The organism is Streptomyces sp. NPDC101490 (assembly GCF_044767145.1).
GTDB lineage: Bacteria > Actinomycetota > Actinomycetes > Streptomycetales > Streptomycetaceae > Streptomyces.
This window is the reverse complement of the sequence record NZ_JBIWNI010000016.1, coordinates 1-112725: the sequence shown is the minus strand read 5'-3', so window position 1 is coordinate 112725 and position 112725 is coordinate 1. Positions and strand designations below refer to the sequence as shown.

The window sequence follows — 112725 nt, the reverse complement described above, 5'->3', positions numbered from 1 at the left end:
CTGCTGCTTGGTGCCGAAGTACTTGATGACCGACGACTTGTCGCACTCGGCGGCCGCCGCGATGCCCCGGATCGTGGCGCGCTCATAGCCCTGCAGGGCGAACTCGTGGCGGGCCGCCTCCAGGATGCGCCTGCGGGTCCGCTCGCCCTTGCGCGCCTTCTCCTCCATGGCGGTGCTCCTCGTTCCTCAACTGGCCTGGAGGGTGATCGTACGCGGACGGCCGGGCCGGGGATTCCTCCCGGCCCGGCCGTCTTCGCACGTCAGCCCATGTGCACCGGGGTCGGCCGGTCGGCCGCCCCGGGCGTCGGACGCTTGGCGTTGACCGCGAGTCCGACCACGACGATGCCCGCGACCATCAGGGCCGCCGAACCCACGAGGGCCGCGGTGTAGCCGTCGGTCAGCGCGCTCGCGGCGCGTTCGAGCAGACCGGTGTCCTTCGTCGCCAGCGCCTGGTAGTAGGCGCCGTCCGCGTGGGGCAGCTTCTCGTCGGCCGTGGTCGTCGAGACCGTCGCCAGGACGGCCAGGCCGATCGCTCCGCCGATCTGCTGGGCGGTGTTGAGCAGTGCCGAGGCGATGCCCGCGTCCTTGTGGTCGACACCGGAGACGGCGCCGAGGGTGACGGGCAGGAAGGCCGTACCGAGGCCGACGGCGGTGAGGAACATGGCGGGCATGATGTGGGTCCAGTAGGAGGACTCCGGGGTCATCGTGCCGAACCACAGCATCCCCGCGGCGGCCAGCGCCAGACCCGGGATCGTCAGGGCGCGCGGGGCGAACCGCGCCACCAGCTTCGAACCGGCACCCGTCGCCATGCCCATGCCGAGGCTGAACGGGATGTAGGCCAGTCCGGTCTCCAGCGCGTTGAAGCCGAGCACCTGCTGCATGTAGAGCGACAGGAAGTAGAACATCGCGAACATGCCGGCGCCGATGAACAGCATCGTCACGTACGAGCCCGCGCGGTTCCGGTCGGCCAGCAGGCGCAGCGGCATCATCGGCGCCGCGACCTTGGTCTGGAGGAACACGAAGACGGCCAGGAGGACGGCGGCCGCGCCGAAGAACGCCAGCGTTCCGCCGTTGGTCCAGCCGTGCTCACCGCCCCGGGTGATGGCGTAGACCAGGGAAACGAGACCGGCGGTGCCGGTCACCGCGCCGGGCAGGTCGAGGCGTCCGCGCACCCGGTCGCCCTCGGCGAGCACCTTGGTGCCGAAGAGCACCGCAAGACCGATCGGGACGTTCACGAAGAACACCCAGCGCCAGTCGAGGTACTCGGTCAGCACGCCGCCGAGCAGCAGGCCGACGGTCGCGCCGATGCCGGACATACCGGCGTACACGCCCATCGCCTTGTTCCTCGGGGCGCCCTCCGGGAACGTCGTGGCGATCAGTGACAGTGCGGTCGGTGCCGCCACCGCGGCGCCCACGCCCTGCAGCACGCGCGCGCCGATCAGCAGTTCCGGGCTGGTCGCGAAGCCCCCGAGCAGCGACGCCAGGGTGAACAGCGCGATGCCGACCCGGAACATCCTGCGGCGCCCGAACAGGTCGCCGACACGACCGCCGAGCAGCAGGAGGCCGCCGAAGGCCAGGACGTAGGAGTTGACGACCCAGGCGAGCCCGGAGGCCGAGATGGCCAGGTCCTCCTTGAGGCTCGGCAGCGCGATGTTGGTGATCGTGCCGTCGAGGACGACCATCAGCTGCGCCGAGGCGATGACGATGAGGGCCAGCCCCAGATGACGGCCGGTTCCCGGGGGTGCTGCGGTGGGTGACGACATGACTACCAATCCAGAAAAGTGTACAAGCGTTGCTTTTTTCGGTTCGCACAACCTAACACCTCCGGAATTCATTCCCCCCGGGGGTATGTGACTCAGGCCACACCACTCCGAAGCGGAAATCCCTGGGAGGTCGGAATACCCCTGGGGGGTATATTGCTGGGGTGGATGCGGGACGTACGGAGCCGACGCGGGACACCGCGTACACCCGGCACCGCACAGCACGGCGGACTCGCACACCGGCACGGCGGACATCGCGCGCCGGGCACGGCACAGAAGGCACCACCCAGCACCGGTCCGGCAGCACGCTTCACTCAGCGGGAGACACGATGAAGAGCACGTACGGCCAGGACACGGCGACCGGCCACGGCGGTCGCGGCGGCGCGGCACACCGGGGAGCGGCACCGGGGCACCCGCCCTGCGGGCCCGCCCCCTGCCGGTGGAAGACCCCGGCACACGACGTCGTCCCAGCGCCCCTCCGTGGGGCACGGCCACCGCCCCGGGGCCGCGCCCCACCGCATGGACACGGAAGGAACCCGCCATGCGCCTCTTCGCCCTCCGCGACTACCGCCACCTGTTCGCCGCCCAGGTCATCGCCCTGTTCGGCACCGGTCTGACCACGGTGGCCCTCGGGCTGCTCGCCTACGACCTCGCCGGACCCCGGGCGGGTCTGGTCCTCGGCACCGCCCTCACCATCAAGATGGTCATGTACGTGGTCATCGCCCCGCTGGCGGCCGCGTACGTCGACCGCCTCCCCCGCAGAACCTTCCTGGTCCTCCTCGACGTGGTGCGCGGCGCGGTGGTCCTGGCGCTGCCGCTGATCACCGAGGTCTGGCACGTCTACGTCCTCATCGGCCTGATGCAGGCCGCCTCGGCCGCGTTCACCCCGACGTTCCAGGCCGTGATCCCGGACATCGTCACCGACAGGTCCGCCTACACGCGGGCACTGTCCGCCTCCCAGGTCGCCTCCACCATGGAGAGCCTCCTCAGCCCCGTACTGGCGGCCGTGGCCCTGGCGTTCATGAGCTTCGACCTGCTGTTCCTCGGCACCTCCGCCGGATTCCTCCTGTCCGCGGCGCTGGTCCTGTCGGCGCGCGTCCCCCAGGCCCGTCCCAGCGCCGAGACCCGGGCGTGGGACAGGGCGACGGCGGGGATCAGGACCTTCCTGAGGACACCCCGGCTGCGGGGTGTGATGGCGCTCAACCTCGTGGTCGCGGCGGCGGGTTCGATCGTCGTCGTCAACACCGTCACCCACGTCCGCACCGGGCTCGGCGGCTCGCAGTCGGACGTCGCCTGGATGCTCGCCGCCTCCGGCGGCGGAACGCTCCTCGCCGCCCTCGCGCTGCCCCGCGTCCTCGGACGCGTCTCCGCCCGTACGGTCATGATGACCGGCGCGGCGGTCCTGGTCGGCGGCACGGCCGCCGCGCTGACGCTCCTGACGGCCGGACTGCTCACCTGGGCCGCGACGGCGGTCGTCTGGAGCGCGATCGGTGTCGGCATGGCGCTGGTCATCACACCGACCGGCGGGGTGCTGCGCGGCTCCGTCGGACCGGAGGCGGTCCCGGGGGCCTTCGCGGCCCAGTTCTCCCTCTCGCACCTGGCCTGGCTGATCACCTACCCGGTCGCGGGATGGCTCGGCACGGAAGCGGGCTTCGCTCCCGCCTGGTCCGTCCTCGCGTTCCTCGCCGGGGCGGGGGCCGTCGCCGCCCTCCTCCTGTGGCCGCGCCACGAGGGACGAGGGGCCGTGACCGTACCCGCGAACCCGGCCCTGACGGCTCCCCGGGCGGACAGGTCGACCCTCACCGAGGCCGCCTAGGAAGACACCACCGACAGCCGTCCGAGAAGCAAGCACCCCGGCGCACCACCCCCGCAGCTCGGTGGGTGGTGCGCCGGAGCGGGTGGGGCTACGCCACCGATCCGATCCGTCCGGTGGGTTCGCGGGGGATGTCGTGGTGGATCGGGGTGTGGGCGCCCGTCAGGGAGACGCCCGTGCCGCCGCGCCGGTTGGCGACGATCTCCGCGCCGATCGACAGGGCCGTCTCCTCGGGCGTACGGGCGCCGAGGTCGAGGCCGATCGGGGAGCGCAGCCGGGCGAGTTCGAGTTCGGTGACGCCGACTCCGCGCAGCCGCTCGTTGCGGTCCTCGTGGGTGCGGCGGGAGCCCATCGCGCCGATGTAGGCGACGGGGAGCCGCAGGGCCGCCTTGAGCAGCGGTACGTCGAACTTGGCGTCGTGGGTCAGCACGCACAGCACGGTGCGGCCGTCGACCTCCGTCGACTCCAGATAGCGGTGGGGCCAGGCGACGACAATCTCGTCGGCCTCGGGGAAGCGCGCCGCCGTCGCGAAGACGGGCCGCGCGTCGCAGACGGTGACGTGGTAGCCGAGGAGCTTGCCGACCCGCACCAGGGCGGAGGCGAAGTCGATGGCACCGAAGACGATCATGCGGGGGGCGGGGACGGAGGACTCGACCAGGAGGGTCAGCGGCTGTCCGCAGCGGCTGCCGTCCGCCCCGATCTCCACGGTGCCGGTGCGGCCCGCGTCGAGCATCGCGCGGGCCTCGCCGGCCGCCGTGCGGTCCAGCTCGGGGTGGCCGCCGAGCCCGCCCTCGTATCCGCCGTCGGGGCGGACCAGGAGGGCGCGGCCCAGCAGGTCGTCGGGGCCGGAGACGATCCGGGCCAGGGCCGCCGCCGCTCCGTCGGCGGCGGCGCCGAGCGCGGCGGGGAAGACCCCGCCGCGCACCGGTGTGACGAGGATGTCGATGATTCCGCCGCAGGTCAGGCCGACCGCGAAGGCGTCCTCGTCGCTGTAGCCGAAGCGCTCGACGACGGTCCTGCCGTCGTCGAGGGCCTGGACGCACAGGTCGTACACCGCCCCCTCCACACATCCTCCGGAGACCGAGCCGATCGCCGTGCCCTCGCTGTCGACGGCGAGGGCGGCGCCGGGCTGCCGGGGCGCGCTGCCGCCGACGGCCACCACGGTGGCGACGGCGAAGGCGCGTCCCTGCTCGACCCACCGGTGCAGCTCCTCGGCGATGTCCAGCATCTCGGTTCTCCTCTGGGAAGGGGCGGGAAGGGGCGGGGGGCGTCAGCCGACGCCGAGCCAGCTCTCGACGGGGTGGATGGCGAAGTACACGACGAAGATCGCGGTGAGGCCCCACATGAAGGCGCCGACCTCGCGCGCCTTGCCCTGCGCCGTCTTGATCACGACGTAGGAGATCACACCAGCGGCGACGCCCGTGGTGATCGTGTACGTGAAGGGCATGAGGACCACGGTGAGGAACACCGGGATGGCGACGGAACGGTCGCTCCAGTCCACGTGCTTGGCGTTCTGCATCATCATCGAGCCGATGACGACCAGGGCGGCGGCGGCCACCTCCTGCGGCACGATCGTGGTGAGCGGCGTGAAGAAGAGGCAGAGGGCGAAGAATCCGCCGGTGACCACGGAGGCCAGACCCGTGCGGGCACCCTCGCCGACGCCGGTCGCGGACTCGACGAAGACCGTCTGCCCGGAGGCTCCGCCCACACCTCCGACGATACCGCCGGCGCCGTCGATGAAGAGCGCCTTGGAGAGACCGGGCATCCGGCCCTTGTCGTCGGCGAGCTTCGCCTCGGTGCCGACACCGAGGATGGTCGCCATGGCGTCGAAGAACCCGGCGAGCACCAGGGTGAAGACGATCATGCTGATGGTGATGTAGCCGACATCTCCCCAGCCGCTGAAGGACACGTGGCCCATCAGGGAGAAGTCCGGTGCGGTGACCGCGCTGCCGTGGAGCTCCGGCGGGCCGGAGAACCAGGCCTTGACCGGGATGTCCGCGACCGCGTTCAGGACGACGGCGACGAGGGTGCCCGCGACGATGCCGATCAGGATGGCGCCGGGGATGTTGCGGGCCTGGAGCGCGAAGATCAGCAGCAGGGTGACGGCGAAGATCAGTACCGGCCAGCCCTGGAGTTCACCGGCCGGGCCGAGGGTCACGGGACCGCCGCCCGGGGCGGGGTTCTCGTGCACGAATCCGGCCTTCACGAAGCCGATGATCGCGATGAAGAGGCCGATGCCGATGGTGATGGCGTGCTTCAGCGCGAGCGGTATCGCGTTCATGATCATCTCGCGGAGGCCGGTGACGACCAGGAGACAGATCACGGCGCCGTACGCCACGGACATGCCCATGGCCTGCGGCCAGGTCATGACCGGCGCGACCTGCGAGGCCATGACGCCGGAGACGCTCAGACCGGCGGCGAGGGCGAGGGGCACCTTGCCCCAGAAGCCCATGAGCAGGGTCGTCGCCGCCGCGGCCAGGGCGGTGGCGGTGATCAGGGCGGGCTGGCTCAGCAGATCGCCGTTGACGTCCTTGCCGCTGAGGATCAGCGGGTTGAGCAGGAGGATGTACGCCATCGCCATGAAGGTGGTGACGCCGCCTCGGATCTCCGTCGCGACGGAGGAACCTCTCTCCGAGATGTGGAAGTACCGGTCGAGCCAGGATCTGCCGGCGGGGTTGCGCGAGCCGGAGCCCGCGTCCTCTGCGCTGGTCCTGGGCTCCACGGACTGGGTCATGGGGCCTACTCCCAAGGTTCAAAGGGGCACCCGCACGGGACCGGAGAGGGACTCCGGCCCTTCGAAGTCGCGGGATTTGGGATGGTGCGTGGCTGCACGACACGGGGGACGGCCCGGGACGAACGCTTGGATCGGTACTGATGGATCTGTACTGGTGGATCGGTACTGGTGGATCGGTACTGGTGGATCGGTACTGGTGGATCGGTACTACGGGACGGTGCGGTCACCGCGGATCACGCGGTGCGGTGCTGTCGGTTCTGTTGGTGCTGTTGGTGCGGTGCTGCGGCGGTACTGCCCTGGGGGCAGGCTCCGGGCGGTGCGGGCGGCGGACGCGTGAGGTTCCGGTTCCGGGGAAGGCACGGACCGCCCGGAGGGTCCTACAGCGTGCCGGTGAGCGCCTCGGGGCGGACCGGCGTCTTGTTGAGCTCCAGACCCGTCGCGTTCCGGATCGCCGCGAGGACGGCCGGGGTGGACGACAGGGTCGGGGCCTCGCCGATGCCCCGCAGGCCGTACGGCGCGTTGGGGTCGGCCAGTTGGAGCACGTCGACCGGGATGGTCGGCGTGTCGAGGATCGTCGGGATCAGGTAGTCCGTGAAGGACGGGTTGCGCACCTTCGCGGTCTTCGGGTCGACGATGATCTCCTCCATCACCGCGACGCCCAGGCCCTGGGTGGTGCCACCCTGGATCTGGCCGACGACGGAGAGCATGTTGAGCGCCTTGCCGACGTCCTGGGCGGTGGCCAGCTCGACGACCTTCACCAGGCCCAGCTCGGTGTCCACCTCCACCACCGCGCGGTGCGCGGCGAAGGTGTACTGGACGTGGCCGAAGCCCTGTCCGGTGACCAGGTCGAACGCCTGGGTCGGGCGGTGCCGGAACTCCAGCTCGACGTCGATCGGCTCCTCGCCGTCCAGGACCTCGGCGAGGGTCGCGAGGACCTCGCCGCCGTCGGTGACGACCTTGCCGTCCTCCAGGAGGAGTTCGGCGGTGGCCCAGGCGGGGTGGTAGGAGCCGTTCTTGCGGCGGCCGATCTCCAGGACCTTCTCGCGGACGGCCTCACAGGTGTTCTTCACCGCGCCGCCGGTCATGTACGTCTGCCGGGAGGCGGACGTCGAACCGGCGGAGCCGACCTGGGTGTCGGCCGGGTGGATCGTCACCTGGGTGACGCCGAGCTCGGTGCGGGCGATCTGGGCGTGCACGGTGACACCGCCCTGGCCGACCTCCGCCATGGCGGTGTGGACCATGGCGACGGGCTCGCCGTTGATGAGCTGGAGGACCACGCGGGCGGTCGAGTAGTCGTCGAAGCCCTCGGAGAAGCCGACGTTCTTGATGCCGACGGCGTAGCCGACGCCCCGCACGACACCTTCGCCGTGGGTGGTGTTGGAGAGGCCGCCGGGCAGCGCGCGGACGTCCGCGCCCTCGCCCGCCGTCTCCCACTGGCGCTCCGGCGGCATGGGGCGGGCCTTGACCCGGCGGAGCAGTTCGGCGACCGGGGCCGGGGAGTCCACGACCTGCCCGGTGGGCATGACCGTGCCCTGCTCCATGGCGTTGAGCTGGCGGAACTCGACGGGATCCATGTCCAGCTTCGCCGCGAGCCTGTCCATCTGGGCCTCGTAGGCGAAGCACGCCTGGACCGCGCCGAAGCCGCGCATCGCGCCGCAGGGCGGGTTGTTGGTGTAGAGCGCGATGGCCTCGATGTCGACGTCGTCGATCACGTACGGGCCGACGGAGAGCGAGGAGGCGTTGCCGACGACGGCCGGGGAGGCCGAGGCGTAGGCGCCGCCGTCGAGCACGATCCGGCACTTCATGTGGGTGAGCTTGCCGTCCTTGGTGGCGCCGTGCTCGTACCAGAGCTTCGCCGGGTGGCGGTGCACATGGCCGAAGAAGGACTCGAAGCGGTTGTAGACGATCTTGACGGGCTTGCCGGTGCGCAGGGCGAGCAGGCAGGCGTGGATCTGCATCGAGATGTCCTCGCGGCCGCCGAAGGCGCCGCCGACGCCGGAGAGCGTCATGCGGACCTTGTCCTCGGGGAGGCCGAGGACGGGGGCGATCTGCTTGAGGTCGGAGTGCAGCCACTGGGTGGCGACGTAGAGGTCGACGCCGCCGTCCTCGGCGGGTACGGCGAGGCCGGACTCGGGGCCGAGGAAGGCCTGGTCCTGCATCCCGAAGACGTACTCACCGGAGACGATGACGTCGGCGCGCTTGGCGGCCTCGTCCGCGTCGCCGCGGACGATCGGCTGTCGGTGCACGATGTTGGGGTGCGGGACGTGGCCGATGTGGTGGTCGTCGCGGCCCTCGTGGATGAGGGGCGCGCCGGGGGCGAGGGCGGACGCCTCGTCGGTGACGACGGGCAGTTCCCGGTAGTCGATCCGGATCTTGGCGGCGGCGCGGCGGGCGGTCTCGGGGTGGTCGGCGGCGACCAGTGCGACGGGTTCGCCGTGGTGCCGGACCCGGCCGTGGGCGAGGACGGGGGTGTCCTGGATCTCCAGGCCGTAGTTCTTCATCTCGGCGGGCAGGTCGTCGTACGTGAGCACGGCGTACACGCCGGACATGGCGAGGGCCTCGGAGACGTCGATGGAGACGATCTCGGCGTGCGCGACGGTCGAGCGGAGCGTCTGGCCCCAGAGCATGTCCTCGTGCCACATGTCCGAGGAGTAGGCGAACTCGCCGGTGACCTTGAGGGTGCCGTCCGGGCGGAGGGTGGACTCGCCGATGCCGCCCCTGGTGTGGTTCTGGGTGACGTTGGTCGGCGTACCGGCCGGTGCGGTGCGGGTGTGCTGTGCCATGGTCAGACCGCCTCTCCCTGCCGGGCGGCCGCCAGGCGGACCGCGTCGAGGATCTTCTCGTAGCCCGTGCAGCGGCAGAGGTTGCCGGAGAGGGCCTCCCGGATGTCCTGGTCGGACGGGTCGGCCTGCCGCTCCAGGAGTTCGTCGGCGGCGATCAGCAGACCCGGGGTGCAGAAGCCGCACTGGACGGCGCCCGCGTCGATGAACGCCTGCTGGATCGGGGAGAGTTCGACGCCCTCGCCGGTCTGCGAGTCCTGACCGGGCCTGGCCTGCCACCTCTTGGCGGCGTCGAGGGAGGTGCCGCAGGAGCCGGTGGCGCAACCGCCGTTCTCCTTGCGCTCCTTGGCGTACTCGGCGAGGCCTTCGACGGTGACGACCTCGCGGCCCTCGACCTGTCCGGCGGCGACCAGGCAGGAGCACACCGGCACCCCGTCGAGGCGGACCGTGCAGGAGCCGCATTCGCCCTGCTCGCAGGCGTTCTTGGAGCCGGGCAGGCCCAGCCGCTCCCGCAGGACGTAGAGGAGGGACTCGCCCTCCCAGACGTCGTCGGCCTCCTGCGGGCGTCCGTTGACCGTGAAATTGACGCGCATGGTTATGCAGCTCCCTCAAGCGTGCGACCGCTGCCGCGGTACTGCTCCCAGGTCCAGCCGAGCTGTCGGCGGGCCATGATGCCGACGGCGTGGCGGCGGTACTTGGCGGTGCCCCGGACATCGTCGATCGGGTTGGCGGCACCCGAGCAGAGGTCGGCGAACTGCTTCGCCACCGACGGGGTGATGATCTTGCCGTTGTCCCAGAACCCGCCTTCCTCCAGAGCCGCGTTGAGGAACTCCTCGGCCTCCTTGGCGCGGATCGGGGTGGGCGCGGCGGAACCGATGCCGGTCCGCACGGTCCGGGTCTCCGGGTGCAGGGCCAGGCCGAACGCGCAGACCGCGATGACCATCGCGTTGCGGGTGCCGACCTTTGAATACTGCTGGGGACCGTCGGCCTTCTTGATGTGGACGGTCTTGATGAGTTCGTCGGCCTGGAGCGCGTTGCGCTTCACGCCGGTGTAGAACGCGTCGATCGGGATGAGGCGGCTGCCGCGCACCGATTCGACCTCGACCTCGGCGCCCGCGGCGAGCAGCGCCGGATGGGCGTCACCGGCGGGCGAGGCGGTGCCGAGGTTGCCCCCGACGCCGCCGCGGTTGCGGATCTGCGGGGAGGCCACCGTGTGCGAGGCGAGCGCGAGGCCCGGCAGCTCGGCACGGAGGTTCTCCATGATCTGGGTGTACGGCACGGAAGCGCCGAGGCGGACGTTCTCCTCGCCGACCTCCCAGTCGCGCAGCAGCTCGATGCGGTTCAGGTCCAGGAGGTACTCGGGCCGCCGGTGGTCGAAGTTGATCTCGACCATCACGTCCGTGCCTCCGGAGAGGGGCACGGCCGTGGGGTGCTCTGCCTTGGCGGCGAGCGCCTCCTCCCAGGTGGCGGGACGAAGGAAGTCCATGGTGGCTCTCTTCCAGTGATTCTGGTGATCAGGGGTCTCACGCGGGGTTCCGGGGAGACGGCCGGCCCTCGACGTCGTCACGTTCATGTGCTGTTCACGCGGTGTGTGGCCCAGTACACAAGCCACGATGGCCCGGGTGCAGTCACTGAAAACATGAAGGAGTTGGCTGGGTCCCGTCGTCGTCTTGTAGATTCGAACGAAAGACGGGGAACCGAAACCTCTCTGTTTCCCCCTGGAAACGGTGGCCCCACGCCACCGTCGACAACGCGACACCTTCACCACCACTGACAAGGAACGGCGGCGACACGATGCGGCTGCGCGCACTGCTGGAGAACGACGCGCTCGGGCTGCGCCTGCTCGGCGGCGAGGACGAGCTGGACCGCAGTGTCCGCGGCGTGATGACGACGGACCTCAAGGACCCCAGCCGGTACCTTTCCGGCGGCGAGCTGGTCCTCACCGGGCTCGCCTGGCTGCGGGAGCCGTCCGACGCGGAGCCCTTCGCCCGCATCCTGGCCTCGGCCGGGGTCGCGGCGCTGGCGGCGGGCGAGGCCGAGCTCGGCGACATCCCTGAGGATCTCGTACGGGCGTGTTCGCGCCATCGGCTGCCGCTGTTCGCGGTCAACGAGTCCGTTGCTTTCGCGACCATCACCGAGCACGTTGTTCGACAGGTCTCCGGCGAGCGGGCCGGGGACCTGGCCGCCGTCGTCGACCGGCACCGCAGGCTGATGACCTCGGGCCCGGCGGGCGGCGGCCCGGAGGTCGTCCTCGACCTGCTCGGCTCCGACCTGGACCTCCGGGCCTGGGTCCTCTCCCCCACCGGCCGCCAGATCGCGGGCGCGGGCGAGCCCCTGCCGGCCGGTCTGGCCGCCTCCCTGGCCGGGGAGCACCTGGCCGCCACCCGGACCGGCCGGCGCGGTCCGCACCGGCTGACCACCGGCGGAACGACCTACTCCCTCTTCCCGATCCGCAACACCGGCCGGGGCGCCGTCCCCGCCTCCCGGGACGTGCGCGAGACCGTCCTGTCGGACTGGCTGCTCGCCGTCGAGGCGGACGCCGGGGACTGGCCCGCCGCCCGGCTCGACCTGCTCCAGGGCGTGACCCAGCTGATCGCCGTCGAACGGGACCGGCGCGACGCGGCCCGTACGGTCCGCAGGCGGCTCGCCCAGGAGGTCCTGGAGCTGGTGCAGACGGGCGCGGCGCCCGCCGAGATCGCCGCCCGGCTGCGGGTCGCCGCCCCGGTGCTGCTGCCCGGCCTCGGCACGGCCCCGCACTGGCAGGTGGTCGTGGCCCGGGTCGAATGGGAGCAGGAGGCCGGTCACGGCCCCGCCGTGGAGGCGGGCCCGGTGGCGCAGGCGCTCCTGGAGGAGATCCTGGTGGATCCGGCGACCGTGGGCGCCGAGTCCACCGACCGGATCGCCGTCGCGCACAGCGGCGACGAGGCCATCGCGCTGGTCCCGCTCGCGGCGGGACCGCTGCCGGACAGCGAGGACGAGGGCACGGCGTCCGCGCTCGGCCTGCACGCCGACGCCCTCCTGGCGGCCGTACGGGCTCCGCTGTCGGCCGGGCTCGCCGACGACGGGCGGCTCACCCTCGGCGTCAGCGCCGCCGTGCATTCGGCGGAGGGACTGCGCGGGGCCCTGGAGGAGGCCCGGCACGCCCGCCGGGTCGCCGCCGCCCGGCCCGGCCGGGTGTGCGCCGCCGGGCACCACGAGCTGGCCTCGCACGTGCTGCTGCTGCCGTTCGTGCCGGACGACGTCCGGCGGGCCTTCACGGCCCGGCTGCTCGACCCGCTGCGCGACTACGACCGGCGGCACCGGGCGGAGCTGATCCCCACCCTGGAGGCGTTCCTGGACTGCGACGGCTCCTGGACGCGCTGCGCGACCCGGCTGCACCTGCACGTGAACACGCTCCGCTACCGGGTCGGCCGGATCGAGCAGCTCACCGGCCGCGATCTCTCCCGGCTGGAGGACAAGCTCGACTTCTTCCTCGCCCTGCGCATGAGCTGAGGAGCGGGGGCCCGCGGGGCCCGCCCGGCGGGGTGCGTGACCGAAGACTGCCGCGGTACGGGGAGCCCCGGGCCGGGGAGCCGCGTCGGGCGTACGGGCCTGGCCGGGGCCCGGCGTGCTCGGGCCGAACCGGAGAACCGGGCCCGTCGCGCGGGCTGCGGGACCGAGCCCGACGGACGGGACGAAGACCCCCCGCGACTCCCGTCCGAAGTACGGGACGGGCCGGGGAACGACGTCCGGCGGACGGACCGGGCCGAGGGCGGGGACCGGACGGCTGCGGGGCTCCGCCCGAAGGACCAGATGAGCGGGGGAGCCGGACCCGGCGGAGGGCCAGCCAGGGTGGTCGGGATACGGGCTCCCGCCCGGCGGATCAGCCGACCGAGCCCCGCCGGGGATCGTGCCCGGCGGACGGGCCGGGCCCCGGAGCCAGGGCTCGGCAGCCGGAGTGCGGGGGCGCGCCCAGTGGGCGGGATACGGGCTGCCGCCCGGCGGGTGGGACCCGGACCCGGCTGGGGAATCCCGCCCGGGGGCCGGACAGGCCCGGGGGCCGGACAGGCCCGGGGGCCGGACAGGCCCGGGGGCCGGACAGGCCCGGGGGCCGGGCTGCGGGGCCCACTCGTCGGATGCTCCGACCAGGCGGGCCGGGGCCGGGCCGAGGTGCGTGCCGGGTCGGGTCCCGTCCGGCGGACGTGCCCGGCGGCCGTGCGCGCCGGTGGCGCCGTCCTGCGGACGGGTCGGGAACATCCGCACGATCTTCACCCGTTCGGGCGAGTTCTGACGGGTGACGGCCGGGCTCGCGAGGACGCTCGGGGCCGGACCGCCGAGAGGCCCCACCGGGGCCTGATCTCGGGCCCCGAGGCGGTCCGACGTGCCCCCGCGCACCCCCGTGGGGGCGGCTCCCCAGCGCACCGGACTCTTGTGAATTCTTTCACCTGACCCCTTGGCCAGGTGCTCCCCTTCGTGCTGAGATGCGGGTCTACTCAACAGCTCAATGGCGTGCTCGGGGAGGGCAATGTGGCGGACACCGCCATGTCTGGTTCCGAATCAAGGGGTGGCGAAGAAGATCCGTCCCTCGCCTACGGCAAGGAGACTCCCGTGGAGACCGCCATATGGCGTCTCCGTTCCCGGGGCTGCTGGACGGACGCGGCGGCACTGCTCGCGCCGCACGCGACGGAACCGGCCGCCGCACTCGAACGGGCCGCGCTGCTGATCGAGCGCTGCCTCTACACCGAGAAGGGCTGGGCCGACGCCGAGGAGGCGCTGAGGGCGGCCGAGGCGGTGGCCCGCACCGACGAGGAACGCGGCGCCGCCGCCTGCGAACGCGGCTACCTCGCCTACGCGTCCACGCTCCTCGGGGTCCGTGACCGGGCCGACGAGGCCCGGATGGCGCTCGGCAGGGCCGCCGCCCTGATCGCCCCCTCCGGCGAGGGCCGTCCCCTGCTGGACCTGCGGCGCGGGCTCATCGCGCAGAACCTCGGCGACTCCCCGCAGGCGGCCCGTGCCGCGTACCGCAGGGCGCACGCCGGGGCCACCGCGCAGGGCGACTCGCTGCTGCTCTCCTCCACCTGGCGGCATCTCGCCGGACTCGCGCTGCGGGAAGGGGAGTTGGCGGAGGCCCGGCACGGCTTCGCGGAGTCGCTCCGCATCCGGGAGGAACTGGGCTTCCTGGTGGGCACGGCCCCGGCGCTCACCGCGCTCGCCGACACCGAGACAGAACCGGAGGCGGGCCGCCTCCGCGCCGAGGCCCGGCGCCTCTTCCGCCTCCTGGGCGGGGTGCCGACCTGGCTCGCCGGTCAGCTGACCCCTCGCCCGGCGACCTGAACCACCCTTTCCTGAGGGACCGTTGACACTCCCTCAGGAAGCGGTCCGGTTCCTCGGAGTCAGGCACACCAGGCTCTCGTCGGTGCCGACGAGCAGGGAACCCCCGCCGGTGACGGCGACCGCGCGGACCGGCGGACCCGGACGGAAGGCGAGCGCGGGACCGCCCTCGGGACGGTGCAGTTCGACCACGCCGTCGGCCCAGGCGGCGGCGACCACCGGACCGTACGGGGTCTCCGCCGCATGGAGCGAGACCACCGGCGAGGACCGCTCCGCGAGGGGCTCGGGCAGCGGATCACGGCCCGGGGTCCAGAGCCGTACCGTCCCGTCCGCTCCGCCCGAACAGACGAACGGGGTCGCGGAGTCCACCGCCGACACCGCCGTCACCCGCCCGCTGTGCGAGGCCGCCTGATGCAGCCCCCGCAGCCCGAAGGCGTGCACGGAGCCGAGCCTGTCCCCCACCACCACCGAGCCCGCGATGGCCGCGAGGGCCGTCCCCGGGTGACGGGCCAGGGTCGCCGAAACAGCCTCCGTGAGCCGCTCCAGATAGGGGGCGCGCTGCGCCGCCCCCCGTACCGTGTGCAGCCTCCCCCGGTCGTCGAGGAGCAGCACGGTGCCGTCCGGCGCGGGCGCGAGCGCCGTGATCCGGCCCGGCACGGTGTGCGCGAGCCGCCCGGCGGGGCTCGCGTCGGCCTCGTGCAGCAGCCGTACGACTCCGGTGCGGTCGCCGACGAGCAGCGTTCCCTCCAGCGGGCCGCCCGCCGCGCCGAGCACGGCGACCGGGCCCGGCCAGGGCGGGGTGAGGTCACCCCGGTGGCGCGCCCAGCGCAGCCGCCAGGGCGCCCCCGCCGCCAACTCCGCGAGCGCGGGCCGCAGTCGGGGGTCCGCGCCGTCGCCCAGGGCGGACAGCAGCACCAACGCCCGCTCGGACGGGGTCTGTTCACGGCAGAGCGACTGACCGGCCCGCATCCAGGCCACCCGCAGACCGCCGTGGTCCTCGGCCGCGTCCTCGCCCGGTCGCGCGGACGGTTCGGGACCGTCGAGCGTGCCCGGCAGACCGGCGGCCGCGGACCCGGTGACGTACGCCGTGGTGACGAGCAGCGGGTCGGCCAGGCACACGGCCACCGGGTCGGCGAGGTCGGGCACCGGCCCGCCGGGAGACCCGGTCCCGGTCCGCTCCGGGCCGGACTCCTCGGTCCGCTCCGGGCCGGACTCCTCGGTCCGCTCCGGGCCGGGCCCTCCCGGACGGTCGTCGGCATCGGCATCGTCGAGTGCCACGACGGCGACCCGGTGTCCGGCGCCCAGGACGGCGGCGGCCGTGGTCCCGTCGCGCGCCTCGACCACCAGCCGGACCCGTCCCACCCCCGCGAGGTCGGCGATCAGCCGGGTGATCGCCTCCGGCTCGGCGGCGGCGTGCAGATCGGTCAGGAGGAGGACGGTCCGGCGCGCCTCGCCGGTCGCCAGGGCGTGCACGAGGTCGCCGGGCGACCTGGCGACCACGCCGAGCCGGTCCGCGATCGTCCAGGTCGCCCCGAGCGCGCTCTGCCCCGCGAGCGGGACGAGGGCACGGACCGTGCGGCGGCGCGGCCGTCCGGCGCGCGGACCGTACCGGGCCAGCCAGTCGAGCAGGGCCGTCTTCCCGGTGCCGGGGGCCCCGGTGACGAGGCAGAGCCGGGGCGACTCGGGGTCGGTGAGCCAGCCGAGCAGGGCCGTGGCCTCGGCCCCCGTACCTATGACGGAGCGGCGTCCGTCCCATGCCGGGGACGGGGTCGCGGACGGCATGGGGCAACCTCACGGGTGACGCGGCGGCGGGCGGCTGACGTTCTCGACCTTAGTCGCCCGGCGCGCTCAGCACTCCGATCCGGTGAAGTGCTCCCGGACCAGGGCCCGCACGACGGTCAGGTCCTGGGCGATCAGCGCGTCGAGGAGGGCCGTGTGCTCGGCGGCGTCCGCGACGAGCATCCCGTGCCGGAGGGCGGGGGCGCTGATCAGGGGCCACTGGGAGCGTCGGTGGAGGTCGTCGGCGACGGCGAGCAGCTGCTGGTTCCCCGCGAGGGAGAGGACGGCCCGGTGGAAGGCCCGGTCGGCCTCGGCGTAATGGGCGCGGTCGCCCCGGGCGGCGGCCGTCGAGGTGGCCTCGGCCAGCGGTCGCAGCTCGGCCCAGCGGGCGGCGGGGACCGTGCGGGCCAGCCGCAGCATGACGGGGACCTCGATGAGGGCCCGGATCTCGGCCAGTTCGGCGAGTTCGCGGGGGGTGCGCTCGGTGACCCGGAAGCCGCGGTTCGGCACCACCTCGACGGCGCCCTCGACGGCGAGGCGCTGCATCGCCTCCCGGACGGGGGTGGCGGAGACGCCGAAGCGCTCACCGAGGGCGGGAGCGGAGTACACCTCGCCGGGCACGAGTTCGCCGTCGACGAGCGCGGTCCGCAGCGCGTCGAGGATCTGCACCCGGACGGAGTGCCGCACGACCCGCACGGGGCCGGGGGGCGGGTCCTGGACGGTGTCCTCGTCCGGGAACACGTCCCTTTTCACGTTCACGCGCGCGCGTGAAGAGGGTCCGGGAACGGTCGAGGGCCCGCAGCGGGTGTGCTCCCCCCGCGCGGCCTCGGTGGAAGCGGGGGCCGGGGGCGGTGCGGGAGCGGGCCCGGGGACGGCCGAGCCGGAGCCCGGAGGCGTGGTGCCGCCGGGCGCGGCCCCGGAAAGGGGCCGGGAGGGGGAAGGAGCACCGGGGACGGGAACGCGCGCGCCCGGAACGGCGGAGGCGGAGCCCGGAGCCGTCGTGCCACCGGGCGCGGGGCCGGGATCGGGGCCAGGATCGGTGGATGCGACGTCCCACGCCCTGGGGCCGGTGGTGCCGGTGGTGCCGGTCGCGGGGCCCGGGGCGGCCGGGTCGGCGGCGCTCGGCGCGGGGACGGCGGGCGCCGCCCCGAACTCGGGAACAGGGACTGCGGGAAGCGAGTCGGGAACCGTGGCGGCGGCGGGAGCGGGACCGGGAACAGACCCGGGCGCCGGGGCCGTCGGGCCGGGGCCGCCGGACGGCGTGCGGTGTCGCGTCTCCTCGCGGGCCCGTTCCGCCGTCCGCCCGGGGGCGGGTCCGGCCGCCTGCCGGCCGGCCGCGCCCCGGGCCTGCTCCGGTACGCGCGCGGGGTCGCCGAAGGGCGGAGTCGGTCGTTCCGTCGCCCGCTCGCGCGCTGCGCCCTGCTCCACCCGGGTCCTCCTGCGGCCTCGTGCCGGTCCCGGCTCGCGTCGCCCGGGTCCTCTGTGCACCATAGGCGAACGGACCCCCGTCAAGGGTGCGCGGGCTGCGCCGCTGGTGGGAGAGGTCAGGCGGTAGTGAGACGCGACCCCGGATCGGGTAAGGTAAGGCTTACCTGTCAACGCTCGCGATTCGGTGGTCCGCCCATGACCGTCCCCGCCCTGTTGCCCGCCCTCCCGGTCTCGCCCGTCGCGGCCGCCTACGCCCGGCTCGCCGAGGTCTTCCCCGGCCTGCGGACGACGGAAACCGCCCCCGGTGAACGGCTGCCGCGCGGAGCGGGCTGGGTCGGCGCGGACGAACTCGCGTCCGGCGGCCCCGCCCTCGACGCCTTCCTCGCCTGGGACGACGCACAGGTGCTGCGCGACTACGGCACCCGCGCCCGCCCCGACGTCGTGGCGAGCTTCGGACTGCACCGGTACGCCTGGCCCGCCTGCCTGCTCGTGACGGTGCCCTGGTTCCTGGACCGCAGGGTCCCCCGGCTGCCCGCCCGCAACGTGTCCTTCCAGCGCACCCTCGGCCATCTGGCGGTACGGGTCGAGGAGTTCGCCTGCCTGCCGGGCGACCCCGCGGCGGCGCTGCCCGGCGCGCGGGTCGTCGCCGACGAGGACGCGCTGCGGGCCGAGGTCCGCGCCTCCCTGGCCGAGCACTTCGAAGCCGTCCTCGACGGTTTCGGCCCCCGGCTGCGGCGGGGCCGCCGGGCCCAGTGGGGCATGGCGACGGACGAGATCGTCGAAGGCCTCTGGTACATCGGCGCCCTCCTCGGGGAGGAGCGGCGGGCGATGGCCGAGCTGGACCTGCTGATGCCGGGCACCACGAAGCCGCACAAGCCGTACGCGGGCGCGGCGGGCTTCCGCGAACTGCCCGGCTCCGAGGGGCCCGACGGGCTGCCGCGCGCCACCCGCTCCCGGGCCGCCTGCTGCTTCTTCTACACCCTGCGTCCCGAGGACACCTGTCTCACCTGCCCGCGCACCTGTGACGCCGAGCGGGTCCGCCGCCTGGCCGCGACCGGCTGAGCCTCCCGGGCTCTTACGCCACCCGGGAGGGTGACGTAAATCGAACTCAACTCGCTTCCCTTGAGCGGGTGTTCGACCAGATCACACCTATTCGTATGCCCTGGGGCCCCGATGGCGTGCTCTTGCCCGGAAAACACCTGAGCGCCGCACGGGGTCGGCCAGTATGGGCCGCCAAGACGCCCCACTGCGATGCAAGGGACACCGCATGAGACTGACCGACATATCGCTGGACTGGCTGCTTCCGGGCGGCGTGATGGTGGCCGGGGTCCTGACGGCGGTGGCGGTCCTCGCGCGCGGGAAGCGCGCCGGTGACCAAAGCTCGGCCGACGACTCCTGGGAACGCAACGAGGAGCGCCGCAGACGCAAGGAAGCGGTGTACGGCACCGCCGCCTACGTCCTCCTCTTCTGCTGCGCCGCAGTCGCCGCGGCACTCTCCTTCCACGGACTCGTCGGTTTCGGCCGGCAGAACCTCAACCTCTCCGGGGGCTGGGAGTACCTCGTCCCGTTCGGCCTCGACGGCGCGGCCATGTTCTGCTCGGTGCTCGCGGTCCGCGAGGCCAGTCACGGCGACGCGGCCCTCGGTTCGCGGCTGCTCGTCTGGCTCTTCGCGGGCGCGGCGGCCTGGTTCAACTGGGTGCACGCACCGCGCGGTCTGGGTCACGACGGGGCACCGCAGTTCTTCGCGGGCATGTCCCTGTCGGCGGCGGTCCTCTTCGACCGGGCCCTGAAGCAGACCCGCAGGGCGGCGCTGCGCGAGCAGGGCCTGGTGCCCCGCCCGCTGCCGCAGATCCGGATCGTGCGGTGGCTGCGGGCGCCGAGGGAGACCTTCGCGGCCTGGTCGCTCATGCTCCTCGAAGGGGTGCGGACCCTGGACGAGGCCGTGGACGAGGTGCGCGAGGACCGTCGGGAGAAGGAGCAGAACCGGCTCCGGCGGCGCGACCAGGTCAAGCTCGACCGGGCACGGCTCAAGGCGATCAACCGCCAGCACCGTGCCTTCGGGCTCGGCAGGGGCGGCGGCCGTCAGGTCGAGGTGGCGGCGCTGACCGCCCCGGCGGGGGCCCCCGGCCCCGGCTCGGGCGGCGGCAGCGGTACGGGTTCCGGCTCCGGTTCCGCGACGGCCGTCCAGGCCGCCGTCGCGGAACCGGCCATAGCGGACGGACAGCTGCCCCTTCGCCCCCGGCCCTCCCTCCAAGCCGTCGGGGGCAGTGACTCCCGGACGGTGGACCTCACGGCGGAGGACGACACACAGGCGCTGCCCCGTCTCGATTCCCTGGAGCGCAAGCTCAAGGATCTGGAGCAGCAGTTCGGCTGAGCGCCGGACCGTCCGCGCCGGACCGGCGGGGCCGCCCCTTCAGGCGGCCCCGCCGTTCAGTTCGAACCACACCACCTTCCCCACCGGCCGTTCCTCGACTCCCCAGGAGTCGGCCAGGGCGTCCACGAGGACCAGCCCCCTGCCGTGCGTACCGTCGTCGGCGGGCGGTGCGAGCGGTGGGGCGAGTCCGGGGACGAAGTCGCGCACCTCGACCCTGAGCTGTTCGGGGACGACCGTCGCGGTCACGACGGCACCCCGCCCGGTGTGGATCAGGGCGTTGGTCACCAGTTCGCTGGTCAGCAGTTCCGCGACGTCGGAGGCGCCCGGACCACCCCATCTCCGCAGCAGTTCACGCAGGGCATGCCGTACCTCCGGTACCGCGGTGAGATCCGTTCCTCCCACCTTTCTGAGCAGTTGAGTCGGCTGTCGTGCCTCCCCGGCCATAACTCCCACCCACAGATCGTGTCGAACAGGTTCAGGGGGATGAATGCCCCGGCAAACCGTCCGCATTCCCTCAGGGCCGGGGCACGTTGCGCAGGTTGGACCGGGCCATCTGGAGCATCCGGCCCACTCCCCCGTCCAGGACGATCTTGCTGGCGGAGAGGGCGAATCCCGTCACCATGTCCGCGCTGATCTTGGGCGGGATGGAGAGCGCGTTGGGATCGGTGACGACGTCGACCAGGGCCGGACCCTTGTGCCGGAAGGCGTCCTTGAGGGCTCCGGCCAGCTGTTTCGGCTTCTCGACGCGGACGCCGTGGGCCCCGGCGGCCCGTGCGACGGCGGCGAAGTCCGGATTCCTGTTGGTCGTCCCGTACGAGGGGAGTCCGGCCACCAGCATCTCCAGCTCCACCATGCCGAGCGAGGAGTTGTTGAACACGATCACCTTCACCGGCAGGTCGTACTGCACGAGGGTGAGGAAGTCGCCCATCAGCATGGAGAACCCGCCGTCACCGGAGAGCGACACGACCTGCCGGTTCCGGTCGGTGAACTGCGCGCCGATGGCCTGCGGCATCGCGTTGGCCATCGAGCCGTGGCTGAACGAACCGATGATCCTGCGGCGCCCGTTGGGGCTGAGGTAGCGGGCCGCCCAGACGTTGCACATCCCGGTGTCCACGGTGAACACGGCGTCTTCGTCGGCGAGTTCGTCGATCACCGAGGCCACGTACTCGGGGTGGATCGGGACGTGCTTCTCGACCTTGCGGGTGTACGCCCTGACGACCCCTTCGAGCGCGTCGGCGTGCTTCTTGAGCATCTTGTCGAGGAAACGCCGGTCGTTCTTGGCCCGGACGCGGGGGGTCGTACAGCGGAGGGTCTCGCGGACGTCCCCCCAGACGGCGAGGTCGAGCCGGGAGCGGCGGCCGAGGCGCTCGGGCCGCACGTCCACCTGCACGATCTTCACGTCGTCGGGCAGGAAGGCGTTGTACGGGAAGTCGGTGCCGAGCAGGATCAGCAGATCGCACTCATGGGTGGCCTCGTAGGCGGCGCCGTACCCGAGGAGACCGCTCATCCCCACGTCGTACGGATTGTCGTACTGGATCCATTCCTTGCCGCGCAGGGCGTGGCCGACCGGGGACTTGATCCGTTCGGCGAACCGCATGACCTCGGCGTGCGCCCCGGCCGTGCCGCTGCCGCAGAAGAGCGTCACCCGTTCGGCCTCGTCGATCATCCGGACCAGGGCGTCGATCTCGGCGTCCCCGGGGCGCACGGTGGGCCGGGAGGTGACGAGCGCGGTCCCCTGCGTCCGTTCCGGGGCGGGCCGGGAGGCGATGTCGCCGGGGAGCGACACCACGCTGACGCCGCCCTGCCCGACGGCGTGCTGGATCGCGGTGTGCAGCAGCCGGGGCATCTGTTCGGGGTTGGAGATGAGTTCGCTGTAGTGGCTGCACTCGCGGAACAGCTGGTCGGGGTGGGTCTCCTGGAAGTATCCGAGGCCGATCTCGCTGGACGGGATCTGCGAGGCGAGGGCAAGGACCGGGGCCATGGAGCGGTGGGCGTCGTACAGCCCGTTGATGAGGTGCAGGTTCCCGGGGCCGCAGGAGCCCGCGCAGGCGGCGAGGCCGCCGGTGATCTGGGCCTCGGCGCCCGCGGCGAAGGCGGCGACCTCCTCGTGGCGCACCTGGATCCAGTCGATGTCCCGGGTCCGGCGGATCGCGTCGACGACCGGGTTGAGGCTGTCACCGACCACGCCGTACAGGCGGCGCACGCCCGCGCGCACGAGGATGTCGACGAACTGTTCCGCCACGTTCTGTCTGGCCATGACTCCATCAACACACGGCCCGGCCCGTCACGCCTCCCAGACGCCCACCCCCGTACGGTCGTCGGCGTAACCGGTCACCCTCAGCTGGGTGTCGGCGAGGAAGGCGGCCAGTCCCGGCGGCTCGGGGGCGGCCCAGCGGTCCGCGAGCTCCCTGGCCAGGGCGGGTTCGCCCCGGATCGGCTCGGCGAGGCCGGACGAGGCCAGGAGCAGGGTGTCACCGGGCCGGGCGACGGAGGCGCGGAAGCGGAACGGCTCGGCGGGCGGCGGTACGGGTTCCTCGACGAGCGGCCCGGGGGCGGTGGTGATGCCGAGGTCCATGGTGAACCGGTCGCCCTCCTCGCCGGTCTCGGGGACGGCCCCCGTGGGGGTCTCCGCGGGGGATTCCGGACGGGTCTCCGCGGGACGCGGCGGGGGCGAGCCGAAGCCGACTACGGGGGCGCCGGTGACGGCCGCCGGGTCCGGCAGGAGCGGTTCGATGTCCTGCCAGACGCCGTCCCTGAGCCGGAACAGACCGCCGCCGCCGATGCCGAAGAAGATCCGGGTGCGGCAGGTGGGGTCGGCGGGGACGAGCAGACAGCGGAGGGTCGCGGTGTACTCGTCGGGGGCGAGCCCGCGCTCGGCCGCCCGGCTCCTGAGCCTGCCGTAGGTCCGGTCGGTGAGCCGGTGCAGTCCCGACTTGAGGTCACCGCGGCGGCCCGACCTGATGTCCTCGGAGAGCCGGGCGTGGCTGCGGCAGACGGCTTCGGCGATCCACCGGCAGGCGTCCGCCGCCGCGAGGTGGGCGTCCTCGGCGGCGCGGGAACCGGCGGCGACCGCGACGAGCACGAGGGCGGTCTCGTCGTGGCCGAAACGGGCGGTGAGCAGGGCGTCGCGGCGGGGTTCGCCCCGGTAGCGCGCGGAGTCCCCGCGCACGGAGGCCGCCCGCAGGGTGCTGGTGCCGTAGCGGGCGCCGTCGAGGACGGTGTCGGCGACGAGTTCGCCCAGTTCCCCGGGGCGCGCGACGGGCAGCGCGGTCGGCTCGGCCTCGTAGGTGGGAGGTCTGCCGCCGACGAATCCGGTACGGGGCCGGGGCACCGCCACCTGGACGGTGAGGTCGGGGTCGGCGCCGGGCAGTTCTTCGTCGGGGGCCGGGAGGTGGATCTGGACGGTGGGCGCCTCGACGGGCGGGGGCGGCGGAGGCCCGGGGAACGTCCTGGGCCCGCTCCCGGGCGCCTCCCAGGGCGCGGGCGCGACGGGGAGCGGCGGAGGCGGCGGCGGGGCGGGTGGCGCGGGCACCTCACGGAGGGACGGTGGCGCGGGGGGCTCGGCGCGCGGGTCCCTCCGTGCGGGGGGCGCGACGGCTTCCGGCGGCGTGCGGTGCGGTACGGCGCCGGGTGCCGCCCCGGGGTCCGGGGCCGTACCCCGGACGGCCGCCGGGCCGGAAGCTGGGCCATGGGCCGTGACCGGGGTCGTGCTCGGGGTCGTACTCGGCGTCGTGCCTGGGGCGGGGGCCGTCTCCCGGACGGTGTCCGCGACTGTGTTCCGGTCCGGACCCGTGCTCCGGCCGGAGGCCGGATTCCGAGCCGTCTCCGGGGCCGTGCTCCGGTCGGGAGCCGTGCTCCGGTCCGGGGCCTGGCCCGGAACCGCCATGGGTGGGGCCGCCGGGGCCGGTGGGGTGGTCGGGGCGGCGCGGGGTGCCGTGGCGAAGTGGTCGTCGAGCGTGTCACCCGGGACCGTCGGGGCCGTGACCGGCGCCGACTCGTCGTAGAGCGCGTCCCACCAACTGTCCCCCTGCTGAGTCATGCCCTTATTGTCCACCGCTCGCGGCGCCCGGGAACGGGACACCGGAAAAACCGTTGCCGCGAATGGGTGATCCGCCGGGCGACCCCACCCCCCACGGGAAGGACGCCCGGCGGACCGGCGTGATCAGCGCACGTCGTAGGCGCGGACCACGGTCTGGGTGACGGAGTTGCCGTGGGCGTCCGTCAGTTCGGTCCTCAGGGTGACCGGCTTTCCGGACGCGCCCGCGTGGTTCACGGTCGCGGTCCAGTGCCCGCCCTGCCGGGAGACCCGCGCTTCGGTCCAGGTCCCGCCTCCGTCGTAGGAGTACGCGAGCGTGGCCGAGGTGAGCGCCGCGGGGGTGTAGCCCGCGTGACCCGTCACGGTGAGGCCGATGTGCTGGCCGTCGGTCGCGGCGAGGGTCTTGAGACCGTCCTCCGGAAGGTCGTACCGGGGGAAGAGAATCGGTATGCCCTGAGAGTAGACGCTCTCGTCAAGCTTGGAGGTGAATTTCCACGCCGAGTTGACGGATGTGGAGCGGTTCCACACCTTGCTGCCGAGCTTCATGCTGTTCAGTTCGAGCGTGTACGTGCCCGCTTCGGCGGGGACTTCGAAGGCGCCGGAGGGCCAGCCGGTCCCGCCGATGACCTTCCCGTCGCGGCTGAGCCGCAGGTTGCCGATGTCGCCGAAGGAGCCGGGTTCGGCGTGGTGGGTGCCGTCGCCCCAGAGGGCGGCGGAGAAGCCGATCAGATTGCCCTGCCGTTCGGCGACGAGGAGTTCCTCGCCCTTGGTGTCGCGCGGGGCGGTCGGGGCGAGGACGCCGTCGTACCAGCGTTCGGTGCGCCGTTCGCCGGGCCGGTAGACGTGCCGGGTGCCGCTCATCAGCTCGCCGAAGGGGAAGCTGCTGCCGATCATCTCGGACCAGGCGGTGTCGCCGGTCGAGTAGTAGTCGGTACGGGTGCCGGGGGCGGCGACCGTTTCCAGGGAGCCGAAGGAGACGGTGGTGCCGTCGGGCCGGTGGGCGGCGGGGAAGTACATGAAGTCGGCGGCGGTCCCGGCGGAGCCGTAGCGGGAGTCCGTACGGCCGAGGCGGTCGTCCCTGACCCGGTAGGTCTTCTCGGAGCGGACGGCGCCGTCCTCGGGGAAGGCCAGGTTGTACGCGTACGGGCTCTTCGCGGTGGCCTGCCAGGTGAGGGTGACCGGGCCGGCCGCGAGCCCGCGCAGGAGTGCGGTCGCCTCGCCGGACGGGACGGAGAGGACGGGCAGGCCGAGGGTGGTGAACGAGCCGCCCGGGTACCAGCGTTCGGGTGTGGCGCGGTGGACGAGGACGGCGACGGCACCGGCTTCCCGGGCCGCGCGGGCGACGGCGGCGGCGTCGGTGGAGCCGTCGGGCAGCCGGACGAGGGCGACGCGGCCCCTGACCCCGGCGGCGGCCAGCTCCCCGGGGGTGCCGGTTCCGGCGCCGACGAGCCGGGCGGAGCCGGTGCCGTCGAGGTTGTCGGAGCCGGTGGACCCGGTGAGCGGGTGGAGGGTCAGGCCGTCGGCGGTGCGCAGCGAGGTGACCTGTGGGGCGGCGGTGCGCCAGTAGCTGCCGAACTCGAAGTCGCCGTCGGTGGCGGCCCCTTCGACGGAGGCGTAGTAGGAGCGGACTGTTCGGGGGCCCGCCGCGGTTCCGGCGTGCAGCCAGGCGCCGTCCCAGGACCGGGCGAACGCGAGGGTGGCGCCCCGGAGTTCGGAGGGCCGGTCGGTGCGCACGGACAGTTTGTGGGCCTTGCGGGCGTCGAGGACGACCGTGGTGTCCTTCTTCAGTTCCAGCTGCGGGCGGCCGAGGTAGCTGATCGAGTCGGTGAGCGTGGCGGTGCCGCCCGGGTCGGCGGTGGTGACGAAGGAGGAGAGGAAGTAGGCGCCGGGGCGCAGGCGGTACACCTGGTCGGTGGCGCCTTCGTTGAAGCGGCGCTCGCCGCTCGCGGTGTCGGTGCCGATGACGTCGAGCGAGGAGGCCCCGGTGGCGGGCTCGCCCCGCCGGTCGATCAGCTTGACGCGGAGGGTGACGGTCTCCGGCTCGACGTGGAGCGAGAAGGGGGTGGAGACGTGGACGCCCCGGGGTCCGGTGGCCAGGACACGGCCGGTGACGTCGCCGTACTGGGCGCGGTCGAGGCGGGCGGTCGGGTCGATCTCCAGGGGGACCCGGACGGTGGCTCCGGCGGGGACGGTGACGGTCCGCTTGCCGAGCCGGGCGACCGAACTACGCACGCGAGAGCTGTCGTTGCCGGTGACGGCGGCGACGGCCAGGTTCAGGGTGACCGGGGTGCCCGAGGTGTTGGTGTAGGGGACGGCGACGGTGGTGCGGTCGCTGCGGTCCTGCGGCCAGGCGAAGGTGCCGGCCTGGACGGCGGGGGCGCCGAGCACGGTCTGGCCGATCGCCGCCCTGACGTCGAGGCGGCCGCCGCCGACCTCGCGGACGTCGCCGGGGACGGAGCTGTCGGCGGAGGCGACGAGCGCGGCCTTGATCTGCTGAGCGGTCCAGTCGGGGTGGCGCTGCTTGACGATCGCGGCGGCGCCCGCGACGTGCGGGGTGGCCATCGACGTACCGGACATGGACCGGTAGGCGTACACGCCCCGGCCGCCCGCGGCGGCGGCGGAGATGCCGACGCCGGGGGCCGCGATCTCGGGCTTGAGGGTGTGGTTCACGATCGTCGGGCCACGGCTGGAGAAGTACGCGGTGGAGTCGTCGCGGTCGGTGGCGCCGACGGTGAGCACGCCGGGGGCGCAGCCGGGCGAGGAGACCGTGGTGAGGGCGGGGCCCGAGTTGCCCGCCGCGACGACGAACAACGTGCCTTCGGTACGGGCGAGTTCTTCGGCAGCGAGGCTCATCGGGTCGGTGCAGTCGGTGGGTTCGGGGCTGCCGAGGCTCATCGAGACGACGTCGGCGCCCTGGACGACGGCCCATTCCATGCCCGCGATGATCCAGGAGGCGGCGCCGGATCCGGAGTCGTTGAGGACCTTGCCGTTGAGGAGGGCGGCGCCGGGCGCGACGCCCTTCTTCCGGCCCTCGCTCGCGGCGCCGGAGCCGCCGACGGTGGAGAGGGTGTGGGTGCCGTGGCCCTGCTGGTCGCCGGTGGTGTCCGAGTCGGTGAAGTTCTCGGAGGCGGTGACGCGGCCCTTGAGGTCGGGGTGTTCGGTGTCGGCGCCGGTGTCGAGGACGGCGACCTTGGTGCCGGTGCCGTCGTAGCCCGCGGCCCAGGCCTCGGGGGCGTGGACCTGCCGGGTGGAGCGCTCCAGGGTGGCCTGGACCTTGCGGTCGAGCCAGAGCTTCGTGATCCCGGCGGCGGTGCGGGCCCGGGGGGCCTCGACCTCGGCCCAGAAGGTGGCGGCCCGTTTCTTCTCCGCCTTCATCGCGACGGCGTCGACGGTCCTGAGGACCTGGCCGCGCCGGGCGCCGGGCGGGGCGGCGGGGACGGAGCGGCCGAGGCCGGAGCCGTAGACCGCGATCAGGGGCAGGGTGGCGGTGGCGGCGTCGTCGTAACCCTGGCGGACGAGTCCGGTGACGTTGAAGAGTTCCTCGTCGACGCGTCCGGCGGCGAGCGCGGCGGTGGCGGTCTCGGGGTAGACGTACAGGTCCTCGCCGGAGCGGCGGGTCTGGACGAGGGGGACGGTGCCGTCCTCGCGGGGCAGGGCCGTGGCGGCCGGGGCGCCGTCGGTGCCGTGGGTGACCAGGAAGCGGTCGCCGGTGACCAGGGTCACCGTGGCGGCGCGGTCCCCCGCGCGGGCCGCGGCCTCGCCGCCGGTCAGTGGTCGCTTCTCCGCCGTGCCGTCCCCAGGCTCGTTCGCCATGGACGGCGCGACCGCGGTGACGGCCAGGGCCGCGGCGGTCGCCGCCCCCAGGACCGTACGCGAGATCGGACGCATCGCTCTCCCCCATCTGATTCCGGAGAAAAGGCGCAAGTCGCCCAGCTCCGGAGGCTGTTGGTGCTGCGGTGGCGCCACATTGGCAGAGGTGAGGGCGGTACAGGGATGATGGACGAGGCGGGAATACGCCGTGGCCGTTTCCCGCCAGGTCACCAACGGAACGAATGCCTCCGGTGAATGTCCCGGGAAGATCCGGGGCTCCGCCGGGGGGTACGGCGAGGGACGGGGCATCCATGCTGGGAGCGATAGGACTCGACGAGCGCCAGGAGTCCGCCTACCGGGCCCTGGTGGCGCTGGGCGCGGCCGAGGTGACCGATCTCGCGCACCGGCTCGCCCTGCCCGAGCCGGACACCGAGCGGGCCCTGCGCCGTCTGGAGGCCCAGGGGCTCGCCGCCCAGTCGTCGGCCCGCACCGGGCGGTGGGTGGCGGCGCCGCCCGGGGTCGCGCTCGGCGCGCTGCTGACCCAGCAGCGGCACGAGCTGGAGCGGGCCGAACTGGCGGCGAAGCTGCTCGCCGAGGAGTACCGGGCGGAGGCTGCGGAGGCCGCCGTGCACGACCTGGTGGAGGTGGTGACCGGCGCGAGCGCCGTCACCCACCGTTTCCTCCAGCTCCAGCTGGGCGCGCAGGAGGAGGTCTGCGCCCTGGTGACGGGCAAGCCGATCGCCGTCACCGGACTGGAGAACGACGCCGAGGAACAGGCGGCAGGTCGCGGGGTGCGCTACCGGGTGGTCATCGAACGCGAGGTGCTGGCCCTGCCCTCGGGTCTCCTCGAACTGTCGGCGGCGCTCGGCCGGGAGGAGCGGATCCGGGTCACCGACCGGGTCCCGACGAAACTGGTGGTCGCGGACGCGAGCCTGGCGATGGTGCCGCTGACCGGGCGCGGCGCGGAACCCGCCGCGATCGTCGTGCACGCCAGCGGACTCCTGGAGTCCCTGCGGGGACTGTTCGAGTCGGTGTGGCGGGACGCGCTGCCGCTGCGGCTCGGGGCGGGCGCGCAGATCACCGAGGAGGAGGCCCCCGGTCCGGATGTCGTGGACCTGGAGATCCTGTCGCTGCTGCTCGCCGGGATGACGGACGCGAGCGTGGCCAAACAGCTGGACCTCGGACTGCGGACCGTACAGCGGCGGGTCAAGGGCCTGATGGAACTGACCGGGGTGACGACCCGGCTCCAGCTGGGCTGGCACGCGTACGAGAAGGGCTGGGTGGCCCGGCACTGACCCGGGTGGGTGGGACCGGTGGTCGACCGGGGTGGGGCCCGGGTTGACCGAGGGTGGGGCCGGGCGTGCGGACGGGTACTGGCCGTGGAGGTAGCAGGGAGGTAGTCGGGAGGTTGCCGGGTGCTGACCCGGGGTGCGGCCCGGCGCTGCCCCGGGGTGTACCCGGCACTGACCGGAGAGGCGCGGGCCCGCGCCACGCGCCGACCGGTCCCGTACCCCGACCGACGGCCTTGACCTGCGGGAACACCGGGCCTCCTGCACCCTGGACACATGGGTGTGGCGCAGTTCCTGCTGATCGCGACGGTGATGCTGCTCGGACTGTTCGGGGTGCTGGTCCCCGGCGTGCCGGGGACGTGGCTCGTCTGGGCCGCGATGCTGTGGTGGTCCCTGCACGAGCGGACCGACCTCGCCTGGATCCTGCTGGCGTCCACGACGGGCCTGCTGCTCCTCACCCAGGTGGTCGTATGGCAGCTGCCGCCGCGCCGCTTCAGAGGTACCGGCATCACACGCCGGACGGCGGTGTACGCCGGAGCGGGCGCGGTCCTGGGCTTCGTGCTGGTCCCGGTGGTCGGGGCGGTGCCCGGCTTCGTCGGCGGGATCTACCTCTCGGAACGGCTCCGGCTCGGCGGGCACGGCCAGGCGCGGGCCTCGACCCGCGCGGTGATGCGGGCGGCGGGCACGAGCGTGCTGGTGGAACTGTTCGCGTGCCTGCTGATCGTGGGCGCGTGGGTGGGGGCGGTGGTGGCGGAGTGACGGGGGCTTCGGGCGTGAGGGCGCTGAGGAGGCTCCTCCGGGGGTGAGGGGCGGGCCTCGGCGGCCGGGTCGGCGCGGAGTTCCGGGGCGCGGCTCCGTCGCCGGGTCGCCGGGTCGCCGGGTCGCCGGGTCGCCGGGTCGCCGGGTCGCCGGGTCGCCGGGTCATGACTGAGGAGCGGCCACCGGGGTCACCGTGCCGTTCGCCCCGCAGCGGACGACCCAGGGGGTCCGGGAAGGGGTCAGGTTCTCGTGGATGCGGATGTCCACCTGAGGGGGCGGGGCCTCGCCGGGGACATGGGCGTGGGCGGCGGTGCAGGCGAGCTGGGAGACGGCCGTGACGTCGAGTTCGCCGCTGCTGACCGCGCCGGGCACGTAGATGTCGACGGCGTCCCGCGCGGCGGTGGCGGTGAGCCGTCCGGCCATCGGGGGCACCTGGGTGATCAGACCGCGTTCCCGTTCGGCGGGGGTGGGTCCTTCGAGGAGGAGGTCGAGGGCCTGCTGCGGGGTGAGCGGACGGTCGGTGGGGCGGGCCACCGCGCGCAGCCCGTAGGGGCCGGCGAAGTAGATCTGCGCGGTACGGGCCTCGGTGCCGGGCCGCTGGACACCGGAGGCGGGTGATCCGGCGGGGACCGGCCCGGTGGACGCGATGCCGCAGCCGGTGGCGGCCAGCAGGACCAGCACGGCGGCGAGGGCGGGACGGACGGAGCGGACGGAGCGGCGGGCGGTCATCGGGATTCCGGCGGGGTGGGTGCGGCCGAGGGGAGGACCAGGGTGAAGACGGCTCCCCCTCGGGGGGTGTTGGCGGCGGTCAGGGTGCCGCCGTGCAGGAGCGCGTTCTCCAGGGCGAGGGCGAGGCCGAGACCGCTCCCCTCGGAGCGGGTGCGGGCCGTGTCCGCCTTGTAGAAGCGGTCGAAGACGTGGGGCAGGGCGTGGCCGGGGATGCCGGGGCCCTGATCGGTCACGGTGAGGACGGCGGACCCGTCCTCCGTGCGGGCGCGGACGGTCACGGGCGGACTCCCGTGGTGGAGGGCGTTGCCGATGAGGTTGGCGAGGACGACGTCGACGCGGCGGGGGTCGGCGTGCACGGGAACGGGCCCGGCCAGATCGACGGTGACCCGGTCGTCGGTGTCCCAGCCCCGCAGGTGGAGGGTCTTCGTGACGAGGGTCCGCAGGTCGATGTCCTCGGCGCGCAGCGGGGCGGTCCTGGCGTCGAAGCGGGACACCTCCATCAGGTCCTCGACCATCCGGGCGAGGGTGCGGGTCCCGTCGCTGACCAGGCGGGCGGCGTCGGCGGTCTCGGGCGGCAGGATCCCGGAGGCCGCGTCCTCGTCGAGGACCTCGGTGACGGCGGTCATCGCCGCGAGCGGGGTGCGGAGTTCATGGGCGACGTCGGCGGCGAAGCGGCGGGCGCCCGCCTCCATCCGCCGCAGCTCGGCGTCGTCGCTCTGGAGCGTGGCGGCCATGGTGTTGAACGTGCGGGTGAGGTCGGCGAGTTCGTCGCCGCCCTTCGCGTCGAGCCGGGTGCCGAGTTCACCCGCCGCGATCCGCTCGGCGCCGTCGTGGAGCCTGCGTACGGGACGCAGTACGCGACGGGCGGCGAACAGCGCGGGCACGAGGGCGAGGGCGAGGGCCGGGACGGCCGCCGTCCTGGCGGCGGCGAGCAGGGCCGCGATGTCCGCCCGGTCCTCGTCGAGCGCGAAGGACGCGTAGACGGTCAGGCCGGACGGGGTACTGGTGGGCTCGGTGGAACCGGTGGAGCCGTACGTGACCGGCATCGCGAGCACCAGCAGGGGCCGCCCCCGGTCCTCGACGCGCTGGGTCGCGGCCCCGGCACCGTCGCGCACCACCGCGCGCAGCGCCTCCGGGACGGGCGGCGGCGTCGGCCCGGCGGAGACCGGCGGACCGCCCTGGTAGGCGACGGCGGAGTGCCAGGCCCGGGCACCGCCGACGCGGTCGAGCTGGAGGGCCAGATCGCGCAGGTCGCCCGTGCTCGGCGGGAACGGCAGTCCGGGCGCGAGGGAGTCGAGCTGGGCGCGCAGGTCGGCGACGGCGGCGTCCCTGGTCCGGTCGAGGATGCCGGTACGGGCCTGCTGGAAGATGAGGGCGGCGGTGATCAGGGAGCCGAAGGCGGCGGCGAGGAGGAAGGCCACCACCAGCCGCACGCGCAGGCCGCGCGGGACGCGGAGCCGGAGGCTCATGCCACGGGCCCGAAGCGGTAGCCGAACCCGCGCACGGTCCGTACGTACACCGGTGCGCGCGGATCGTCCTCGACCTTCGCCCGCAGCCGGGTCACACAAGCGTCGACCAGGCGGACGTCACCGTAGAAGGAGTGCTCCCAGACCTGCTCCAGGAGCTGCTGGCGGGAGTAGACCTGCCCGGGGGCGGCGGAGAGGAACAGCAGCAGCTTCAGCTCGGAGGGAGCGAGGGGCAGTTCGGCGCCGTCCCTGCCGACGATGAGGGCCACCCGGTCGATGGTGAGGTCGCCGTGCCGTTCCGGCCCGACGCCGCCGCCGCTCGCGGTCCGCTCGGCCTCGTCGTCCTGGGCGGGGACGACCCGGCGCAGGACCGCCTTGATCCGCGCCTCCAGGACCTCCCCGACGGCCGGTTTGACGATGTAGTCGTCGGCGCCCGCCTCCAGTCCCACGACCATGTCGATGTCGTCGCCCCGGGCGGACAGGATGATGATCGGCACCTGCTTGCTCTCCCGGATGCGGCGGCACACCTCCAGACCGCTCATCCCGGGCAGCATCAGATCGAGCAGCACCAGGTCCGGCCGGTGCCGTTCCAGCACGAGCAGACCCGTCTCACCACTGGCCGCGACCTCCACCTCGTGCCCCCGGCGTCTGAGCGCGAGCGTGACGCCCTTCTGTACGGCGAGGTCGTCTTCGATCAGCAGGACTCGTGCCATGACGGTGTGCTCTGCTCCTTCTTTCCGGAGGGGTGCGGCGCTCTACGGGGTTCTTCGGCGTGCTTCGACGTTCTTCGAGTGCTTCGAGTGCTTCGAGTGCTTCGACGTTCTTCGACCAGGGTGCTCGAAGCGTATGACCACCGGTTTCGCTTTTCATGATGAAACGATGACGACCTGCCGCTTCGTGCCCGCGGTCGGGTTCCGTCGACGTCATGAGCGACGCACCCCAGCACGACAGGACGCACCGGGCCCGGCCGGGCCGCACCCGGTGGATCACCCTGGCGGCGGCCGCCGCCCTGGCCCTGACCGGGGCGGTGGCCTTCGGCCTCCTCGGGGAGAGCCCGCCGGGCCCCCACCCCGGCGGGGCCGCCGCCCGGGACCGGGCGCTCGACGCGGGCCCGGGGCTGCCGCGTCCGGTGGTGGAGACGGCCATCGTCCGCGAGTCGGAGTCGCCCGGGAAGACGGTGAACATCACCCTCGACGACGGTCCCGACCCCCGTTGGACCCCCAAGGCCCTCGAACTGCTGCGGCAGCACAAGGCCAAGGCCGTGTTCTGTGTGACGGGCCCCAACGCCGCCGCCCACCCGGAACTCGTCCGGCGGATCGTCGCCGAAGGACACCGTCTGTGCGACCACTCGATGAGCCATGACACCGCGATGGACAAGCAGCCCGTCGCGTACCAGGAGAAGGAGATCCTGGACGCCAAGCGCCTGATCGACCGGGCCTCCGGCGGCGCGCCCCTCCGGTACTACCGGGCTCCCGGCGGCGCCTTCACCCCGGAGAGCCGCCGGACAGCCGCCGCCCACGGAATGCGCAGCCTCGGCTGGAACGTCGACCCGAGCGACTACGAGCGGCCCGGTACCGACCGGATCGTCCGGGCCGTACGGCAGCAGATCACGAAGGGCCCGACCGTCCTCCTCCACGACGGCGGTGGCGACCGGGCCCAGTCGATGGGGGCCCTGGAACAGCTCCTGCCCTGGTTCACCGAGCAGGGCTACGCGTTCAGCTTCCCCAAGGCCGACTGAACCGCGCGCGACCGCACCTTCCGGCGCGGGCTCGGCGCCCCGCCCATTGCCGTCCCCTCCCCTGCTCCCGCCCCCTCTCCCAGCTCCCCTTTCCTCCTCCCTCTCTCTCCCCCCCCCGCACTTCTTCCCTCTCCTCCTCCGTGCCGAAAGGTTCCGCACCACCCATGAAGATCAACACTCCTGTCCTCGCCCTTGCCGCAGTCGTCGTCTCTCTCGGTCTGGCGGCGTGCGGCGGCCCGGCCGGTGGCACCGCCGGAACCGTTGACGGCCGTGCCGACGGCCGCACTCCGGTCGCGGAGCCCGGTCCGAAGGGCGCGAAGGAGCCCGGTTCGAAGGACACCAAGCCGCACCGACTGCTGTGGATGGGCGATTCCATCGGTGAGGCCGGGGCGCCCGCCCTCAAGGCGGCCATGGAGGCGAGCGGTGCCGGTTTCGCCTCGATGGCCAGTGCGGGCGGCGGCGGTGTGGTCGGGGAGATGGCCGCCCCCACCTGGGCGACCCTCACGAAGGAACTCGCGTCGTTCAAGCCCGATGTCGTCGCCTACCAGATCACCACCTACGACTGGGGCACGGTCACCGAGCAGCGCGCCGCGTACGGACGGCTGGCCGAGACCGTGAACAAGGCCGGTGCCGACCTCCTGATCGTGTCCGCCCCTCCGTTCAGGATCGACGATTTCTACAAGCCGCACACGGCCGCCATCAAGACGGCTCCTCGATCGGCCGCCGCGATCGCGGACGAACACCCGGACACCGTCCGCTTCCTCGACGCCTCCGCCCTGTGGGGCTCCGACAGCGCGGCCGACGCCGCGCAGCGGAGCAAGGACGGCATCCACACCTGCCAGCAGGGGGCGGCGGCCTTCGCCGGCTGGTTCGGCAAGGAACTCGGCAAGCGGTACGGCTTCGCTCCCGCCGCACCGGCCACATGGGCCACCGGAGCGTGGACCGGTGACAAGGTCTACGGCCCGCTCGGCTGCGCGTGACCCCCTCTCCTCCCCTCCTGTCCCCGTCCGCGCGGGCGGCGCCGGTCCCACCGGTGCCTCCTGTCCCCCGAGGAGCCCCATGACCGTGCCGGCCTCCATGTCCGCCCCCGTCCGCCCGCCCCGTTCCCGCCGCCGGGGCCGCCCCGCCCCCGGCGCGGAGCCGGTCACCGGCACGGGCCACGTCCCGGCCCTGGAAGGACTGCGCGGTCTCGCCGTCCTCGGCGTCCTGCTCTTCCACGCCGGTCACTTCGGCGGCGGCTTCCTCGGGGTGGACCTCTTCTTCGTCCTGTCCGGGTTCCTCATCACCGGACTGCTCCTCAGGGAGGCGCGTGCCGCCGACGGCCGTATCCGCCTCGCCGCCTTCTGGGGGCGACGGGCCCGCCGTCTGGTGCCCGCGCTCGCCGTCATGATCGCCGGAACGCTGGTCCTGGTCACGCTGTTCGGCGCGCCTTCCCTCCGGCGGCAGGCCCTCGACGACACCCCCTGGGTGCTCGCCAACCTCGCCAACTGGCACTTCATCGCCGAGCAGACGGGCTACTGGCAGGCGTCCGGCACCCAGGTGTTCAGCCATCTGTGGAGCATCGCCGTCGAGGAACAGTTCTACGTCGTCTGGCCCCTGCTGGTCGCCCTGCTCGTCCGCGTCGGCCGTCCCGGCGGGAGCGAGCGGCTCGTCGCCGTGGCGGCCACGGCCGGAGCGCTGCTCTCCCTCGCCCTCATGATCACGCTCGTCGATCCGGTCGACACGACACGGGTCTACGAAGGCACCGACACGCGCGCCTTCTCCCTGCTCCTGGGCGCGCTGGCGGCGACGGAGCCCGCCTCCCGGCTCGTCCGCCGGTTCGGGGAACGGGCCAGGACACGGTGGGCCGCTGCCCTGGCCGCCGCCATCACGGCGTACTGGCTGACCGCCGACGGACAGGGCTCACCCTGGCTCTTCCAGGGCGGACTCTTCCTGCACGCCCTGGCGGCGGCCCTGCTGATCGCCTGCGTGGCCCACGCCCCTCGCGACGGAGCCGGTCACACTCCGCACGGCACGGACGCCCACGATCCAGACAGTGCGGACGTCCACGCTCCACACGGCGCAATCGCCCACGCTCGGCACGGCGCGGTCGCCCGCATCCGGCGAGGAGTGGTCGCCCGCGTCCTCTCCGTACCGCCGCTGCGTGGCCTCGGTCTGCTCTCGTACAGCCTCTACCTGTGGCACTGGCCGGTGTTCCTGCTGCTGGACGAGGAGCGGCTGGGCCTGACGGGCTGGAGCCGGACCGTCGTGCTCCTGGCCGTCTCCCTCGCCGCCGCCCTCCTCTCCAAGCTCCTGGTCGAGGACCCCGTCCGCTTCCGCGCGCCCTGGGCATACGGCCGTACCGGCGCGGTGGCCCTGCTGGGCACGCTCGCCGCGCTCCTCGCCCTGTGGGCCTTCCTCCCCCGGCCGCAGCTCGGCGCGGGCACCGTGGACATCACCCGCCTCAGCGCCGACGGCTCCGCCGCCACGGGATCGTCCCGGAGCGCCGCTCCTGCGCCGGGCGCGCCCATGAGTCCGGGCCCGTAGGGGTGACGCGACCCTCAGGGGTGACGCGACCCGGGTGGGCTGTCCGGCCCTTACGGGGAGTTCGACCCGGGTGGGGGCCGACCCGTAAGGGGCGCGTCCGCTACGGGTGTGAGCCCGCCAGCGGCGCGGCACGGTCGAGGTACCGCGTCGCGTAGGACCGCCAGGGGCGCCAGGCGTCCGTCCCCGAGGGGTCCGGCTCCGGGGTCCCCGGTTCCGGACGGTCCGGATTCGAATAGCCCGCTTCCGATCGGCCCGGTTCCGGGTGGTCCGGATTCGGGTGGTCCGGCAGGGAGACGTCCGGGTCGCCGAGTGCTCGCATCCGGATGAGGGCGGCGGCCCCGGCATCGACGCCCGGGACGGACCGCAGGGCGCGCTCGGCCTCGTCGCGGTCGGCGCCGGGGTCGAGCCGGACGTCGCCGTCGGCGAGCGCGCGGGCCAGCGGACCCGCGACGGGGTGCCCGGTCAGTGCCCGGGGCTCCGGGAACACATGGGTGAGGGTGCCGCAGCCGGTGGCCAGCGGCGTACCGTACGCCTCGACGACCCGGGCCGACTCCGCCGCGCCGAGGACCGTCCGCAGTGCGAACTCCTCCGGTTCGGCCGTCCCCGGGGAGCGGACGCCGGGCCTGGCGGCGACCTCGGCGGCCAGTCCCGGGACGGCGCCGAGACGCTCGGCGACCGCGTACGGGTCGGCGTCCAGGTCGAAGAGGCGGCGCAGCCGGTGCACGGCGGTGGTGAGGTCGCGCAGTTCGGTCAGATGGATCCGGGCGTCCAGCCAGTGCCCGGCGGACCGTTCGTCCACGGACACCACCCCGGTGCCGTAGGGCAGTCGCAGGGTGCGCCGGTAGGTACGGCGCCCGGGGGCACCGACGACCTCCTCCACCCGGGGCACGGCCTCGGCGGCGAGCAGGTCGAAGACCTCGTCGGCGGCGTACGGCCCCCGGTGGGCCAGCCGCAGCGGCACCCCGGCGGCGAGCGCGGTCCGTGCCCCGGCCCCGCTGCCCGCCTCGGCGCGCAGGTCGGTGGGGGTGCGGGCGTAGACGGTGCGGATCGTCTCGTTGAACTGGCGGACGCTGGCGAACCCGGCCGCGAACGCGATCTCGGTCACCGGGAGCCCGGTCGTCTGGAGCAGCAGCCGTGCGGTGTGCGCCCGCTGGGCGCGGGCGAGCGCCACGGGACCCGCGCCCACTTCGGCGGTGAGCTGGCGCTGTACCTGCCGGGTGCTGTAGCCGAGGCGTCCGGCGAGACCGGGCACGCCCTCCCGGTCGACGACCCCGTCGCCGATCATGCGCATGGCACGGCCGACGACATCGGCCCGGACGTCCCAGGCGGCGGAGCCGGGCACGGCGTCCGGGCGGCAGCGGCGGCAGGCCCGGAAGCCGTGGCCCTGGGCGGCGGCGGCCGTCGGGAAGAAGGCCACGTTCCGCCGCTTGGGGGTGACGGCGGGGCAGCTGGGACGGCAGTAGATCCCGGTGGTCCGTACGGCGAAGAAGAACTCTCCGTCGAAGCGTGCGTCCCTGCTGCTGACCGCCTGGTAGCGGGTGTCGTCGTCGGTCACGTCTCCCAGTGTGCGGCCGTACGCGGGGCGCGGCTCGCGGTTTTCGGACGTGACGCTGCCGGGCGGCGGGGAGCGGCGGGCCGGGAGCGGGGGCCGCCCGGCCTCCGCTCGCCGCGCTCAGCCGGAACCCCGGCCCGGTCGGACGGACCGGACCGGTCCAGGGCAGACCGGACCGGGCCAGACCCATCACCCGGGCGGGCCGAGGAACGGCCGCGCCCGGCGGCCCGTACCGCGCGGGCCCTGTCCCGGCCCGTCCGGCACCCGCCCGCGCACCGGCACCGGCACGGCACTGGCACGGACCCGACCCCCGGCACACGCGCCCCGACCCGGCCGCGTCCCGCCCTACCGGACGCGTCCGCGCTTCAGTTCCATCGCCTGGCGGCCCTCCGCGCCCTTGCGCTTCCAGTCCTTGAGGATCTCGGTGCGCAGGCGGGCGTCGGTCTTGGCGACGAGCCGCTGGTTCTCCCGGAGGAGCTTGCGGTAGCTGTCGAACCGGCGCACGGGCAGCGAGCCGTCCTCGATCGCCGCCGCGACGGCGCAGCCCGGCTCGGACTCGTGGGCGCAGTCGTGGAAACGGCACGCACGGGCCAGCTCCTCGATCTCCGAGAAGACCTGGCCGACACCGGTCTCGGCGTCCCAGAGCCCGACGCCGCGCAGTCCGGGGGTGTCGATGAGGACTCCCCCGCCGGGCAGCACGAAGAGGTTCCGGGTGGTGGTGGTGTGACGGCCCTTGCCGTCGATGTCACGGGCCGCCTGGACGGCCATGACGTCCTGGCCGACGAGGGCGTTGGCCAGCGTGGACTTCCCGGCGCCGGAGACGCCGAGGAGCACGGTCGTCCCGCCCGCGACGACGCCGGACAGCACGTCGACCCCTTCGCCGGTGGCGGAGCTGAGGGGCAGCACCTGGACACCGGGGGCGACCGTCTCGACGTCCTCGACGAGGTAGGAGAGCCCGGTGGGGTCGGGGACGAGGTCCGCCTTGCTGAGGACCACGATCGGCTGGGCGCCGGACTCCCAGGCCAGGGCGAGGAAGCGTTCGATGCGGCCGAGGTCGAGGTCGACGGCGAGGGAGACGGCGATGACCGCGTGGTCGACGTTGGCCGCGAGGATCTGTCCCTCGGACCGCTTGGAGGACGTGGACCGCGCGAAGGCCGTACGGCGCGGCAGGCACGCCCGTACGTACCGGGGGTCGCCGCCTTCGGGATCGACGGCGGCCCAGTCGCCGGTGCAGACGACCCGGAGCGGATCGTGCGGGGTCACGAACGCGGTGTCGGCGCGGACGGTCCCGTCGGCGGTGGCGACGTCGCACTGCCCCCGGTCGACGCGCACGACCCGCCCGGGGACGAGTCCCTGAGCGGCGTACGGGGCGAAGGACTCGGCCCAGCCGGAGTCCCAGCCGTGGGCGTCGAGCACGGCGGAGGAGAAGGAGGAGAAGAGGGAGGAGGAACGGTGGGAGAGCGGGAAAGACAAGGGGGACCCTTCACAGGGGCGGCCCCGGCGCTGCGTGTCTGAACAGTGAGGTCAGCCGGTGGCCACGGAGGTGGAGTGGACGAGCTTCTGCGTGAGGGCGAGGCCCTTCGTGGCGACGACAGCCATCTGTCACACCTCCTGTGTCTCTGTTTCCGCGCGCGGTTCCTCCACGCGTCCGTACGGCGGCGCCGCACGGGATCCCGTGCCGCGAGGTCGTACGCGAACACGGTAGCCGGACCGTTCCTCCGTACGCCAAGGGTTTTTCTCAGACCACCGCGAGCAGGACCATCAGTGCCGCCGTGAGGAGCAGCGTCATCGGGACGGCCAGGGTGCCGGGGGGCGGGACGCGGAGTCTCGGGGCGGGTGGTGCCGCTTCCCCGGTACGGACGGCCGTGGCGCGGGCGCGGGCCAGGGCGTCGGCCGGGGGGTGTCCCGGCAGTTCCACCCGCCAGGGGCGGCGCGGTTCGTGGCGGACGACGGCCGCGCGGTGGGTGCGGGCGTCCTGGGGATCCAGCAGGTTCTCGACCTCGATCCGGTACGGGGGTCCGGCATCCGGCAGCACCGTGAGGTCGAAGACGAGCGCCGCGCCCCGGGCGCGGACCGAATGGAGCCACGCGGGCGCGTGCGCGGCCCGTCCCGGGTCCACGGGGCCCTGGGCCGTGCCCGGCCGGTGCCGCAGACGCAGCCGGGCGAGGTGGATGAGGAGGGCGTAGGTGGCGTTCAGGCCCAGCATCATCAGCCAGCGCGGGCCCTGGAGCGCCCCGTGCGCGAGGGCGGTGACGGCGACGGCACCGGGGACGGCCACGGCGAGGGTGCCAAAGCTGAGGGCGAGGCGCAGCAGGTCGCCGAGGGGGACGCGGTAGGTCCCGGGCCGCGCGAGCGGCTCCGTGGCGGTGGGCCGGTCGCCCTCCGGGGCCGGGCCGCCGCCCGGTTCCCCGTCGCCCTCCGGCGCGAGTTCCGGATACAGCTCCTGGTAGCGATCGGGGTTCATGGGGCGCAGGCCCGGCGTGGTGCCCGCGAGGAGCAGGAGGGCGCCGAGGGCCACGAGTCCGTAGGCGACGACCACGGCATGGTCGTCCTCGCGGCCCAGGAGGAGCCCGAAGGCGGCCAGGAGCACGGCGAGTCCGGCGGCCCCGGCGGCCCCGAGGAAGGGGGCGGCGAGCAGGACGGCGCCCACCGCCGAGGGCGCCGCGAGGAACAGCGCGCCGCCCGCCAGCTGGTCGGTCCCGCAGCCGTCGGAGTCGCAGGTCCAGCGGACGGCCGAGCGTTCGGTGGCGTACACATGGCAGAGGAACCAGGTCTGCCAGAACAGCAGAACGGCCGCCGCGGCCCAGGGCCAGGAAGTCCGTGCGTACGCGCGCGTGTTCATGCGCCGACCGTAGTGGGTGGGCCGGGCGGCGGGGAGGCCCGGTCCGCCCACGTCCGATTCGTTCAAGACCCGTTCCGGTTCGGTCATCTACGTTTCCCTCATGAACACAGCACCCCGCATCACCCCTCAGCTGGACCTCGTCGGTGTCGTCGTCTCGGACATGGGGGCCTCGCTCGGTTTCTACCGGCGGCTCGGGATCGAGCTGCCCGAAGGGAGCGAGGGGGCGCCGCACGTCGAGGCCGTACTGCCCGGCGGGCTGCGGATCGCCTGGGACACCGAGGAGACCGTGCGGTCCTTCGACCCGGGCTGGACGCGGCCCGTCGGCGGGAACCGCGTCGAACTGGCCTTCCGCTGCGCCACGCCCGAGGACGTGGACGCGGTCTACGCGGAGCTGACGGCCGCCGGGTACCAGGGGCATCTGAAGCCCTGGGACGCCGTCTGGGGCCAGCGTTACGCCGTGGTGCTCGACCCGGACGGGTCGGGCGTGTCGCTCTTCGCGGACTCCGGCAGCGAGGCCGCGTAGGCGCCGAGGGTGGTCCCCGCGAGGGCCCGGGTCTCGCGGGCCAGATGGGCCTGGTCCGCGCAGCCCGCGCGGACCGCCGCCTCGGCGTACGGCACTCCGGCGCGGACCAGGGCCAGCGCCCGCTGGAGACGGAGCACCCGGGCGAGCGTCTTGGGGCCGTAGCCGAAGGCGTCCAGGGAGCGCCGGTGGAGCTGCCGTGCGCCGAGCCCGACCTCGTCGGCCGTCTCGGCGACGGCACGCCCCGCGCCGAGCCGTGCGACGACGGCGCGCAGCAGCGGGTCGGGGGCGGGGGCGTCGGCGGCCCGGACCCGTACCAGCGCGTCGAGGGCGGTCGCCGGGTCCGGGGCGGCGGTGATCCGTTCGCCGAGCCGTCGGGCCTCGGCCCCGCCCCACAGCGCGCCGAGGTCGATCCTGCGGTCGCGCAGTTCACGGGCGGGGACGCCGAGGAAGCGGGGCGCGTCACCGGGCGCGAAGCGGATTCCGGCGTACCGGGCGGCGGTCTCGCCGGGCACGTGCGCGCGGGTGTCGGGTCCGGCGACCATGAGGTGCCCGTCGGCCCAGATCAGGTCCATGCATCCGTCGGGCAGCACGGCCCGGACCGGTCCCTCGTCGGGGACGGCGGTACGGCTCCACAGGACGGCACCGTCGAGCAGGGCGGGGCGTTCCTCGTACACCCCTCCAGCGTAGGCCGTCGGAGCCGGGAACTCCCCCGGGACGAAGGCCGTTGGAACGTGCGGACCCGGGGGACGAGCGGATCTGGACCGTGGAGGTCGGTATGGCTCGGCAGGGGGCGCTTCGGCGCGGGTTCGGTGTGGTGGCGGTGGTCGTCGCGGTGACGGCGGGCACGGTGACGGCGGCCTCGGCGGCCGGTGGGGACGGGAGGCACGGTGCGACCCGGGCCGCGATGGCGGAGCTCGTACGGGACGAGGGGCTGCCCGGGACGATAGCGGGGGTCCGGGAGGGCGACGGCGACTGGTCGGCGGCCGTCGGCGTGGCGGACACCTCGACCGGGCGGGCGCGGTCGGCCCGGGAGCGGTTCCGGATCGGGAGCGTGACGAAGACCTTCACCGCGACGGTGGTCCTCCAGCTCCAGGCGGAGGGAAGACTCGACCTGGACGACACCGTGGAGAGGTGGCTGCCCGGCGTGGTGCCGCCCGACGGGACGCACAGCCCGGTGATCACGGTCCGGCAGCTGCTCGGGCACCGCAGCGGGCTGTTCTCGTACGACGAGGACCCGCTGATGATCGAGCGGCTGGCCTCGCCCGCCTTCCTGGCGCACCGCTACGACACCTACCGGCCCGAGGACCTGGTGCGGATCGCGGTCTCCCACCCCCGGCTCTTCGAGCCGGGCGAGAAGGTCTCGTACTCCAACACCAACTACATCCTCGCCGGGATGATCATCGAGAAGGTCACCGGCCGTCCGTACGGGTGGGAGATCGAGCGGCGGATCGTCCGGCCCCTCGGTCTCTCCGGGACGAGCCTGCCCGGCACCTCGGCCGGTATGCCCCGGCCGCACGCGCTCGGCTACTCCACGCTGTTCGGCGGCAGCCCGACTCCGCTGGAGACCACCGAGCTGAACCCCTCCTGGGGCGGTGCGGCCGGGGAGATGATCTCCACGACCGCCGACCTGACCCGCTTCTACGCGGCCCTGATGCGCGGGAAGCTGCTGCCCCGGGCGGAGATGGCCGAGATGGTCCCCGCCACCGGCGGCCCCGGGCTCGGCATCGGCACCGCGAAGCTGAGCTGCGGGGTCACGCTCTGGGGTCACGACGGCGGCATCCACGGTTCGTCGACGGTGGCGCTGACCACCCGCGACGGACGGCACGTGGCGGCCTTCCACACCAACGCCGACTGGGTCGTGGGCGAGCGGCGGCTCATGGAGGCCGAGTTCTGCCGCTGAGCGGCACCTCGGGGGCAGTTCGTCAGGTCCGGGAGCGGATCGGGTCGGGGTGCCCCCGCCGGTCCCCCTCCTGCCCGGCCTTAGGGGCGGGCGAGGGGGATACTGGGCGGGAGAACCGCCCCAGCGCCGAAACCGCTCCGGAGGGGGTCGTGCCGGTGGGGGCGTCGTCGTCGGAAGCCTTGTGAGGGGAGCCGTTCCATGACCACGGCGAAAGACCTGTTCCTGAGCGCCATGGAGCCGGAGCCCGGGCGTTCCGTGGGGCAGGGCGATCTGTCGCTCGCGCTCGCGGGAGCCGAGCTGATCGATCTCATCGGGGCGGGGGCGGTGACCGTGGACGGCGACCGCGTCGTGCCGGGCGGGGCCTGGGCGCCGGACGATCCGCTCCTTCGCCGGGCCGTGGCGGAGGTCGACCGGGAGGCGCCCCCCGAGCCGATCGAGGACTGGCTGTGGCGCCGGGGCCGGGGCCTCTCGGCCACGTACCAGGAGGCGCTGGAGGCGGGCGGTGAGCTGATCCGGAAGCGCGACCGCCGGTCGCCCTTCGGCGCGGGACACGTCGAACCGGCCGACACGCCCGCGCGCGTGCGGGCCGCCGACCGCAGACGGGAGGGGGAACCCGTACTGGCCGCCCTCTCCTCGGCCGTGGGCATCGGCGGGAGCGACGGATTCCCTGAGGAGCCCGACGACGGTACGGGCGTGGGCACCGGCGGGGACGACCGGGACGGCGACGGCACCGGAGCCGACGACGGCGGGCCCGTCGACAGTGGGCCCGACCTCGGGGACGACGCGGTCACCGCCGTGGTGGCCCGCGTCCACGACGCGGTGATGGAACTGGAGGCCGTACGCCAGCGGCGGGCCATCGAGGGCTCCGCCTTCGCCAATCTGTGGCGCGGAGTCTGAGCCCGGCCCCCGGGCCGGTCAGTCCTTCTCGCGGCCGGAGTGCAGCCGGGACTTGACGTCGTCCGGGGGGAGGAACCGGGACCAGCGCTCCGGGAACTCGGACGGCATGTCCGGGTCGTCCTCGTCCACGTCCTCCGCCTCCGCCCGCACCCGGGCGACGAGTTCCGCCGCCTGGACGGCGCGGGCCCGCTCGTTCGCCTCGCGGGCGGCGGCGGTGGCGACGGACGGCCAGACACGGTCGATGGCGGCGTTCACGGCGGCGCCGACGAGGACGGCGAAGGCCGAGATGCCGATCCAGAGGAGGACCGCGATGGGGGCGGCGAGCGAGCCGTAGATCGTGGGGCCCTCGACCTGGCTGGTGAGGTAGATCCGCAGCACGAAGCTCCCCAGCACCCACATCCCGAGCGCGACGAGCGAGCCGGGGATGTCCTCGATCCACGGCGACCGCACCGGCACGGACACGTGGTAGAGCGTGGTGAGGAAGGCGATGGAGAGCAGGATGACGGCCGGCCAGTAGAGGACGGAGACGACCTCCGTGCCCCAGGGGAACAGCGCCACCACCCGGTCGGGGCCGACGACCGCGAGGGGCAGGACGACAGCTCCGATGAGCAGCGCCACGATGTACAGGAGCAGGGCGAGCAGCCGGGTCTTGACGATGCCCCGGTGCCCGTCGAGGCCGTACATGACGGTGATGGTGTCGATGAAGACGTTCACCGCGCGGGAGCCCGACCAGAGGGCGATGGCGAAGCCCAGGGAGATCAGGTCGGGCCGTTTGCCCTGGGTGACGTCGTCGAGGAGGGGTTCGGCGATGTCGCGGACGCCCCGGTCGGAGAGGACCGTCCCGGCCGCGTGGAGGATGTTCTCCCGGATGCTGGCGACGGTGTCCGTGTTGGTCCAGCCGTCGACGTAGCCGAGGACGGCGATCAGACCGAGCAGCAGGGGTGGCAGGGACAGCAGCGTGAAGAACGCGGCCTCGGCCGCGAGCCCGAGGATGCGGTACTCGATGCACGAGTTCACGGTGTCCTTGAGGAGCAGCCAGGCCATCTTCCGCTTCGAGACGTTGCGGTAGAGGACACGCGCGCGGTGGAGCCTGCTCCAGGGCCGCCGCTCGGGCCGTTCGGGTGTTTCGCTTGCTGCCTGCACCTGCTTACCGTATCGGCATGGCACCGAGCACCCACACCGTGACCAACCAGCCCCCTCCCCTGGTGGGACACGACGTCTTCACGAGCGACCGGGCGCTGGCGGAGGCGGTCGAACGGCACCTCGCCCCCGAACTCCTCCCGGAGGCCCGTGAGGAGCTCACCGCGCTGGGCGTGGCTACCGGATCGGAGCAGGTGCGGGAGTGGGGCGAGCGGGCGAACGCGAACCCGCCCCGGCTGCGGACCCACGACCGGTACGGGCACCGGATCGACGAGGTCGAGTTCGATCCGGCCTGGCACCGGCTCCTGGGCCGTTCGGTGGGGGCGGGCCTGACCAACGCGTGGGGCCGTCCGGGTGGTCATGTCCGGCGGGCCGCCGGGTTCCTGGTGGTGTCCCAGGCGGAGGCGGGGCACGGCTGTCCGCTGTCGATGACGCACGCCGCCGTGCCCGCGCTGCGCGCCGAACCGGAACTCGCCGAGGTGTGGGAGCCCGCGGCGCTCTCCTCCGTCTACGAGCGGGAGCTGCGGCCGGTCGCGGAGAAGTCCGGGGTCCTGCTCGGGATGGCCATGACGGAGAAGCAGGGTGGCAGCGACGTCCGGACGAACACGACGGAGGCGCGCCCGCTGGCGTCCGACGGGGAGTACGTCCTGACGGGGCACAAGTGGTTCTGCTCGGCGCCGATGTCGGACGGGTTCCTGGTGCTCGCCCAGGCACCGGAGGGGCTGACCTGCTTCCTGGTGCCCCGGGTGCTCGCGGACGGTTCGCGGAACGCCTTCGCGCTCCAGCGGCTGAAGGACAAGCTGGGCAACCGTTCGAACGCCTCCGCCGAGGTGGAGTTCGACGGCACGACATGGGCGCGCCGGGTCGGCGAGGAGGGGCGCGGACTGCGCACCGTCATGGGGGCGGTGGCGGCGACCCGGCTCGACTGCGTCCTCGGTTCGGCGGCGCTGATGCGGCAGGCGGTGACGCGGGCCGTCCACCACTGCGCGCACCGCCGCGCGTTCGGCGGGCTGCTCGTCGACAAGCCGCTGATGCGGAACGTGCTGGCCGATCTGGCACTGGAGTCGGAGGCGGCGACCGTCCTGGGGATGCGGCTCGCCGCCGCGTACGACGCCGGTACGGAGCGGGAGCGGGCGCTGTTGCGGATCGCGGTGCCCGCGGCGAAGTACTGGGTGACCAAGCGGTGTACGCCGTTGGTGGCGGAGGCCCTGGAGTGCCTGGGCGGCAACGGCTACGTGGAGGAGTCCGGGATGCCCCGGCTGCTGCGGGAGTCGCCGGTCAACTCGGTGTGGGAGGGCTCGGGGAACGTACAGGCCCTCGACGTGGTCCGGGCGCTGCGGACCGAGCCCGCCGCCCTGGACGCGCTGCTGCGGGAGGTGGGGGCGGCGCGCGGCGCGGACCACCGCCTCGACCGGGCGATCCGGGAACTCCTGGGGGAGCTGGCGGACCTGGACGGGGTCGAGGCGCGGGCCCGGCGGCTCGCGGAGCGGCTGGCGCTGGTCCTCCAGGGGGCGTTGCTGGTGCGCTGGGCCCCGCCGGAGGTCGCGGACGCGTTCTGCGCGGCGCGGCTGGGCGGGGACGGCGGCGGGGCCTTCGGCACCCTGCCGCACACCCTGGACCTGCGGAGCCTGGTGGACCGGGCCCGGGTGGAGGCCTGAGGGAGCCGGGCCCGCAGGGGGCGGGAGCCTGGGCGGCGGTCCGGTGTCGCGCTACGAGGCGGGGCCGGGCGATGTGGGCCGGGTGGCGCGGTGGGGCTCAGGCGCTGTCCGACGGTCGTGCTTCGGGGGCGGGGATCCGGAGACCGTAGAGGGTGGAGCGGTTGTTCTCGGTTCAGCCGGTGGGCGGGGCGGGCTCCGCTCCGGTCCGGGTCAGGAAGTCGGTGAGTACGTCCGCGAGTCTTTCGGGCTGGTCCTCCGGGACGAGGGTGGAGGAGTCGGCGATGACGACCAGTCGGCCCTGCGGGTACAGCTCGGCCAGGCGGGGGCCGTGCTCACGCGGCATCAGTCGGTCCTCCGTCGCCCAGACGACCAGTACCGGGCGGTCGAAGGCACGCAGTCGCTCGCTCCAGGCCAGCAGGGTCCCACGCCTGGGCGCCGAGGTGGCGAACTTGGCGAAGTCCCTGCGGATGGCCTTGCTGCGGGTCGCGGGAGCGAACCAGTCGTCCATGATCTCGTCCGGGATCCCGCGCAGGCTCATTCCGCCGTAGCCGTTGCGGCTGTTCCGGAACGCGGGAAGACGCATGAGGCGCGTCAGGAGCCACACGCCACCGGGGACCCCGCACACCGCGGCCGCCGCCCTGGCCGGTCCGGGGGGAAAATTGTCGAACGCCTCGCAGGCCACCAGGACCAGGCGCGCGACCCGCTGGGCTTTCCCCTCCGACACCAGGAACTGGCCGCCGCCCCAGTCGTTCAGGACGAGCGTCACGTCATCGAGCCCGAGCCGTTCGATGAACTCGCCCAGGAGGAGTGCGACGCCACGATGGGACAGATCCGCGTCCGGGGCCATCGGCCGGCGATGTCCGCCGAGAGGCAGCGTGGGCAGGACACAGCGGTACCCGTGCAGCAGTGGTACCACTTTGCGCCACTGCGTCTCGTTCATCGGCAGGCCATGGCAGAACACCAGCACGGGCCCGTCGCCCCCGGTGTCCTGGTAGTCGACTGTTCCGGACGACAGCACGATCTGTGGCATCACACCCCCAGGTGACAGAGCGCTCCAAGTCCGCCCCAGTCAACACCGGAAGGCCGCCTCACGAACACCGCTCGGAGCGCTCCGTCGCCCGGTCGTCGTTCCTGACGGCCGCGCCGAGACCGCCCCCAGGAGGCCCGCCTCGGGCTCAGACGCCCGAAAGATCCTGCTCAGGCAGTGCAACCATTCGCCGTGTCATCGGTCTGTTCCGGTGGAACGGGTGCGGAGCGCACCCGGAGCTCGACGAAAGACACCTTCATGCACCACCCCCGCCGGAACCGGCTGCGGCTTGCCGCGGCCGTCACCACTGCCCTCGCCGTCACCCTGAGCGGCGGCGCCCTGACCGTACCCGCGCACGCCGTGGTCGGTGTGGCCGCCCCGGCGGCGAGCGAGGGAGACGTCGTCGGCTTCGTCGGCGCGGAGCTGACCGACGCGGGGCTGACCGGGTTCCTCACCCGGCCCGAGCGGGACCTGCGACGCACGTACACGCGCTTCTCGGACGGTGTCGGCTTCGGCTATGACGACGACCGGGTCCAACTGCGCTCCTCGCGCACCACCGACTACCTGGTGAAGTCCTTCGGAGGGAAGGTCACGGTCACCGACCTGAGCGACTCGACCGTGTTCGAGGTCCCGCTGCGCTGGGGAGCCGACCGGATCCCGGCCTATGTCGGCGCCGCCGCGGACTCCGTGTTCACGACCGCCACCACCGACACGGGAACGGAGTTCGAGCAGCACAGCGCCGCGCGCGGCACGGTGGCCGTGACCGGTCTCCCCGCTGGGGCCACGGACTTCGCGGTGGCGCCGGGCACCCCGCAGGAAGCGATCGTCACCTTCACCGCCGAAGGCAAGCCCGCATGGGGCGTGATCGACCTGGCCGACGGCACCGTCTCCGAGATTCGCGGCCGGGCACCGGGCGCCGACAGAGGCGCCATCGCCCTCTCCGCCACCCACGTCGCATGGACCGAACGTGTCGGCATCCTCACCGCGACGCTCTTCCTCCTCGACCGTACGACCGGCAAGGCCAAGCAGCTTCCCCTGCCCGACGGCGCCACGCACGAGCCCCATCTCGGTCTCGTCGGCCGCTGGGTCGTCTACGGCGAGGCGTCCGAGGTCGACGATCCCTTCCAGGACCCGCTGAACGGACTCACCGCCTACCATCCCGCCACCGGCGAGCGGGTCAAGCTCATCGACCACCTCACCGCGGCCGCCGCCGCGCCCGACGCCCTGTACGCCAGTGGCGGCACTGTCGCCCAGGGCCAGGGCGTCTTCAGGATCACGGCCAACGCCGCCGGTCGGCCCACCGTGACCCAGGTGGCCTCCAACGGCGAACCGATCACCGTCAGGATCACCGGACAGCAGGTCCCCTCCCTCATCGACCTGGACAAGAACGACGGCACCGCGCGCCTGCGCTGGGACGTCTCCCGGACGTCCGTCAAGATCAAGGCCACCCTGCGGCACCAGCGCACCGGAAAGACCCAGTCGAAGACGGAGCACTACCCCTACACGCCGAACCTGGTCCTCGACTGGAAGGGCGACATCGGCTACGAGGACGAAGCCGCTCCGAACGGCGCCTACACCTGGGAGGTCGTGGCCGAGCCCCTCAACGGCATCGGCCCCGCCGCCGTCGCCAAGGGCTCGTTCAACGTGGTCCGGACAGCCCACCCGCACGACCTCGACGACAACGGCTCCCCCGACCTGCTCGCGGCCGACGCCTCCGGCAGGCTGTGGCTCTCCGACACCTACTACTCCCGGCGCTGGAACCAGCCCGAGCGACTGGAGGCGGGCGCCGGGAGGGCCCTGGTGGGTACCGGCTGGCAGATCTACGACCGGATCGAGACCGTGGGGAACGTGGCGGGCAGCGGCGTCGGTGACGTCGTCGCCCGCGACAAGGCGGGCGTGCTGTGGCTGCACCAGGGCAACGGGCGGGGCGGCTTCTCCGGCCGGGTCCGGATCGGATCGGGCTGGCAGACCTACGAACGCCTGGCGGGCGGCGCCGACCTCACCGGCGATCGTCGCCCGGACCTGCTCGCCACCGACCGGGCGGGCATCCTCTGGATGTACCGGGGCACCGGCAACGCCAAGGCACCCTTCACGTCCCGGGTGAAGATCGGCGGGGGCTGGGGGATCTACGACGACCTCACGGTCGCCGGGAACCTCGGCGGTGCGCCGTCGGGCGACGTCGTCGCCCGCGACGAGGCGGGCGTGCTGTGGCTGTATCTGAGCCGAGGTGACGGCACGTTCGCCGGACGCCAGCGGATCGGCGGCGGCTGGCACGGCTACACGCACCTCGTCGGTGTGGGGGACGCGGACGGTGACGGGCGCGGCGATCTGCTCGGCCTCGGAGCGAAGAGCGGAGTGTGGCTGTACCGGGGCACCGGCGACTGGCGTAGCCCCTTCCAGGGCCGTCAGGCCACGACAGAGCTGACCGCCCCGGCGAGCGCCGCGCTGCCCGCGACCTGAGACGTCGGCGGACCGGCGGGGGCACGGCCCCGGCCGACGGCCGGCTCATCGAGGCGGCCGCCGACGATCCGGACCCGAGGGTCGCCGTCATCAGCGATCCATGGGGGGCGGCGCCCGGACGGGCACGCGCTCCACGGTCCGGAGACGTGCGGGAGTGGTGTCGTCCGAGGGGGGGCCGTTCGTGCCCGGCGCGGGGCGGGAAGCTTGCCGCGCGTACCAGGGGTGGACCGCAGGGGGTCGGCACGCGCGGAAAAGCGGGGGTGGTGCTGCGCCGACACGGCACCACCCGCCGCTCCGAGCACTGTCACCCAGGAGGGCGGTGAACGGCCAGGGTTGCAAAGGGTTGCAGGATTACCCGAACCGGGCCGCGCCGACCGGTTCCGAGCGGCACGATGGGCACCGGCACTCCGGGCAGCCGCCCTGTGCAGAACCGATACAGCACCCCGGGTGGCTGGGAGCGACCGATGAACAACACGCAGCTCGACATGAAGCGCCTCGCCGCCATGGACGCCGCCCGTGCCACCCGGCTGCTGCACCGGGTACGGGAGGAGACGCTGGCCGGGCGACGGCCGCCGATCGCGCCCCGCCCCGTCATCGACGCCTCCTGGCAGCGGATGGCCCGGCTCGGTCTCGACCCCGACCAGGGCACGAACAGCGTGCTGCTCCGGCGGGACGAGCTGGAGCAGCGGCGCAGGACCACGCTGCTCGCCGAGGTCCTGCAGACGCTCACCGGCGGCCTCGCCGGGATCGCCGACGCCTCGCTCCAGATCATGGTGGTCACCGACGAGCACGGCCGGGTGCTGTGGCGGCAGGGGAACTCCTCCGTGCTGCGGCGGGCGAACGGCATCTGCCTGGAGGAGGGCGCGGCCTGGACGGAGCACACCACCGGCACCAACGCGGTCGGCACCGCGCTCACCCTGGGCCGCGCGGTACAGGTGCACTCCGCCGAGCACTACGTCCAGGCCCTCCACGACTGGACCTGCGCCGCCGCCCCCGTGTACGACCCGCGCGACCGGCGGCTGCTCGGCATCCTGGACGTGAGCGGTCCCGCGTCCACGTTCCACCCGGCGATGCTGCCGCTGGTCGGTTCGGTGGCCCGGCTGGCGGAGGCCGAGATGCGGGAACGGCACCGCGGTTCGGTGGACCGGCTGCGGGCGGTGGCCGCGCCGATCCTGTGCCGGATGGGCGGCCGGGCGGTCGCGGTGGACGAGCACGGCTGGACGGCGGCGGTCACGGGCCTCGCGCCGACGGACCGCGTCCCGCTGCCGAAGTCCTTCGGCGCGGGCCGGGTGTGGCTGCCCTCGCTCGGAACGTGCGTCGTGGAGCCGCTGCCCGGCGGCTGGCTGCTGCGGGTCGAGGAGGAGAACCCTCCGGTGGACCCGGGCGCGGGGGCCACGGGCCGGGTGGTGCTCGACCTGAGCAGGCCGCGCCGCTGGACGGTGGCCGTCACGGGGGAGGCGGGCAGCTGGCAGCAGGAGCTGAGCCCCCGGCACGCGGAACTCCTCTACGTCCTGGCGCTGCACCGGGACGGCCGGACGGCTGCGGAGCTGGCGGACGACGTGTTCGGGGACCGTACGAGGACGGTGACCGTACGGGCGGAGATGTCCCGGGTGCGGCGGAACCTGGCCGGGGTCCTGGCCCACCGCCCGTACCGCTTCCGCGAGGAGGTGGTGGTGGAGGTCCTGCGGCCGGAGCACCCCGAGGACCTGCTCCCCCACTCGCTGGCCCCCGCGGTCCGCGCGCCCGCGCCTTGACCCCACCGGGCCCACCGCCCACCGGGCCCACCGCCCACCGGGCGCGCCGCCCACCGGGCCACTGGGGCCGGGGACAGCCGGAGCCACCGTGGTCCGCGGACCGACTGGCAGTCTGTCGGGCTGTCGGGCTGTCGGGCTGTCGGGCTGTCCAGAATCCGGACATCCTTGCCCGGCCACCGGTCTCCGGGCCCGGACGCCTCGCGGGACCGACAGGGAAGAACCCGTATGGAAGAACCCGTACGGGAGGTCCCGTACTGAAGGTCCCGTACGAGAGGTCCCGTACGGGAGGCTCCGCGCTCAGGAGCCCGTACTCAGGAACCCGTACCGACAGCTCCCTCTCGGGATGCGTCATCCGCCCCGACCCCCCTCGCTCCCTCCCGAGCGGCCGTGATGCGATGGCCCCATGCGCATCTCTCTCACCACCTGGTCCCTCGAACAGACGGCACCGTCCGATCTCCGGCCCTCCCGCGTCCCGGAGGGCGACGACATCACGGTCGTCCGGGCCGCGGTCCCGTCCCCCGAGTACAGCCGTTACCTCTACACCGCGGTCGGCGGCGACATCCGCTGGTCCGACCGGCTGCCGCTGTCGTACAAGCAGTGGCAGGAGATCGTGGAGAAGCCCGGCACCGAGACCTGGGTGGCGTACGACAAGGGCACGCCGGCCGGATACGTGGAGCTGGACGCCCAGGACGACGGCGTGGTGGAGATCGCCTACTTCGGCCTGATCCCCGCCTTCCGGGGCCGGGGGATCGGCGGCCACCTCCTCTCCTACGGAGTGGCGCGGGCCTGGGACCTGGCCGGACGCTGGCCGGGCCGCGAGGAGACCTCGCGGGTCTGGGTGCACACCTGCTCCCTCGACGGCCCGCACGCGATGGCCAACTACGAGCGGCGCGGCTTCCGGCTCTTCGACACCAAGGTCGAGGAGACCGAGGAGTCGGAGACCCCCGGCCCGTGGCCCGGCGCCCACGCCTGAGCCAGAGCACCAGAGCACCAGAGCACCAGAGCACCAGAGCACCAGAGCACCAGAGCACCAGAGCACCAGAGCCAGGAGACCCGTACGGGCCGAAATGCGCCACCCCGGGAGCGCCCCGGAGCCACTCCGGAACACTCCAGGAGCACCAGCCCCTCCCGCGATACTCCCCCGGCTCCCGTGGGCGCCCCCGGCGCCCCCACCCGGCCGTACCGGCATCCGAGACCGTTCGGTACAGGTCTCCGCAGCATCCCGGAGGGGCCCTGACCAGGGCCCCTCCTGAGTGACCCAGCACACACCATCTCGATGAGCGAGACGACATCGTCCGCATCCTGGACGAAGCTGGACTGGGTCCAAAGTCCCGTGACACGCTTCCGCCATGCCTGGAACTGGAATTGCCTTGGTGAGTCGACGACACGTCGATCTCGGCCGCATGTCCAGCGCCATCTGTCCGGCGCGCTGAGAGAACCAGCACCGCCGCGATCTCCTCTCCACCCGACTCTGCCCCACCCTGCTGCGCACTGCCGCGCCATTCTCTGACCTGAGCGTGAGTGTGCAGGTCAGAGCCGCCCTCTCGCAGTCCCGAAGGACAAGACGCCATGGCCGCCACCCCGGAAAACCCCACTCCCGCCACTGCCCGCCGCAAGGCCGGACGCCACCGTGGCGAGGGTCAGTGGGCCGTGGGGCACTTCACCCCGCTGAACGGCAATGAGCAGTTCAAGAAGGACGACGACGGTCTCAATGTGCGGACACGTATTGAGACGGTCTACTCGAAGCGCGGTTTCGACTCCATCGACCCCAACGACCTGCGCGGACGCATGCGCTGGTGGGGCCTCTACACCCAGCGCAAGCAGGGGCTGGACGGCACCAAGACGGGCGTCCTGGAGCCGGAGGAGCTGGACGACGAGTACTTCATGCTCCGCGTCCGCATCGACGGCGGCCGTCTGACCACCGAGCAGTTGCGCGTCATCGGCGAGATCTCCGAGGAGTTCGCCCGGGGCACCGCCGACATCACCGACCGGCAGAACGTCCAGTACCACTGGATCCGCATCGAGGACGTCCCCGAGATCTGGAACCGCCTGGAGGCGGTCGGCCTGTCCACCACCGAGGCCTGCGGCGACACCCCGCGCGTCATCCTCGGTTCCCCCGTCGCGGGCATCGCCGAGAACGAGATCATCGACGGCACCCCCGCCATCGACGAGATCTACCGCCGGATCGTCGGCAACAAGGACTTCTCCAACCTGCCCCGCAAGTTCAAGTCCGCGATCTCCGGCTCGCCGCTGCTGGACGTGGCGCACGAGATCAACGACATCGCCTTCGTCGGCGTCCGGCACCCCGAGCACGGCCCCGGCTTCGACGTCTGGGTCGGCGGCGGCCTCTCCACCAACCCCAAGCTCGGCGTCCGCCTCGGCACCTGGGTCTCCCTCGAAGAAGTCCCGGACATCTACGAGGGCGTCATCTCCATCTTCCGCGACTACGGCTACCGCAGGCTCCGCAACCGCGCCCGGCTGAAGTTCCTCGTCGCCGACTGGGGCCCGGAGAAGTTCCGCCAGGTCCTGGAGGACGAGTACCTGAAGCGGAAGCTCACCGACGGCCCCGCGCCCGAGCAGCCCGCCGGCCGCTGGCGCGACCACGTCGGCGTCCACCGCCAGCAGGACGGCAGGTTCTACGTCGGGTTCGCGCCGCGCGTCGGCCGGGTCGACGGCCCCACCCTGACGAAGATCGCCGCCGTCGCCGAGCAGCACGGCTCGGGCCGGGTCCGCACCACCGCCGAGCAGAAGATGCTCGTCCTCGACGTCGAGGAGGACCAGGTCGACTCGATCGTCGCCGCCCTGGAGGCACTGGACCTGCGGGTCACCCCCTCGCCGTTCCGGCGCGGCACGATGGCCTGCACCGGCATCGAGTTCTGCAAGCTCGCGATCGTCGAGACCAAGGCGCGGGGCGCCTCGCTGATCGACGAACTGGAGCGCCGGGTACCGGACTTCGACGAGCCGCTGACCATCAACATCAACGGCTGCCCCAACGCCTGCGCCCGCATCCAGGTCGCCGACATCGGCCTGAAGGGCCAGCTCGTCCTGGACGACGAGGGCAACCGCGTCGAGGGCTACCAGGTGCACCTGGGCGGCGCCCTCGGCCTGGAGGCCGGGTTCGGCCGCAAGGTCCGCGGCCTCAAGGTCACCGCCGCCGAACTCCCCGACTACGTCGAGCGGGTCCTCAAGCGCTTCCAGGCGGAGCGCGAGACCGGCGAGCGCTTCGCCACCTGGACCACCCGCGCCTCGGAGGAGGCCCTCTCATGAGCGAGCGAGCCGCCCCCTTCCACTGCCCCTACTGCGGCGACGAGGACCTGCGTCCCAACGAGCAGGGGCACGGCGCCTGGGAATGCGCCGCGTGCAGCCGGGCCTTCCAGCTGAAGTTCCTGGGGCTCCTCGCCCCCGGAACTTCGGGCAACACCCCTGGAGGGAAAGACATATGACGACCATTCAGGACGTCACCGCGGCCGACCTCAAGGCGCTCGCCGAGCAGGCCGGCCGCGACCTGGAGGACGCCTCCCCGCTGGAGATCCTCCGCTGGGCCTCGGACACCTTCGGCGAGGACTTCTGCGTCACCTCCTCCATGGAGGACGCCGTCGTCGCCCACCTCGCCTCCCGCGTCCGGCCCGGCGTGGACGTCGTCTTCCTCGACACCGGCTACCACTTCGAGGAGACCATCGGCACCCGCGACGCCGTGGACGCCGTGATGGACGTCCGCGTCATCACCCTGACCCCGCGCAGGACCGTGGCCGAGCAGGACGCCGAGCACGGCCCCCGGCTGCACGACCGCGACCCCGACCTGTGCTGCGCCCTGCGCAAGGTCAAGCCCCTCGAAGAGGGCCTGACCCGCTACCGCGCCTGGGCCACCGGACTGCGCCGCGACGAGTCCCCCACCCGGGCGAACACCCCGGTCGTCGGCTGGGACGAGAAGCGGCGGAAGGTCAAGGTCTCCCCCATCGCCCGCTGGACGCAGGACGACGTCGACGCGTACGTCGCCGAGCACGGTGTCCTCACCAACCCGCTCCTCATGGACGGTTACCCCTCCGTCGGCTGCGCCCCCTGCACCCGCCGCGTCGCCGAGGGCGAGAACGCCCGCGCCGGACGCTGGGCGGGACGGGCCAAGACCGAGTGCGGACTGCACGGATGACGGACACTCAGGAAGTTCAGGAGAAGCACGTGACGGGTGCCACCATCTGGCTCACCGGCCTCCCCAGCGCCGGGAAGACCACCATCGCGTACGAGCTGGCCGGCCGGCTCCGTGCGGAGGGCCACCGCGTGGAGGTCCTCGACGGCGACGAGATCCGTGAGTTCCTCTCCGCGGGCCTCGGCTTCAGCCGCGAGGACCGTCACACCAATGTGCAGCGCATCGGCTTCGTCGCCGAACTGCTCGCCTCCAACGGCGTGAAGGTACTGGTCCCGGTCATCGCCCCGTACGCCGACAGCCGCGAGGCGGTCCGCAAGCGCCACCGGACCGAGGGCACCCCCTATGTCGAGGTGCACGTCGCCACCCCGGTGGACGTCTGCTCCGTACGCGATGTGAAGGGGCTGTACGCCAAGCAGGCCGCGGGCGAGATCAGCGGCCTGACCGGGGTCGACGACCCGTACGACGAGCCGGCCGACCCGGACCTGCGGATCGAGTCACAGAACCAGACCGTGCGGGAGTCCGCGGCGCGGCTCCACGCGCTGCTCACCGAGAGGGGCCTGGCATGACGACCACCGTTGCCCATGTTCACGGCGAGACCGACAGTCCGTTCGCACTGTCCCACCTCGACTCCCTGGAGTCGGAGGCCGTCCACATCTTCCGCGAGGTGGCGGGCGAGTTCGAGCGGCCGGTGATCCTCTTCTCCGGCGGCAAGGACTCCATCGTCATGCTGCACCTGGCGCTGAAGGCCTTCGCCCCGGCGGCGGTCCCCTTCTCGCTGCTGCACGTCGACACCGGACACAACTTCCCCGAGGTCCTGGAGTACCGTGACCGGGTCGTCGCCGAGCACGGACTGCGCCTCCACGTGGCCTCCGTCCAGGAGTACATCGACGCCGGGAAGCTCCGCGAGCGCCCCGACGGCACCCGCAACCCGCTCCAGACCGTCCCGCTGACCGAGGCCATCCAGGAACACCGCTTCGACGCCGTCTTCGGCGGCGGGCGGCGCGACGAGGAGAAGGCCCGCGCCAAGGAGCGGGTGTTCTCGCTGCGCGACGAGTTCTCGCAGTGGGACCCGCGCCGCCAGCGCCCCGAGCTGTGGCAGCTCTACAACGGCCGCCACGCCCCCGGCGAACACGTCCGGGTCTTCCCGCTCTCCAACTGGACCGAACTGGACGTCTGGCAGTACATCCAGCGCGAGGCGATCGACCTCCCGGAGATCTACTTCGCGCACGAGCGCGAGGTGTTCTCCCGCAACGGCATGTGGCTGACGGCCGGTGACTGGGGCGGCCCGAAGGAGTCCGAGACGGTCGAGAAGCGGCAGGTCCGCTACCGCACCGTCGGTGACATGTCCTGCACCGGGGCCGTCGAGTCCGACGCCACCACGCTGGACGCCGTCATCGCCGAGATCGCCGCCTCCCGGCTCACCGAGCGGGGCGCGACCCGTGCCGACGACAAGATGTCCGAGGCAGCGATGGAAGACCGCAAGCGCGAAGGGTACTTCTAATGAGCACGTCCACCGAGCTGCTGTCCGACCAGCTGGCGGCCACCACCCTGCTGCGCTTCGCCACCGCCGGCTCCGTCGACGACGGCAAGTCCACCCTGGTCGGCCGTCTCCTCCACGACTCCAAGTCGGTCCTCGTCGACCAGCTGGAGGCCGTCGAGCACGCCTCGCGCTCCCGGGGCCAGGAGGCGCCCGACCTGGCGCTCCTCACCGACGGCCTGCGGGCCGAGCGCGAGCAGGGCATCACCATCGACGTCGCCTACCGCTACTTCGCGACGTCCCGCCGCCGCTTCATCCTCGCCGACACCCCCGGCCATGTGCAGTACACCCGCAACATGGTCACCGGCGCCTCCACCGCAGAGCTGGCCGTGGTCCTGGTCGACGCCCGCAACGGCGTCGTCGAGCAGACCCGCAGGCACGCCGCCGTCGCCGCCCTGCTGCGCGTCCCGCACGTGGTCCTGGCCGTGAACAAGATGGACCTCGTCGACTACCGGGAGTCCGTCTTCGCCGCGATCGCCGAGGAGTTCACGACGTACGCCTCCGAGCTCGGCGTCCCGGAGATCACCGCGATCCCGATCTCGGCGCTCGCCGGGGACAACGTGGTCGAGCCGTCCGCGCACATGGACTGGTACGGCGGCCCCACGGTCCTCGAACACCTGGAGACCGTCCCCGTCAGCCACGACCTGACGGCCTGTCACGCCCGGTTCCCCGTGCAGTACGTGATCCGTCCGCAGACCGCCGAGCACCCGGACTACCGGGGCTACGCCGGGCAGATCGCGGCCGGAGCCTTCCGGGTCGGCGAGCAGATCACCGTACTGCCCTCGGGGCGGACCTCCACGATCACCGGGATCGACGCGCTGGGCGAGTCCGTGGACATCGCCTGGGCGCCGCAGTCGGTGACGATCCGGCTCGCCGACGACATCGACATCTCCCGCGGCGATCTGCTCGCCCCGAGCGGTGACGCCCCGGCGACCACCCAGGACATCGAGGCGACCGTCTGCCACGTGGCGGACCGGACGCTCACCGTCGGCCAGCGGGTGCTGCTCAAGCACACCACCCGCACGGTCAAGGCGATCGTCAGGGAGATCCCCTCGCGGCTGACCCTGGACGACCTCTCCCAGCACCCGGACCCGGGTCAGCTGGTCACCAACGACATCGGCCGGGTCGTGGTGCGCACGGCCGAGTCGCTCGCGCTGGACGCCTACGCGGACTCGCGCCGCACCGGCTCGTTCCTGCTGATCGACCCGGCGGACGGAACGACCCTCGCGGCGGGCATGGCGGGCGAGTCCTTCGCCACCGCCAAGGCCGTCGTGGACGTCGCGGACGAAGAAGGGTGGGATTTCTAGACCATGCTCTCCGACATCTACTCGACCTTCGCGAAGGAGGGGGGCCGCGTCGGCAGCGGCACCCTCGGCAGCGGCCAGGGAGGTGTGGCGCGATGTGCGTGATGACGTACGCGCACCGCCTGCGCGCCCACACCCCCCACGAGCCGTACCCGGTCCCGCTCCATCGCCGAAGACGTGGCCATGAGACCACGTACCGAGAGGAAAGCCTCCCGTGTCCAACGGAAACGCCCGCACCACCCGCAAGACCCTGCGCCGGAGCGTCGTCGCCGCCGCCGCGCTGCCCCTCCTGATCGGCGCCCTCGCCTCCTGCGGCTACGGCTCCGACGCCAAGAAGGAGGAGACCTCGGAGAAGAAGGCCCCGGTCGCGGCCGACGCCAAGAAGCTCTCCGCCTCCGAAGTACGGCTCGGCTACTTCCCGAACCTGACGCACGCCACCGCGCTGATCGGCGTCCAGGACGGCCTGATCCAGAAGGAACTGGGCGCCACCGCCCTCAAGCCGCAGACCTTCAACGCGGGCCCGTCCGAGATCGAGGCGCTCAACGGCGGCTCCCTGGACATCGGCTTCATCGGCCCCTCGCCCTCCATCAACGCGTACGTCAAGTCCAAGGGCCAGAACCTGCGGATCATCTCCGGCTCCGCCTCCGGCGGCGTGAAGCTGGTCGTGAACCCCAAGAAGATCAAGACCCTGGACGACCTCAAGGGCAAGAGGATCGCCACCCCCCAGAAGGGCAACACGCAGGACGTCGCGCTGCTCAACTGGATAGCCGAGAAGGGCTGGAAGGTCGACCCCGAGTCCGGCAAGGGTGACGTCTCCGTAGTCCGCACGGACAACAAGGTCACCCCGGACGCCTTCAAGTCCGGCTCCATCGACGGCGCCTGGGTCCCCGAGCCGACCGCGTCGAAGCTGGTCTCCGAGGGCGGTTCCGTCCTCCTCGACGAGACCAGCCTGTGGCCCGAGAAGAAGTTCGTGATCACGAACATCATCGTGTCGCAGAAGTTCCTCACGGAGCACCCGGACGTGGTCGAGGCGGTGCTGAAGGGCACGGTGAAGACCAACGAGTGGATCAACGCCAACCCCGACAAGGCGAAGGCCTCGGCCAACGCGGCCCTGAAGGCCCTCGGCGGCAAGCCCCTGGCCGACAAGGTCATCGACCCGGCGTGGCCGAGCATCGCCATCACCAACGACCCGCTGGCCGCGACGCTGAAGACCCAGTCCGAGTGGGCCGTCAAGGCCGAACTGATCAAGCAGCCCGACCTGGCAGGCATCTACGACCTGAAGCTCCTGAACAAGGTGCTGAAGGCCGCGGGCGAGCCCGAGGTCTCCGACGCCGGTCTCGGCGTCAAGTAACCGCGACGAGTCCCGAGATCCCGTAACCCCAGGAGGTGACGACCATGGCCACGACACTCGCCAAGGCTGCCGAGAGCACCGTGAGGGAGCAGACCCACGCCGCCCGGATCGAGCACGTCTCGAAGTCCTTCCCCGGCCCGGCCGGTGGCCAACTCGTCCTGGACGACGTCAGTCTCGACGTCGCGCCCGGCGAGTTCGTCACCCTCCTGGGGGCATCGGGGTGCGGCAAGTCCACCCTGCTGAACCTGGTCGCGGGCCTCGACCGGCCGACCCAGGGGTCCATCGCGACCCCGGGCGGCCGGCCCGCGCTGATGTTCCAGGAGCACGCCCTCTTCCCGTGGCTGACCGCGGGCAAGAACATCGAACTCGCCCTGCGGATGCGCGGGGTGTCCAGGGCCGACCGGCGGACGGAGGCCGAGCGGCTGCTCGAACTCGTCCGGCTCGGCGGCGCGTACGGCAAGCGGGTCCACGAGCTGTCCGGCGGTATGCGGCAGCGGGTGGCACTGGCCCGCGCGCTGGCCCAGGACAGCCGTCTCCTGCTGATGGACGAGCCGTTCGCGGCCCTCGACGCCATCACCCGGGACGTCCTGCACGGCGAGCTCACCCGGGTCTGGGAGACCTCGAACACCAGTGGCTCCGGCACGGGGAGCCTCTCCGTCCTCTTCGTCACGCACAATGTGCGCGAGGCCGTCCGCCTCGCGCAGCGCGTGGTCCTGCTCTCCTCCCGGCCCGGCCGGGTCGCCAAGGAGTGGACCGTGGACATCCCGCAGCCCCGCCGCATCGAGGACGCGGACGTGGCCGAACTGTCCCTCGAGATCACTGAGCACCTGCGTGGGGAGATCCGCCGTCATGGCCAGCACTGACATCAAGACCAAGGGCAAGGCCAACGGCACGGACGACCTCGCCGGTCTCGAGGCCGGACTCGACGCCCTGGACGCGGTCGAGATCCGCCGCACCCCCGTCCGGGAGGTCCTCCTCAAGAAGGTCCTCCCGCCGACGCTGGCCGTCGGACTCGTCCTCGTCGTCTGGCAGATCCTCGTCTCGGCGAAGATCACCGAGGAGACCAAGCTGCCCGCGCCGTCCGCGGTGTGGGACGGCCTGGCCGGCATGTGGCTCGAAGGGACCCTGCTCGAAGTCATCTGGACCAGCGTCTCGCGCGGTCTGTCCGGCTTCCTGCTCGCCCTCGCCATCGGCACCCCGCTGGGTCTGCTGGTGGCGCGGGTGAAGTTCGTGCGTGCCGCGATCGGACCGATCCTGTCCGGTCTCCAGTCGCTGCCCTCGGTGGCCTGGGTGCCGCCCGCCGTGCTCTGGTTCGGTCTGAACGACGCCATGATGTACACCGTGATCCTGCTGGGCGCCGTGCCGTCCATCGCCAACGGCCTGGTCTCCGGCGTCGACCAGATCCCGCCGATCTTCCTGCGCGCGGGCCGCACCCTGGGCGCCACCGGCCTCAGGGGCACCTGGCACGTGGTGCTCCCGGCCGCGCTCCCCGGCTATCTGGCGGGGCTCAAGCAGGGCTGGGCGTTCTCCTGGCGCTCGCTGATGGCGGCCGAGATCATCGCCTCCTCCCCCGATCTGGGCCTCGGTCTCGGCCAGCTCCTGGAGAACGGCCGCAACAACATCGACCTGCCCGGTGTGTTCCTGGCGATCCTGCTGATCCTGGTCGTCGGCATCGCGATCGACCTGCTGATCTTCAGCCCGCTGGAGCGCTGGGTGCTCCGCAGCCGCGGCCTTCTGGTGAAGTGAGCTCTGAGCCGACCGTGAACCGTCCCGTCCTCCTCGTCATCGCCCACGGCAGCCGTGATCCCCGGCACGCGGCGACCGTCCGGGCCCTGGTGCGCCGGGCCGGTGCGCTGCGGCCGGGGCTGCGGGTGGAGACGGCGTTCCTGGACTTCAACCTGCCGTCGGTACCGGGGGTGCTCGACCGGCTCGCCGCGGACGGGGTGCGGGACGTGGTGGCGCTGCCGCTGCTGCTGACCCGGGCCTTCCACGCGAAGGCCGACGTCCCCGCCGTCCTGCGGCAGGCCCCGCCGTCGCTGCGGGTGCGCCGGGCGGAGGTCCTGGGACCCTCGCCGCTGCTGATCGCGGCGGTGGAACGGCGGCTGTACGAGGCCGGGCTCACGCCCGGCGACCGGAGCACGACCGGGGTCGTCCTGGCCTCGGCGGGCTCCACAGACCCGGAGGCGATCGCGGTGATCGCAGAAACGGCGCGGGAGCTGCGGCGCACCGGTTGGTGCTCCGTGCGGCCCGCGTTCGCCTCCGCATCCCTTCCGCGTACGGAGGACGCCGTGGCGGCCCTGCGCGCGGAGCCGGGCGTCGGCCGGGTGGCCGTCGCCCCGTACGTGATCGCCCCCGGCCGTCTCCCGGACCGCATCGCGGCCGGGGCGGCGGGCGCCGACGTCCTGGCGGGCGTCCTCGGCCCGTCCCCGGAGCTGGCCCGGCTGCTCCTGGAGCGGTACGACGGCGCGCGGGCGGCCCGCCCGGTGGCCCGGACGGCCTGACGGCTTCACGGCTTCACGGCTTCACGGCTTCACGGCCCTGGTCCTACGGCCCTGGTTCCGGGGCCGGACGCCCCGTCAGTTCCGCTGCCCGCAAGGGTTCTCGCTCTCACCGGCACCGCTCCTCCGCCCCCGCTCCGTTACACGCTTGAAGTGATCTCCTGATCCGCCCGACACGCGGCCGAGACGGGCCGGACGGGAAGCGTGGCCAGGATCGGGGTGGACGAGGGCGGCCGGACGCCGGCCTCGCGCAAGCCCGCCGGACGGTGTCCGGCGGCAGACGAAAGCGGGTTCACCCTTGCGCAAGTCAATGAGCCGCCGGACGGCCGCGTCCCTCGCGGGGATCGGCGCGTTCGGGATCCTGGGCACGGTCACGCCCTCCGCCTCGGCGATCGTCGGCGGCGCCCCGGTCGCGGACGGCGCGCGGCCCTATGTCGTACAGATCGAGCAGCAGGGCGCGGACGGCACCTGGTCGCACTACTGCGGCGGGGCGCTGATCGACAGCCGGGTCGTGGCCACGGCGGCGCACTGTTCGATGTGGGCCGAGCGGGGCAAGGTCAAGATCCGGCTCGTGCTGGGGCGGTCCGACTCCGCGTCGTCGGCGGGGACGGTGCTGACCGACGAGCGTTTCACCGTCCACAGCCACCCCGAGTTCTCCGTCGCGACCAACTCCGACCTGGGGCTGATCGTGCTCGACCGGCCCGTCCGGCAGACCAGCGCGGTCCTCCCCCCGCTGGGCGCGGAGCCGCGACCGGGCCGGGTGCTGCGTGCCGCGGGCTGGGGGCGCACCGATCTCGGGGACCCCGCCAAGCCCTCGCGCCTGCACGAAGCGGCTCTTCCCGTGAAGAAGTTCGACGACGAGGGCGGTGTCTGGGACAAGAACTTCCTCTGCGCGGGCACGGACACGGTCCGGGTCGGGCCCGGTGACAGCGGGGGCCCGCTGTTCGCGCCGAAGGTGTCCGGCAAGGCCGTCGTCTACGGCCTCGTGACCGGGGACACCAACACCTGCTCCGGGCTCTTCACGAATCTGACCGACCCGGCGCTCTGGGAGCCGTTCCGCGCGCCGCTCGCCTCCCACGGGCTCTCCCATGTGATCCCGGTCGAGCGCCGCCCCGCCGACGCGGCCTGACCCCGCCCCCTGACCCCGCGCACCGGGGGCCTCAGCCGAAGTCGAGGCCTCCGGTGCGGGTGCGCTTGAGCTCGAAGAGGTCGGGATGGCGGGCTAGGACGCGGAACCCGTCGAAGAGTTCGGCGGCCTCCTCGCCGCGCGGGACGGCCCGCAGGACCGGTCCGAACCAGACGGTGCCGTCGACGTGGAGGGTGGGGGTGCCGACGTAGGCGCCGCTCTCCGGTTCCCTGCCCGCGTCATGGCTGCGGCGGACGGCTTCGTCGTACGCGGGGTCGTGGGCGGCGGCGGCCAGTTCGGCGGGGAGGCCGAGTTCGGCGAGGGACTCGGCGACGACGGCGTCGAGGTCCTTCCGCTTCCCCTCGTGGATGCGGGTGCCGTACGCGGTGTAGAGCAGGCGCAGGACGTCCTCGCCGTGCCGCTCGGCGGCGGCCACGGCGACCCGGACGGGCCCCACGGAGGCGTCGACGAGGGTGCGGTACCAGTCGGGCAGGGTGTTGCCCTCGTTGTGGAGGTGGAGGCTCATGACCTTGAAGCGCAGGTCGATGTCCCGGAGCCGCTCGACCTCCAGGATCCAGCGGGAGGTGATCCAGGCGAAGGGGCAGGCGGGGTCGAAGTAGAAGTCGACGACGGGCCGGGGGCCGCCGGGAGCGGTGAACCCGGCTTGCCCGGTGGCCCTGGTGGCCCCAGTGGCCCCGGCCTCCCCGGTGACCCCGGCTTTCCCTGTGCTCCGGGCAGCCCCGACGGCCTCTGCGATCCCGATGACCCCGGCCGCCTCGGCACCCCCGACGGCCTTGTCACCCCCTACAGCCTCTGCGGTCCCGGTGACCCCGGCGGTGTCAGTAGCCCTGACAGCCCCGACAGCCTGTGCCGTCTCTGCGGTCTCGGTGGTTTCTGTGGCCTCTGCGGTCTCTGCGGTCTCTTTGATCCCCGTAGTCGTCATACATCGAATCTAGCCACCGAATGGCCTGCCCTTCTGGTCCAATCGGACACGGCCGGAGTGGGCCACTTCCCGGCTCGCCGCCACTCCGTCCACCGCTCCCCCCGTCACTCCCCGCCGGTCATCTCCACCAGCTTGCGGACCGTGTTCCAGTTGCGTCCGGTGACGACCAGGCCCTTGACGACCGAGGTGCGGGAGACTGCCTCGCCGAGCTTGGAATTGCCCAGGCCCTCGGGGGCGTAGAGGTAGAGGACGCGGTCGCCGAGTGCGAACGCCTCGGGCAGGTGGGCCTCCCGGTCGATCCCGGCGAAGCGTCCGGGCTCGGCGGACTCGGAGAGGTAGAGGGCATGGAGCTGCTTGCCCTCCAGTTCGGCGGCGGGGAAGGGACAGGCGGCGGCGACCGCCGCCAGATAGGCGCCGTCGCGGACGAGGCAGTCGACGTGGAAGCCGAACCGGTGCTCGACCGCGTCCTCGATCTCCGAGGCGAGCGCCTCGTCGGAGGCGGCGGGGGCGCCGCCGCCGGTGGTGAAGACCGCGTTCCCGCTCTGCAGATACGTGCGGACGTCCTGATGGCCGAGCCCTTCGAGGCAGGACCTGAGGTCCGCCATGGGGACCTTGCGGCGACCGCTCACGTTGATGCCGCGGAGCAGGAGCGCGTATGTCTGCGTCATGGGATCAGGGTAGGACGGTCACCGCGCCTCGTGGGGGGTGGCGCGGTGACCGCTCCGAACACTGTCCGATCAAGGGGAGTGGGGAGAAGGGCCTTCACCCATCTGTGACTTATCCAACAACGTTTCGTAATGCCGAAAACGGAGGGAATCATTCCTTTCCTTGCCGTAACGGGTGGGCCTCGGGGGCCCGTGGTGCGGGTGGGAGAATTCGGCTCGATCGCACGGATGAGGGAGAAGGTCGATGGACGAGGCGCGGGCGCGGGAGATCCTGGCCGGGGCGGGGCTGCCGGTCGCGGGGGCGCGGCTGCTGGCCCTCGGTGAGAACGCGGTCTTCGCGGTGGGGGATCTCGCCGTGAAGGTCGGCCGGGACCCCGAGGTGTTCGAGCGGGCGGAGCGTGAGCTGGCGCTCGCCGCCTGGCTCGCCGAGGCGGACGTGCCCGCCGTGCGCCCGGCGGAGGACGCGCCGCGCCGGGTGGACGGGTGCCCCGTCACCCTCTGGCACCGGCTGCCCGAGGCCGTGCGGCCCGCCGAGCCGCGTGATCTGGCGCCGCTCCTGAGGCGGGTGCACGCGCTGCCGGAGCCGACCGGTTTCACGCTGCCCCGGCGGGAGCTGCTGGGCGGGGTCGAGCGGTGGCTGCGTCTGGCGGGGGACGCGATCGACCCGGCGGACGCGGCGTTCCTGCGCGAGCGGCGCGACGCGTTCGCACCGACGGCCGCCGCGCTGACCCCCCGGCTGACACCGGGACCGATCCACGGCGACGCCCTCCCCCGTAACGTGCACATCGGCCCCGACGGTCCCGTCCTGGTGGACCTGGAGACCTTCTCGTCCGATCTGCGCGAGCACGATCTGGTGGTGCTCGCGCTCTCCCGGGACCGGTACGGCCTGGACCCGGCGGCGTACGGGGCGTTCACGGAGGCGTACGGCTGGGACGTGCGGGAGTGGGAGGGGTGCGCGGTGCTGCGCGGGGCGCGGGAGACCGCGAGCTGCGCGTGGGTGGCGCAGCACGCGCCGACGAACCCGAAGGCCCTCGTCGAGTTCGAGCGGCGGGTGGCCTCGCTGCGGGACGGCGATCCCGAGGTGCGCTGGTATCCGTTCTGACATCATGGTCCGGTCGAACCGGGCCGATCGAGCGGGGTGTTGGGGATGAACGTGGAACTGTCCGAGGTGACGCTCGACGTCGAGGTGAGCGGTGAGGGTCCGGCCGTGCTCCTCGTGCACGGTTTCCCCGACAGTCACCGGCTCTGGCGTCATCAGATCCCGGCGTTGAACGCGGCGGGTTTCACGACGGTCGCCCCCACCCTGCGGGGTTTCGGGGCCTCGTCCCGTCCGGAGGGCGGGCCGGAGGCGTACGACCCGGCGAAGCACGTGGGTGATCTGCTGGAGCTGCTGGCCCGGCTGGAGCTCGACCGGGTGCACATGGTGGGGCACGACTGGGGTTCGGGGATCGTCCAGGGCCTGGCGCAGTTCGTGCCGGAGCGGGTGGCGAGCGCGACCCTGATGTCGGTGGGCAGCATCGCCGCGATCCTGCGGGCGGGCTGGGAGCAGCGGCAGGCCCTGTGGCACATCACGATGTTCCAGCACGAGGGGCTCGCGGAGGAGTGGCTCTCCCGCGACGACCACGCGAACCTGCGGGCGATGCTCTCGGACCACCCGGACGCGGCGGAGGTGCTGGAGCCCCTGCTCGTCCCGGGCGGCCTGACGGCGGCGCTCAGCGTCTACCGGGCGGGACTGCCGATCGGACTCCAGCTGGGTCCGGTCCCGGAGCTGCCGCCGCTGACCGTCCCGGTGATGGGCGTCGTGTCCACCGGCGATCCCTACCTCGGTGAGCGGCAGATGGCGGACACCGGCGCGTACGTCTCCGGTCCCTGGCGGTTCGAGCGGATCGAGGACGCCGGGCACTGGTTCCCGCTGGAGCGGCCGGAGAAGGTCAACGAGCTGCTGTTGTCCTTCTTGAAGGACAACGGCTGAGGGGTGTCCCCCGCGCCCCGGTGAGGTCCTCGCGGGCCCGCCGGGGTGCCGGTCACTGGCCGACGGCCAGGGCGAGCGGGGTGCGCAGGGGCCAGGTCGGGTCCACGACGGCGTCCGTGTCGCCCTTGCCGCGCAGGAAGTCCTGGAAGTTCTCGGCCCAGGCGCGGTACCAGCCGATCTGGCGCTCGTGGAGTTCGGCCGGGTCGAGTGCGGCGACCCGGCCGTGCCGCTCGGCTATCGCGACGGCGACCCGGACGGCCGCGAGCGCGTCGGCGGCGGCCTCGTGGGCGGCTTCGAGGACCACCCCGTACTCCCCGCAGACCGCTGCCAGGGTGCGCTTGCCACGCCGGTAGCGGTCGACGGCCCGGTCGATGGTGTAGGGGTCGACGACGGGTCCGACGGGGACGCCGCCGAGGCGCTCGCTCAGGGAGGGCAGTCCGTGGCGGCGCAGCTCGGCGGAGAGCAGCGTCAGGTCGAAGGAGGCGTTGTACGCCACGACCGGGACGCCGTCCTGCCAGTGGGCGGCGAGGGTGTCCGCGATCTCGTCGGCGACCTCGCGGACCGGGCGGCCCTCGGCGGTGGCGCGCTCGGTGCTGATGCCGTGGATCGCGGCGGCCTGCTCCGGGATGTGGACGCCCGGGTCGGCGAGCCAGTCCCGGCGGCGGACGACGTGTCCCGCTCCGTCGACCTCGACGATCGAGGCCGTCACGATGCGGGCCTCCAGTGGATCGGTGCCGGTCGTCTCCAGGTCGAAACCGGCCAGTGGTTCCCCATGCCAAGCCATCGGGTCCTCCTCGTGTGATCTCCCCCGTGGTGCTGACCACCCTCGCACGCGGCACTGACAACGCCGTCGGTCGCCCCCGCCGGGGGCGGGCCGGGAGACCCGGCGGCGGGTCAGGAGACCGGGCGTGAGTCGAGCCAGACGGACTCGAACTCCTCCCGGTAGGTCTCGAAGAGCCCGTGGTCGCCGTCTCGGGCGCCCTGGCCGTGCCGGACCACGTTCCGGCCGCCGCGCAGGACGAGGACGGGTGCCTCCATGCCCCGGGCGCGGCGCAGATAGGACTGGACGACGCCGACGCCGTCCGGTCCGTCGCCGTCCACCAGGTAGGCGGTGAAGCGGGGGGTCTCGTCGAAGACGTGGATCTGGAAGGCGCCGGGGTCGCGGAGCTTGGAGCGGACCCGGCGCATGTGCAGGATGTTCATCTCGACCGAGCGGCTGAGTTCGCCCTTCTTCAGCCCGAGCTCGCGTTCGCGCCGCTTCACGGCGCTGCTGGCGGGGTTGAGGAAGAGGAGCCGGGTGCGGCAGCCGGACTCGGCGAGCCGGACCATGCGGCGGCCGGAGAAGTTCTGCACGAGGAGGTTCAGGCCTATGCCGGTGGCGTCGAGGCGGCGGGCCCCGCCGAAGAGGTCCTCGGCGGGCAGCTGCCGCTGGAGCCGGACCCGGTCGGGGTGGACGGAGACGACGTCCGCGTACCGGTCGCCGACGAGGTCCTCGACCGCGTCGACGGGCAGCCGGTCGGCGGAGGGCACGGCGGCGCCGCTGCCGAGGATCTCCAGGATGCGGGCGGAGGCCCGTTCGGACTGGGCGAGGACGGTCAGGGAGAGGGCCCGGTTGCGGGAGACGACGTTCCGGGTGACCTCCAGTTCGTCCAGGGCCAGCTCCACCTCGCGCCGGTCGTCGAAGTAGGGCTCGAAGCAGGGCCAGTGCTGGACCATCAGCTCGCGCAGCTGGGGCAGGGTGAGGAAGCTGAGGACGTTGTCGTCGGCCGGGTCGAGGAGGTAGCCCTTGCGGCGGGAGACCTCACGGACGGCGACGGCCCGCTGGACCCATTCCTGGCCTGCGGGGCCGGCCGCGGCCACCACCCACTCCTCGCCGTGCACGGGTTCGTACACGGGCCGCAGGACGGCGGCGACCACGGCGCGGAGCCGCTGTTCGACCAGGTTCAGCCAGATGTAGGCGCGTCCGGCGCGCTGGGCGCGGGTGCGGACCTCGCTCCACGCCTCGGCGCCCCAGTCGAGTTCGGCCCCTATCTCCACGGGCCGGACGACGGTGACCGTGCCCGGTGGCACGCCCGGCGGAGTGCCCGCGCCGGGCGTCGCCTCCGCGGGCCCGGCCGGGCCCCCCTCGTGACCCTCGTCACCTGGGGGCAGCTCCAGACCTCCCGAGCTCACCCGCGCACCGCCTTCTGCTCCTGGACGCCCGTGTCGACCGGTCCGACAACGATCAAGGAAGGGTACTCCGGGAGCGGGAGGCGGTGCAGCAGGATCGTCAGGCTGCTCCGTCAACTACCGAGATCGGGCTGTCCGTTCTCGGAGGCGAGTTCCGGCGGAGTGAGCGGATTCATAGCGGTGACGTCGCGGGGGGCCAGCTGGAAGCCCTGCCAGTGGACCGGCATGGGCTGCTGGTCCTCGTCCCGGGCGATGTGGTGGAACCCTATGTTGACCCAGACGGACGGTTTGGTCAGAGTCTCACCATTGACCCATTTGTCCACGCTGTCACCTGCGTTGGTGCCACAGTTGCCGATGTTGTTGCTGGCGAACTTCTCGCAGGCGCGGGCCTGGGTGAAGTAGATGTCGTGCTTGGTGAAGCCGCGTCCGGCGTGGGTGTCGCTGTGGCCGGGCACGATCTCGTAGGAGCGGGCGTGGCCGTCGGCGTTCTTCCCGGTGCCGCTGACCACCCGCCACCAGCGCATGTTCTTGGCGTCCCCGGCGAGTTCCTTGGAGACGACGCTGCGCTGGGTCTTCACGGTGGGGCCGCCGCCGCCCGGCGCGGGGGCGGTGACGGTGGAGTCGAACTGCTCGATGCGGTCCTTGGTGGAGCCGTCGAGGCCGAAGTCGAGCTTCCAGAAGACGTTGTGGGCGTGGCTGGTGGCGTAGCCGCGGGCGCCCTTGCCGAGGGGCCAGCTCCGGCCGTCGGTGGCGTTGTAGTCGACCGGGGAGAGGCTGCCGGTGGCTCCGACGTTGGCGCCGATGGTGCCGTCGGCGGAGAAGCGCCACTCGGTGATGTACTCGTACCAGCCGACCTTGTTCACGGTGTAGACGAGCAGGTCCTTGGCCTGGGCCTGGTAGACCTTGCTGCCGGTGTCGCTGGCCATGCGGTAGGCGTGGCCGCGGGCCCGGGTCGTGGTGCACAGGGCCTTGGCCTCGCCGACCTCGGGGACCTTGATGGTGGTGATGGTGCCGCCGGGACACTCGGCGGGCTTGAGGCTCTGCAGGCCCCAGCCGAATCCGGCGCCGGTCAGGTCGTCGTACTCGGAGACGCCGTCGTCGTACGGGACGTGGATCTGGGCGAGCCGGGCGCTGGCGAGGACCTTGATGGGCGCGGTGGCGCCGGGCGGCTGGAAGGTGATGTTGTCGAGGGTGAGCCCGGCGTCGGTGTCGTAGCGCCAGCACATGCGCCAGGTGGTGCCGCCGTCGAGCTTCTGGGTGATGCGGTAGGCGGCGGAGCAGTCGGCGGTCGGCGGGGCGGGCGCGCGGGTCGGCGCCGGGGGCCGGGGGGCGGCGGTGGCCCCGGTCGCGGGGGCCGCGGCGGCCGTGGCGGTGCCGAGCAGGGCGGCCGCGGTCAGCAGGGCGCCCCGGCGGGTACGCCGGTGTGACTGATGGGACATGGGAACGTACTCCTCGGTACGGAGATCGGTACGGAGATGCGGCGGGCGGCGGTCAGCCGACGCGGGTGACGGTCCTCGCCGAGAGGTCGACGATCAGGTTGCGGGTGTCGATCCAGGCCCCGTTGAGGACCTTGGTGACGAGCCGGACGCAGCGGTGCTTCCCGCAGTCGGTGAGCACCTCGGGGACGTTCGCCTCGCGGTAGGGGCGGTAGACGTCGCCGTTGAACCACAGCTGGGTGGTGGAGGTCAGCTGCTTGCCCGTGGCGTCCTTGTAGTCCTCCTTGACGCCCTTGCCGAGCGGGCTGGCGAGGATCAGCTCCAGTGCCTTGCGGAGTTCCTCGGGGTGCGCGGAGGGCTGGACCCCGCGCTGGGCGGCGGAGCGTTCGACCTTGCCCGTGTCGAGGTTGACGGTCCGGGTGATCAGCTCGTCCCGCGCGTAGTCGTAGAGGCGGACCTCGGCGCGGCGGGTCGGGTCGCCGGCCACCGGGTCGGCGAGGTCGGTGCCGAGGTGCTGGGGCCCCCGGCCGCCCACGACGTCCTGCTGTGCGGCGGCGTCGGGCCGGGCGGTCGCCAGGTCCTCGGCGCGGGCCAGTTCGTCGTCGGTCAGCGGATCGCTGCCGATGCCCCGGGCGCCCTCCGCGGCGGCGGGGACGACGGTGGCGGGCGCGGGCACGACGCCCCCGTCCGCGGTTCCTTCACCACCCTGCTGTCCCGCACCGGACGCCCCGGCCGTTCCGGACGCTCCGGCGGTTCCGGCCGCCGGGCCCCGGGCGCCGGGCGTGTCGTCGGCTCCGGCCGAGCCGGGCAGGCTGATCGCGACCGCGACGGCGGTTCCCGTCACCGCCATGGCCGCTCCGGCCACCACCTTCCCCAGGTGGCGGCGCGCTATTTCGTACACACTTCCCCCTCGTTCCCCCTCTTGTTCTGCGGTCACCCGGTAGGACGAGGTGAAGTCCTAGGAGGTTGCGCCTCTTTCGGGCAGGATGCGGCCGAAGAGCAACCCCCGAACCCGGACAGAAGAGGAATTTCATACTCATGCAGGTCTGGCCGGGACAGGCGTACCCCCTGGGCGCCACCTATGACGGAGCGGGCACCAACTTCGCGGTCTTCTCGGAGACCGCGCACCGGATCGAGCTGTGTCTGCTCGACGACGACGGTGCGGAGACCTCGGTCGAGCTGCGCGAGACCGACGCGTTCGTGCGGCACGCCTATCTGCCGGGCGTGATGCCGGGTCAGCGGTACGGGTTCCGGGTGCACGGCCCGTACGCGCCGGAGCGCGGGCTGCGCTGCAACGCGGCGAAGCTGCTCCTCGACCCGTACGCGCGGGCGATGTCGGGGCGGATCACGTGGGGCGAGGCGGTGTACGGCTATCCCTTCGGGCGGCCGGACGCGCGGAGCGACCTGGACTCCGCCGGGTCCACGATGGCCTCGGTCGTGGTCAATCCGTACTTCGACTGGGGCGACGACCGGCGGCCGCGCACCGAGTACCACCGCACGGTGATCTACGAGGCCCATGTGAAGGGCCTGACGATGCTGCACCCGGACCTTCCGGAGGAGCTGCGCGGGACGTACGCGGGGCTCGCGCACCCGTCGGTGATCGGACACCTGAAGGAACTGGGCGTCACCGCGCTCGAACTGATGCCCGTTCACCAGTTCGTGAACGACCACCGGCTCGTGGACGCGGGGCTCTCCAACTACTGGGGCTACAACACCATCGGCTTCTTCGCCCCGCACAACGCCTACGCCTCCTGGGGCGACCGGGGCCAGCAGGTCCTGGAGTTCAAGTCGGCGGTGCGGGCACTGCACCAGGCGGGCATCGAGGTCATCCTCGACGTGGTCTACAACCACACCGCCGAGGGCAACCACCTGGGCCCGACGCTCTCCTTCCGGGGCCTGGACAACCCCTCGTACTACCGGCTCGGCGACGACCCCCGGACCTACACCGACACCACGGGCACCGGGAACTCGCTGCTCATGCGCTCCCCGCACGTACTCCAGATGATCATGGACAGTCTGCGGTACTGGGTGACCGAGATGCACGTGGACGGCTTCCGCTTCGACCTGGCGGCTACCCTGGCCCGCCAGTTCCACGAGGTGGACCGGCTGTCGTCCTTCTTCGACCTGGTGCAGCAGGACCCCGTGGTGAGCCAGGTGAAGCTGATCGCCGAACCGTGGGACGTCGGCGAGGGCGGCTACCAGGTCGGCAACTTCCCGCCGCTGTGGACCGAGTGGAACGGCAAGTACCGGGACTGCGTGCGGGACCTGTGGCGCGGCGAGCCCCGCACCCTCGCCGAGTTCGCCTCCCGGCTGACCGGCTCCTCCGACCTCTACCAGGGCGACGGGCGCCGGCCGCTCGCCTCCGTCAACTTCGTGACCTGCCACGACGGCTTCACCCTGCGGGACCTCGTCTCGTACGACGAGAAGCACAACGAGGCGAACGGCGAGGGCAACCGGGACGGCGAGAGCCACAACCGCTCGTGGAACTGCGGGGTGGAGGGCGACAGCGGGGACGTCGGGATCGTCGAGCTGCGCGCCCGCCAGTCCCGCAACTTCCTCGCCACCCTGATGCTGTCGCAGGGCGTCCCCATGCTCAGCCACGGCGACGAGTTCGGCCGCACCCAGGGCGGCAACAACAACGCCTACTGCCAGGACAACGAGGTGTCCTGGGTGCGCTGGCCCAAGGAGAACAGCGAGGCGGAGTCGACCCTGCTCCGCTTCACCCGCGCGATGGTGCGGCTCCGCAGGGAGCACCCGGTGCTGCGGCGCCGCCGCTTCTTCCACGGACGGCCCGTCGAGGGCACCCACGACGAGCTGACCGACATCGCCTGGTTCACGCCCGAGGGCGAGGAGATGACCTCCCGCGACTGGCAGGCGGCGCACGCCCGGGCACTGACCGTCTTCCTCAACGGCAACGCCATCTCGGAACCGGGCCCGCAGGGCGAGCGGATCGCCGACGACTCCTTCCTGCTGATGTTCAACGCCTCCTCGCAGGAGCTGGACTTCGTCGTCCCGGACGGCCACGGGGCCTGCTGGCGGACGGTGGTGGACACCTCCGACCCGGAGGGGATGCCGCCCCGGGAGGGCCCGGAGCTGGCGGGCGGCGAGCGGATGACGCTGGCGCCGCTCAGCCTGAGCGTCCTGCGGCGCCCCGTGTGACGGCGGGCCCCGCCGGGGCGGGCGGTGCGGGCCGGGTCCGCACCGCCCAGGACAGGGCCGCGCAGGCCACGGCCGCGCCCACCGCCACCACGAAGGCGGCGGGCGCGCCGTGGCGCTCGGCGAGCCGCCCGGAGAACGCCAGGGCGAGCGCCTGACCGGCCACGACGCCGCTGGTGAGGAAGGCCATGGACTCGGCGAGCCGGGTGGCGGGGACGGTCCGCTCGGTCAGTCCGAAGACGGTGATCAGGTGGGGGGCGTAGGCGGCGCCGAGGACGACCACGACCGCGTACAGGCCGCCGAGGGAGCCGGTCCACGGCAGCGGCAGGGAGAGCACGACGAGCCCGGCGGTCGCCGCGCGCCAGCGGGTCGTCAGGCCGATCCGGGCGGGCAGGGCCGCCAGGGAGAGCCCGACGACGGCGCTCATCACCCCCATCGCCGCGTACACGAGCCCCGCCTGCGCGGGGACGCCGAGGTCCTCGGTGAGGGCGGTGATCCCCGCCTGGGAGGCACCGAACATGACGCCCTGGAGGACCATCGCCCCGCGCAGCGCGTACGCGGCCCCCGCGAGCCTCGCCCGTCCGGCGGAGCCCTCACGGGTGGACGCGGGGTCCGGCGCGGTCGCGGCGGCCGAGGGGTGCAGGGCGAAGAAGGTCCCGAAGACGGCGAGGAGCAGCGCCGCGAGGAGGAGGGCCCCGGCCGGGTGCGCGACGGCGACGGCGACCCCGACGAGCGCCGGTCCGATGACGAAGGACACCTCGTCGAGGGTGCCCTCGAAGGAGAGCACCGTGCCGACGAGCCGCTCGTCGGCGCCGGACCGGCGGGCGAGCGCCACCGAACGGGTCCGGGCCAGCGGACCGGCCTGCGGCACGGACGCCCCCGCGAGCACCGCGACCGCCGCCAGCGGGCCGGTGGGGGCGTGGGCGAGCGCGGCGAGGACGAGTCCGGTGACGGCGAGCGCGTTGGCGGCGGAGGCGGCGAGGAGGACCCCGCGCTGTCCGTGCCGGTCGGTGAGCCGCCCGACGACCGGCCCCGCGAAGGTCTGTCCGGCCGCGAGCGCCCCGCCGACCAGGCCCGCCGTACCGAGCGAGCCGCTGGTCTCCGCGACCAGGAGCAGGGTGCCGAGCTGGCACATGGCGGTGGGCAGCCGGGCGAGGAAGGAGACGACGGGGAGCACGGGGCCGAGCAGCGCGAAGGTGTCGCGGTAGGTCCGGAGCATCGGGCGACCGTAACGCGATGCACTCCAACGGGTGCATGGGCCGATGACACAGAAGGCTCCCGGCCGGGTACGTACGTTCGCATGACCTCCCTCACGGCCGGTACCGCGTCCGCCCGTCCCGTCCCGCCCACCGCCACCTACCGGCTCCAGCTCCGTCCGGAGTTCCCCTTCGCGGCGGCCGGACGGGCCGTGCCGCACCTGGCCGGGCTCGGCATCTCGCATCTGCACCTCTCCCCCGTCCTGGAGGCGGTCCCCGGCTCGGCCCACGGGTACGACGTCACCGACCACCGGTCCGTCCGCGCCGAACTGGGCGGCGAGGAGGGGCTGCGGGAGCTCGCCGCGACCGCGCGGGCGCACGGCCTCGGCCTCGTCCTCGATCTGGTGCCCAACCACATGGCGGCCTCGCCCCGCCACAACCACGCGCTGCGCGCGCTGCTCAGGGACGGCCCCGGATCGCCGTACGCCCGCTGGTTCGACGTCGACCGCTCGGCCGGGGACGGGCGGCTGCTGCTTCCGGTGCTGCCCGCGCGGCTCCCCGAGGTCAGGGACCGACTGCGGGTCGGCGACGGGGTGCTGCGCCTGGACGACCAGGAGTTCCCGCTGCGGCCCGGCACCGAGGGGCTGCCGCTGGACGCGCTCCTGGACGCCCAGTGGTACCGGCTCGGCTGGTGGCGGCTCGCCCGGACCGAGCTGAACTACCGGCGCTTCTTCACCGTCTCGGAGCTGATCGGGGTCCGGATGGAGGACCCGGAGGTGTTCGCGGCCACCCACGCGAAGATCGTCGAGCTGGTCCGGGACGGGGTCGTGGAGGGCCTGCGCGTCGACCATCCGGACGGGCTCGCCGACCCGCAGGGCTATCTGGAGGACCTGGCGGCGGCGACCGGCGGACGCTGCTGGACCGTGGTCGAGAAGATCCTCACCGGGTCCGAGCGGCTGTCCGCCGCCTGGCCGGTCGCCGGGACCACCGGCTACGACGCCCTGCGCCGTCTCGACGGGGTGTTCACCGACCCGGTGGGCGCCCGGCGACTGACCGGCCTCTACCGGGAGTTCACCGGCCAGCGCGAAGACGCGGGCGGTCGCTGGGAACCGACCGAGGAACGCGCCGCCCAAGAGGTCGCCGGGCACGACCTAGCCGCCGAGACGGCCGTCCTCACCCGGCTCGCGGGCCGGATCTGCGCCGCCGACCCGGCCCTGCGGGACCACGCGCCCTGGGCGCTGCGCACCGCCGTCCGGGAACTCCTCGTCCGGGTGCCGGTCTACCGCGCCTACCGGACCGGCGGCGAGGAGGTCCTGACCCCGGCGGCGGCGCGCGCGGCGAAGGCCGTGTTCACCGTGCCGGAGGAGTCGACGGCGGTGGACGTCGTCCGGGGCCTGGCGCTCGGCGCGCTGGGCGACGGTCCCGGACACCGGGCGTTCCGGGCCAGGTTCGCGCAGACGTCGTCGGCGCTGCGGGCCAAGTCCGTGGAGGACACCGCGTTCTACCGGTACGTCCCCCTGCTCTCGGCCAACGAGGTCGGCGGCGAGGCGGGCGCTCCGGCGGTGCCGGTGGACGAGTTCCACGCGTACTGTCTGCGGATCTCCCGCGACTGGCCGGACACCGGGACCGTGCTGTCCACCCACGACACCAAGCGCAGCGCCGACGTCCGGGCCGGGATCGCGGTCCTCTCCCAGTGCCCGGAGGTGTGGGCGGAGCTGCTCGCCGGGGTCGCCGGGGTGCCCGCCCCGGACCCGCACGTGGCCTGGTCCGCGTGGCAGACCGCCTTCGGCTTCGGCGCACCCGACCCGGACCGGCTCGGCCCCGCCGTCCTCAAGTCCGTACGGGAGGCGGGGCTGCGGACCAGCTGGACCGAGCCGGACCCGGAGTACGAACGGGCGGTGGCCGCGTTCACGGCGGCGGGGCCCGGCCGGGTCCCGCTGCGGGGGGCCTCGGCGGCGGCCCTCGCCCTGGAGCCGCACATCCTGGCGCACGCGCTCGGCGCGCTCCTCGCGCAGCTGACGATGCCGGGGGTGCCGGAGCTGTACCAGAACACGGAACGGGCCTACCGGGCGCTGGTGGACCCCGACAACCGGGGCCTGTTCGAGGCCGGTCCCGACGACGACCGGACGGCCCTGGTCCGTGCGGCGCTGCGGCTGCGGCGGGAACGTCCGGCGGCCTTCGGCGCGGTCGGGTCGTACGCGCCCCTGACCGCCGAGGGCCCCGCCGCCCGCCACTGTCTGGCCTTCGCCCGCTCCGGCGAGGTGGTCACGGCCGTCACCCGTCTCTCGCTGCGCCTCGCGGAGGCGGGCGGCTGGCAGGACACCGCGCTCGTGCTGCCGGACGGACGGTGGACCGATGTCCTGGACGGGGGACGGCAGTTCGGGGGCGGTCCGGCGGCGGGCGTACGCCTCGCGGAGCTGTTCGCGGAGCGGCCGGTGGCGCTGCTGGCGCGGGTGGAGGGCTGAGGAACGGTGGACCTCCGAGGGATGGTGGGGCGGTGGGACGGTGGGGCGCTGAGGGAGGGTGCGCCGGGCGCGGGCCGTCAGCCGCCGGGGCGGACGATCAGGGTCCGGGGCCCCCGGGTGATGAGCCCGGACCACACCGGCCGGAAGCCGTCGGCGAGCCGGAGCCGGGGCATCGCCTCGAACAGGGCCCGCAGGGCGTACTCGGCCTCGAAGCCCGCGAGGAGGACCGCCGGGCAGAACCCGGTGCCGTACGTGAGCTGCCCGGGGTCGTCGCGAGCCGGATCGAACCGGTCGGGGTCGCGGAAGCGTTCCGGGTCGCGGCCCGCCGAGCCGAGGAGCAGCGCGACGGACGCGCCCGCCGGGACGACCCCGCCGCTCACCGGCACCTCCGCCGCCGTCCGGCGCACCGCGATCTGCACGGGCGGGTCCCGGCGCAGCGACTCGGTCCAGGCGCGGGCGACGAGCCCGGCGGGCGCGTCCCGGAGCGCGGCCACCCGGTCCGGGTCGGCGAGGACGTTGCCGAGGAAGGACGCGAGCGCCTTCTCCCGTACGGCGATCTGGCCGCCGCACTCGCCCGCCAGGGCTCCGGCGGCCCGGCCGCGCACCAGCCGCATCATGTCCCGGTACGGCACGCCGACGGCGGCGGCGACCGTCCCGGCGGGCAGCCAGTGGCAGAAGTCCGCGACCAGGTCGGTCTGCGGGCGCCCGGCGATCCGGCGGGCCAGGACGTACGCGGTGCGTTCGGCGACGGCCCGCAGGGCCTCGGTGTCGACGTCGACGTGGGCCCGTGCGCACGGCGGGTCGCCGGGCCGGTGCCCGTGGGTGAAGCGGGGGTCGGTGAGGGCGGTGGCGACGTCCGCGTACCGGCTGAGCACCCAGGCGCGAAGGAGCGGGTCGTGGGTGAGCGGGAAGTCCTCGCGCAGGGCGCGGTGGACGCGGTGCGGGTCGCGCGAGGCGCCCGGGTCGAGGGGGCTGGGGGCGACGGTCCGGGCGCCGGGTCCGGGGCCGTCGGAGGCGGTGGGGCCGTACGCGTCGCGGACCCGTCCGGGGGTGCCCGGCCGTCGGGGCGCGGCGGGGGCCATGGCCGGGAGGCGCGTCCAGGGGTCCACGGCGGCCCACGGACCGCCGGTGGGCGTCCGGGGCCGCTCGCCGGGTATCTCCCGGCCCGGCTCGCGGTTCGGCTCGTCGCTCATCGCGCCCCCTGTCGGTCGGCGGTGGGGTGCCCCGGCCGGCAGACCGTGGCACGCGTCTCCACAGCCCATCACCACCGGGCCGCCACCGCCCGCCGCGTACCGCCGGACGGGTGATATCGGGGAGCCGCGCGCGGGGGCCGTACGGGTGAGGGGTGCGGGCGTCCGGCCCCGGGCCGAGGACCCCGGCCAAAGGACTCGGGCCAGGGACTCCGGTGGGGATCACGGGGCTCATCGGGCGCCGACGGCGGACACCGGGCCCGGGCCCGTAGGAGCCCCGTGCGACCGGAGGCCGGTGCGGCGCCGGGCGCGAGAGAGGGCCACCGCCCGGAGGCGGGGGCCCTCTCCTCATCTCAGAAGGCGCCGTTCAGGGACCACCAGGTGCCGGTGGTCTCCTGGCCCGCTCCGAGGCCGCCCCGGCCCGTGCCCTCGTACTGGACCAGCCAGTCGAGGCCGGCGGTCGCGATCAGGTCCGGCTTCCCGTCGCCCGACCAGTCGCCGTTGGCGATCAGGGACGTACGGGAGTTCCAGCCGCCGCTGCCGACCAGCTTGCGGGCGCCGATGCCGCCCACCTTGCCCGGGTAGAGCCAGAGCTTGCCGGTGGACGCCTCGCGGGCGTAGAGGTCGGCCCGGCCGTCGCCGTCCATGTCACCGGGGCCCACGAGCGCGTTCATGGAGTTCCAGCCGCCGCTGCCGATCAGCTTCCGGCCACCCAGGGTGCCCGTGGACGTCCCCGGGTACAGCCACAGCCTGCCGGTCGCCTTCTCCACCGTGAGCAGGTCGGACCGCTGGTCGCCGGTCAGGTCGCCGAGGGCGGCGATCCTGCTCATGGAGTTCCAGCCGCCGCTGCCGAGCAGCTTGCGCGTGCCGAGGGCGCCGGTACCGGTGCCGGGGTACAGCCACAGCTTGCCCGTGGCGGCCTCGCGGGCGATGACGTCCTCACGGCCGTCGCGGCTGAAGTCCCCGTGCCGGACAAGGGCGTTCATACCGTTCCAGCCGCTGCCGACCAGTCGGCCGCGTCCGTCGCCGGGCAGGAACCACAGGCGCCCGACGAGGTCGCGGACGAGGACGTCCGCCTTGCGGTCGCCGTTCAGATCACCGAACCCGAGGGCCCTGGGCGAGGTCTCCGAGCTCCAGTAGGGGTACGGGTCCGTCTCGCACTCCCGGCGCGTGGGGACCATCTTGACCGAGCTGACCGACGTGGAGGCGATGTGCGTGGAGTAGTCCTCCTTCACGTACGTGCTGTAGCCCCGCGAGTCGTCGTAGCCCGGACCGTCGTAGAGGCAGGCGATGAGCGAGCTGCGGTTGATGACCTCCCGGAACTTGTTGTCCCAGCTGCCCAGCGTCGGCTTGCTGGTCTTCGTCTTGAACATCGCGCCGGTGGCACTGGAGTTCGACCAGGCGCAGAAGTAGCCGTCCGGGCAGCCCCGCACGGTGGCGGCCTGAGCGGGCGCGGCGCCCGCGCCGAACAGTGCCAGTGAAGTGAGCCCCAGGGCGGCGGCGGTCGAGGCCAGGCGCCGGGACAGGGGTGTACGCATGCGTTCCCTCCCTCCTCGCGACACGCACATGGTTTCGAGCGCGTCGTGAGGAGGACCGTACCCGGTGTCCGGGACGGGACGGGAGCCCACGGGGACTCCCGTCCCGGCGGCGGTCCCGGCACTCGCCGGGGAAGCCGGGGGCTCCGCAAAGGTCCGGGGCGCGTCGGACCCCGGTCCCCTCAGTCGTACGACAGCCGGAACGACATCTCCCCGAAGCCGACGACGTCGCCGGGGCGGACCGCCACCGCACCGGTGACGCGGCGGCCGTTGACCGTCGTGCCGTTCGTCGAGCCGAGGTCGCGGAGGATCCACATGCCGCTCTGGAGGGAGAGCTCCGCGTGGAGGCGGGAGGTCGTCTCGTGGCTGAGACGGAGTCCGTTGACCGGGTCGCGTCCTATCCGCAGCGGATGCGGGCCGGGGGTGGGCAGCAGGAGCTTCGGCAGCCGCTCCGCGTGCCAGGCGCGGCCGAGACGGGCCGTGAACGCCGACATGCGTCCGACGACGCCCACCACACGCCGGGTCCAGCCGCCCTCGGTCCTCAGGTCGGCGGTGAGCAGGGCGAGTTCGTCCGGCCGCCGGGCCTGGAGCGCGCGTTCCATCCGGAAGAGGAACGTGTCGTGCGAGAGGCGGCCCTGGGCGGCGCCCTCACGGAGCAGCCCGAGCGCGCGGTCCCGCTCGGCGTCGGTCAGCCGAGGGGTGTTCGCCGGAAGCTCGAAGGGGGTCGTCACACCGGTGATTGTCGGTCCGGCGGGCCCACAGTGTCCAGAAGGGTCCTTGACCTGGACTTCCCGGGTCGGCCGGCCGAGGCCGTCGTCGCGGTCCTCCGGCTCCGGAGCACCGCGACGACGCTGCGGCGACGCCGGTCCCGCTGGAGCCCGCCCGGTCCGGGGACCGGCCCGGCTCCTCCGGCCCCCGGGCGCTCACATCAGCCGCGTACCCGCCGTCGGACGAGGACGGCGAGCGCCGCTCCGGCGAGACCTCCCGCGACGGCCCACGGCACGCTCGGGGTCCCGCCGTTGAGCTTGTATCCCACCAAGCTGAAGATGAAGAAGACACCGAGCCCGTACACGAGCGCGTACTGCCGTTTGATCGTGATCGCCATACCTGCCCCCACCCTTAACTGGGCGATCTTCCCGATCGCCGGAGAAGGATCATACGAAGAATCCGGACGGCCTGAGGCCGTCCGGTCTTCCTCCCCCGCTCCCGTAATCCCTGGCCAGGAGGGCGAGCCGCGCGTCCACCGCTCGAAGCGGAATGTCCGCGGTCCTCAGGGGCGTCGACGCGCCGGTCAGGGAACGGGAGCATGGCGAGGACACCCCCGGGGGGAAGCACGGGCACGGCGCTCCCCCGGGCGCGGTCGGCCATGTGGGGGACGCGCCGGGCGTGGCGGGGTCCCGACTGCGAGGATGGCCCCGGTGACCGTTCGCGCACGGGTGGTCACCGGATCTTCCGACTTGGCCTTCGACGAGGGGATTCCCGTGCTCTTCGAGGTGTGGGCGCCGCACGCGCGTGAACGGGTGACGCTGGAGCTGGACGGTTCCCGGCACGATCTGGACCGGGACGCCGAGCGGGACGGCTGGTGGACGGGGGTCGTGGCCGCCGGGGACGGTGACCACTACGGCTTCGCCCTGGACGGCGGCCCGGTGCTGCCCGACCCGCGCGCGCGGCGGCTGCCCTCGGGGCCCGACGGGCTCGCCTCGGTCGTGGACCACTCGGCGTACGAGTGGCGGAACGAGGCCCCGAAGCTGCGGTTGCGCGGCGGCGTCCTGTACGAGCTGCACATCGGCACGTTCACCCCGGAGGGCACCCTCGACGCGGCGGCGGCCCGGCTGGGGGAACTGGCGGGGCTCGGCATCACCCATGTGGAGCTGATGCCGCTGTGTCCTTTCCCCGGGGTGCGGGGCTGGGGGTACGACGGGGTGGCGCCGTGGGCGGTGCACGAGCCGTACGGCGGTCCCGAGGCGCTGAAGCGGTTCGTGGACACGGCGCACGGCCTCGGCATGGGCGTGGTCCTGGACGTGGTCCACAACCACCTGGGTCCGTCCGGGAACCACCTGCCGTCCTTCGGCCCGTACTTCACGGAGACCCACCACACCCCGTGGGGCGCGGCGGTGAACCTGGACGCGCCGGGCTCGGACGAGGTCCGGGCGTACTTCCTGGGGAGCGCGCTGGCGTGGCTGCGGGACTACCGGATCGACGGGCTGCGGCTGGACGCGGTGCACGCGCTCGCGGACACCCGCGCGTACACGTTCCTGGAGGAGCTGTCGGCGGCGGTCGACGAGCTGGCCGTGGAGCAGGGGCGCCGGCACTTCCTGATCGCCGAGTCGGATCTGGGCGACCCGCGCACGACGACTCCGCGCACCCACGGCGGGCTCGGGGTCCACGCCCAGTGGAACGACGACTTCCACCATGCCCTGCACACCGCGCTCACCGGGGAGTCGCAGGGCTACTACGCGGACTTCGCGCGCGCCCCGATGGCGGCGCTGGCGAAGACGCTCACCCGGGTGTTCTTCCACGACGGCACCTACTCGGCGTTCCGGGGCCGTCGGCACGGGCGGCCGGTGGACCGGGAGCGGACCCCCGCCCACCGTTTCCTGGGGTACGCGCAGACCCACGACCAGATCGGCAACCGAGCGCTCGGGGACCGGCTCTCGGCGTCCCTCTCCCCCGGGCTGCTCGCCTGCGCGGCGGTCCTCGTCCTGACGGGGCCCTCGGTGCCGATGCTGTTCATGGGCGAGGAGTGGGGGGCGGGGACGCCCTGGCAGTACTTCACGGACCACACCGATCCGGAGCTGGCGGAGGCCGTGCGGCGGGGCAGGCGGCGGGAGTTCGCGGCGCACGGCTGGGACGAGGAGGAGGTTCCCGATCCGCAGGACCCGGCGACCCGGGACCGTTCGGTGCTCGACCGGACGGAGCGGGAGCGGGACCCGCACAAGCGGCTCCTCGCCTGGCACCGGGAGCTGATCGCCCTGCGCCGGACGCTGCCGGACCTGACGGACCCGGACCTGGCGGGGGTGCGGGTGGCCTTCGACGAGGACGCCCGCTGGCTGGTCTTCCGGCGCGGGGTGCTGCGGGTGGCGGTCAATCTGGGCGCGGAGGCGGCGGAGATCCCGATCGGCTCCCGTGGGAACGACCGGGTCCTGGCTGCGTGGGGGCCGGTGGCGGCGCCGACCGCGGACGGGGTGCTGCGACTCCCCGGCGAGTCGGCCGTCGTCCTCACGGACGGCTGAGGGACGGGGGCGGGGACGGGATCGAGCCGGGACGGGCCGGGGCGGGCCGGGCCGGGGCGGGGCGGGCCGGGGCGGGGCGGGGGCGACGACCACCGTTCGCCCGGCGGGAGCGATGTCCGTTCGCCCGGCGGGGGCGATATCCGGTCAGTCGACGGGAGGACGACCGCCGTTCGGTCGACCCTTCGGTCGACGATCGCCTCAGTCGACGATCGCCATCTCGCGCGGGGTGTTGTTGAAGCGGCGCCCGGCCCCGTCCTCGGTGGCCGTGACGATGTCCTCGATGCGCACGCCGAAGCGGCCCGGCAGATAGACGCCGGGCTCGATGGAGAAGCACATGCCGGGGACGACCGGGAGTTCCTCGCCCTCGACCATGTACGGCGGTTCGTGGGTGGTGACGCCGATGCCGTGGCCGGTGCGGTGGATGAAGTACTCGCCGTAGCCCGCGTCCGTGATGACCTTGCGGGCCGCCCGGTCGACGTCCTGGCAGGCGGCCCCGGGGCGTACCGCCTCGAATCCGGCCTGCTGGGCCTCCCGTACGAGGTCGTGGACGCGCCGCTCCTCGTCGGTGGGTCCGCCGACGTGCACGGTACGGGTGGTGTCGGAGCCGTATCCGTCCTTGAGTCCGCCGAAGTCGAGGACGACCATGTCGCCGCGCTCGATGACCCGGTCCCCGGCCTCGTGGTGCGGGTTCGCGCCGTTGGGTCCCGAGCCGACGACGGTGAAGTCGACCTGGGAATGACCGAAGCGGAGGAGGAGGGCGGCGAGGTCGGCGGCGACCTCGGTCTCCCGGCGGCCCGAGAAGCGGACCTTGAGGATCTCGCCGTACGCCCGGTCGGCGGCGGCCCCCGCGGCGGCGATCCTGGCGAGTTCATGGGTGTCCTTGACGCCCCGGAGCATCGGCAGGGCCTCGCTGAGGGAGACGTACGAGGTGCCGGGGAGGGCCCGCTGGAGACCGAGGAGGTGCGCGGCCCAGGCGTTGTCGCTGACGGCGAAGCGGCCGTCGACGTCGAGGAGCGGCGCGGTGACGGCGTACGGGTCCTTGCCGTCGGTCCAGTCGCGGAGGGTGAGCGCGGCGGCGCCCTCGGCCTTCGCCGCGTCGGGCGCCTCCAGGGCGGGGACGACGAGGACGGGTTCCTGGCCGACGGCGAGGACGAGGACGGTGAGCCGCTCGGTGATCGCGGTGGGCCGGTAGCCGGTGAGGTGGACGAGGTCGGGGCCGGGGGCCACGAGGACGCCCGCGAGTCCGGCGTCGGCGGCGGACTCGGCGGCACGTGCCATCCGGGCGCGGTAGTCGTCCGTGGTGAAGGGCACGACCTCGTCGGTGGGACCGGTGCTCGTCATGGCGGGCGCTCCTTCTCGGCGGCCTGGGGGTCTCGTGGCCGGGGGCCGGGGTCTCATGGCCGGGGGGCTCGCGCGGCCCGGGTCGCTCACGGTCAGGGCCGTACGCGGTCAGGGCCGTACGCGGTCGAGGCCGGACCCGTCCCCGGGATTCCGTCGTACAGCATCCTGCCCGGGACGGTCCGCCGCCGCGAGCGCTCAGCGGCGGTCCGGGCCCTGGGTGATGAGCCGTTCCAGGAGTTCCTGGAAGTCGTCGCCGACGACGATCCGCAGCTCTCCGCCTTCCTGGTCGTGCTCGCTGAGCTGGGTGAGGGTGCCGCCGCGCCACCAGAAGACGTACGGGCTGATGGCGCCCGGGGTGTCCTCGTACCCGGAGGCGGCGAAGGAGGCCATGGCGCCGAGGGCGGGGATGATCGTGGTGTCGCGGATGGGGTGGAAGGCGAGCTGGTGCCGGAAGGGCAGGGCGACGAGGGCGCCGTGCTCGCCGAGGGGCACCCCGGTGACCCGGCGGACGACGCCGTCGAGGTCGAGGACGCGGCTCGCGGTGTAGAAGGAGTCGCCGAGGATGATCTCGAAGCGCATCCCGTCGGCGTCGCGGACGGTCTCGTGCTCCTCGACGGGCAGTCCGCGCAGATTGCGCAGGGCCCGGTCGCGGAGCTGGGCGTGGTCGCCGAGCCGTTCGAGGGCCTCGTCGGTGAGCATCATGACGCTCTCGGGAAGGTCGAGGGCGAGCACCTCGTACAGCCCGGGGGCGACGGTCCTGGCGTAGCCGAAGGCGGCGGCGTCGATGCCGTCGCCGCTGACGACCCGGGGGTAGAGCTGGGAGCGGATCTGCTCGGGCGGCAGGGTGTCGAGCGCGGACGGCCCGTCCATGGCGCGGACGACGAGCCCGATGTGCCGGTGGATGGTGGCGGGCCAGACGCGGGGGCCCCGCCGGTCCTGGTGGCAGACGGCGGCGAGGTTGCCGAGGCCGAAGCGGCGGCCCTTGTCGTCGATGACGTGGTCGGCGTAGACGGTGACTTCGAGGCCGAGTTCGGCGAAGGTCTCCCGGACCCGGCCCCGGAACAGCGCTGCCTCGCGCTGCGAGAAGTACCCGAATCCGGGATCCCTCGGCGTGTCCTCGCCGTCCCGCCTGGGCCCCCGCCGCAACCACCCCACGCCAGCCCGCCTTCCGTCGCCGTTGGAGCCAGGGTAGCGACTGGGGGTGTCCGGCCCCGGGCCGTCGGGTGAACCCGGCCCTCCCGTACGGGTTCACCCGACGGGACGGCCGGTGAAATCGTTGCGGGAACCTCAGTGGAGGCCCGTACGCGCGGGAGGGAGACGACGCGGAGCCTCGGCGACCAGCGACCACGCGGCGGGCGTGCGGGCGTGCGGGCGTGCGGGCGTGCGGGCGTGCGGGCGTGCGGGCGTGCGGGCGTGCGGGCGTGCGGGCGTGCGGGCGTGCGGGCCAGGGTCGCGAGCCCGGCGGCATCCGGAGGACATGCCCTGGCTCCGGTGACCTTGAAAGGCGTGCGGCCGTTCCGTTGCGCGCGGATGCGCTCCGGGTGCCCCCGGTCGGGGAGCCGTGCGCCTGGGAGCGGAAGGGAATCAATGACAACGTTCATCACGCAAAGGAGTCGATCAGGCACCACGTGTGAGTGTGCGCGCTGCTGTGTGCCTGCTACGCAAGGGAGTCCGTCATGCTTCGCCTTCGTTGGCTCGCTGTCGCTTCGGTCACCGCGCTCGCCGCTCTCGGGATCGCTCCGACCACCAGCGCCGCCGCACCGACCGTCCTGGCCTATTCGTGCTCGCCGGGCTACTTCTGCATCTACAGCGACTGGAACGGCGGCGGGACCCGATGCCAGTGGTCCCAGGAGAGGAAGGCCAACACCGCCGACGACTGTTCGTTCATCCAGCGCGGGGAGAACGTCCGCTCGGTGCGGAACAACACCAACCACCGGGTGCAGTACTACACCCAGACCAACTACAACTCCCGGGTCGGCTCCACCCCGTCCGGCGGGGAGGGCAACCTCCAGGGCAACTACCAGATCCGGTCGTTCAAGAGCCAGTAGCCCGGGGCACGGCGCCGGGCTCCCGGCTCCGACCTCCCGGCTCCGGCCGTGTGCGCACCGCCACCGGGCGAGCCGCGGCGCCCGGCCCGGCGGCGGCGCGCCAGGTGCGGGACGCGCGCCCCTGAGTCCCGCGCGCCCCGCATCTGCCCGAAAGCCGTCTCACGCTCGCCCGTGGCCCAGGTGGCCTCCGCCACCTTCCGGGAAACCGAACGGAGGAGCGTGATGGTTCGGGGCCGGGAGGCCGCCCCCGCTTCACTGGTCTCACGACCGCTTTGCGGAGTCGGGGCGGACAGGGCGTTCAGGTCCTCAGGGAATACACCACGACCGCCACCGACAGCAGGAGCCCCGCACCGACCATGACCTTGGCCGCGGTCGGGCGTTCGCGCGGGTCTGCCCAGGCGGCCAGCAGGAGCTGCAGCGCCGAGGGGAAGAAGAGGAACATCCCCGCCATGGCGGCCATGAACGACCACAGCACCAGGAACGCCGAGATGCTGACGGTGACGTAGAAGAAGCCGGACGGCCGGGCGTAAAGGAACAAGGGCACGGAGACCACCGCGGCGGTCGCGACGCCGAGGGTGACGCCGACAGAACCCATGAACCATACGATCAGCACCGGCAGAGGGGTAATTACGGCACACAGCACAAGGCTGAACTGCCATGGATGAATGCTCGCTCGCGTAGTGGCCCGCATGACCCGCCCCCGACTCTAGTAGTTTGAACGCGTTCAAACTACTAGAGTCGGGGGCGGGCTGGGCCAGCGGGTGCCACGCCGGCACGTCCCACTCGATGCAGACCACGCAAGAGGGTGTCGGGCGCGTCGGGGCCGGTCCAGGAGGGGCCGTGATGGTGGTGCTCGGTGATGTGCTGGTCACCGGTCGCCTGGTGGACGCGCCCGTGGCCGTCGGCCCGACCGTCGTTGTGGCCGCCCATGTTCCGCGCCTCCCTCGGTCCGCCCGGCTTCCCACTCCAGGAGCGACACCGTGTCAGCACAGGGGGTCGGCGGCGACGTTTCCGGCCACGCACGACGCGCCCACCGTCAACCACCCACCGCCCCGAGCCAGTCAGGCCCCGTCACCCCTCAACCGTGATCACCCGGTGGGCCCGCTCCCGGCCCCGGGCGATCAGGTGGGCGTTGGGTTCGTCCGAGGTGTGGACCCAGTGTTCGGCGTGGGTGCGGTCCTTGCCGAAGCGGATGTGGCGTTCAATCAGGCGGGGGACGCGGGTTCCGGCGTCCAGGTGGAGGTACCAGGCTTCGTCCAGGAGGGGCAGGACGGACGCCCAGGCTCCTTCGTCGTGGAGCAGGTAGTTGCCCTCCGTGATGACCAGCGGGACCTCCGGCGCGACCGGGATCGATCCCGCGATCGGCTCCTCCAAGGACCGGTCGAAGGCCGGGGCGTAGACCGTGGTACCCGCTTCGGGGGTACGGAGGCGGGCCAGGAGCGCCGCGTACCCGGCGGCGTCGAAGGTGTCGGGCGCGCCCTTCCGGTCGGCCCTGCCGAGCCGTTCCAGTTCGGCGCCCGCCAGGTGGAAGCCGTCCATGGGGACGAGGACGGCGAGCCCGTCGAGCCGGGCGACGAGCCGTTCCGCCAGGGTGGACTTCCCGGCGCCGGGCGCGCCCGCGATCCCCAGCAGCCCGCGCCGCCGCCCTGCCGGGGCGCCGTCCGGCCCGGCCCCCGCCAGCGCCCTCGCCGCCTCCACCAGGGTCTCGAAATGTTGCGCGCGCATGTCGGGCATTCTCCCATCGGCCCGGCCGGTTGACGCGGGTAGATTCCTCCGTATTACGTTGGCTCCCATGCCGTCCATCGCACTCGTCACCCTCGTCGTCCGTGACTACGACGAGGCCATCGCCTTCTACACCGACGCCCTCGGGTTCGACCTGGTCGAGGACACCGACCGGGGTGGTGGTACCCGCTGGGTCGTCGTCCGGCCGCCCGGTGCGGCCGGGGTCGGTGGTGTCGGGAACGCCGGTCTCCTCCTGGCCCGCGCCAAGAACGACGCCGAGCAGTCGTCCGTCGGCAATCAGACCGGCGGCCGGGTCGGCTTCTTCCTGCACACCGACGACTTCGCCCGCGACCACGTCCGGATGACGGCGGCGGGCGTGACGTTCCTGGAGGAGCCGCGCCACGAGCCGTACGGTTCCGTCGCCGTCTTCGAGGACCTGTACGGCAACCGCTGGGACCTGCTCCAGCCCACCGCCACCGCGTAGCACCCTCGCATAATTCGCTGTCGTCCGGCCCGTCGTCCTCCCTACACTCGCGCCCCACGGCCCGCCGTCCGGTGGTGCCGTGGGAGCGATGTCCGTCCGAGGGGAGACCGCCGTGCGCAGCCGTAGTGCCGCCGTCGTGTCCTCCTCCCGTGCCCGGTACGACGTGATCCTCGCCTCTTCGTCCGGCCGGTGGCGGCTGCGCGCCCGCCATAGTCGCCCGTGACGGACTCCGTTCCCCAGAAGCTCTTCTGACGGTCCGTCCCGTCCGGGAATCGCGCTGCTCCTTCTCACCGCAGCAGCGAAAGGCACGACACCGTGCGTACCCACGAGAGCGTCACCACCGTCCGCGCCATCGGCATCCTCGCCCATGTCGACGCGGGCAAGACCACCCTCACCGAGCGCGTCCTCTTCCTCACCGGCGCCGTCCACAAGCGCGGCGAGGTCCACGACGGCACCACCGTCACGGACTTCGACCCGCAGGAGCGGGACCGGGGCATCACCATCTTCGCGGCGGCGGTCAGCTGCGCATGGGCGGGCCACCGGGTCGATCTGCTCGACACCCCCGGCCACGTGGACTTCTCCGACGAGGTCGAGCGCTCGCTGCGCGTCCTGGACGGCGCCGTCGCCGTCTTCGACGCGGTCGCGGGCGTCGAGCCGCAGAGCGAGGCGGTGTGGCGGCAGGCCGACCGGCACGGCGTGCCCCGGATCGCGTTCGTCAACAAGCTGGACCGGGCGGGCGCGGACCTGGACTCCGCCGTGGAGTCCATCCGTACGCGCCTCGGCGTCGTCCCGCTGCCCGTGCAGCTCCCGATCGGCCGCGAGGACGGTTTCGCCGGGGTCGTGGACCTGATCGGGATGCGGGCGTACGTGTGGCCCGACGGCGGCGGCACCTTCATCGAGGGGGAGGTGCCGGACGACCTCCGCGAGGAGGCCCTACGGCGCAGGCGACGGCTGGACGAGACGGTGGCGGAGCTGTGTCCGGACGCCCTGGAGGAGTTCTGCGAGCGCGGCGAGCTGTCCCCCGCCACCCTGAGGCGCGCCCTGCGCCAACTGACCCTCGACGGCGGCGCGGTGGTCGTGCTGTGCGGTTCGGCGTACCGGAACCGGGGTGTCGAACCGCTCCTCGACGCCGTCGTGGCCTACCTCCCGTCCCCCGCCGACATGCCGCCGGTGCGCGGGACGGTCCCGGCCGACCCGGCGGCGCCGTTCACCGCGCTCGCGTTCAAGGTCACCTCGACGGCCACCGGCCGCATGACGTACGTCCGGGTGTACGCGGGCACGATCGAGAAGGGAGGGACCGTGCTGGACACGGCGTCGGGCCGCACCGAGCGGATCTCCCGCGTGCTGCGGGTCCAGGCGGACCGGCGGACCGAGATCGACCGGGCCCGCCCCGGGGACATCGTGGCCCTCGTCGGACCCAAGGGCACCCGCGCCGGGGCGACCCTGTGCGCCCCGGACGCACCGCTCGTCCTCGAACCCCCCTCGACCGCCGACCCGGTGGTCTCGGTGGCCGTGGAAGCACGCCGGAGCACCGACACGGGCCGACTGGCGACGGCGCTCGCGCGGCTCTCGGAGGAGGACCCGTCGCTCGTGGTGCGGTCGGACCCGGAGACGGGCCAGACCCTTCTGTCGGGCCTCGGTGAACTGCACCTGGAGGTCGCGGTGGAGAAGCTGCGGCGCGACCGTGGCCTTGAGGTCACGGTGGGCCGCCCGCAGGTCGCGTACCGCGAGACCGTGGACAGGGGTGTCACCGGTCTGCTGTACCGGCACGTCAAACAGGACGGCGGCTCGGGCCAGTTCGCGCATGTCGTCCTCGATGTCGAGCCCCTCGGCCCGAACCCGTCGGACACATCGAATACATCAGACACATCGGATACGGAAGGGGAGTTCGTGTTTGGTTCGACGGTGACGGGCGGGCGGGTGCCGCAGGAGTACGTCCGCGCGGTCGAGGCGGGCTGCCGGGACGCCCTCGCGGAGGGCCCCCTGGGCGGGCATCCGGTGACCGGTGTCCGGGTCACGCTCACGGACGGCGCCACGCACCCGAAGGACTCCTCGGAGCTCGCCTTCCGGGCGGCGGGCCGCTTCGCGCTCCGCGAGGCGCTGCGGGCGAGCGCGATGACGCTCCTGGAGCCGGTGGCCGACGTCACGGTCACCGTCCCCGAGGAGTCCGTCGGCGCGGTCCTCGGTGACCTCGCGGCCCGCCGTGGCCGGGTCACGGACCGTACGGCCCGCGGCGGTACGGCGGTGGTGACGGCGACCGTGCCGCTGGCCGAACTGTTCGGCTACGCCTCCCGGTTGCGGGGCCGCACCCAGGGCCGTGGAACCTTCACGACCCGCCCGGCGGGGTACGCCCCGGCGCCCCGTCCGCAGGGCTGACCCCTTCGGGGCGGGGCTCGTACGGGCCGAGGTCGATCTCGGCCCGTACGGTCTTCCCGACCGGCAGCCGGTCGAGCACCTCCCAGCGGGTCGCCAGGGCCGCCACGAGGAGCAGCCCGCGCCCGCCCTCGTCCAGGGGGCGCGGCGCGGGCCGCTCCCCGAGGGCGGGCCGCCGCTCGCCCCGGGTGTCGGAGACCTCGATCCGCAGCCGCCGGCCGGGCAGATAGCTGAGCTCCAGCTCGCAGTCCCGGCCGGGCACCCGGCCGTGGGTGACGGCGTTCGCGGCCAGCTCCGCGACGAGGAGCCCGACCGTGTCCGACAGCTCGCAGCCGTAGGGGAAGTGCCAGCAGTGGAGTTGGAGCAGCGCGAGCCTGCGGGCGAGCCGGGCACCGCGCGGAGTCGAACTGAACCGCTGCGCGAACACACGTACGGTGACGGTCTCTTCGTGGGTCAGGGGAGGGGTCATGAGACCAATGTGGCGGCACCAGTGGCCTGTTCCCAGGTCAGCAACCCGTACGCTGCGACAGCGTACGGGTTCACGATCTGGACAGTACCCGTCACTGCCCGTGAGCATGAATGCGTTCAGTGCGAGCGCACGGGTGCGAGAGGTGGCCGGGGTGGCGAACGAGATGGCGGACGAGGTCGGGGACGACGACGCGGGGGCAGCGCGGAGCGGGAATGAACCCGAGACGTCGGACAGCCTGAAGGTCTTCGGGGCGGTGGTCAAGGCTTTCCGCAAGCGGGCGGGACTCACGCAGGAGGCGTTCGCGCCACTGGTGGGGTACTCGGTGGAGACGATCGCCTCGATCGAGCAGGGCCGCCGACTGCCGCCGGTGGGCTTCGTGGAGAAGGCGGAAGAGATCCTGGACGCGTTCGGCGCCATCAAGAACGCGGCCAGGTTCGTAGGGCGCAAACCGGGGTTGGCGAGCTGGTTCCGGCCGTGGGCCCGCTTGGAACAGTCGGCGGCGACCCTCTGCACTTACGAGAACCGGTTCGTGCCTGGCCTGCTCCAGACACCCGGATACGCCAGGACAATCTTCAGCGGACGCATCCCCACGCTGGAGGACGAGGAGATCGAGACTCTACTCATCGCACGCGTGGAGCGGAAAAAGGTCATCACGGAACGCCCTCGCACCATCTTCAGCTTCATCATCGAGGAGCACGTCCTGCGCCGCCAGACCGGCGGTCCAGAGGTCATGAGGGAACAGATCGCCCATCTGCTCGACCTGTGCGAGCGGCGCAACGTAGATATCCAAATCATGCCGCAGTCACGTGGGTACCACGTTGGTCTCAACGGCCCCATGCAGCTCCTGGAGACCCCTGAGAACAAGTGGTACGCCTACTGCGAGGGGCAGGAAACCGGTCAGCTCATCTCCCACAGCCAAGTGGTCAGCACCCTCCAGAAGCGATATGCCAGGATGCGAGCACAGGCTCTGTCCGTAGAGGATTCCGTGAGCCTGCTGCGGGAGATCCAAGGAGCACTATGAGCACCACAGACCTTGCCTGGTTCAAGAGCAGCTACAGCAGCGGTAGCAGTGGCGACTGCGTCGAAGTCGCCCTCTCCTGGCACAAGTCCAGCTACAGCAGCGGCGACAGCGGCGACTGCGTCGAGGTCGCCGCCTGCCCCTCCACCGTCCACGTCCGCGACTCCAAGAACCCCGACGGCCCCCAGCTCACCCTGGACCCCACCGCCTGGACGAAGTTCCTCACGCGACTCGCCTGACACAGGACACCCTGAGGGCCGTACGCCAGGACGGCGTGCGGCCCTCCGCCGTACGCACCACGCAAGGAGTACGGACCCGACGAGAGGAGAACCATGAACGTCACCGATCTGACCTGGTTCAAGAGCAGCTACAGCAGCGGCAGCGATGGCGACTGTGTCGAAGTCGCCCTCTCCTGGCGCAAGTCCAGCTACAGCGGCAGCAGCGGCGACGACTGCGTTGAAGTCGCCCTGCCCTGGCACAAGTCCAGCCACAGCAGCGGCGGCAGCGGTGACTGCGTCGAGGTCGCCGCCTGCCCCTCCACCGTCCACGTCCGCGACTCCAAGAACCCCGACGGCCCCCAGCTCACCCTGGACCCCACCGCCTGGACAGAATTCCTCACGCGACTCGCCTGACACGGGACACCCGGAAGGCCGCACGTCAGCACGGCGTGCGGCCCTCCGCCATACGCACCACGCAAGGAGCACGGACCCGACGAGCTGCCTGAGGTCGGTAGTGCTGGGGCTCGAACTCCTCGGACGGAAGGTGGCCGAGAGCGGAGTGCGGGCGCTCGGTGTTGTATCGGCAGGGCAGGGGCACGCCCCTACCGCATGGCTCCCGAGTGGGGGTCAGGCACCGGGGGTGGCGCTGATGTGCTTGAACCCGGCGGTGTTGCCGACGAGGGCGAAGGGGCTCCAGGACCCGGCGGCGTAGTCGCCGTTCGCGTTGTAGACCCGGTCGTCCGAGCCGATCGCGTACAGGTGCACGGTCTTGCCCGCAGGGGTGACGGCGAGCTGCTTGAACCCGGCCGTCGCGCTGATCACGCTGTAGCCGCTCCAGGACCCGGCGGCGTAGTTGCCGTTGTTGTTGTAGATCCGGTCGTCCGAGCCGATCGCGTACAGCCGCACCGTGCCCTCGCTCGTCGTCGTGGCGGCGACCTGCTTGAACCCGGCGGTGTTGCCGACGAGGGCGAAGGAGCTCCAGGACCCGGCGGCGTAGTCACCGTTCGCGTTGTAGATCCGGTCGTCCGAACCGATCGCGTACAGCCGGACGGTGTTGCCGGTCGCGGTGGCCGTGATCTTCTTGAATCCGGCAGTGCTGTCCACCAGCTGGAGGGTGGTCCAGCTGCCCTGGGCGTAGTCGGCGCTCTTCACGTACACGCGGCCGTCGGCGCCGAGGGCGAAGAGGCGGACGGTGTTGCCGGTCGCCACGACCGAGATCTGCTGGAAGCCCTGCGTGTTGTCGACCAACTGGAACCCGGTCCACGTCCCGGTCTTGAAATTGCCGCGGCTCTCGTAGATCCGGTCATCCGCGCCGATCGCGTAGACATGGACCTCGTCACCCACCCGGATCGAGGTGGTCTGCTTGAAGCCCTGCGCACCGTCGACCGTGTTGTACCCGTCCCACGTACCCGCCGAGTAGTCGGCGTTGTTGCCGTAGACCCGGCCGTCCGCACCGATCCCGTACAAGTGGACCGCCGAAGAGACCACAGGAACCGCCGGATCGGTGTCCGGGTAGGGGTCGGCGTGGTCCCCGGCGAGACCCGCGGCCGCTCCGCAGCCGCCCCAGGCTCCGGCGCCCTGGCCCGCGAGGATCTTCTCGGCTATCAGGATCTGCTGCCGCTTGGTGGCCTGGTGCGGGTAGGCGGCGTACTGCTGGCCCCCGTAGGCGTCCCACGTGGGCTTGTATATCTGGAGGCCGCCGTAGTAGCCGTTGCCCGTGTTGATGCTCCAGTTGCCCGTCGACTCGCAGTGGGCGACCTTGTCCCAGGTGGCGACGGAGGCGGCGCTCGCCGTACCCGCGGGCACCAGGGAGAGGACGAGACCGGCCAGGGACAGCCCGGCCAGTGCGGCGATCTTCGTGCGGGGACGGACGGTTGCGGACATGGAGATACCTCGGTTCGGTGGTTCGGCGTGTGTGCGCGGGGCGGACTGACGGGGCGGGCGGCGCGGCTTACGACCAGCCCATGGAGTCCGTCACTGCTGCGGCCTGCGCGGCGGCGGGAGCGGCGGCAACCAGGCGGTCCGGGCCGTCGGCCTGGCCGGCGGCGGCGTCGACACCGAGGGCGGTGAGGGCGGCGAGGGCCGTGACCGCGACGGCCTGGGCGATGCGGGTGCGGAGCATGGGGGTGTCCTCTTCTGACGGTTCGAGCGACGGATTCGTGTCCTCAACCGGCCCGCGTCCCGCGGTGGCGCTGTCCGGTCCTGGCCATCGGGAGCTGGTCCCTGCTGGCGAGAACTACTTTCGTCGCTGGTCAGATGGGGTGGAAGAGGATTCGGATGGCCCGAAGCGGCATTGGACCAATCAGTCCAGCAAAGGCTCGGAGACCTCGTAGGAGAGTGGGAGGGTTGCGAACGGGGCGGCGATGAGCGGCACCTCCGCCCTCAAGGGCGTCCAGTCGGCGAGCTCGGGGCAGTGCGAGAGCAGCAGGCGGATCAGACCGTCCGCTTGTTCCTCCGCCTCTGCGAGGCTGCCCGCGCGCAGGTACAGGCCGATCACGGGATTCGGCCGAGCGAGCGGATGAGCACTGACGTGCTCGACCCCGTCGTCCCGGCCGAGGCGGGAAAGGACCAGTGAGCGGAGGTCTGCGGGAGCGGAGGCACCGCGCGGTGCGCGCAGGCCGACGTGGACGAGATACATGGAGCCGACTCTCTCAACCTTCAACTACCTTGTCAGGCGCCGCATGTGGCCCGTTCCGGCCTTGGCCCATTGGGTCCACCTCGCGGCCCGGGCGGAAACCTTTTGTGCCCGGGCCCCCCGGCCGTGAAAGCATGATCCAAAAGGGGTGGAGTCGACAGTCTTCAGGGGGAATTTCAGGATGCTGACCGCATTGGGGCTCGACGCGGTGGCGGAGGCGGTCTACCGCGCGATGCTGGCCGATCCGACGGGCGGCGTCGCCGAACTCGTCGCGCGGGTGGGCAGGACCGAGGAGGAGGTGCGAGACGCCCTCGACACGCTGAGCGAGCTGGCTCTCGTACGGCCGTCGGCACAACGGGAGGGGGGCCTGCGGGCCGTCTCCCCGGACATCGGCATGGAGATCCTGATGGCCCGCCAGCAGGCCGAGCTGGCGGCGCAGCAGTTGCGTCTGGAGTCGTCGCGGAGTGTGGCCGCACAGCTGATCGCCGAGTACGCCGACCTCCGGCCGGCGGCCACCAGTCCCGGGGTGGAACACCTCATCGGCATAGACGCGATTCGCGACACGCTCGTCCGGCTGACACGCGACGTCACCACGGAGGTCATGGCCTTCCTGCCGGGCGGCGCCCAGCCGCTGGAACAGCTCGACGCATCGCGTCCGCTGGACGAGGAGCTGCTGGGCCGGGGGGTGCGGATGCGCAGTGTCTATCTGAGCAGCGTCTGCAACGACCAGAACACGGTCGACTACGCGAACTGGCTGACCCGGCTCGGCGGCCAGGTGCGTACGGTTCCGTCCCTGCCCACCCGCATGATCATCACTGACCGTGCGACCGCTGTCATCCCGGTCAACAGCGAGGACTCGGGTGCCGCAGCGGTCGTGCTGACCGGCCAGGGCACCCTCACCGCGCTGTGTGCGCTCTTCGAGACGGTCTGGGCACGGGCGCAGGCACTGGGCGAGGCAGTCGTGCGGGACGGGCACGGCCTGAGCCCGCAGGAGTCGGCCACGATCGACCTCCTCGCCCAAGGACACACGGACGAGGCGATCGCCAAACGTCTCGGCGTCTCCCCGCGCACGGCGCGGCGGATCGCGACGGACCTGATGAGCCGACTCGACGCACGGAGCCGCTTCGAGGCGGGTGTCCGCGCGGTCCAGCAGGGCTGGCTGCCCTCGGACGCCGTCTGACAGTGATGCGTCCGGGACCTCCCGCGACCCTTCCGGGAGGTCTCGGCAGCCCGCCCGGGCCCCTTTGGGCCAAGGCCGTTTACGTCCATCGGATTGGACTTCCGCAGGTCAGAGGCCCGGGACAGAGTTGATCTCGAAGCGCCGGGCAGAAGCCCTGGCGCCACCGATCGATCCTGTGGGGGAACCGCCATGTCCAAGTCCGCCCGTGTCTCGACGTCCTCGATGCGTCGCTCCGTCTCGTTCGCGCTCACCTCCGCGGTGTCGGTCGCCGCGCTGGGCGTTGTCGGAGCGGCCCCGGCCAGCGCCGCCACGATCGGCGAGACCATCGCCTCCGCGGCCAGGGGCGAGACCGGGAACGGGCCCTGCGGCCGCGGCGGCTACGTGGGTGGCCCGAACCAGAACAGCAGCTGCAGCAACGGCAAGCGCACGCACGCCTGGTGCGCGGACTTCGCCGGGTGGGCGTGGGCCCAGGCCGGGGTCGCCGGCCGGGGCACGCTGACCGACATGGCCAACAGCTTCCTCGACTACGGGAACAAGTACGGCACCCGGTCGAACACCCCGCGCCTCGGCGACGCGGTCGTCTACAACATGAACGACGGCACCTACGTCAACGACCACGTCGCCATCGTCACCGCCATCTCCGGCGACACCGTCACCATCACGGGCGGCAACGAGAGCAACTCGGTCCGGACGAACACGACCACCAACTGGCGCGTGGGCCAGTCCCCCTTCGGCCAGGTCATCACCGCCTACATCTCCCCGCTGGGCAGCGGCGAGGAAGGCACTCCGGGGGTCCCGGCGGTTCCGGTGGTCTCTTCGGCGGTCCACTTGTACGGGATCGGTGCGGACGGCCGGGTCTACGGCAACAACGCCGACTACTCGGCGGGTACGTGGGACGGGTACAACACGGTCGACGGTGCGCAGGGCTTCAAGCAGACCACCTCGATCCGGGTGGGTGACGAGGTCCACGTCTACGCGATCGGCGCGGATGACCGGATCTACGAGAGCCGCGGGAACTTCAAGACCGGGACGTGGACCGGGTTCCAGCTCGTCGACAACACGCAGGGCTTCCAGCAGATCTCGGTCGTGGCGACCGGCAACACGGTCCGCCTCTTCGCCCTCGGCGCCGACGGCCGCGTGTACAGCAACGACGGGGACTACGGGCAGAGCAACTGGAGTGGCTTCCAGCTGGTGGACGGCACCGCCGGATTCAAGAAGATCACGGTCACCGCGACCGGCAACACCGTCCGGCTGTACGCCATCGGCTCGGACGACCGGATCTACAACAACAACGGCAACTACTCCACCGGCTCGTGGAGCGGCTACAGCGTGATCAGCGGAACCGCCGGGTTCAAGCAGGTCGCCGCCACGACGACGAGCGAGGGCACGGTCCGGCTGTACGCCATCGGTTCGGACGACCGGGTCTACAACAACAACGGCAACTACGCCGCCGGGTCCTGGAGCGGCTACAGCGTGATCAGCGCGACGGCCGGGTTCAAGCAGCTCGCCGTCACCCCCGCGGGCAAGACCGTGCACCTGTACGCGATCGGCTCGGACGACCGGGTCTACAACGCGAACGGCGACTACGCCGCCGGGTCCTGGAGCCCCTTCGCCCTCGTCGGCAACGCCGCCGGGTTCAAGCAGATCAGCGCCACCCCCGGCGCCTGACCCCCACCATCCGGGCGGCGTACCTGATCAAGGGGATACGCGGCCCGGGCACGTCAGTGGAGGTGGCACCCCGCGGCGCGCCCTGACCACGGGTCCCGCGACCCGTCCCGTCCTGCCCGGCACGATCACGTGCCGGGCAGGACGGCTTTCGCAAGGAGAACTCGTGCACCGCCTCGGCATCCTGACCGTCGCCACTGCCCTCCTGGTGGCGGCCACCGCCCCGGTTCTGGGGGCGGTCCGTGCGTCCGCCACGCCGTCGAAACCCGTGGTCCGCGTCATGCCTCTCGGTGATTCGATCACCTACGGCCAGGGCAGCTCCGACGAATCGGGCTACCGCTCGCGGCTGAACGAACTCGCCGCCGAGCAGTCCCGCTACTCGCTCGACTACGTCGGGTCCCTGGAGCACGGAGCGCTGCCGGACTCCGCGCACGAGGGACACGCCGGCTACACCATCGAGCGCATACGTGCCGGCGCGAACCGCTGGCTCGCGGCCGCACAACCCGACGTCGTACTGCTCCACATCGGGATCAACGATCTCAATCAGGGTACGGACCCGGGACAGGCCGCAGACCAGGCCTCCGCCCTCGTCGACCAGATCTTCGCGGCCCGGCCCGGAGTCACCATCGTCATGGAAGGCCTCGTTCCGACAACCCCCGGATGGAACCATCAGGACCTGTCCCGGCCCGTAGCGCAGTACAACCAGCGGCTGAAGCAGCTGGAACGGGAGAAACAGCACGCCGGAATGCGTTTTCGGTTCGTCGACGCACCCGCGCTGACGCCGACCGACCGGGCGGACGCCACCCGTCCCGCCCAGATGTCCGACGGTCTGCACCCCAACGACGCCGGATACGCCCAACTGGCCCAGGCCTTCTTCACCCCCTTGGAGGAGGCCTACTCGGCACGTTGGTTCACCGGCGGCCCCGCCCGGCCGGACCAGCCCCGGCTCAAGAACACGGTGCACCTGCAGCGGATCGCGCCGAACGGGGATCTGTTCAATGCCGAGGGTGATTTCGCGGCAGGACGCTGGAGTGGCTGGAGCAACCAGGGGGCCTCACAGCTCAAGGAGGTCACCAGTGCGGGCACGGGGTCGGTGAACCGGGTGTTCGCGATCGGCAGTGACAACAAGATCTACGAGAACGACGGCGACTACGCGTCCGGGAAGTGGTCGGGCTGGTTCGCACCCGCCATCAACAACTCCACCACCTTCACCGCACTCTCGGCGTCCTCCTACGGCAACACCGTTCACCTCGTGGCCATCGGCTCGGACGGACGCCTCTACAACACCGACGGTGACTACACGGCCGGAAAGTGGAACGGGTGGAGCGATCAGGGAGGTACGAACCTCAAGCGCGTCACCAGTGTCACCACCGCTGATCAGGTCAATCACATCTTCGCCACCGACGCCACGGGCCAGATACTCGGAATCGACGCCGACTATGCCGCAGGTGCCTGGGGCAGCTGGCATGTCGCCGGACCCGTCGGCGGGTTCAAGGCGTTGGACGTCACCGCCTCCGCGAGTGGAAACACGGTCCATCTCGGTGCCATCAGCCTGACCGGCCAGTACTTCAACACCGACGGCGACTTCGACCGAGGGGGAGTCTGGAACGGCTGGAGCAACATGGGAGGCGACAACCTCAAGCGCGTCACCAGCGCCGCTGCCAACGGTGTCAACCACGTCTTCGCGACCACCGGCGACAACCGCCTCATCGAACGCGACGGCAACTACAACACCGGCACCTGGAACAACTGGGCCGCAGCCGCGGGCGGCGCCGATGCCACGTCCGCGACCGCCGGCTTCACCAACTGACGTCCGCGACTCCAAGAACCCCGACGGCCCCCAGCTCGTCCTGGACCCCACCGCCTGGACCGAGTTCCTCACGTGGCTCGCCTGACACAGGACACCCGAAGGGCCGCACGCCAGGACGGCGTGCGGCCCTCCGCCGTACGCGGCAACGAAGTTGAGTGACGCGGAAGCGGTGGCACGTACCGCCCGGCGTCTCGGGTCAGCTCCGTTCGAAGCCGTGAGAGCGGCCGATGACCGAGAAGCCCCGGCGCTCGTACCAGTGCCGTGGCCAGTCCGCCGCCTCCGCGATCAGGAACCGGGTGCCGCAGCCTTCAGCGGCGGCCAGGCTCAGGGCGGTGGTCAGGACGGCGTCGGCGTGGCCGCGTCTGAGGTGGGCCCCGGAGGTGGCCAGGTCCTCGATCTGGGCGATGCCGGCCGTCGGGTCCATGTAGAGGTCGGCCCATGAGGCGACCTCGCCCTCCTCCGTACGGGAACCGATGAAGTGCACGACGTCCGCGCCCCGATGGCGGACCTCGCGCCGGTCGACGAGTTGGCGCAGGACCTCGTCGTCGGAGTCCGGAAGAAGGTCCCGCCATTGCCGCGTGTGGGGGACGCGTATCGCGTCGAGGTCCACCGCCTCCGCGGGTCCGCCGGGCGGGACCGGGCCCTCGTGCCGCATGACCAGATAGACGGAGTGGGTGTATCCGGCGCGGATCAGCGGCTCCGCGCACGCCGCTCCGGTCTCGTCGTCGAGGACGGAGACCATCCGGTGGGACAGCCGTCCCAGCGCCTCCTCCGCGAGGGCGGGCACGGCCTCGGGGTCGACGGCGGCGTCGATGAAGACCTGGTTGTTCGTGTAGGAGTGCGCGTAGGCGTCGTCGTACACGGCGAACCCGCCGGGGAGGTCGACGACACGGGCGGCCTGGCGGCGGGCGAAGGCGGACAGGAAGGTGTTGATCCGCTGGAGTTCTGAGATGGGCATGAGCGGAGCGTAGGCAGCCGTGGAGGATGGCCGCCGCGAATTTTCCCGGCGCCGGTCGTCCCCCTGCCGGGAGAAACCCCCTCCCCCCGCGACCCGTCGGCTGGGACGATGCCCTGGTGAACGAATACTTCCGTCTCAACATCGGTCCTGGTCACGGCTGGCCCTACGTCCCCGAGCCCCACCCGGTCGAGCCCGGCCGGTGGCCGGAGTTGGAGGCCGCGCTCGCCCTGGTCAACCGCGACCTGGCGGCGACCCTGCCGGAGCAGGAGCCGTTGATCCTGATGCTCTGCCCGTCCACGGAACCGGTGCGCGAAAGCCCGGTGGACCACGATCAGATCTACGTGGCGATGCCGGACGGCCGTTGGCACGGCAACCCGGTCCACACGTGCGACCCGGAGGAGGACGGCGTACCGCCGGAGCGGGACGACGACGCGGCGGTCCTGGCGACGGTCGCCGAGGGGGCTCAGGAGACCCTCATGGAACTGCTCTGGCAGGTCTGGCCGCTCTGCTCCACGCACAAGATCGGGATGCATGCCGGGCTCGCCGGAACCGGCGGCAGTTGGTATCCGGACGGGGCGGGCCCGGCGGGCCCGGCGGTGTGGTGGTGCAGTGGCGGCCGGGACGGCACGCACCACGACGCCTGCCTCGTGGGCGAGTTGGCCGACACCCTGCCGGGCAAGCAGCGCCGGGCCCTGCGGCGCACCGAGCGGAGGAAGGACGGCCGCGGCTGACCGCAGGCCGTACGACTGTGGGTTGTCACCGCGACACACGGTCACCCGCGAGGTGCGGAACGAGTGGCTCGTCTCGGACGTCCGACCGGATACCGGTCCCGGGCGGCCACTCCGCGCGGACGGCGGCCACGGGTGCTACGGGGGCCGGGCCGAGCGGAGTTCGCGCTGGTGAAAGTGGTTTGTCGGGCATGACACCGGGTGGTTAGTGTCGCCGTCCATGACCCCGATTCTGCGCACCGAACGCCTGCTCCTCGCCCCCTATGTCCCCGGGGACGAAGAGGGCTTCGTGGCGCTGTTCCAGGATGTGAGGGTGTCGCGGTGGATGGGGGACGGCCTGGCTTCCGAGAAAGAGGACCGGGCCGTGTTCGGGCGCGTCTTCACGAAGGTCTACGCCCAGAACCTGTTCGACGTCTGGGCCGTCCGCCGGGAGGGCCGGTTGATCGGACACGCCGAGATCAAGCCGACCGACGAGACCGGGGGCCACGAGATCGTCTACGCGCTGGCCCCGGCGGCGTGGGGGTCGGGTCTGGGAACCGAGCTGGCCCAGGCCCTCGTGGCCTACGGCTTCGACACCCTCGCGTTGACCGAGGTGCACGCCACCGTGGCCGCACGGAACAACGTCTCGCTGACCCTCCTCGGCAGGATCGGATTCGAGCACGTCCGGGACATCGACGAGGACGACGGCAGCATCACTCACGTGCTGACCCGCCGCGTGACCGCCACGGACAAGGCCCCGGCTGTCGGGCAGGGCTGAGCCGAACCGGATCGGATCGAACCGGATTGGATTGGATCGGATCGGATCGGATCGGATCGGATCGGATCGGCGGGAGGCTGTTCGAGCGGCTCTGGCCCGGGCAACGGACCCCGTTCGCATGGGCGGGCCGGGGCAAGCCCCGCAGACGCTGCTCGGGCCGTCGTACGGCCTGCCGTCCTCACCGCCCGTACGGGCCCGGCGGGGGGGCGGTGCGGAGCGGGGCTTGGCACCGGCAGAGCGCCCTGCGTACGGTCCCTCCATGCATGACGAGATCACGGCGACGGTCGGCTCCGACCTCTACTCCTTCGACGGCCGGATACTGGAGATCTTCGGTGGTGAGTACCCCCGCCGCTTCCACGTCCGGCACATGCATCTGAGCGTGACCGGGCCGGACCGGAAGGGCAGACGGACCGTGATGATTGCCCACGGTCAGCCGGAAGCCCCGGGCGGAAGCCTCACCTGGCACCCCACGGCCAAGGAATGGGAGCAGTCCCCCGACCTGGCCGCGCTGCTCGAAACGGTACGGTCGGCCGTCGCCGCCATCTCTGGGCCCGGCGTGGTGTGACGGACGGCGGACGGCGAGGACGACCGGCGCCTGCGGCACACGGACCGGCCCCGCGCCGTCACCCGGCACACCGCTGAACCCGGTGAACCCGGTGAACCCGGTGAACCCGGCGCGAGGCGCGACGCCGTACAGCGGACTGTCGGTGGCGGGCTGTCGGTGGCGGGCTGGGCCGGTTCGTCTGGATCACTTCCGCTGGCCGGGGTTGTCGTTGATGATGTCCGTGTGGCTCACCGCATCAGCGCTCTGATCTCGGCCTTCGGCGTCCTTGCCTGCATGATGCTGCTCGTTGTCGGCGTTCGCGACTACCGCTCCGGGGCGTCGGCCCTCTGGCTCGTGGCTGGAGCCGTGAGCTTTCTCGGCGCTTCGTACACACTCGTGCGGGACGTACGACGGCTCCGCACCGAGCCGACCGACTGACGGCGGCGCCGTTCCCACCGACCCCCGGCGGTCATTGTCCGTGCGCCGTCGGCTGACGCGCAGTGGGCGCGAATCGAGCCGTCATTCCCGGACTGGACGCCGCAGCCGGGTGGCATTTTATGCCTTGATCGGTGCGGCCGGCCTGGCGGCCTTCTCGATCTTCGCGCGGTGGGCTGCGCGGGCTTCCTCGTCGATCGGCTTCTCGATTTCGGCGCGCAGCCCGGTCCGGCCGTCGAGGCCCTCGCGCAGGATGTCGGCGTGCCCGGTATGCCGGATGGACTCGCCGAGGACATGGACCATGATGGCGAAGAGGTTGGTGTCGGCATGGGGCTCCGGCCACCACGGCACGTGGCCGGGGGCGTCGAGGGCGAGCTCGTCGATCGTCGCGTCCGAGTGATTCCAGGTGCGCCGGTAGAACCCGATGATCTGATCGCAGGTCTCGTCCTCGGCCGCCCAGAGGTCGCTGCCGTCGGAGTCCTGCCACCGGGGCAGCGGTTCCGGAGAGGGGCGGCCGAAGACCTCTCCGAAGTACCTGGCCTCGACGGTGGCCACGTGCTTGACCAGGCCGAGGATGTTGGTCCCGGTCGCTGTCAGAGGTCGGCGGGCGTCGTATTCGGACAGGCCGTCGAGTTTCCAGAGCAGGGCCTCGCGGTCCCGCCGCAGTCTCCCGTGCAGGTTGCCCTTCGCGAATTCGTCGATCATGCGGCATGAGCCTGCCACAGCTCGCGCCACTGTTCGACCGCTCCCCGGGAACGGCGTGCCGGGTCCCCGCCCGCGACGCTCACCGAGCAACAGGCCGAGCGGATGCTCGCCGGGATGAACGAGGTCATCCGCGCGGGCGAGGAGTTGCGGAGGCCGCGAGCCGAGATGATCGAGGTGTTCGCAGGCTTCGGCTGGATGGTTGATGAGGCTGGTGGCGATGGGTGTGAAGGTGAGGAAGCATTCCGGCTTGCCTTCGTAGCGGCGGCGAAGTCGGCGGCAGCCACGAGCCAGGACACGGTCCGTCCGATGACTCGCGGTGGCGTTCGAGAGCGGACCGGACCACCAAGGAACGCGACACCTCGCCCAGGACAAGGAGGTTCGGCACCGTCAGGTCGGCAGAGTGACGCGCATCACGAGGCCGCCGCCCTCGCGGGGCTCCGCGATGATACGGCCACCGTGCGCACGGGCCACGGATCTGGCGATCGACAGGCCGAGACCGACACCCTTGTCGCTCCCGGTCCGCTCCTGACGCAGCCGCCGGAACGGCTCGAAGAGATTGTCGATCTCGTACGCCGGAACCACGGGCCCCGTGTTCGAGACGACCAGGACCGCCTGACCCGGCCCGGTCTCGGTCCTCACCTCCACCCAGCCACCCTCCGCCACGTTGTACCGCACGGCGTTCTGCAGCAGGTTCAGCGCGATCCGCTCAAGCAGGACACCATTGCCCTGGACGACCGCCGGAGCGCGCACACCCCGGATCTCGACACCCTTGCCCTCCGCCTCCCCGTGCACCTGGTCCACCGCCCGCTCCGCAACCTCGGCCAGATCCACGGGCTTGCGCTCGACGATCTGGTTGTCACTGCGGGCCAGCAGCAGCAGACCCTCCACCAGCTGCTCACTGCGCTCGTTCGTCGCCAGCAGAGTCTTCCCCAGCTGCTGCAGCTCGACCGGCCCCCCAGGATCCGAGAGATGCACCTCCAGAAGAGTCCGGTTGATCGCCAGCGGCGTCCGCAGCTCATGCGACGCATTCGCGACGAACCGCTGCTGGGCACTGAAAGCCCGCTCCAGCCGGTCCAGCATCTCGTCGAAAGTGTCGGCGAGCTCCTTCAGCTCATCGTCCGGACCATCCAGCTCGATCCGCCGCGACAGATCCGAACCCGCCACCTGACGCGCCGTACGAGTGATCCGGCCCAACGGCGACAACACCCGCCCCGCCATCGCGTAACCGAACGCGAAAGCGATGATGCTCAACCCCAGCAACGCGAACAACGAACGCCGCAGAAGATCCTCCAACGCCAGATCGCTCTGCCTGTGCATGCACTGACTGAGCGTGCCGTTGGCCTGCGCGGCGGACTGTCCTGACTCAAGACCGGGGCATATGTTGCTGGTGAACTGCACAGTGCTGCCCGGAAGAAGCGTGAACAGGGGGTCGCCTCCCTGTTGAAGTGCCTGCATGCTGAGCGCGTAGATGATCGACAGCAGAAAGATGCCGGCGATCAGGAACATCCCGCCGTACAGCAGGGTGAGCCGTATCCGGATGGTCGGGCGCAGTAATGGCCCGAGGGATCTGTGCCCCTTCGAAGAGCCGCCGGTCATGACCTCCTCCGACGTGCCCGAATCGAAGCGACCGGGTGCTTGAGTCCACGACACATGCGGCGGCGCACATTGCTCCTCGACGGCTGGTAACCCTGTCCCGACATGGTGCATGTGACGGGATGTGCCCTCGGTAAGGAGCAATCGGACCCGCTGGTGGTCTCCCCGGGCCCACGGCCTTGGAGACGGTCCATGAGGACACGTCCCGGCCGACCGGGACCGTCGCCCCATGCGGTCGGGACGCCGGGACGAGCAGCATGGGCCGGGTCAACGACAGGCGCGGGGGCCGGGTTCACCGAGTCCGGCCGTCCCCGCGCGGATCTTCTGGGGAGGAAGAATGTCCGGCACCCTTCGCCGACGCACGGCGGTCGGCGTGATCAGTCTGGCCCTGGCCGTCCCGCTGGGCCTCGCGGCCCCCGCCACCGCCGGGGCGGCCGAGCGGCCCGCCACCGTCACGGCCGCACAGATCCAGGTGGACCCCCACGCCTACAACGGGCGCCGCCTGGAGGACGCCCTGGGAATCATGGGCATCTGGGTCGTCATCGACGGGAAGCGGTGGGGCATCCCCGACATGGAGACGTACAACAACCTGTTCTACAACGCGAACACCCTCAAGGTGGTCGACCTGGAGAGCATCCCGTTCGGCGGGCAGCTCAGCCATGACGCCCATCTGGTCAAGTCCCCGACCACGGGCACGAGATGGCTGCTCTCCAACGGCCAGCGGAGGTACATCATGAGCTCGGCCTTCACGGCGTTCCAGTTCGACGCGAACAAGGTCCAGTCGCTCCGGGACGTCGTGCTCAACTCGATCCCCATGGGGTCGGTCATCGACATCTGAGGGGTCTTCAGGGCCGTGGCGCGGGGGCCGTACGGGCCGAACGGCCCACCCGTCACGGCCGGTTCAGGGTGCCCCGCCGGGGTCCGGCGCGGTGAAGGCGATCGCGCCGGAGGGGCAGACCCCGGCGGCCATCCGTACGGCCGTCCGGTGGGCCGGGTCCGGCTCGGTGCGCAGCAGGATCACGAGGCCGTCGTCCGGGTCCTGGTCGAAGACGTCGGGGGCGGTCATGGCGCACATTCCGGCGCCGATGCAGCGCTCACGGTCCAGGCTCAGGTAGGGCGCGCTCACTTCGTGTCCCAGGTGACCGGGAGGCTCTTCACTCCGAAGATGTCCGCGGTCTCCGGGCGCAGTACGACCTCCTCGGGGGGCACGGCCAGGCGCAGGCCGGGGAAGCGGTCGACCAGCGCGCGGAACGCGACCCGCATCTCGACGCGGGCCAGCTGCTGCCCCAGGCACTGGTGGATGCCGTGGCTGAAGGCCAGGTGTCCGGCGGACTGCCTGCGCAGGTCGAGCGTGTGGGGGTCGGTGAAGCGGTCGGGGTCGCGGTTGGCGGTGTTGAACGAGAGGAGGACGGTCGTTCCGGCCTTGATGGTCCGGCCGTCCAGTTCGACGTCCTCGAGGGCCGTGCGGTGGAACGTCTTGGCGACGCTGAGGTACCGCAGCAGTTCCTCCACGGCTCCGTCGGTGAGCGTGGGATCGGCGCGCAGGGCGGCAAGCTGGTCCGGGTTCCGCAGCAGCGCGAAGGTGCCGAGGGACAGCATGTTCGCGGTGGTGTCGAATCCGGCGGCCAGGAGGATGAGGCTGACGCCCTTCAGTTCCTCGTCGGTCAGGTCGCTGTCGGTGAGTTCGCTGAGGACGTCGTCGGTGGGCCTGGCCCGCTTCTCGGTCACGAGCCCCGCGAGGTACTCCTGGGTCGCGGTGTAGGCGGCCATCATCTCCTCGTCGGAGACCTCACCGCCCATGAACGTGTCGATCTGCTCCTGGAAGGACGCCCGGTCCCCGTACGGCACACCCAGGATCTCGCAGATCACGATGGTGGGGAGGGGCTTGGCGAACGCGGTCACCAGGTCCGTCGGCGGTCCGGTCTCCGCCATGGCGTCCAGGCAGTCGGCGGTGATCCGCTCGATCCGCTCGGTGAGCATCCGCATCCGCCGCACGGTGAACTTGCCCACCAGGGGCTTGCGGTAGCGGCTGTGCTGGGGGTCGTCCATGAGGAGGAACTCGCCGGGCGGCGCCGGGGGAAGGTCGAACTCGACCACGTTCATGAGGTCCCTGCGGGAGCTGAACCGGGGGTCGGCCAGGACGGACCGCACTTCCTCGTACCCGGTGATCACCCAGCCCGGGGTCCCGCCGGGGTGGGTGAAGCCGCTGACGGGCCCGTGACGGCGGGCGTCGAGCAGTTCGGCCGGCGGGTCGAAGGGGCAGCTGCTGCTCCGCTCCGTCGGCAGGGCCGTGACGGTGTGTACGGACTCACTCATGAAGACCATCCCCCAGTTCGCGATATGACGTGTTTGCTCTCACTCGAACGCTACGTTGCATTCACGATGTCGTCAATCAATGAAACCCGTAATTGCAGCTAGAAAGCGTAAATTGATGCAACGATTGAAGCCAAACGCAACGAGCCCGTTGCAATGATTGAAGGCGAAGGCAATACTGGCGACATGCCAGGAGGACGGTTGACCCAGCAGGAGCGCCAGCGCATCGCGGCCGGACTCGCCGACGGCCTGTCCTACGCAGAGATCGCCCGGCGGCTCGGACGTCCGACCTCGACCGTCAGCCGGGAGGTGACCCGCAACGGCGGCCCCGGCGACTACCGGCCCCGGTCGGCGCACCGGGCGACGGCCCAGCGGGCACGGCGCGGCGCCCCGGCGGACACTCCGGGACACGCCCTCACGGGTGGAGGACCGGGCGACACGGCGGAGGACCGGATCGTCGAGCTCGCCGTCAGGTCGGGGATGCCGAGGATGATGGCGCGGGTGCATGTCGACCTGCTGCTGTCCGAGGAAGGCAGGCGCACCGCGGCCGAGCTGGTCCGCAGACTGAAGGTCAGCCCGGCGTCCGTCTCCGTGGCCGTGAACTCCCTGGTCGAGTACGGGTATGTGCGGCGCGAGCGCGATCCGCTGCGGCGGCGGGACATCTACGTCGTGGACGACGAGGCCTGGTACCACTCGGTCGCGATCAGCACCCGGCAGACACTCGATTCGGCGCGGGCCGCGATGGAGGCGGCGGAGACGCTCGGACCCGGATCGCCCGTGGGGCAGCGGCTCTTGAAGGCGGGGACGTTCCTGGAGCGGGTCGTCGGGGACATGCAGGAATCGGCCGACCGCTGGCGCACCCTCCTGCGGTGACGGCGTCCGCCTCCGGGGCCTTTCCCGGAAAGCCCGTTCGGGGTTGGGGGGGTGATCGGCGGTGCGGGCGCCCACCGGCCCGTGCCGCCGCCCCGCGGTGAACCCGCGCCACCGACCCGCGCCTCTCACCCGCGGTGAACTCGTACACCGACCCGCGCCCCTCACCTGCGGTGCGCCCGTACCACCGACCGCCCTGCGGAAACGCTCCCTCCCCGCTCCCGGGGCACGCGCGCGCCACCTACGTGCAGGGTGCACGGAGGCCCTGTGCCAGGATGCGGGCACCGGCCGCCCGCCGCACCCGGACGGCCGGGTGGCCGTACGACACGAGGAGCACAGTCCAGATGAGCACCACGCCCGGCGGATACCTCTCCGGCCTCTTCTCCCTCGAAGGGCGGACCGCCCTCGTCACGGGCGGCAGTTCCGGCATCGGCCGGGCCGTCGCCGGGGCGCTGGCCCGCGCCGGGGCGAGCGTGGTCGTCCTCGCCCGCAAAGAGGCCGAACTCGCTTCCACTGTCGCTGAGTTGACTGCCGACGGCTGCCGGGCCGCCTGGGTGAGCGCCGACCTCAGCAGCCGTACGGGCATCAAGGCGGGGGCCGAGGAGGCGGCGGGCGTGTTCGGGGAGCCCGACATCCTCGTCAACTCGGCCGGGATCAACCTGCGCCCGCCCTTCGGAGAGCTGGACGAGGAGGTCTGGGACACGACGATGACGGTGAACCTGGAGGCGCCGTTCCTGCTCGGTCAGCGCTTCGGCCCCGGGATGGCCGGGCGGGGCTTCGGCCGGATCATCCACATCACCTCCCAGCAGGCGCACCGCGCGTTCGTGCAGAGCGGGGCGTACGGGGTGTCCAAGGGCGCCCTGGAGTCGCTGGCCCGTTCACAGGCGGAGGCCTGGTCACCGTACGGGGTCACGGCCAACACCCTGGTCCCCGGCTTCGTGATGACCCCGCTCAACCAGCGGCTCTCCTCCGACCCGGAGAAGGTGGCAGCCCTTGCCGCCCGCACGATGACCGGCCGCAACGGCCTGCCCGGGGACTTCGAGGGCGCGGCGGTCTTCCTGGCGAGCCGCGCCTCCGCGTACGTCACGGGCCAGTCCCTCTTCGTGGACGGCGGGTTCTCCGTCCACTGACCGGGGCGCGCCTGCCCGGCGGGAGAGGGACACGGCTCGTCGTCCGGGAGGGGCCGTGACCCGGGAGTGGCTCACCGTCCGAGAGCGGCCGTGACCTGGGAGGGGCTCGCCGTCCGGAAGCGGACCCTGGTCCCGAAGGGGCCGGGGAGGTGCGGGCACGGGGCCCGGCCCGGCAGCCCCCCGGCCCAGGAGCCGGATCAGCTCCGGAGCTGGATTCAGCCCAGGAGCTGCATCAGCTTGCCCACCGCGTCCGCGACCGGCTGGGCCATCGGGCCGATGACGTTCGCGAGCTGGCCGAGCCGCGCCAGGGTGAGGCCGCGGGCGGCCATCTCCTCGCGGTTCAGGTCCAGTACGGGCCGGGCCTCCTCGACGAGCCGCGCCTGGTCCGGGGTGAGCCGGTCCTCGATGGCGCGGAGTCGTTCGCGCAACTCCCGCACGGCGGCGGTGAGTTCCTGGTCGCCGTGGCCGATGGTGACGGAACCGTGGTTGGTCGCGTGGTTGTTGTCGCCCCGCTGCTGGATGACGGGGCCGTTGTAGACCGTGTGGTGGTGGGTCGGCTCAGTCACAGATTCTTCGCCCTGTTCTTGTTGCCGGTCTGCTGGATGACGGATCCGTTGTACTGGGTGAACTGGTAGACGTTCTTGGTGAACTCGGCCTCCGGGTGGTCGATCGCGTGGACGATCCGCCCGGCGATGTCCCGCAGTTCGTCCACGTCCGGCAGGGTCACGATCATCCAGGTGCCCCCGGCGGTCTCCACGATCAGGATCGGCCTCGCCGGTTCGAACAGCGACCTGCCGAGGAAGACGGCGAGCAGGACGAGGACGATGAGCAGCCCCCCTCCGCTCTCTCCCACGGATTCCGTGCCGCCGCCGAACATCAGAGTGAGCACCGCGTACACGACGACAGCGCCCAGCAACCACTTCAGGAGGCTGAGCAGGGCCTCGCCCCGGTCGGGCTGGAACCTGGTCGCCTGGACCCGGCTGATGTTGTGCAGCGGGAAGGCCGCCGCACCGACCCAGAGCATCCGGCGCCGCACCGAGATCTCCAGCAGGGCTCCCGGGCGCGGCAGCGGCGGGAACGGCCGCGGCGGTCGGGCGGGAGGCTCGCGCGGTGGCTCGGAAGGCGGCGCGGGCGGTGCCCCCGGCGGCCGTCCGGGCGGCCCGGAGTCCGCCCCGCCCCGCGCGCCGGGTGCCGGACCTCCGGCCCTCGACCTCCAGGGCCGATCCGGTCCGCTCGACGCTCCCCGTGGTGGTACCGGCCGCTCGGGCGGCCCCGGGTTCCCCGTGGTGTCCATGTGCTCCCCCGTGCACGTGTCCGCTCCTCCCGCGCCCCGCGCGGGAGCCCCATTAAGCGCCTCCGCCGCCCCTCGCGGCAGAGGAGAACCGGCCAATCGCGGCGAGGGGGACGAGAGTCAGGAGCCAGGACCAGCGCCGGGGGGCAGGGGGCTCAGCCCGGGGCCCGCACCCCCGGCGCTAGGGCCCGTCTGACAATTCCCGCCTGCCTCACGACGCCATGCACGCACTCTCGCCGCACCGGCCCCAGACCCACGTACGTCCAGTACGAGGGCCTGGGGCCGGCACGCCGAGAGCACGCACCTGACGTCGCGCGGCCGCCCTGCGGGCGACGACGGGAATTGTCAGACAGGCCCTAGTAGTGCTTTGTTAGGTGGTGTCGTAGGGCTGCCATGGGGTGGTTTGTCGGCAGGTGGGGCAGGTTCCGGTCCAG

General features: G+C 72.6%; 99 protein-coding genes and 1 pseudogene (1 of these 100 only partly in view). 51 read left to right on the top strand and 49 right to left on the bottom strand.

Translation table 11 applies throughout. The features are described 5' to 3' along the window. Positions 1-168, bottom strand: the 5' end (the start) of a protein-coding gene (locus ACIRQY_RS25315; protein ID WP_403929544.1) for a TetR family transcriptional regulator. 438 nt of this gene lie to the left of the window's left edge; only the first 168 of its 606 coding nucleotides appear in the window; it begins with the start codon at positions 166-168; its stop codon lies off the left edge, out of view. Positions 169-260: 92 nt separating this feature from the next. Beyond that, positions 261-1763, bottom strand: coding sequence for an MFS transporter (locus ACIRQY_RS25310; RefSeq protein WP_403929541.1), 1503 nt, complete (start codon positions 1761-1763; stop codon positions 261-263). A 538-nt stretch (positions 1764-2301) separates the two neighbouring features. Here ACIRQY_RS25310 and ACIRQY_RS25305 point away from each other — a divergent pair. Next, complete coding sequence (locus ACIRQY_RS25305) at positions 2302-3576, top strand: MFS transporter (protein ID WP_403929538.1); 1275 nt, start codon at positions 2302-2304, stop codon at positions 3574-3576. Positions 3577-3664: 88 nt separating this feature from the next. Here the strand turns inward: ACIRQY_RS25305 and ACIRQY_RS25300 are convergent, their stop codons facing one another. The 5 genes from ACIRQY_RS25300 to ACIRQY_RS25280 all read right to left on the bottom strand — a co-directional run bounded on the left by ACIRQY_RS25300 (position 3665) and on the right by ACIRQY_RS25280 (position 10573). Further along, the gene (locus tag ACIRQY_RS25300) at positions 3665-4801 is read right to left on the bottom strand and encodes an XdhC family protein (RefSeq protein ID WP_403929535.1); all 1137 of its coding nucleotides are present in this window, start codon (positions 4799-4801) and stop codon (positions 3665-3667) included. 42 nt (positions 4802-4843) lie between these two features. Continuing rightward, a complete protein-coding gene (locus ACIRQY_RS25295; RefSeq protein WP_351789954.1) occupies positions 4844-6307 on the bottom strand; it encodes an NCS2 family permease in 1464 nt (487 codons plus the stop codon). 377 nt (positions 6308-6684) lie between these two features. Beyond that, entirely contained in the window at positions 6685-9090 is a 2406-nt protein-coding gene (gene pucD / locus ACIRQY_RS25290; protein WP_403929532.1) for a xanthine dehydrogenase subunit D, read from the bottom strand. 2 nt (positions 9091-9092) lie between these two features. Further along, entirely contained in the window at positions 9093-9680 is a 588-nt protein-coding gene (locus ACIRQY_RS25285; RefSeq protein ID WP_403929529.1) for a (2Fe-2S)-binding protein, read from the bottom strand. Between the two features lie 2 nt (positions 9681-9682). Continuing rightward, positions 9683-10573, bottom strand: a complete 891-nt coding sequence (locus ACIRQY_RS25280) for a xanthine dehydrogenase family protein subunit M (RefSeq protein ID WP_351789962.1) — start codon at positions 10571-10573, stop codon at positions 9683-9685. A 308-nt stretch (positions 10574-10881) separates the two neighbouring features. On the opposite strand from ACIRQY_RS25280, the gene ACIRQY_RS25275 reads away from it, so the two are divergent. Together ACIRQY_RS25275 and ACIRQY_RS25270 are read left to right on the top strand one after the other, a co-directional pair. Further along, entirely contained in the window at positions 10882-12579 is a 1698-nt protein-coding gene (locus ACIRQY_RS25275; RefSeq protein ID WP_351789965.1) for a PucR family transcriptional regulator ligand-binding domain-containing protein, read from the top strand. Positions 12580-13608: 1029 nt separating this feature from the next. Further along, positions 13609-14400, top strand: coding sequence for a hypothetical protein (locus ACIRQY_RS25270; protein WP_351789967.1), 792 nt, complete (start codon positions 13609-13611; stop codon positions 14398-14400). 33 nt (positions 14401-14433) lie between these two features. On the opposite strand, the gene ACIRQY_RS25265 is transcribed toward ACIRQY_RS25270, so the two are convergent. Together ACIRQY_RS25265 and ACIRQY_RS25260 are read right to left on the bottom strand one after the other, a co-directional pair. Continuing rightward, positions 14434-16179, bottom strand: coding sequence for a hypothetical protein (locus ACIRQY_RS25265; protein WP_403929526.1), 1746 nt, complete (start codon positions 16177-16179; stop codon positions 14434-14436). 66 nt (positions 16180-16245) lie between these two features. Further along, complete coding sequence (locus ACIRQY_RS25260) at positions 16246-16917, bottom strand: GntR family transcriptional regulator (protein ID WP_403929669.1); 672 nt, start codon at positions 16915-16917, stop codon at positions 16246-16248. An 882-nt stretch (positions 16918-17799) separates the two neighbouring features. Between ACIRQY_RS25260 and ACIRQY_RS25255 the strand changes: the two genes are divergently transcribed. Both ACIRQY_RS25255 and ACIRQY_RS25250 read left to right on the top strand, forming a co-directional pair. Next, entirely contained in the window at positions 17800-18666 is an 867-nt protein-coding gene (locus ACIRQY_RS25255; protein WP_351789972.1) for a (2Fe-2S)-binding protein, read from the top strand. 205 nt (positions 18667-18871) lie between these two features. Continuing rightward, positions 18872-19978 (top strand): DUF2637 domain-containing protein, encoded by a 1107-nt coding sequence (locus ACIRQY_RS25250; protein ID WP_351789975.1) that lies wholly within the window; start codon positions 18872-18874, stop codon positions 19976-19978. A gap of 39 nt (positions 19979-20017) precedes the next feature. Here the strand turns inward: ACIRQY_RS25250 and ACIRQY_RS25245 are convergent, their stop codons facing one another. From ACIRQY_RS25245 to ACIRQY_RS25230, 4 genes are all read right to left on the bottom strand, one after another. Continuing rightward, complete coding sequence (locus ACIRQY_RS25245; protein ID WP_351790189.1) at positions 20018-20422, bottom strand: ATP-binding protein; 405 nt, start codon at positions 20420-20422, stop codon at positions 20018-20020. Between the two features lie 70 nt (positions 20423-20492). Further along, on the bottom strand, positions 20493-22235 hold the full coding sequence (locus ACIRQY_RS25240) for a pyruvate dehydrogenase (RefSeq protein WP_403929522.1): 1743 nt from the start codon (positions 22233-22235) through the stop codon (positions 20493-20495). Positions 22236-22262: 27 nt separating this feature from the next. Further along, positions 22263-24017, bottom strand: a complete 1755-nt coding sequence (locus ACIRQY_RS25235; protein WP_403929519.1) for a protein phosphatase 2C domain-containing protein — start codon at positions 24015-24017, stop codon at positions 22263-22265. Positions 24018-24140: 123 nt separating this feature from the next. Beyond that, the gene (locus ACIRQY_RS25230; protein ID WP_403929517.1) at positions 24141-27902 is read right to left on the bottom strand and encodes a S8 family peptidase; all 3762 of its coding nucleotides are present in this window, start codon (positions 27900-27902) and stop codon (positions 24141-24143) included. A gap of 233 nt (positions 27903-28135) precedes the next feature. On the opposite strand from ACIRQY_RS25230, the gene ACIRQY_RS25225 reads away from it, so the two are divergent. Together ACIRQY_RS25225 and ACIRQY_RS25220 are read left to right on the top strand one after the other, a co-directional pair. Then, the gene (locus ACIRQY_RS25225) at positions 28136-29119 is read left to right on the top strand and encodes a helix-turn-helix domain-containing protein (RefSeq protein WP_403929514.1); all 984 of its coding nucleotides are present in this window, start codon (positions 28136-28138) and stop codon (positions 29117-29119) included. Between the two features lie 270 nt (positions 29120-29389). Further along, entirely contained in the window at positions 29390-29872 is a 483-nt protein-coding gene (locus ACIRQY_RS25220; RefSeq protein ID WP_351789990.1) for a DUF456 domain-containing protein, read from the top strand. Positions 29873-30034: 162 nt separating this feature from the next. Here ACIRQY_RS25220 and ACIRQY_RS25215 read toward each other — a convergent pair whose 3' ends face one another. From ACIRQY_RS25215 to ACIRQY_RS25205, 3 genes are read right to left on the bottom strand one after another with little or no spacing between them, the layout of a single operon-like run. Further along, complete coding sequence (locus ACIRQY_RS25215; RefSeq protein ID WP_403929510.1) at positions 30035-30601, bottom strand: hypothetical protein; 567 nt, start codon at positions 30599-30601, stop codon at positions 30035-30037. Then, a complete protein-coding gene (locus ACIRQY_RS25210; RefSeq protein ID WP_403929507.1) occupies positions 30598-32070 on the bottom strand; it encodes a sensor histidine kinase in 1473 nt (490 codons plus the stop codon). The genes ACIRQY_RS25215 and ACIRQY_RS25210 overlap by 4 nt, the downstream gene beginning before the upstream one ends. Next, complete coding sequence (locus tag ACIRQY_RS25205) at positions 32067-32780, bottom strand: response regulator (protein WP_403929504.1); 714 nt, start codon at positions 32778-32780, stop codon at positions 32067-32069. The genes ACIRQY_RS25210 and ACIRQY_RS25205 overlap by 4 nt, the downstream gene beginning before the upstream one ends. A gap of 212 nt (positions 32781-32992) precedes the next feature. Here ACIRQY_RS25205 and ACIRQY_RS25200 point away from each other — a divergent pair, with 212 nt between their 5' ends. The 3 genes from ACIRQY_RS25200 to ACIRQY_RS25190 all read left to right on the top strand — a co-directional run bounded on the left by ACIRQY_RS25200 (position 32993) and on the right by ACIRQY_RS25190 (position 36331). After that, a complete protein-coding gene (locus tag ACIRQY_RS25200) occupies positions 32993-33805 on the top strand; it encodes a polysaccharide deacetylase family protein (protein WP_403929501.1) in 813 nt (270 codons plus the stop codon). A 164-nt stretch (positions 33806-33969) separates the two neighbouring features. Further along, positions 33970-34785 carry an SGNH/GDSL hydrolase family protein gene (locus ACIRQY_RS25195; protein ID WP_403929498.1) on the top strand — a complete coding sequence of 272 codons (816 nt, stop codon included), beginning with the start codon at positions 33970-33972 and terminating at the stop codon, positions 34783-34785. Positions 34786-34864: 79 nt separating this feature from the next. After that, entirely contained in the window at positions 34865-36331 is a 1467-nt protein-coding gene (locus tag ACIRQY_RS25190) for an acyltransferase family protein (RefSeq protein ID WP_403929496.1), read from the top strand. 100 nt (positions 36332-36431) lie between these two features. Here ACIRQY_RS25190 and ACIRQY_RS25185 read toward each other — a convergent pair whose 3' ends face one another. The 3 genes from ACIRQY_RS25185 to ACIRQY_RS25175 form a co-directional block, all read right to left on the bottom strand. After that, complete coding sequence (locus tag ACIRQY_RS25185) at positions 36432-37886, bottom strand: DNA-3-methyladenine glycosylase 2 family protein (RefSeq protein ID WP_403929493.1); 1455 nt, start codon at positions 37884-37886, stop codon at positions 36432-36434. A 342-nt stretch (positions 37887-38228) separates the two neighbouring features. Continuing rightward, positions 38229-39356 (bottom strand): ribosome small subunit-dependent GTPase A, encoded by a 1128-nt coding sequence (rsgA, locus tag ACIRQY_RS25180; protein ID WP_403929490.1) that lies wholly within the window; start codon positions 39354-39356, stop codon positions 38229-38231. Positions 39357-39621: 265 nt separating this feature from the next. Next, positions 39622-40725: a hypothetical protein gene (locus tag ACIRQY_RS25175; RefSeq protein WP_403929487.1), complete on the bottom strand. Its 1104-nt coding sequence runs from the start codon at positions 40723-40725 to the stop codon at positions 39622-39624. Between the two features lie 100 nt (positions 40726-40825). On the opposite strand from ACIRQY_RS25175, the gene ACIRQY_RS25170 reads away from it, so the two are divergent. Next, positions 40826-41248, top strand: a complete 423-nt coding sequence (locus ACIRQY_RS25170) for a VOC family protein (protein ID WP_351790017.1) — start codon at positions 40826-40828, stop codon at positions 41246-41248. On the opposite strand, the gene ACIRQY_RS25165 is transcribed toward ACIRQY_RS25170, so the two are convergent. Further along, entirely contained in the window at positions 41176-41922 is a 747-nt protein-coding gene (locus tag ACIRQY_RS25165; RefSeq protein WP_403929485.1) for a helix-turn-helix domain-containing protein, read from the bottom strand. The two genes, ACIRQY_RS25170 and ACIRQY_RS25165, sit on opposite strands and share 73 nt — an antisense overlap. 101 nt (positions 41923-42023) lie before the next feature. Between ACIRQY_RS25165 and ACIRQY_RS25160 the strand changes: the two genes are divergently transcribed. Together ACIRQY_RS25160 and ACIRQY_RS25155 are read left to right on the top strand one after the other, a co-directional pair. Further along, positions 42024-43148 (top strand): serine hydrolase domain-containing protein, encoded by a 1125-nt coding sequence (locus tag ACIRQY_RS25160; RefSeq protein WP_403929482.1) that lies wholly within the window; start codon positions 42024-42026, stop codon positions 43146-43148. A gap of 198 nt (positions 43149-43346) precedes the next feature. Beyond that, positions 43347-44045, top strand: a complete 699-nt coding sequence (locus tag ACIRQY_RS25155) for a GPP34 family phosphoprotein (RefSeq protein ID WP_403929479.1) — start codon at positions 43347-43349, stop codon at positions 44043-44045. Between the two features lie 18 nt (positions 44046-44063). Here ACIRQY_RS25155 and ACIRQY_RS25150 read toward each other — a convergent pair whose 3' ends face one another. Beyond that, entirely contained in the window at positions 44064-45188 is a 1125-nt protein-coding gene (locus ACIRQY_RS25150) for a YihY/virulence factor BrkB family protein (protein WP_351790029.1), read from the bottom strand. Positions 45189-45205: 17 nt separating this feature from the next. Between ACIRQY_RS25150 and ACIRQY_RS25145 the strand changes: the two genes are divergently transcribed. Continuing rightward, the gene (locus ACIRQY_RS25145) at positions 45206-46843 is read left to right on the top strand and encodes an acyl-CoA dehydrogenase family protein (protein ID WP_403929476.1); all 1638 of its coding nucleotides are present in this window, start codon (positions 45206-45208) and stop codon (positions 46841-46843) included. Positions 46844-47015: 172 nt separating this feature from the next. On the opposite strand, the gene ACIRQY_RS25140 is transcribed toward ACIRQY_RS25145, so the two are convergent. Continuing rightward, positions 47016-47873, bottom strand: a complete 858-nt coding sequence (locus ACIRQY_RS25140) for an alpha/beta fold hydrolase (RefSeq protein WP_403929473.1) — start codon at positions 47871-47873, stop codon at positions 47016-47018. A gap of 255 nt (positions 47874-48128) precedes the next feature. Here ACIRQY_RS25140 and ACIRQY_RS25135 point away from each other — a divergent pair, with 255 nt between their 5' ends. The 15 genes from ACIRQY_RS25135 to ACIRQY_RS25065 all read left to right on the top strand — a co-directional run bounded on the left by ACIRQY_RS25135 (position 48129) and on the right by ACIRQY_RS25065 (position 64047). Next, positions 48129-50330 (top strand): FG-GAP-like repeat-containing protein, encoded by a 2202-nt coding sequence (locus tag ACIRQY_RS25135; protein ID WP_403929470.1) that lies wholly within the window; start codon positions 48129-48131, stop codon positions 50328-50330. A gap of 464 nt (positions 50331-50794) precedes the next feature. Further along, complete coding sequence (locus ACIRQY_RS25130; RefSeq protein WP_403929467.1) at positions 50795-52084, top strand: GAF domain-containing protein; 1290 nt, start codon at positions 50795-50797, stop codon at positions 52082-52084. A gap of 403 nt (positions 52085-52487) precedes the next feature. Continuing rightward, on the top strand, positions 52488-53057 hold the full coding sequence (locus tag ACIRQY_RS25125) for a GNAT family N-acetyltransferase (RefSeq protein ID WP_403929464.1): 570 nt from the start codon (positions 52488-52490) through the stop codon (positions 53055-53057). Between the two features lie 376 nt (positions 53058-53433). Continuing rightward, positions 53434-53517 (top strand): putative leader peptide, encoded by an 84-nt coding sequence (locus ACIRQY_RS25120; RefSeq protein WP_310887545.1) that lies wholly within the window; start codon positions 53434-53436, stop codon positions 53515-53517. Between the two features lie 136 nt (positions 53518-53653). Further along, on the top strand, positions 53654-55351 hold the full coding sequence (locus ACIRQY_RS25115) for a nitrite/sulfite reductase (RefSeq protein WP_403929462.1): 1698 nt from the start codon (positions 53654-53656) through the stop codon (positions 55349-55351). Further along, complete coding sequence (locus tag ACIRQY_RS25110) at positions 55348-55527, top strand: hypothetical protein (protein ID WP_351790048.1); 180 nt, start codon at positions 55348-55350, stop codon at positions 55525-55527. Before ACIRQY_RS25115 ends, ACIRQY_RS25110 begins: the two co-directional genes overlap by 4 nt. Continuing rightward, the gene (locus ACIRQY_RS25105; protein ID WP_351790050.1) at positions 55524-56231 is read left to right on the top strand and encodes a phosphoadenylyl-sulfate reductase; all 708 of its coding nucleotides are present in this window, start codon (positions 55524-55526) and stop codon (positions 56229-56231) included. Before ACIRQY_RS25110 ends, ACIRQY_RS25105 begins: the two co-directional genes overlap by 4 nt. Further along, a complete protein-coding gene (gene cysC, locus ACIRQY_RS25100; protein ID WP_351790053.1) occupies positions 56228-56794 on the top strand; it encodes an adenylyl-sulfate kinase in 567 nt (188 codons plus the stop codon). The genes ACIRQY_RS25105 and cysC overlap by 4 nt, the downstream gene beginning before the upstream one ends. Continuing rightward, positions 56791-57729 (top strand): sulfate adenylyltransferase subunit CysD, encoded by a 939-nt coding sequence (cysD, locus tag ACIRQY_RS25095; protein WP_351790056.1) that lies wholly within the window; start codon positions 56791-56793, stop codon positions 57727-57729. The genes cysC and cysD overlap by 4 nt, the downstream gene beginning before the upstream one ends. Then, on the top strand, positions 57729-59072 hold the full coding sequence (locus ACIRQY_RS25090) for a sulfate adenylyltransferase subunit 1 (protein WP_403929456.1): 1344 nt from the start codon (positions 57729-57731) through the stop codon (positions 59070-59072). The genes cysD and ACIRQY_RS25090 overlap by 1 nt, the downstream gene beginning before the upstream one ends. A gap of 211 nt (positions 59073-59283) precedes the next feature. Then, positions 59284-60420: an aliphatic sulfonate ABC transporter substrate-binding protein gene (locus ACIRQY_RS25085; protein WP_403929453.1), complete on the top strand. Its 1137-nt coding sequence runs from the start codon at positions 59284-59286 to the stop codon at positions 60418-60420. 44 nt (positions 60421-60464) lie between these two features. Next, positions 60465-61283: an ABC transporter ATP-binding protein gene (locus ACIRQY_RS25080; RefSeq protein ID WP_351790063.1), complete on the top strand. Its 819-nt coding sequence runs from the start codon at positions 60465-60467 to the stop codon at positions 61281-61283. Further along, positions 61270-62166 carry an ABC transporter permease gene (locus tag ACIRQY_RS25075; protein WP_351790066.1) on the top strand — a complete coding sequence of 299 codons (897 nt, stop codon included), beginning with the start codon at positions 61270-61272 and terminating at the stop codon, positions 62164-62166. The genes ACIRQY_RS25080 and ACIRQY_RS25075 overlap by 14 nt, the downstream gene beginning before the upstream one ends. 14 nt (positions 62167-62180) lie before the next feature. After that, positions 62181-62921, top strand: a complete 741-nt coding sequence (locus ACIRQY_RS25070; RefSeq protein WP_403929449.1) for a sirohydrochlorin chelatase — start codon at positions 62181-62183, stop codon at positions 62919-62921. 307 nt (positions 62922-63228) lie between these two features. Next, entirely contained in the window at positions 63229-64047 is an 819-nt protein-coding gene (locus ACIRQY_RS25065; protein ID WP_403929446.1) for a S1 family peptidase, read from the top strand. Between the two features lie 31 nt (positions 64048-64078). Here the strand turns inward: ACIRQY_RS25065 and ACIRQY_RS25060 are convergent, their stop codons facing one another. Next, positions 64079-64633, bottom strand: coding sequence for a DsbA family protein (locus ACIRQY_RS25060; RefSeq protein ID WP_403929666.1), 555 nt, complete (start codon positions 64631-64633; stop codon positions 64079-64081). A gap of 458 nt (positions 64634-65091) precedes the next feature. After that, positions 65092-65655, bottom strand: a complete 564-nt coding sequence (locus ACIRQY_RS25055; protein ID WP_403929444.1) for a DUF1697 domain-containing protein — start codon at positions 65653-65655, stop codon at positions 65092-65094. Between the two features lie 241 nt (positions 65656-65896). On the opposite strand from ACIRQY_RS25055, the gene ACIRQY_RS25050 reads away from it, so the two are divergent. Both ACIRQY_RS25050 and ACIRQY_RS25045 read left to right on the top strand, forming a co-directional pair. After that, a complete protein-coding gene (locus tag ACIRQY_RS25050) occupies positions 65897-66754 on the top strand; it encodes a phosphotransferase (protein ID WP_351790077.1) in 858 nt (285 codons plus the stop codon). 45 nt (positions 66755-66799) lie between these two features. Then, the gene (locus ACIRQY_RS25045; protein WP_403929441.1) at positions 66800-67624 is read left to right on the top strand and encodes an alpha/beta fold hydrolase; all 825 of its coding nucleotides are present in this window, start codon (positions 66800-66802) and stop codon (positions 67622-67624) included. A 52-nt stretch (positions 67625-67676) separates the two neighbouring features. Here the strand turns inward: ACIRQY_RS25045 and ACIRQY_RS25040 are convergent, their stop codons facing one another. The 4 genes from ACIRQY_RS25040 to ACIRQY_RS25025 form a co-directional block, all read right to left on the bottom strand. Further along, on the bottom strand, positions 67677-68408 hold the full coding sequence (locus tag ACIRQY_RS25040) for a 3'-5' exonuclease (protein WP_403929438.1): 732 nt from the start codon (positions 68406-68408) through the stop codon (positions 67677-67679). Positions 68409-68518: 110 nt separating this feature from the next. After that, positions 68519-69796, bottom strand: coding sequence for an SAV2148 family HEPN domain-containing protein (locus ACIRQY_RS25035; RefSeq protein WP_351790086.1), 1278 nt, complete (start codon positions 69794-69796; stop codon positions 68519-68521). 110 nt (positions 69797-69906) lie between these two features. After that, a complete protein-coding gene (locus ACIRQY_RS25030; RefSeq protein WP_403929435.1) occupies positions 69907-71232 on the bottom strand; it encodes a copper amine oxidase in 1326 nt (441 codons plus the stop codon). A gap of 52 nt (positions 71233-71284) precedes the next feature. Then, positions 71285-72130: a Tat pathway signal sequence domain protein gene (locus ACIRQY_RS25025; protein ID WP_403929432.1), complete on the bottom strand. Its 846-nt coding sequence runs from the start codon at positions 72128-72130 to the stop codon at positions 71285-71287. Between the two features lie 137 nt (positions 72131-72267). Here ACIRQY_RS25025 and glgX point away from each other — a divergent pair, with 137 nt between their 5' ends. Beyond that, positions 72268-74388, top strand: a complete 2121-nt coding sequence (gene glgX, locus ACIRQY_RS25020; protein WP_403929429.1) for a glycogen debranching protein GlgX — start codon at positions 72268-72270, stop codon at positions 74386-74388. On the opposite strand, the gene ACIRQY_RS25015 is transcribed toward glgX, so the two are convergent. Beyond that, positions 74357-75604, bottom strand: a complete 1248-nt coding sequence (locus ACIRQY_RS25015; RefSeq protein WP_403929426.1) for an MFS transporter — start codon at positions 75602-75604, stop codon at positions 74357-74359. The genes glgX and ACIRQY_RS25015 overlap by 32 nt on opposite strands. Positions 75605-75685: 81 nt before the next feature. Between ACIRQY_RS25015 and treY the strand changes: the two genes are divergently transcribed. Continuing rightward, positions 75686-78046, top strand: a complete 2361-nt coding sequence (treY, locus tag ACIRQY_RS25010; RefSeq protein WP_403929423.1) for a malto-oligosyltrehalose synthase — start codon at positions 75686-75688, stop codon at positions 78044-78046. Positions 78047-78123: 77 nt separating this feature from the next. Here treY and ACIRQY_RS25005 read toward each other — a convergent pair whose 3' ends face one another. The 4 genes from ACIRQY_RS25005 to ACIRQY_RS24990 form a co-directional block, all read right to left on the bottom strand. Next, the gene (locus ACIRQY_RS25005; protein ID WP_403929420.1) at positions 78124-79239 is read right to left on the bottom strand and encodes a cytochrome P450; all 1116 of its coding nucleotides are present in this window, start codon (positions 79237-79239) and stop codon (positions 78124-78126) included. Positions 79240-79589: 350 nt separating this feature from the next. Beyond that, positions 79590-80774: an FG-GAP-like repeat-containing protein gene (locus ACIRQY_RS25000; RefSeq protein ID WP_403929417.1), complete on the bottom strand. Its 1185-nt coding sequence runs from the start codon at positions 80772-80774 to the stop codon at positions 79590-79592. A 179-nt stretch (positions 80775-80953) separates the two neighbouring features. After that, entirely contained in the window at positions 80954-81502 is a 549-nt protein-coding gene (locus ACIRQY_RS24995) for a DUF1707 and FHA domain-containing protein (protein ID WP_351790104.1), read from the bottom strand. Between the two features lie 197 nt (positions 81503-81699). Next, entirely contained in the window at positions 81700-81876 is a 177-nt protein-coding gene (locus tag ACIRQY_RS24990) for a hypothetical protein (protein WP_403929414.1), read from the bottom strand. A 376-nt stretch (positions 81877-82252) separates the two neighbouring features. On the opposite strand from ACIRQY_RS24990, the gene treZ reads away from it, so the two are divergent. Next, positions 82253-84004 (top strand): malto-oligosyltrehalose trehalohydrolase, encoded by a 1752-nt coding sequence (gene treZ / locus ACIRQY_RS24985; RefSeq protein WP_403929663.1) that lies wholly within the window; start codon positions 82253-82255, stop codon positions 84002-84004. Between the two features lie 198 nt (positions 84005-84202). Here the strand turns inward: treZ and ACIRQY_RS24980 are convergent, their stop codons facing one another. Both ACIRQY_RS24980 and ACIRQY_RS24975 read right to left on the bottom strand, forming a co-directional pair. Beyond that, complete coding sequence (locus tag ACIRQY_RS24980) at positions 84203-85345, bottom strand: M24 family metallopeptidase (RefSeq protein WP_403929411.1); 1143 nt, start codon at positions 85343-85345, stop codon at positions 84203-84205. A gap of 195 nt (positions 85346-85540) precedes the next feature. Next, entirely contained in the window at positions 85541-86500 is a 960-nt protein-coding gene (locus ACIRQY_RS24975) for a hypothetical protein (protein WP_351790112.1), read from the bottom strand. Between the two features lie 521 nt (positions 86501-87021). Here ACIRQY_RS24975 and ACIRQY_RS24970 point away from each other — a divergent pair. Next, positions 87022-87393 (top strand): peptidase inhibitor family I36 protein, encoded by a 372-nt coding sequence (locus tag ACIRQY_RS24970; protein WP_351790115.1) that lies wholly within the window; start codon positions 87022-87024, stop codon positions 87391-87393. A gap of 298 nt (positions 87394-87691) precedes the next feature. On the opposite strand, the gene ACIRQY_RS24965 is transcribed toward ACIRQY_RS24970, so the two are convergent. Both ACIRQY_RS24965 and ACIRQY_RS24960 read right to left on the bottom strand, forming a co-directional pair. Next, the gene (locus ACIRQY_RS24965) at positions 87692-87988 is read right to left on the bottom strand and encodes a hypothetical protein (RefSeq protein ID WP_403929407.1); all 297 of its coding nucleotides are present in this window, start codon (positions 87986-87988) and stop codon (positions 87692-87694) included. 476 nt (positions 87989-88464) lie between these two features. Beyond that, positions 88465-89127: a nucleoside/nucleotide kinase family protein gene (locus tag ACIRQY_RS24960; RefSeq protein ID WP_403929404.1), complete on the bottom strand. Its 663-nt coding sequence runs from the start codon at positions 89125-89127 to the stop codon at positions 88465-88467. Between the two features lie 58 nt (positions 89128-89185). Between ACIRQY_RS24960 and ACIRQY_RS24955 the strand changes: the two genes are divergently transcribed. Beyond that, positions 89186-89599: a VOC family protein gene (locus ACIRQY_RS24955; RefSeq protein WP_351790131.1), complete on the top strand. Its 414-nt coding sequence runs from the start codon at positions 89186-89188 to the stop codon at positions 89597-89599. Between the two features lie 315 nt (positions 89600-89914). Then, positions 89915-91975 carry an elongation factor G gene (fusA, locus tag ACIRQY_RS24950; protein ID WP_403929401.1) on the top strand — a complete coding sequence of 687 codons (2061 nt, stop codon included), beginning with the start codon at positions 89915-89917 and terminating at the stop codon, positions 91973-91975. Here fusA and ACIRQY_RS24945 read toward each other — a convergent pair. Then, positions 91926-92441, bottom strand: coding sequence for an ATP-binding protein (locus tag ACIRQY_RS24945; RefSeq protein ID WP_403929398.1), 516 nt, complete (start codon positions 92439-92441; stop codon positions 91926-91928). The two genes, fusA and ACIRQY_RS24945, sit on opposite strands and share 50 nt — an antisense overlap. Positions 92442-92604: 163 nt before the next feature. Between ACIRQY_RS24945 and ACIRQY_RS24940 the strand changes: the two genes are divergently transcribed. The 3 genes from ACIRQY_RS24940 (at position 92605) to ACIRQY_RS24930 (ending at position 94091) form a co-directional block, all read left to right on the top strand. Beyond that, positions 92605-93462 (top strand): Scr1 family TA system antitoxin-like transcriptional regulator, encoded by an 858-nt coding sequence (locus ACIRQY_RS24940; RefSeq protein WP_403929660.1) that lies wholly within the window; start codon positions 92605-92607, stop codon positions 93460-93462. Continuing rightward, positions 93459-93698, top strand: a complete 240-nt coding sequence (locus tag ACIRQY_RS24935) for a DUF397 domain-containing protein (RefSeq protein WP_403929395.1) — start codon at positions 93459-93461, stop codon at positions 93696-93698. The genes ACIRQY_RS24940 and ACIRQY_RS24935 overlap by 4 nt, the downstream gene beginning before the upstream one ends. Positions 93699-93791: 93 nt before the next feature. Next, the gene (locus tag ACIRQY_RS24930) at positions 93792-94091 is read left to right on the top strand and encodes a DUF397 domain-containing protein (protein WP_403929391.1); all 300 of its coding nucleotides are present in this window, start codon (positions 93792-93794) and stop codon (positions 94089-94091) included. Between the two features lie 213 nt (positions 94092-94304). Here ACIRQY_RS24930 and ACIRQY_RS24925 read toward each other — a convergent pair whose 3' ends face one another. The 3 genes from ACIRQY_RS24925 to ACIRQY_RS24915 form a co-directional block, all read right to left on the bottom strand. After that, on the bottom strand, positions 94305-95561 hold the full coding sequence (locus ACIRQY_RS24925) for a transglycosylase family protein (RefSeq protein WP_403929388.1): 1257 nt from the start codon (positions 95559-95561) through the stop codon (positions 94305-94307). Positions 95562-95628: 67 nt separating this feature from the next. Further along, the gene (locus ACIRQY_RS24920; protein ID WP_403929386.1) at positions 95629-95799 is read right to left on the bottom strand and encodes a hypothetical protein; all 171 of its coding nucleotides are present in this window, start codon (positions 95797-95799) and stop codon (positions 95629-95631) included. A 180-nt stretch (positions 95800-95979) separates the two neighbouring features. Further along, positions 95980-96315, bottom strand: coding sequence for a hypothetical protein (locus tag ACIRQY_RS24915; protein ID WP_403929383.1), 336 nt, complete (start codon positions 96313-96315; stop codon positions 95980-95982). Positions 96316-96493: 178 nt separating this feature from the next. Here ACIRQY_RS24915 and ACIRQY_RS24910 point away from each other — a divergent pair, with 178 nt between their 5' ends. The 4 genes from ACIRQY_RS24910 (at position 96494) to ACIRQY_RS24895 (ending at position 101052) form a co-directional block, all read left to right on the top strand. Beyond that, positions 96494-97492: a helix-turn-helix domain-containing protein gene (locus ACIRQY_RS24910; protein WP_403929380.1), complete on the top strand. Its 999-nt coding sequence runs from the start codon at positions 96494-96496 to the stop codon at positions 97490-97492. A gap of 189 nt (positions 97493-97681) precedes the next feature. Beyond that, positions 97682-99160 (top strand): CHAP domain-containing protein, encoded by a 1479-nt coding sequence (locus tag ACIRQY_RS24905; protein ID WP_403929377.1) that lies wholly within the window; start codon positions 97682-97684, stop codon positions 99158-99160. 163 nt (positions 99161-99323) lie between these two features. Then, a complete protein-coding gene (locus ACIRQY_RS24900) occupies positions 99324-100967 on the top strand; it encodes a GDSL-type esterase/lipase family protein (protein WP_403929374.1) in 1644 nt (547 codons plus the stop codon). Next, positions 100933-101052 (top strand): DUF397 domain-containing protein, encoded by a 120-nt coding sequence (locus tag ACIRQY_RS24895; protein WP_403929371.1) that lies wholly within the window; start codon positions 100933-100935, stop codon positions 101050-101052. Before ACIRQY_RS24900 ends, ACIRQY_RS24895 begins: the two co-directional genes overlap by 35 nt. Positions 101053-101163: 111 nt before the next feature. Here ACIRQY_RS24895 and ACIRQY_RS24890 read toward each other — a convergent pair whose 3' ends face one another. Next, on the bottom strand, positions 101164-101925 hold the full coding sequence (locus tag ACIRQY_RS24890; protein ID WP_403929368.1) for a GNAT family N-acetyltransferase: 762 nt from the start codon (positions 101923-101925) through the stop codon (positions 101164-101166). A gap of 116 nt (positions 101926-102041) precedes the next feature. Between ACIRQY_RS24890 and ACIRQY_RS24885 the strand changes: the two genes are divergently transcribed. The 4 genes from ACIRQY_RS24885 (at position 102042) to ACIRQY_RS24870 (ending at position 104392) form a co-directional block, all read left to right on the top strand. Then, on the top strand, positions 102042-102656 hold the full coding sequence (locus tag ACIRQY_RS24885) for a hypothetical protein (RefSeq protein WP_403929365.1): 615 nt from the start codon (positions 102042-102044) through the stop codon (positions 102654-102656). Between the two features lie 217 nt (positions 102657-102873). Further along, on the top strand, positions 102874-103410 hold the full coding sequence (locus ACIRQY_RS24880) for a GNAT family N-acetyltransferase (protein WP_403929363.1): 537 nt from the start codon (positions 102874-102876) through the stop codon (positions 103408-103410). Positions 103411-103669: 259 nt separating this feature from the next. Next, positions 103670-103975: a hypothetical protein gene (locus ACIRQY_RS24875; RefSeq protein ID WP_403929361.1), complete on the top strand. Its 306-nt coding sequence runs from the start codon at positions 103670-103672 to the stop codon at positions 103973-103975. 222 nt (positions 103976-104197) lie between these two features. Then, positions 104198-104392, top strand: a complete 195-nt coding sequence (locus tag ACIRQY_RS24870) for a hypothetical protein (RefSeq protein WP_351790175.1) — start codon at positions 104198-104200, stop codon at positions 104390-104392. Positions 104393-104509: 117 nt separating this feature from the next. Here ACIRQY_RS24870 and ACIRQY_RS24865 read toward each other — a convergent pair whose 3' ends face one another. The 3 genes and pseudogenes from ACIRQY_RS24865 to ACIRQY_RS24855 all read right to left on the bottom strand — a co-directional run bounded on the left by ACIRQY_RS24865 (position 104510) and on the right by ACIRQY_RS24855 (position 106690). Continuing rightward, positions 104510-105094 carry a DinB family protein gene (locus ACIRQY_RS24865; RefSeq protein WP_403929656.1) on the bottom strand — a complete coding sequence of 195 codons (585 nt, stop codon included), beginning with the start codon at positions 105092-105094 and terminating at the stop codon, positions 104510-104512. Positions 105095-105289: 195 nt separating this feature from the next. After that, positions 105290-105422 (bottom strand): annotated as a pseudogene (locus ACIRQY_RS24860) (IS5/IS1182 family transposase); the annotation flags it as partial. 59 nt (positions 105423-105481) lie between these two features. Further along, positions 105482-106690 carry a sensor histidine kinase gene (locus tag ACIRQY_RS24855; protein ID WP_403929359.1) on the bottom strand — a complete coding sequence of 403 codons (1209 nt, stop codon included), beginning with the start codon at positions 106688-106690 and terminating at the stop codon, positions 105482-105484. Between the two features lie 334 nt (positions 106691-107024). Here ACIRQY_RS24855 and ACIRQY_RS24850 point away from each other — a divergent pair, with 334 nt between their 5' ends. Continuing rightward, positions 107025-107525, top strand: a complete 501-nt coding sequence (locus tag ACIRQY_RS24850) for a hypothetical protein (RefSeq protein WP_403929357.1) — start codon at positions 107025-107027, stop codon at positions 107523-107525. 63 nt (positions 107526-107588) lie between these two features. Here ACIRQY_RS24850 and ACIRQY_RS24845 read toward each other — a convergent pair whose 3' ends face one another. Together ACIRQY_RS24845 and ACIRQY_RS24840 are read right to left on the bottom strand one after the other, a co-directional pair. Beyond that, on the bottom strand, positions 107589-107813 hold the full coding sequence (locus ACIRQY_RS24845) for a ferredoxin (RefSeq protein ID WP_403929355.1): 225 nt from the start codon (positions 107811-107813) through the stop codon (positions 107589-107591). Continuing rightward, positions 107810-109003 carry a cytochrome P450 gene (locus ACIRQY_RS24840; protein WP_403929352.1) on the bottom strand — a complete coding sequence of 398 codons (1194 nt, stop codon included), beginning with the start codon at positions 109001-109003 and terminating at the stop codon, positions 107810-107812. Before ACIRQY_RS24840 ends, ACIRQY_RS24845 begins: the two co-directional genes overlap by 4 nt. 183 nt (positions 109004-109186) lie before the next feature. Here ACIRQY_RS24840 and ACIRQY_RS24835 point away from each other — a divergent pair, with 183 nt between their 5' ends. Together ACIRQY_RS24835 and ACIRQY_RS24830 are read left to right on the top strand one after the other, a co-directional pair. Continuing rightward, the gene (locus tag ACIRQY_RS24835; protein ID WP_403929349.1) at positions 109187-109873 is read left to right on the top strand and encodes a helix-turn-helix domain-containing protein; all 687 of its coding nucleotides are present in this window, start codon (positions 109187-109189) and stop codon (positions 109871-109873) included. Between the two features lie 341 nt (positions 109874-110214). Next, positions 110215-111000, top strand: a complete 786-nt coding sequence (locus tag ACIRQY_RS24830; protein ID WP_403929346.1) for an SDR family NAD(P)-dependent oxidoreductase — start codon at positions 110215-110217, stop codon at positions 110998-111000. A gap of 215 nt (positions 111001-111215) precedes the next feature. Here the strand turns inward: ACIRQY_RS24830 and ACIRQY_RS24825 are convergent, their stop codons facing one another. Then, the gene (locus tag ACIRQY_RS24825; protein WP_403929343.1) at positions 111216-111566 is read right to left on the bottom strand and encodes a hypothetical protein; all 351 of its coding nucleotides are present in this window, start codon (positions 111564-111566) and stop codon (positions 111216-111218) included. Beyond that, positions 111563-112036, bottom strand: coding sequence for a DUF6232 family protein (locus tag ACIRQY_RS24820; RefSeq protein ID WP_403929340.1), 474 nt, complete (start codon positions 112034-112036; stop codon positions 111563-111565). The genes ACIRQY_RS24825 and ACIRQY_RS24820 overlap by 4 nt, the downstream gene beginning before the upstream one ends. Positions 112037-112725: the final 689 nt, after the last annotated feature.

Coding starts and splice junctions, on each gene's coding strand:
- ACIRQY_RS25210 (WP_403929507.1), bottom strand. CDS start 32,070: ATGAGCCTCCGGCTCCGCGTCCCGCGCGGCCTGCGCGTGCGGCTGGTG.
- treY (WP_403929423.1), top strand. CDS start 75,686: ATGACCTCCCTCACGGCCGGTACCGCGTCCGCCCGTCCCGTCCCGCCC.
- glgX (WP_403929429.1), top strand. CDS start 72,268: ATGCAGGTCTGGCCGGGACAGGCGTACCCCCTGGGCGCCACCTATGAC.
- ACIRQY_RS25195 (WP_403929498.1), top strand. CDS start 33,970: ATGAAGATCAACACTCCTGTCCTCGCCCTTGCCGCAGTCGTCGTCTCT.
- ACIRQY_RS25245 (WP_351790189.1), bottom strand. CDS start 20,422: ATGGCCGGGGAGGCACGACAGCCGACTCAACTGCTCAGAAAGGTGGGA.
- ACIRQY_RS25015 (WP_403929426.1), bottom strand. CDS start 75,604: ATGCTCCGGACCTACCGCGACACCTTCGCGCTGCTCGGCCCCGTGCTC.
- ACIRQY_RS25200 (WP_403929501.1), top strand. CDS start 32,993: ATGAGCGACGCACCCCAGCACGACAGGACGCACCGGGCCCGGCCGGGC.
- ACIRQY_RS25255 (WP_351789972.1), top strand. CDS start 17,800: ATGACCGTCCCCGCCCTGTTGCCCGCCCTCCCGGTCTCGCCCGTCGCG.
- ACIRQY_RS24890 (WP_403929368.1), bottom strand. CDS start 101,925: ATGCCCATCTCAGAACTCCAGCGGATCAACACCTTCCTGTCCGCCTTC.
- ACIRQY_RS25030 (WP_403929435.1), bottom strand. CDS start 71,232: ATGTCCCATCAGTCACACCGGCGTACCCGCCGGGGCGCCCTGCTGACC.
- ACIRQY_RS24970 (WP_351790115.1), top strand. CDS start 87,022: ATGCTTCGCCTTCGTTGGCTCGCTGTCGCTTCGGTCACCGCGCTCGCC.
- ACIRQY_RS25295 (WP_351789954.1), bottom strand. CDS start 6,307: ATGACCCAGTCCGTGGAGCCCAGGACCAGCGCAGAGGACGCGGGCTCC.
- ACIRQY_RS25280 (WP_351789962.1), bottom strand. CDS start 10,573: ATGGACTTCCTTCGTCCCGCCACCTGGGAGGAGGCGCTCGCCGCCAAG.
- ACIRQY_RS25105 (WP_351790050.1), top strand. CDS start 55,524: ATGACGACCATTCAGGACGTCACCGCGGCCGACCTCAAGGCGCTCGCC.
- ACIRQY_RS25115 (WP_403929462.1), top strand. CDS start 53,654: ATGGCCGCCACCCCGGAAAACCCCACTCCCGCCACTGCCCGCCGCAAG.
- ACIRQY_RS25155 (WP_403929479.1), top strand. CDS start 43,347: ATGACCACGGCGAAAGACCTGTTCCTGAGCGCCATGGAGCCGGAGCCC.
- ACIRQY_RS25275 (WP_351789965.1), top strand. CDS start 10,882: ATGCGGCTGCGCGCACTGCTGGAGAACGACGCGCTCGGGCTGCGCCTG.
- ACIRQY_RS25045 (WP_403929441.1), top strand. CDS start 66,800: ATGAACGTGGAACTGTCCGAGGTGACGCTCGACGTCGAGGTGAGCGGT.
- ACIRQY_RS25160 (WP_403929482.1), top strand. CDS start 42,024: ATGGCTCGGCAGGGGGCGCTTCGGCGCGGGTTCGGTGTGGTGGCGGTG.
- ACIRQY_RS25175 (WP_403929487.1), bottom strand. CDS start 40,725: ATGAACACGCGCGCGTACGCACGGACTTCCTGGCCCTGGGCCGCGGCG.
- ACIRQY_RS25120 (WP_310887545.1), top strand. CDS start 53,434: ATGCCTGGAACTGGAATTGCCTTGGTGAGTCGACGACACGTCGATCTC.
- ACIRQY_RS25135 (WP_403929470.1), top strand. CDS start 48,129: ATGCACCACCCCCGCCGGAACCGGCTGCGGCTTGCCGCGGCCGTCACC.
- cysC (WP_351790053.1), top strand. CDS start 56,228: ATGACGGACACTCAGGAAGTTCAGGAGAAGCACGTGACGGGTGCCACC.
- ACIRQY_RS24865 (WP_403929656.1), bottom strand. CDS start 105,094: ATGATCGACGAATTCGCGAAGGGCAACCTGCACGGGAGACTGCGGCGG.
- ACIRQY_RS24980 (WP_403929411.1), bottom strand. CDS start 85,345: ATGACGAGCACCGGTCCCACCGACGAGGTCGTGCCCTTCACCACGGAC.
- ACIRQY_RS25050 (WP_351790077.1), top strand. CDS start 65,897: ATGGACGAGGCGCGGGCGCGGGAGATCCTGGCCGGGGCGGGGCTGCCG.
- ACIRQY_RS25130 (WP_403929467.1), top strand. CDS start 50,795: ATGAACAACACGCAGCTCGACATGAAGCGCCTCGCCGCCATGGACGCC.
- ACIRQY_RS25220 (WP_351789990.1), top strand. CDS start 29,390: ATGGGTGTGGCGCAGTTCCTGCTGATCGCGACGGTGATGCTGCTCGGA.
- ACIRQY_RS24915 (WP_403929383.1), bottom strand. CDS start 96,315: ATGTATCTCGTCCACGTCGGCCTGCGCGCACCGCGCGGTGCCTCCGCT.
- ACIRQY_RS25145 (WP_403929476.1), top strand. CDS start 45,206: ATGGCACCGAGCACCCACACCGTGACCAACCAGCCCCCTCCCCTGGTG.
- ACIRQY_RS24990 (WP_403929414.1), bottom strand. CDS start 81,876: ATGGCGATCACGATCAAACGGCAGTACGCGCTCGTGTACGGGCTCGGT.
- ACIRQY_RS24955 (WP_351790131.1), top strand. CDS start 89,186: ATGCCGTCCATCGCACTCGTCACCCTCGTCGTCCGTGACTACGACGAG.
- ACIRQY_RS24880 (WP_403929363.1), top strand. CDS start 102,874: ATGACCCCGATTCTGCGCACCGAACGCCTGCTCCTCGCCCCCTATGTC.
- ACIRQY_RS25190 (WP_403929496.1), top strand. CDS start 34,865: ATGACCGTGCCGGCCTCCATGTCCGCCCCCGTCCGCCCGCCCCGTTCC.
- ACIRQY_RS25285 (WP_403929529.1), bottom strand. CDS start 9,680: ATGCGCGTCAATTTCACGGTCAACGGACGCCCGCAGGAGGCCGACGAC.
- ACIRQY_RS24855 (WP_403929359.1), bottom strand. CDS start 106,690: ATGACCGGCGGCTCTTCGAAGGGGCACAGATCCCTCGGGCCATTACTG.
- ACIRQY_RS24965 (WP_403929407.1), bottom strand. CDS start 87,988: ATGGGTTCTGTCGGCGTCACCCTCGGCGTCGCGACCGCCGCGGTGGTC.
- pucD (WP_403929532.1), bottom strand. CDS start 9,090: ATGGCACAGCACACCCGCACCGCACCGGCCGGTACGCCGACCAACGTC.
- ACIRQY_RS25300 (WP_403929535.1), bottom strand. CDS start 4,801: ATGCTGGACATCGCCGAGGAGCTGCACCGGTGGGTCGAGCAGGGACGC.
- ACIRQY_RS25205 (WP_403929504.1), bottom strand. CDS start 32,780: ATGGCACGAGTCCTGCTGATCGAAGACGACCTCGCCGTACAGAAGGGC.
- ACIRQY_RS24910 (WP_403929380.1), top strand. CDS start 96,494: ATGCTGACCGCATTGGGGCTCGACGCGGTGGCGGAGGCGGTCTACCGC.
- ACIRQY_RS25305 (WP_403929538.1), top strand. CDS start 2,302: ATGCGCCTCTTCGCCCTCCGCGACTACCGCCACCTGTTCGCCGCCCAG.
- ACIRQY_RS25170 (WP_351790017.1), top strand. CDS start 40,826: ATGAACACAGCACCCCGCATCACCCCTCAGCTGGACCTCGTCGGTGTC.
- ACIRQY_RS24895 (WP_403929371.1), top strand. CDS start 100,933: ATGCCACGTCCGCGACCGCCGGCTTCACCAACTGACGTCCGCGACTCC.
- ACIRQY_RS24925 (WP_403929388.1), bottom strand. CDS start 95,561: ATGTCCGCAACCGTCCGTCCCCGCACGAAGATCGCCGCACTGGCCGGG.
- ACIRQY_RS24930 (WP_403929391.1), top strand. CDS start 93,792: ATGAACGTCACCGATCTGACCTGGTTCAAGAGCAGCTACAGCAGCGGC.
- ACIRQY_RS24830 (WP_403929346.1), top strand. CDS start 110,215: ATGAGCACCACGCCCGGCGGATACCTCTCCGGCCTCTTCTCCCTCGAA.
- ACIRQY_RS24945 (WP_403929398.1), bottom strand. CDS start 92,441: ATGACCCCTCCCCTGACCCACGAAGAGACCGTCACCGTACGTGTGTTC.
- ACIRQY_RS25235 (WP_403929519.1), bottom strand. CDS start 24,017: ATGACTCAGCAGGGGGACAGTTGGTGGGACGCGCTCTACGACGAGTCG.
- ACIRQY_RS25075 (WP_351790066.1), top strand. CDS start 61,270: ATGGCCAGCACTGACATCAAGACCAAGGGCAAGGCCAACGGCACGGAC.
- ACIRQY_RS25230 (WP_403929517.1), bottom strand. CDS start 27,902: ATGCGTCCGATCTCGCGTACGGTCCTGGGGGCGGCGACCGCCGCGGCC.
- ACIRQY_RS24850 (WP_403929357.1), top strand. CDS start 107,025: ATGTCCGGCACCCTTCGCCGACGCACGGCGGTCGGCGTGATCAGTCTG.
- ACIRQY_RS25140 (WP_403929473.1), bottom strand. CDS start 47,873: ATGCCACAGATCGTGCTGTCGTCCGGAACAGTCGACTACCAGGACACC.
- ACIRQY_RS25055 (WP_403929444.1), bottom strand. CDS start 65,655: ATGACGCAGACATACGCGCTCCTGCTCCGCGGCATCAACGTGAGCGGT.
- ACIRQY_RS25225 (WP_403929514.1), top strand. CDS start 28,136: ATGCTGGGAGCGATAGGACTCGACGAGCGCCAGGAGTCCGCCTACCGG.
- ACIRQY_RS25250 (WP_351789975.1), top strand. CDS start 18,872: ATGAGACTGACCGACATATCGCTGGACTGGCTGCTTCCGGGCGGCGTG.
- ACIRQY_RS25310 (WP_403929541.1), bottom strand. CDS start 1,763: ATGTCGTCACCCACCGCAGCACCCCCGGGAACCGGCCGTCATCTGGGG.
- cysD (WP_351790056.1), top strand. CDS start 56,791: ATGACGACCACCGTTGCCCATGTTCACGGCGAGACCGACAGTCCGTTC.
- ACIRQY_RS25090 (WP_403929456.1), top strand. CDS start 57,729: ATGAGCACGTCCACCGAGCTGCTGTCCGACCAGCTGGCGGCCACCACC.
- ACIRQY_RS24940 (WP_403929660.1), top strand. CDS start 92,605: ATGGCGGACGAGGTCGGGGACGACGACGCGGGGGCAGCGCGGAGCGGG.
- ACIRQY_RS25040 (WP_403929438.1), bottom strand. CDS start 68,408: ATGGCTTGGCATGGGGAACCACTGGCCGGTTTCGACCTGGAGACGACC.
- ACIRQY_RS24920 (WP_403929386.1), bottom strand. CDS start 95,799: ATGCTCCGCACCCGCATCGCCCAGGCCGTCGCGGTCACGGCCCTCGCC.
- ACIRQY_RS25065 (WP_403929446.1), top strand. CDS start 63,229: ATGAGCCGCCGGACGGCCGCGTCCCTCGCGGGGATCGGCGCGTTCGGG.
- ACIRQY_RS25240 (WP_403929522.1), bottom strand. CDS start 22,235: ATGGCCAGACAGAACGTGGCGGAACAGTTCGTCGACATCCTCGTGCGC.
- ACIRQY_RS24840 (WP_403929352.1), bottom strand. CDS start 109,003: ATGAGTGAGTCCGTACACACCGTCACGGCCCTGCCGACGGAGCGGAGC.
- ACIRQY_RS25215 (WP_403929510.1), bottom strand. CDS start 30,601: ATGACCGCCCGCCGCTCCGTCCGCTCCGTCCGTCCCGCCCTCGCCGCC.
- ACIRQY_RS25005 (WP_403929420.1), bottom strand. CDS start 79,239: ATGAGCGACGAGCCGAACCGCGAGCCGGGCCGGGAGATACCCGGCGAG.
- ACIRQY_RS25000 (WP_403929417.1), bottom strand. CDS start 80,774: ATGCGTACACCCCTGTCCCGGCGCCTGGCCTCGACCGCCGCCGCCCTG.
- ACIRQY_RS24935 (WP_403929395.1), top strand. CDS start 93,459: ATGAGCACCACAGACCTTGCCTGGTTCAAGAGCAGCTACAGCAGCGGT.
- ACIRQY_RS25110 (WP_351790048.1), top strand. CDS start 55,348: ATGAGCGAGCGAGCCGCCCCCTTCCACTGCCCCTACTGCGGCGACGAG.
- ACIRQY_RS24875 (WP_403929361.1), top strand. CDS start 103,670: ATGCATGACGAGATCACGGCGACGGTCGGCTCCGACCTCTACTCCTTC.
- ACIRQY_RS24960 (WP_403929404.1), bottom strand. CDS start 89,127: ATGCCCGACATGCGCGCGCAACATTTCGAGACCCTGGTGGAGGCGGCG.
- ACIRQY_RS24835 (WP_403929349.1), top strand. CDS start 109,187: ATGCCAGGAGGACGGTTGACCCAGCAGGAGCGCCAGCGCATCGCGGCC.
- ACIRQY_RS25080 (WP_351790063.1), top strand. CDS start 60,465: ATGGCCACGACACTCGCCAAGGCTGCCGAGAGCACCGTGAGGGAGCAG.
- ACIRQY_RS25265 (WP_403929526.1), bottom strand. CDS start 16,179: ATGCCGTCCGCGACCCCGTCCCCGGCATGGGACGGACGCCGCTCCGTC.
- ACIRQY_RS25125 (WP_403929464.1), top strand. CDS start 52,488: ATGCGCATCTCTCTCACCACCTGGTCCCTCGAACAGACGGCACCGTCC.
- ACIRQY_RS24905 (WP_403929377.1), top strand. CDS start 97,682: ATGTCCAAGTCCGCCCGTGTCTCGACGTCCTCGATGCGTCGCTCCGTC.
- ACIRQY_RS25270 (WP_351789967.1), top strand. CDS start 13,609: ATGTCTGGTTCCGAATCAAGGGGTGGCGAAGAAGATCCGTCCCTCGCC.